The organism is Nitrospirillum guaranorum, from assembly GCF_034653275.1.
In the GTDB taxonomy this organism is placed as follows: domain Bacteria; phylum Pseudomonadota; class Alphaproteobacteria; order Azospirillales; family Azospirillaceae; genus Nitrospirillum.
Genome location: NZ_JAYEES010000001.1, coordinates 288,222 through 403,564, shown reverse-complemented (window position 1 = coordinate 403,564; position 115,343 = coordinate 288,222). Strand labels below are relative to the sequence as shown.

General features: G+C 67.9%; 101 protein-coding genes and 1 riboswitch (2 of these 102 cut by a window edge). Of the genes, 54 read left to right on the top strand and 47 right to left on the bottom strand.

Annotation, left to right across the window (positions count from 1 at the left end; all coding sequences use genetic code 11):
- The 4 genes in view from fdhD to UAJ10_RS01510 are tightly spaced (at most 14 nt apart) and all read right to left on the bottom strand, a layout consistent with a single transcriptional unit that may run on beyond the window.
- On the bottom strand, positions 1–544 hold the 5' portion of the coding sequence (fdhD, locus tag UAJ10_RS01525; protein WP_322913559.1) for a formate dehydrogenase accessory sulfurtransferase FdhD. 332 nt of this gene lie to the left of the window's left edge; the window shows 544 of its 876 coding nt (coding positions 1–544); its start codon is at positions 542–544; the stop codon falls past the left edge of the window.
- Entirely contained in the window at positions 541–3,402 is a 2,862-nt protein-coding gene (gene fdhF / locus UAJ10_RS01520) for a formate dehydrogenase subunit alpha (RefSeq protein ID WP_322913557.1), read from the bottom strand. Before fdhF ends, fdhD begins: the two co-directional genes overlap by 4 nt.
- A gap of 14 nt (positions 3,403–3,416) precedes the next feature.
- Positions 3,417–4,988, bottom strand: a complete 1,572-nt coding sequence (locus UAJ10_RS01515; RefSeq protein ID WP_322913555.1) for a formate dehydrogenase beta subunit — start codon at positions 4,986–4,988, stop codon at positions 3,417–3,419.
- Complete coding sequence (locus UAJ10_RS01510; protein WP_322913554.1) at positions 4,985–5,482, bottom strand: formate dehydrogenase subunit gamma; 498 nt, start codon at positions 5,480–5,482, stop codon at positions 4,985–4,987. The genes UAJ10_RS01515 and UAJ10_RS01510 overlap by 4 nt, the downstream gene beginning before the upstream one ends.
- Before the next feature lie 192 nt (positions 5,483–5,674).
- Here UAJ10_RS01510 and UAJ10_RS01505 point away from each other — a divergent pair, with 192 nt between their 5' ends.
- Positions 5,675–6,403 (top strand): tetratricopeptide repeat protein, encoded by a 729-nt coding sequence (locus UAJ10_RS01505; RefSeq protein WP_322913553.1) that lies wholly within the window; start codon positions 5,675–5,677, stop codon positions 6,401–6,403.
- A gap of 84 nt (positions 6,404–6,487) precedes the next feature.
- On the opposite strand, the gene UAJ10_RS01500 is transcribed toward UAJ10_RS01505, so the two are convergent.
- Positions 6,488–7,408 (bottom strand): LysR family transcriptional regulator, encoded by a 921-nt coding sequence (locus tag UAJ10_RS01500; RefSeq protein ID WP_322913552.1) that lies wholly within the window; start codon positions 7,406–7,408, stop codon positions 6,488–6,490.
- A gap of 218 nt (positions 7,409–7,626) precedes the next feature.
- Here UAJ10_RS01500 and UAJ10_RS01495 point away from each other — a divergent pair, with 218 nt between their 5' ends.
- The 4 genes from UAJ10_RS01495 to UAJ10_RS01480 all read left to right on the top strand — a co-directional run bounded on the left by UAJ10_RS01495 (position 7,627) and on the right by UAJ10_RS01480 (position 10,936).
- Positions 7,627–8,127, top strand: a complete 501-nt coding sequence (locus tag UAJ10_RS01495) for a hypothetical protein (RefSeq protein WP_322913551.1) — start codon at positions 7,627–7,629, stop codon at positions 8,125–8,127.
- Between the two features lie 132 nt (positions 8,128–8,259).
- Positions 8,260–9,717 (top strand): alpha/beta hydrolase family protein, encoded by a 1,458-nt coding sequence (locus UAJ10_RS01490; RefSeq protein ID WP_322913550.1) that lies wholly within the window; start codon positions 8,260–8,262, stop codon positions 9,715–9,717.
- Positions 9,718–9,722: 5 nt separating this feature from the next.
- The gene (locus UAJ10_RS01485) at positions 9,723–10,232 is read left to right on the top strand and encodes a GNAT family N-acetyltransferase (RefSeq protein WP_322914484.1); all 510 of its coding nucleotides are present in this window, start codon (positions 9,723–9,725) and stop codon (positions 10,230–10,232) included.
- A 116-nt stretch (positions 10,233–10,348) separates the two neighbouring features.
- Positions 10,349–10,936: a hypothetical protein gene (locus UAJ10_RS01480; RefSeq protein WP_322913549.1), complete on the top strand. Its 588-nt coding sequence runs from the start codon at positions 10,349–10,351 to the stop codon at positions 10,934–10,936.
- Here UAJ10_RS01480 and UAJ10_RS01475 read toward each other — a convergent pair.
- The 17 genes from UAJ10_RS01475 to uraH form a co-directional block, all read right to left on the bottom strand.
- On the bottom strand, positions 10,912–11,367 hold the full coding sequence (locus UAJ10_RS01475) for a hypothetical protein (protein WP_322913548.1): 456 nt from the start codon (positions 11,365–11,367) through the stop codon (positions 10,912–10,914). The two genes, UAJ10_RS01480 and UAJ10_RS01475, sit on opposite strands and share 25 nt — an antisense overlap.
- Before the next feature lie 2 nt (positions 11,368–11,369).
- A complete protein-coding gene (locus UAJ10_RS01470) occupies positions 11,370–11,972 on the bottom strand; it encodes a HupE/UreJ family protein (protein WP_322913547.1) in 603 nt (200 codons plus the stop codon).
- A gap of 59 nt (positions 11,973–12,031) precedes the next feature.
- Complete coding sequence (ureG, locus tag UAJ10_RS01465) at positions 12,032–12,679, bottom strand: urease accessory protein UreG (protein WP_322913545.1); 648 nt, start codon at positions 12,677–12,679, stop codon at positions 12,032–12,034.
- Complete coding sequence (locus tag UAJ10_RS01460) at positions 12,676–13,425, bottom strand: urease accessory protein UreF (protein WP_322913543.1); 750 nt, start codon at positions 13,423–13,425, stop codon at positions 12,676–12,678. The genes ureG and UAJ10_RS01460 overlap by 4 nt, the downstream gene beginning before the upstream one ends.
- The gene (locus UAJ10_RS01455) at positions 13,361–13,927 is read right to left on the bottom strand and encodes an urease accessory protein UreE (protein WP_322913541.1); all 567 of its coding nucleotides are present in this window, start codon (positions 13,925–13,927) and stop codon (positions 13,361–13,363) included. The genes UAJ10_RS01460 and UAJ10_RS01455 overlap by 65 nt, the downstream gene beginning before the upstream one ends.
- A gap of 11 nt (positions 13,928–13,938) precedes the next feature.
- The gene (gene ureC, locus UAJ10_RS01450) at positions 13,939–15,651 is read right to left on the bottom strand and encodes an urease subunit alpha (protein WP_322913540.1); all 1,713 of its coding nucleotides are present in this window, start codon (positions 15,649–15,651) and stop codon (positions 13,939–13,941) included.
- Positions 15,651–15,983, bottom strand: a complete 333-nt coding sequence (locus tag UAJ10_RS01445) for an urease subunit beta (protein ID WP_322914483.1) — start codon at positions 15,981–15,983, stop codon at positions 15,651–15,653. Before UAJ10_RS01445 ends, ureC begins: the two co-directional genes overlap by 1 nt.
- 16 nt (positions 15,984–15,999) lie before the next feature.
- Entirely contained in the window at positions 16,000–16,302 is a 303-nt protein-coding gene (locus UAJ10_RS01440) for an urease subunit gamma (protein ID WP_004273333.1), read from the bottom strand.
- Between the two features lie 15 nt (positions 16,303–16,317).
- Positions 16,318–17,139: an urease accessory protein UreD gene (locus UAJ10_RS01435; protein WP_322913537.1), complete on the bottom strand. Its 822-nt coding sequence runs from the start codon at positions 17,137–17,139 to the stop codon at positions 16,318–16,320.
- Between the two features lie 230 nt (positions 17,140–17,369).
- Positions 17,370–18,317 (bottom strand): LysR family transcriptional regulator, encoded by a 948-nt coding sequence (locus tag UAJ10_RS01430; RefSeq protein ID WP_322913535.1) that lies wholly within the window; start codon positions 18,315–18,317, stop codon positions 17,370–17,372.
- A gap of 61 nt (positions 18,318–18,378) precedes the next feature.
- Entirely contained in the window at positions 18,379–19,719 is a 1,341-nt protein-coding gene (guaD, locus tag UAJ10_RS01425; RefSeq protein ID WP_322913533.1) for a guanine deaminase, read from the bottom strand.
- Positions 19,720–19,733: 14 nt separating this feature from the next.
- Positions 19,734–20,960, bottom strand: a complete 1,227-nt coding sequence (locus UAJ10_RS01420; RefSeq protein WP_322913531.1) for a urate hydroxylase PuuD — start codon at positions 20,958–20,960, stop codon at positions 19,734–19,736.
- Positions 20,961–21,055: 95 nt separating this feature from the next.
- Entirely contained in the window at positions 21,056–22,033 is a 978-nt protein-coding gene (locus UAJ10_RS01415; protein ID WP_322913529.1) for a hypothetical protein, read from the bottom strand.
- Positions 22,034–22,064: 31 nt separating this feature from the next.
- Positions 22,065–23,189 (bottom strand): cysteine desulfurase family protein, encoded by a 1,125-nt coding sequence (locus UAJ10_RS01410; protein ID WP_322913527.1) that lies wholly within the window; start codon positions 23,187–23,189, stop codon positions 22,065–22,067.
- Positions 23,190–23,202: 13 nt separating this feature from the next.
- Positions 23,203–24,087: a xanthine dehydrogenase accessory protein XdhC gene (xdhC, locus tag UAJ10_RS01405; RefSeq protein ID WP_322913525.1), complete on the bottom strand. Its 885-nt coding sequence runs from the start codon at positions 24,085–24,087 to the stop codon at positions 23,203–23,205.
- Positions 24,084–27,944, bottom strand: a complete 3,861-nt coding sequence (gene xdhB / locus UAJ10_RS29795; protein WP_416235331.1) for a xanthine dehydrogenase molybdopterin binding subunit — start codon at positions 27,942–27,944, stop codon at positions 24,084–24,086. Before xdhB ends, xdhC begins: the two co-directional genes overlap by 4 nt.
- A gap of 1 nt (position 27,945) precedes the next feature.
- Positions 27,946–28,320: a hydroxyisourate hydrolase gene (gene uraH, locus UAJ10_RS01390; protein WP_322913523.1), complete on the bottom strand. Its 375-nt coding sequence runs from the start codon at positions 28,318–28,320 to the stop codon at positions 27,946–27,948.
- Positions 28,321–28,568: 248 nt separating this feature from the next.
- Here uraH and puuE point away from each other — a divergent pair, with 248 nt between their 5' ends.
- Genes puuE through UAJ10_RS01365 form a run of 5 tightly spaced genes read left to right on the top strand, consistent with a single transcriptional unit; the run spans position 28,569 to position 32,879 of the window.
- Positions 28,569–29,492, top strand: coding sequence for an allantoinase PuuE (gene puuE, locus UAJ10_RS01385; RefSeq protein WP_416235330.1), 924 nt, complete (start codon positions 28,569–28,571; stop codon positions 29,490–29,492).
- A complete protein-coding gene (gene uraD / locus UAJ10_RS01380) occupies positions 29,489–29,980 on the top strand; it encodes a 2-oxo-4-hydroxy-4-carboxy-5-ureidoimidazoline decarboxylase (RefSeq protein WP_322913521.1) in 492 nt (163 codons plus the stop codon). The genes puuE and uraD overlap by 4 nt, the downstream gene beginning before the upstream one ends.
- Positions 29,977–31,224 carry an allantoate amidohydrolase gene (locus UAJ10_RS01375; protein ID WP_322913519.1) on the top strand — a complete coding sequence of 416 codons (1,248 nt, stop codon included), beginning with the start codon at positions 29,977–29,979 and terminating at the stop codon, positions 31,222–31,224. Before uraD ends, UAJ10_RS01375 begins: the two co-directional genes overlap by 4 nt.
- Positions 31,221–32,480: a M20/M25/M40 family metallo-hydrolase gene (locus tag UAJ10_RS01370; protein WP_322913517.1), complete on the top strand. Its 1,260-nt coding sequence runs from the start codon at positions 31,221–31,223 to the stop codon at positions 32,478–32,480. Before UAJ10_RS01375 ends, UAJ10_RS01370 begins: the two co-directional genes overlap by 4 nt.
- A gap of 42 nt (positions 32,481–32,522) precedes the next feature.
- Positions 32,523–32,879 (top strand): hypothetical protein, encoded by a 357-nt coding sequence (locus UAJ10_RS01365; RefSeq protein ID WP_322913515.1) that lies wholly within the window; start codon positions 32,523–32,525, stop codon positions 32,877–32,879.
- A 9-nt stretch (positions 32,880–32,888) separates the two neighbouring features.
- Here UAJ10_RS01365 and UAJ10_RS01360 read toward each other — a convergent pair whose 3' ends face one another.
- The gene (locus tag UAJ10_RS01360) at positions 32,889–33,173 is read right to left on the bottom strand and encodes a hypothetical protein (RefSeq protein WP_322913513.1); all 285 of its coding nucleotides are present in this window, start codon (positions 33,171–33,173) and stop codon (positions 32,889–32,891) included.
- A gap of 148 nt (positions 33,174–33,321) precedes the next feature.
- Between UAJ10_RS01360 and UAJ10_RS01355 the strand changes: the two genes are divergently transcribed.
- From UAJ10_RS01355 to UAJ10_RS01335, 5 genes are all read left to right on the top strand, one after another.
- Positions 33,322–33,570 carry a type II toxin-antitoxin system Phd/YefM family antitoxin gene (locus UAJ10_RS01355; RefSeq protein WP_322913511.1) on the top strand — a complete coding sequence of 83 codons (249 nt, stop codon included), beginning with the start codon at positions 33,322–33,324 and terminating at the stop codon, positions 33,568–33,570.
- Entirely contained in the window at positions 33,567–33,992 is a 426-nt protein-coding gene (locus UAJ10_RS01350) for a type II toxin-antitoxin system VapC family toxin (RefSeq protein ID WP_322913509.1), read from the top strand. Before UAJ10_RS01355 ends, UAJ10_RS01350 begins: the two co-directional genes overlap by 4 nt.
- 67 nt (positions 33,993–34,059) lie before the next feature.
- A complete protein-coding gene (locus UAJ10_RS01345; RefSeq protein ID WP_322913507.1) occupies positions 34,060–34,371 on the top strand; it encodes an ArsR/SmtB family transcription factor in 312 nt (103 codons plus the stop codon).
- Between the two features lie 16 nt (positions 34,372–34,387).
- Positions 34,388–34,873, top strand: a complete 486-nt coding sequence (locus UAJ10_RS01340) for an SRPBCC family protein (protein WP_322913505.1) — start codon at positions 34,388–34,390, stop codon at positions 34,871–34,873.
- 33 nt (positions 34,874–34,906) lie between these two features.
- Positions 34,907–35,275: a hypothetical protein gene (locus UAJ10_RS01335; protein ID WP_322913503.1), complete on the top strand. Its 369-nt coding sequence runs from the start codon at positions 34,907–34,909 to the stop codon at positions 35,273–35,275.
- On the opposite strand, the gene pdxR is transcribed toward UAJ10_RS01335, so the two are convergent.
- On the bottom strand, positions 35,226–36,728 hold the full coding sequence (pdxR, locus tag UAJ10_RS01330; protein WP_322913501.1) for a MocR-like pyridoxine biosynthesis transcription factor PdxR: 1,503 nt from the start codon (positions 36,726–36,728) through the stop codon (positions 35,226–35,228). The genes UAJ10_RS01335 and pdxR overlap by 50 nt on opposite strands.
- A 109-nt stretch (positions 36,729–36,837) precedes the next feature.
- Between pdxR and UAJ10_RS01325 the strand changes: the two genes are divergently transcribed.
- From UAJ10_RS01325 to UAJ10_RS01315, 3 genes are read left to right on the top strand one after another with little or no spacing between them, the layout of a single operon-like run.
- On the top strand, positions 36,838–37,914 hold the full coding sequence (locus tag UAJ10_RS01325) for a redoxin domain-containing protein (protein ID WP_322913499.1): 1,077 nt from the start codon (positions 36,838–36,840) through the stop codon (positions 37,912–37,914).
- A 26-nt stretch (positions 37,915–37,940) separates the two neighbouring features.
- A complete protein-coding gene (locus UAJ10_RS01320; protein WP_322913497.1) occupies positions 37,941–38,408 on the top strand; it encodes a cupin domain-containing protein in 468 nt (155 codons plus the stop codon).
- A gap of 44 nt (positions 38,409–38,452) precedes the next feature.
- The gene (locus UAJ10_RS01315) at positions 38,453–39,253 is read left to right on the top strand and encodes an MBL fold metallo-hydrolase (protein ID WP_322913495.1); all 801 of its coding nucleotides are present in this window, start codon (positions 38,453–38,455) and stop codon (positions 39,251–39,253) included.
- On the opposite strand, the gene UAJ10_RS01310 is transcribed toward UAJ10_RS01315, so the two are convergent.
- Positions 39,242–39,931: an EAL domain-containing protein gene (locus UAJ10_RS01310; protein WP_322913493.1), complete on the bottom strand. Its 690-nt coding sequence runs from the start codon at positions 39,929–39,931 to the stop codon at positions 39,242–39,244. The two genes, UAJ10_RS01315 and UAJ10_RS01310, sit on opposite strands and share 12 nt — an antisense overlap.
- 162 nt (positions 39,932–40,093) lie before the next feature.
- Complete coding sequence (locus tag UAJ10_RS01305) at positions 40,094–41,521, bottom strand: FAD/NAD(P)-binding protein (RefSeq protein WP_322913491.1); 1,428 nt, start codon at positions 41,519–41,521, stop codon at positions 40,094–40,096.
- 343 nt (positions 41,522–41,864) lie between these two features.
- On the opposite strand from UAJ10_RS01305, the gene UAJ10_RS01300 reads away from it, so the two are divergent.
- On the top strand, positions 41,865–44,336 hold the full coding sequence (locus UAJ10_RS01300; RefSeq protein ID WP_322913489.1) for a TonB-dependent receptor plug domain-containing protein: 2,472 nt from the start codon (positions 41,865–41,867) through the stop codon (positions 44,334–44,336).
- A 60-nt stretch (positions 44,337–44,396) separates the two neighbouring features.
- Here the strand turns inward: UAJ10_RS01300 and UAJ10_RS01295 are convergent, their stop codons facing one another.
- The gene (locus UAJ10_RS01295) at positions 44,397–44,666 is read right to left on the bottom strand and encodes a hypothetical protein (RefSeq protein ID WP_322913487.1); all 270 of its coding nucleotides are present in this window, start codon (positions 44,664–44,666) and stop codon (positions 44,397–44,399) included.
- Positions 44,667–44,982: 316 nt separating this feature from the next.
- On the opposite strand from UAJ10_RS01295, the gene UAJ10_RS01290 reads away from it, so the two are divergent.
- The 4 genes from UAJ10_RS01290 to UAJ10_RS01275 all read left to right on the top strand — a co-directional run bounded on the left by UAJ10_RS01290 (position 44,983) and on the right by UAJ10_RS01275 (position 49,647).
- Positions 44,983–46,692, top strand: coding sequence for an adenosine deaminase (locus UAJ10_RS01290; protein WP_322913485.1), 1,710 nt, complete (start codon positions 44,983–44,985; stop codon positions 46,690–46,692).
- Positions 46,693–46,714: 22 nt separating this feature from the next.
- Entirely contained in the window at positions 46,715–47,674 is a 960-nt protein-coding gene (locus UAJ10_RS01285; protein WP_322913483.1) for a nucleoside hydrolase, read from the top strand.
- Between the two features lie 162 nt (positions 47,675–47,836).
- Positions 47,837–48,619 carry a substrate-binding periplasmic protein gene (locus UAJ10_RS01280; protein ID WP_322913481.1) on the top strand — a complete coding sequence of 261 codons (783 nt, stop codon included), beginning with the start codon at positions 47,837–47,839 and terminating at the stop codon, positions 48,617–48,619.
- A 230-nt stretch (positions 48,620–48,849) separates the two neighbouring features.
- On the top strand, positions 48,850–49,647 hold the full coding sequence (locus UAJ10_RS01275; protein ID WP_322913479.1) for a substrate-binding periplasmic protein: 798 nt from the start codon (positions 48,850–48,852) through the stop codon (positions 49,645–49,647).
- Here UAJ10_RS01275 and UAJ10_RS01270 read toward each other — a convergent pair.
- From UAJ10_RS01270 to UAJ10_RS01260, 3 genes are all read right to left on the bottom strand, one after another.
- A complete protein-coding gene (locus UAJ10_RS01270; protein WP_322913478.1) occupies positions 49,551–51,749 on the bottom strand; it encodes a formylglycine-generating enzyme family protein in 2,199 nt (732 codons plus the stop codon). The genes UAJ10_RS01275 and UAJ10_RS01270 overlap by 97 nt on opposite strands.
- Positions 51,750–51,763: 14 nt before the next feature.
- Positions 51,764–52,759 (bottom strand): nucleoside hydrolase, encoded by a 996-nt coding sequence (locus UAJ10_RS01265; protein WP_322913476.1) that lies wholly within the window; start codon positions 52,757–52,759, stop codon positions 51,764–51,766.
- A gap of 153 nt (positions 52,760–52,912) precedes the next feature.
- Complete coding sequence (locus UAJ10_RS01260) at positions 52,913–55,114, bottom strand: TonB-dependent receptor (RefSeq protein ID WP_322913474.1); 2,202 nt, start codon at positions 55,112–55,114, stop codon at positions 52,913–52,915.
- Positions 55,115–56,048: 934 nt separating this feature from the next.
- Between UAJ10_RS01260 and UAJ10_RS01255 the strand changes: the two genes are divergently transcribed.
- The 5 genes from UAJ10_RS01255 (at position 56,049) to UAJ10_RS01235 (ending at position 60,514) form a co-directional block, all read left to right on the top strand.
- Positions 56,049–56,822, top strand: coding sequence for an ABC transporter permease (locus UAJ10_RS01255; RefSeq protein ID WP_322913473.1), 774 nt, complete (start codon positions 56,049–56,051; stop codon positions 56,820–56,822).
- 3 nt (positions 56,823–56,825) lie between these two features.
- Positions 56,826–57,581, top strand: coding sequence for an ABC transporter ATP-binding protein (locus UAJ10_RS01250; RefSeq protein ID WP_322913472.1), 756 nt, complete (start codon positions 56,826–56,828; stop codon positions 57,579–57,581).
- Positions 57,582–57,684: 103 nt separating this feature from the next.
- A complete protein-coding gene (locus UAJ10_RS01245; protein ID WP_322913470.1) occupies positions 57,685–58,539 on the top strand; it encodes a hypothetical protein in 855 nt (284 codons plus the stop codon).
- A 69-nt stretch (positions 58,540–58,608) separates the two neighbouring features.
- On the top strand, positions 58,609–59,316 hold the full coding sequence (locus UAJ10_RS01240; RefSeq protein ID WP_322913469.1) for a hypothetical protein: 708 nt from the start codon (positions 58,609–58,611) through the stop codon (positions 59,314–59,316).
- A gap of 28 nt (positions 59,317–59,344) precedes the next feature.
- The gene (locus UAJ10_RS01235; protein ID WP_322913468.1) at positions 59,345–60,514 is read left to right on the top strand and encodes an AGE family epimerase/isomerase; all 1,170 of its coding nucleotides are present in this window, start codon (positions 59,345–59,347) and stop codon (positions 60,512–60,514) included.
- A gap of 243 nt (positions 60,515–60,757) precedes the next feature.
- On the opposite strand, the gene UAJ10_RS01230 is transcribed toward UAJ10_RS01235, so the two are convergent.
- The 6 genes from UAJ10_RS01230 to UAJ10_RS01205 all read right to left on the bottom strand — a co-directional run bounded on the left by UAJ10_RS01230 (position 60,758) and on the right by UAJ10_RS01205 (position 69,242).
- Positions 60,758–61,522, bottom strand: coding sequence for a hypothetical protein (locus UAJ10_RS01230; RefSeq protein WP_322913466.1), 765 nt, complete (start codon positions 61,520–61,522; stop codon positions 60,758–60,760).
- Between the two features lie 2 nt (positions 61,523–61,524).
- On the bottom strand, positions 61,525–62,514 hold the full coding sequence (locus tag UAJ10_RS01225; RefSeq protein WP_322913465.1) for a hypothetical protein: 990 nt from the start codon (positions 62,512–62,514) through the stop codon (positions 61,525–61,527).
- Between the two features lie 53 nt (positions 62,515–62,567).
- Positions 62,568–64,715, bottom strand: coding sequence for a glycosyltransferase family 2 protein (locus UAJ10_RS01220; protein ID WP_322913464.1), 2,148 nt, complete (start codon positions 64,713–64,715; stop codon positions 62,568–62,570).
- A gap of 175 nt (positions 64,716–64,890) precedes the next feature.
- Entirely contained in the window at positions 64,891–67,605 is a 2,715-nt protein-coding gene (locus UAJ10_RS01215; protein ID WP_322913462.1) for a response regulator, read from the bottom strand.
- Between the two features lie 211 nt (positions 67,606–67,816).
- Complete coding sequence (locus UAJ10_RS01210; RefSeq protein ID WP_322913460.1) at positions 67,817–68,458, bottom strand: DsbA family oxidoreductase; 642 nt, start codon at positions 68,456–68,458, stop codon at positions 67,817–67,819.
- A gap of 163 nt (positions 68,459–68,621) precedes the next feature.
- Entirely contained in the window at positions 68,622–69,242 is a 621-nt protein-coding gene (locus UAJ10_RS01205) for an FMN-dependent NADH-azoreductase (protein WP_322913459.1), read from the bottom strand.
- 86 nt (positions 69,243–69,328) lie between these two features.
- On the opposite strand from UAJ10_RS01205, the gene UAJ10_RS01200 reads away from it, so the two are divergent.
- The 3 genes from UAJ10_RS01200 to UAJ10_RS01190 all read left to right on the top strand — a co-directional run bounded on the left by UAJ10_RS01200 (position 69,329) and on the right by UAJ10_RS01190 (position 72,405).
- On the top strand, positions 69,329–69,706 hold the full coding sequence (locus UAJ10_RS01200) for a winged helix-turn-helix transcriptional regulator (protein WP_322913458.1): 378 nt from the start codon (positions 69,329–69,331) through the stop codon (positions 69,704–69,706).
- A 101-nt stretch (positions 69,707–69,807) separates the two neighbouring features.
- The gene (locus UAJ10_RS01195) at positions 69,808–71,868 is read left to right on the top strand and encodes a methyl-accepting chemotaxis protein (protein WP_322913457.1); all 2,061 of its coding nucleotides are present in this window, start codon (positions 69,808–69,810) and stop codon (positions 71,866–71,868) included.
- A 60-nt stretch (positions 71,869–71,928) separates the two neighbouring features.
- A complete protein-coding gene (locus tag UAJ10_RS01190) occupies positions 71,929–72,405 on the top strand; it encodes a GNAT family N-acetyltransferase (protein WP_322913456.1) in 477 nt (158 codons plus the stop codon).
- 21 nt (positions 72,406–72,426) lie between these two features.
- Here the strand turns inward: UAJ10_RS01190 and UAJ10_RS01185 are convergent, their stop codons facing one another.
- Entirely contained in the window at positions 72,427–72,861 is a 435-nt protein-coding gene (locus UAJ10_RS01185; protein ID WP_322913454.1) for a rhodanese-like domain-containing protein, read from the bottom strand.
- Positions 72,862–73,040: 179 nt separating this feature from the next.
- Here UAJ10_RS01185 and UAJ10_RS01180 point away from each other — a divergent pair, with 179 nt between their 5' ends.
- From UAJ10_RS01180 to ftrA, 4 genes are all read left to right on the top strand, one after another.
- Positions 73,041–73,388, top strand: a complete 348-nt coding sequence (locus UAJ10_RS01180; RefSeq protein WP_322913452.1) for a VOC family protein — start codon at positions 73,041–73,043, stop codon at positions 73,386–73,388.
- Positions 73,389–73,517: 129 nt separating this feature from the next.
- Positions 73,518–73,889 carry a hypothetical protein gene (locus tag UAJ10_RS01175; RefSeq protein ID WP_322913451.1) on the top strand — a complete coding sequence of 124 codons (372 nt, stop codon included), beginning with the start codon at positions 73,518–73,520 and terminating at the stop codon, positions 73,887–73,889.
- Positions 73,886–74,218 carry a hypothetical protein gene (locus UAJ10_RS01170; protein ID WP_322913449.1) on the top strand — a complete coding sequence of 111 codons (333 nt, stop codon included), beginning with the start codon at positions 73,886–73,888 and terminating at the stop codon, positions 74,216–74,218. Before UAJ10_RS01175 ends, UAJ10_RS01170 begins: the two co-directional genes overlap by 4 nt.
- A 93-nt stretch (positions 74,219–74,311) precedes the next feature.
- The gene (ftrA, locus tag UAJ10_RS01165; RefSeq protein WP_322913447.1) at positions 74,312–75,304 is read left to right on the top strand and encodes a transcriptional regulator FtrA; all 993 of its coding nucleotides are present in this window, start codon (positions 74,312–74,314) and stop codon (positions 75,302–75,304) included.
- A 4-nt stretch (positions 75,305–75,308) separates the two neighbouring features.
- On the opposite strand, the gene UAJ10_RS01160 is transcribed toward ftrA, so the two are convergent.
- A complete protein-coding gene (locus UAJ10_RS01160) occupies positions 75,309–75,689 on the bottom strand; it encodes a hypothetical protein (protein WP_322913445.1) in 381 nt (126 codons plus the stop codon).
- Between the two features lie 220 nt (positions 75,690–75,909).
- Between UAJ10_RS01160 and UAJ10_RS01155 the strand changes: the two genes are divergently transcribed.
- Together UAJ10_RS01155 and UAJ10_RS01150 are read left to right on the top strand one after the other, a co-directional pair.
- Positions 75,910–78,252, top strand: a complete 2,343-nt coding sequence (locus UAJ10_RS01155) for a beta-glucosidase family protein (RefSeq protein WP_322913443.1) — start codon at positions 75,910–75,912, stop codon at positions 78,250–78,252.
- Between the two features lie 99 nt (positions 78,253–78,351).
- The gene (locus UAJ10_RS01150; RefSeq protein ID WP_322913441.1) at positions 78,352–79,974 is read left to right on the top strand and encodes a GMC family oxidoreductase; all 1,623 of its coding nucleotides are present in this window, start codon (positions 78,352–78,354) and stop codon (positions 79,972–79,974) included.
- 33 nt (positions 79,975–80,007) lie between these two features.
- Here the strand turns inward: UAJ10_RS01150 and UAJ10_RS01145 are convergent, their stop codons facing one another.
- Complete coding sequence (locus tag UAJ10_RS01145; RefSeq protein ID WP_322913439.1) at positions 80,008–80,304, bottom strand: ArsR/SmtB family transcription factor; 297 nt, start codon at positions 80,302–80,304, stop codon at positions 80,008–80,010.
- 146 nt (positions 80,305–80,450) lie between these two features.
- Here UAJ10_RS01145 and UAJ10_RS01140 point away from each other — a divergent pair, with 146 nt between their 5' ends.
- From UAJ10_RS01140 to UAJ10_RS01110, 7 genes are all read left to right on the top strand, one after another.
- Entirely contained in the window at positions 80,451–81,197 is a 747-nt protein-coding gene (locus UAJ10_RS01140) for a glucose 1-dehydrogenase (RefSeq protein ID WP_322913437.1), read from the top strand.
- A gap of 169 nt (positions 81,198–81,366) precedes the next feature.
- Positions 81,367–81,597, top strand: a complete 231-nt coding sequence (gene vapB, locus UAJ10_RS01135; protein WP_322914480.1) for a type II toxin-antitoxin system VapB family antitoxin — start codon at positions 81,367–81,369, stop codon at positions 81,595–81,597.
- A gap of 1 nt (position 81,598) precedes the next feature.
- Positions 81,599–82,006 (top strand): type II toxin-antitoxin system tRNA(fMet)-specific endonuclease VapC, encoded by a 408-nt coding sequence (vapC, locus tag UAJ10_RS01130; protein WP_322913435.1) that lies wholly within the window; start codon positions 81,599–81,601, stop codon positions 82,004–82,006.
- Positions 82,007–82,470: 464 nt separating this feature from the next.
- Positions 82,471–83,676 (top strand): ABC-three component system protein, encoded by a 1,206-nt coding sequence (locus UAJ10_RS01125; protein ID WP_322913433.1) that lies wholly within the window; start codon positions 82,471–82,473, stop codon positions 83,674–83,676.
- Positions 83,673–84,173 carry an ABC-three component system middle component 5 gene (locus UAJ10_RS01120; protein WP_322913431.1) on the top strand — a complete coding sequence of 167 codons (501 nt, stop codon included), beginning with the start codon at positions 83,673–83,675 and terminating at the stop codon, positions 84,171–84,173. Before UAJ10_RS01125 ends, UAJ10_RS01120 begins: the two co-directional genes overlap by 4 nt.
- Entirely contained in the window at positions 84,170–86,071 is a 1,902-nt protein-coding gene (locus tag UAJ10_RS01115) for an AAA family ATPase (protein WP_322913429.1), read from the top strand. Before UAJ10_RS01120 ends, UAJ10_RS01115 begins: the two co-directional genes overlap by 4 nt.
- A gap of 188 nt (positions 86,072–86,259) precedes the next feature.
- Positions 86,260–88,815 (top strand): sulfite reductase flavoprotein subunit alpha, encoded by a 2,556-nt coding sequence (locus UAJ10_RS01110; RefSeq protein WP_322913427.1) that lies wholly within the window; start codon positions 86,260–86,262, stop codon positions 88,813–88,815.
- Positions 88,816–88,836: 21 nt separating this feature from the next.
- Here the strand turns inward: UAJ10_RS01110 and UAJ10_RS01105 are convergent, their stop codons facing one another.
- Positions 88,837–89,067 carry a hypothetical protein gene (locus UAJ10_RS01105; protein WP_322913425.1) on the bottom strand — a complete coding sequence of 77 codons (231 nt, stop codon included), beginning with the start codon at positions 89,065–89,067 and terminating at the stop codon, positions 88,837–88,839.
- A 14-nt stretch (positions 89,068–89,081) separates the two neighbouring features.
- Positions 89,082–90,176, bottom strand: coding sequence for a LacI family DNA-binding transcriptional regulator (locus UAJ10_RS01100; protein WP_322913423.1), 1,095 nt, complete (start codon positions 90,174–90,176; stop codon positions 89,082–89,084).
- Positions 90,177–90,875: 699 nt separating this feature from the next.
- On the opposite strand from UAJ10_RS01100, the gene UAJ10_RS01095 reads away from it, so the two are divergent.
- The 4 genes from UAJ10_RS01095 to pgmB all read left to right on the top strand — a co-directional run bounded on the left by UAJ10_RS01095 (position 90,876) and on the right by pgmB (position 98,078).
- Positions 90,876–93,320 (top strand): TonB-dependent receptor, encoded by a 2,445-nt coding sequence (locus UAJ10_RS01095; RefSeq protein WP_322913422.1) that lies wholly within the window; start codon positions 90,876–90,878, stop codon positions 93,318–93,320.
- A gap of 174 nt (positions 93,321–93,494) precedes the next feature.
- Positions 93,495–94,967: an MFS transporter gene (locus UAJ10_RS01090; RefSeq protein WP_322913420.1), complete on the top strand. Its 1,473-nt coding sequence runs from the start codon at positions 93,495–93,497 to the stop codon at positions 94,965–94,967.
- Between the two features lie 137 nt (positions 94,968–95,104).
- Entirely contained in the window at positions 95,105–97,435 is a 2,331-nt protein-coding gene (locus UAJ10_RS01085; RefSeq protein ID WP_322913418.1) for a glycoside hydrolase family 65 protein, read from the top strand.
- A complete protein-coding gene (gene pgmB, locus UAJ10_RS01080) occupies positions 97,422–98,078 on the top strand; it encodes a beta-phosphoglucomutase (protein WP_322913416.1) in 657 nt (218 codons plus the stop codon). Before UAJ10_RS01085 ends, pgmB begins: the two co-directional genes overlap by 14 nt.
- Positions 98,079–98,192: 114 nt before the next feature.
- On the opposite strand, the gene UAJ10_RS01075 is transcribed toward pgmB, so the two are convergent.
- From UAJ10_RS01075 to UAJ10_RS01050, 6 genes are all read right to left on the bottom strand, one after another.
- The gene (locus UAJ10_RS01075; protein WP_322913414.1) at positions 98,193–99,533 is read right to left on the bottom strand and encodes a RiPP maturation radical SAM C-methyltransferase; all 1,341 of its coding nucleotides are present in this window, start codon (positions 99,531–99,533) and stop codon (positions 98,193–98,195) included.
- On the bottom strand, positions 99,416–99,841 hold the full coding sequence (locus tag UAJ10_RS01070; RefSeq protein ID WP_322913413.1) for a hypothetical protein: 426 nt from the start codon (positions 99,839–99,841) through the stop codon (positions 99,416–99,418). The genes UAJ10_RS01075 and UAJ10_RS01070 overlap by 118 nt, the downstream gene beginning before the upstream one ends.
- A gap of 8 nt (positions 99,842–99,849) precedes the next feature.
- A complete protein-coding gene (locus UAJ10_RS01065) occupies positions 99,850–100,158 on the bottom strand; it encodes a hypothetical protein (protein WP_322913412.1) in 309 nt (102 codons plus the stop codon).
- A 372-nt stretch (positions 100,159–100,530) separates the two neighbouring features.
- Positions 100,531–100,779 carry a hypothetical protein gene (locus UAJ10_RS01060; RefSeq protein WP_322913411.1) on the bottom strand — a complete coding sequence of 83 codons (249 nt, stop codon included), beginning with the start codon at positions 100,777–100,779 and terminating at the stop codon, positions 100,531–100,533.
- A gap of 111 nt (positions 100,780–100,890) precedes the next feature.
- Positions 100,891–103,044, bottom strand: coding sequence for an ATP-binding protein (locus UAJ10_RS01055; RefSeq protein ID WP_322913410.1), 2,154 nt, complete (start codon positions 103,042–103,044; stop codon positions 100,891–100,893).
- 96 nt (positions 103,045–103,140) lie between these two features.
- Positions 103,141–104,835 carry an ABC transporter substrate-binding protein gene (locus UAJ10_RS01050; protein ID WP_322913409.1) on the bottom strand — a complete coding sequence of 565 codons (1,695 nt, stop codon included), beginning with the start codon at positions 104,833–104,835 and terminating at the stop codon, positions 103,141–103,143.
- A gap of 242 nt (positions 104,836–105,077) precedes the next feature.
- Between UAJ10_RS01050 and UAJ10_RS01045 the strand changes: the two genes are divergently transcribed.
- The 6 genes from UAJ10_RS01045 to UAJ10_RS01020 all read left to right on the top strand — a co-directional run.
- A complete protein-coding gene (locus UAJ10_RS01045; RefSeq protein ID WP_322913408.1) occupies positions 105,078–106,538 on the top strand; it encodes an SAM-dependent methyltransferase in 1,461 nt (486 codons plus the stop codon).
- 273 nt (positions 106,539–106,811) lie between these two features.
- Positions 106,812–110,558: a sensor histidine kinase gene (locus UAJ10_RS01040; RefSeq protein WP_322913407.1), complete on the top strand. Its 3,747-nt coding sequence runs from the start codon at positions 106,812–106,814 to the stop codon at positions 110,556–110,558.
- Positions 110,559–110,739: 181 nt separating this feature from the next.
- Positions 110,740–111,582 carry a p-hydroxycinnamoyl CoA hydratase/lyase gene (locus tag UAJ10_RS01035; RefSeq protein WP_322913406.1) on the top strand — a complete coding sequence of 281 codons (843 nt, stop codon included), beginning with the start codon at positions 110,740–110,742 and terminating at the stop codon, positions 111,580–111,582.
- Between the two features lie 140 nt (positions 111,583–111,722).
- Positions 111,723–113,180 (top strand): aldehyde dehydrogenase, encoded by a 1,458-nt coding sequence (locus UAJ10_RS01030; protein ID WP_322913405.1) that lies wholly within the window; start codon positions 111,723–111,725, stop codon positions 113,178–113,180.
- A 270-nt stretch (positions 113,181–113,450) separates the two neighbouring features.
- Positions 113,451–113,972 (top strand): MarR family winged helix-turn-helix transcriptional regulator, encoded by a 522-nt coding sequence (locus UAJ10_RS01025; RefSeq protein ID WP_322913404.1) that lies wholly within the window; start codon positions 113,451–113,453, stop codon positions 113,970–113,972.
- 161 nt (positions 113,973–114,133) lie between these two features.
- Positions 114,134–114,214, top strand: a riboswitch (Fluoride riboswitch).
- A gap of 78 nt (positions 114,215–114,292) precedes the next feature.
- Positions 114,293–115,343, top strand: the 5' portion of a protein-coding gene (locus UAJ10_RS01020) for a voltage-gated chloride channel family protein (protein WP_322913402.1). Its footprint extends 332 nt past the window's final position; 1,051 of the gene's 1,383 nt are visible here — the first part of the coding sequence; its start codon is at positions 114,293–114,295; its stop codon lies beyond the right edge, outside the window.

The window sequence follows — 115,343 nt, the reverse complement described above, 5'->3', positions numbered from 1 at the left end:
CCATGCCGGTGCCCGGACGCCAGAAGCCGGCGGCGTGGACGGCCCGCGTCTCCTCGAACAGCGGCTGATGGTTGGCCAGGTCGTCGCGCGCTGTGGCCACTTGGGCCGCATCGATGGTGAAACCCGGCGGCACCACCGGCAGGGCCCGTGTCGCCTCCGCCAGGCTTTCCAGCCCGCACAGTCCGCAGCCCATGGGCCCGGCCAGGCGCCGCCGTCGGCGTTCCAGCGCCTCACCCGGGGTCTGGGCCAGCCACAGCCGGACGTTCACCCCTTCCGGCACCACCACCAAATCCAGGTCGGCGATGTCCGCGCGGCCGGTGATGATGCCTTCGGTCACGCTGAAGCCCAGCGCGAAGTCTTCCAGGTCGCGCGGCGTCGCCATCAGCACGGCGTAGGCCGCGCTGTCGTAGCTGATGGCCACGGCCGTCTCCTCCGCCACCACGCGCGTCCCCTCCAGCGGGATGCCGTCGCGCCAGGCGACGCGGGTCGCGGGCCGGCTGGCAGCGGGTAATGCTTGGGGAACCGGCGTCACGCGGTCCATCATTCGGCGGCATCCGTGCCGACGATGCGGCGGCTGAGGTCGCTGTGGGTCTTGTACTTCTCCTGCCAGTCGGACGGGCCGTTGCTGGGGCTGACCTGCACCGCCGTCACTTTGTACTCGGGGCAGTTGGTGGCCCAGTCGGAATAGTCGGTGGTGATCACGTTGGCCTGGGTCATGGGGTGATGGAAGGTGGTGTAGACCACGCCGGGCGACACCCGGTCGGTGATCAGGGCGCGCAGCGTGGTTTCGCCCGCGCGGCTTTGCAGCTTTACCCAGTCGCCGTCGCGCACGCCACGGTTCTCCGCGTCGTGCGGGTGGATCTCCAGCCTGTCCTCCTTATGCCATTCGCTGTTGGCCGTGCGCCGGGTCTGGGCCCCAACGTTGTACTGGCTGAGAATGCGGCCGGTGGTCAGCAACAGGGGGAAGCGGGCACCAGTGCGCTCGTCCGTCGGGATGTATTCCGTCAGCACGAACTTGCCCTTGCCCCGGGCGAAGCCGTTGATGTGCATGATGGGCGTGCCGTCCGGCGCGTCATCGTTGCAGGGCCACTGGACGGAGCCGCGCTCGTCCAGCATCTGGTACGTCACGTTGCGGAAGCCCGGGGTGGTGGCCGCGATCTCCGCCATGATCTCCGCCGGGTGGCCGTAGTTCATGGGATAGCCCAGGGCGTTGGACAGCAACTGGGTGATTTCCCAGTCGGCGTAGCCGTTGCGCGGCGGCATGACCCGGCGCACGCGGTTGATGCGCCGTTCCGCGTTGGTGAAGGTGCCGTCCTTCTCCAGGAAGGTGGAGCCGGGCAGGAAGACGTGGGCGTAGTTGGCCGTCTCGTTCAGGAACAGGTCCTGCACCACCACGCATTCCATGGCCTCCAGGCCGGCGGTGACGTGATGGGTGTCGGGGTCGGACTGCACGATGTCCTCGCCCTGGACGTACAGGCCCTTGAAGGTGCCGTCGACCGCCGCGTCCAGCATGTTGGGGATGCGCAGGCCCGGCTCCCTCTCCAGGGTCACGCCCCACATGTCCTCGAAGATGGCGCGGGTGGCGTCGTCGTGGACATGGCGGTAGCCCGGCAGCTCATGGGGGAAGGAGCCCATGTCGCAGCTGCCCTGGACGTTGTTCTGGCCACGCAGCGGGTTCACGCCCACGCCGCGCCGGCCCAGGTTGCCCGTGGCCATGGCCAGGTTGGCGATGGCCATGACGGTGGTGGAGCCCTGGCTGTGCTCCGTCACGCCCAGGCCGTAGTAGATGGCGGCATTGCCGCCGGTGGCGTAGAGGCGGGCGGCGGCGCGCAGCTCGGCCGCCGGCACGCCGGTGTACTCGGCGATGGCCTCCGGGCTGTGCCGGTCCTCGGCGACGAAGGCCGCCCAGTCCTGGAATTCATCCCAATCGCAGCGCTCGCGCACGAAGGCCTCGTTCACCAGGCCTTCGGTGACGATGACGTGGGCCATGGCGGTGACCACGGCGACGTTGGTGCCGGGACGCAGCGGCAGATGGTGGGCCGCCTGCACATGCGGGGTCTTCACCAGGTCGATGCGGCGCGGGTCCACGACGATCAGCTTGGCGCCCTGGCGCAGCCGCTTCTTCAGGCGGGAGCCGAACACCGGATGGCCGTCGGTGGGGTTGGCGCCGATGACTACGACGACGTCGGTGTCCTCGACACTGTCGAAGTCCTGCGTGCCGGCGGAGGTGCCGTAGGCCGTGCCCAGGCCATAGCCGGTGGGGGAGTGGCAGACGCGGGCGCAGGTGTCGACGTTGTTGTTGCCGAAGCCGGCGCGCACCAGCTTCTGCACCAGGTAGGTTTCCTCATTGGTGCAGCGGGAGGAGGTGATGCCGCCAACCGAGGCGCGGCCGTATTTCTCCTGGATGCGCTTGAACTCCGACGCAGTATAGCTGATGGCCTCTTCCCACGACACTTCCCGCCATGGATCGGTGATCTTGGACCGGATCATGGGCTTCAGGATGCGCTCGCGATGGGTGGCGTAGCCCCAGGCGAAGCGGCCCTTCACGCAGGAATGGCCCCGGTTGGCGGCGCCGTCCTTGTAGGGGACCATACGCACCAGCTCGGTCCCGCGCATCTCCGCCTTGAAGCTGCAGCCCACGCCGCAATAGGCGCAGGTGGTGACGACGGAATGCTCCGGCTGGCCGATCTCGATGACCGACTTTTCCATCAGGGTGGCGGTGGGGCAGGCCTGGACGCAGGCGCCGCAGCTGACGCACTCGCTGTCCATGAAATCCTCATCCATGCCGGCCGAGACCTTGCTGGCGAAGCCCCGGTCCTGGATGGTCAGCGCGAAGGTGCCCTGCACCTCCTGACACGCCCGCACGCAGCGGGAACAGACGATGCACTTCGATGGGTCGAAGGTGAAGTAGGGGTTGGAGGTGTCCTTGGCCTGGCCCAGGTGGTTGGCCCCCTCCATGCCGTAGCGCACCTCGCGCAGGCCCACGGCGCCCGCCATGTCCTGCAGCTCGCAGTCGCCGTTGGCGGCACAGGTCAGGCAGTCCAGCGGGTGATCGGAGATGTACAGCTCCATCACCCCCTTGCGCAGGCGCTTCAGCCGTTCGGTCTGTGTCGACACCACCATGCCCGGGGCCACCGGCGTGGTGCAGGAGGCGGGGGTGCCCGGCCGGCCCTGGATTTCCACCAGGCACAGCCGGCAGGACCCGAAGGCGTCCAGCGTGTCGGTGGCGCACAGCTTGGGAATGGTGACGCCGCTGTCCATGGCGGCCCGCATGATGGAGGTGCCCTCCGCCACCCTCACCGTCTCGCCGTCGATGGTCAGGGTGACCATCTTGGCGTCGGTGTCGCCCTTCAGGCCGCGGGGATGCGGGGTGCCGTAGTCGATCTCAGGAACCAAGCCCATGGCCGGACCCTCCTTCACTCTGCCGCGGCCGGCAGGGGCCGGCCCGGGGAATTGCGCGTATGAAAATCCTCGGGGAAGTGGCGGATGGCGCTCAGCACCGGATAGGGCGTGAAGCCCCCCAGCGCGCACAGCGATCCGAACTTCATGGTGTTGCACAGGTCTTCCAGCAGCGCGATGTTGGCCGCCACGTCCCGGCCCGCCAGGATGCGGTCCACCACCTCCGCCCCCCGGGTGGACCCGATGCGGCAGGGCGTGCACTTGCCGCAGGATTCCTCGGCGCAGAACTCCATGGCGAAGCGCGCCATGTGCGCCATGTCCACCGTGTCGTCGAACACCACCAGGCCACCGTGGCCGATCAGGGCGTCGCGCGCGGCGAAGGCCTCGTAATCATAGGGGGTGTCGAACTGGCTGGGCGGCAGGTAGGCGCCCAGGGGCCCGCCCGCCTGCACCGCGCGGACCGGCCGGCGGCTGGCGGTGCCGCCGCCCACCTCCATCACGATCTCGCCCAGGGTCAAGCCGAAGGCCGTCTCGAACAGGCCGCCATGCAGGACGTTGCCGGCCAGCTGGATGGGCATGGTGCCCCGCGACCGACCCATGCCGAAGTCGGCGTAGTATTGCGCGCCCAGGTCCATGATGACGGGGATGGTGGCCAGCGACAGCAGGTTGTTCACCACGGTGGGCCGGCCGAACAGGCCCTTCAGCGCCGGCAGCGGCGGCTTGGCCCGCACGACGCCGCGCTTGCCCTCCAGGCTTTCCAGCAGCGCCGTCTCCTCGCCACAGACGTAGGCGCCGGCCCCCACGCGCAGTTCCAGGTGGAACTCCAGGCCGGAGCCCAGGATGTCACGGCCCAGCAGGCCGGCGGCGCGCGCGATGTCCAGCGCCGCCCGCATGGTGGCGTTGGCGTGCGGGTATTCGGAGCGGGAGTAGATGTAGCCCCGCGTGGCACCCACCGCCAGGCCGGCGATGGTCATGCCCTCTATCAGGCAGAAGGGGTCGCCCTCCAGGATCATGCGGTCGGCGAAGGTGCCGCTGTCGCCCTCATCCGCGTTGCAGACGATGTACTTCTGGTCAGAGACGGCATCCCGCACCGTCTTCCACTTGATGCCGGTGGGGAAGCCGGCGCCGCCGCGTCCGCGCAGGCCGGACTTGGTCACCGCCTCCACCGTGGCGGCGCCGCCGACCTCGATGGCCTTGGCCAGGCCGCGATAGCCGCCGGCGGCCTTGTAATCCTCGACCGACAGGGGATCGACGATGCCACAGCGGGCGAAGGTTAGCCGGGTCTGGCGGGCCAGGAAGGGATGATCCTCCGGCCGGCCGACGCGCAGGGGATGCGTGGCCCCGGTCAGCCAGCCGGCGGCGAACAGGGTGGCCACGTCGCCGGCCTGCACCGGGCCGTAGGCGATGCGGCCCAGGGGCGTTTCCACCTCCACCATCGGTTCCAGCCAGAACAGGCCACGCGAGCCAGTGCGCACGATGGTGACGGCCGTGTCCAGGGCGGCGGCCTGCGCCGCCACGGCGCGCGCGACCTCATCGGCGCCCACCGCCAGGGCGGCCACGTCGCGGGGAATGAAGATGCGGGTGCTCATGGCGTCGACCAATCGTTGCGGGCCTCGGTCACGGCGGCGTCCAGCCGTTCGCGGTTCAGGCGGCCCAGGGGGCGGCCATCGATCAGGGCCGCCGGGGCGCAGGCGCACAGGCCCAGGCAATAGACAGGTTCAATCGTCACCTGGCCGTCGCCGGTGGTGCCGCCCCAGTCCAGACCCAGGCGATGCAACAATCCTTCAGCCAGCGCATGGCCGCCCATGGACTGGCAAGCCTCGGCCCGGCACAGCTTCACCACGTGGCGGCCGCCGGGCGCCTCTTTAAAGTCGTGGTAAAAGCTTACAATTCCATGAACATCAGCGCGGGAAAGGTTCAGCGCCTCCGCCAGAAGGGGTATCGCGTCCTGGGGGACATGGCCGAAGGTCTCCTGCAAGGCATGCAGTATCGGCAATGCAGGCCCTTCGAGATTTTGGTGCGCCGCAATGACTTCAGCGGCCTTTTCACGGTCCCACGGGGTACTTGTTGTGGCAGACGTCACAGCAGCGGCCTCACTTCTCAGGCAATCTCCCTGTCATTAGAAGTTGGCTATCGCCGGAACTTAATCAACGAAGCTGTTCCATGTTGCGATAGAAAACCTCTATCACGCCGCCCGGCCCGCTTTCGCCCGCCCGCGGCACATTGAAACCATATAGGACGCCCAAATAGGACGCCCGTCACTGGGACGTGGATCATGCGTGCGCGTATTTTAGTTGCGACCTCAACCTTGCTGAGCCTGATGCTGGCGGCCCCGATCGCGGTGCAGGCCGCCTCGGTTGACAGCCCGGCGGCGGCGATGGCGACGGCCCCGGCCGTGCAGCCCGCCGACCCGGCGATGGCGCAGGACGTGACACAGCTGCTGCGCGACTGGTCGGTCGTCAAGTACCAGATGCACGACGACAAGGCCCAGGCCCTGAAGATGCGGGACCTGCTGGTCCGCGCCAACGAGCTGCAGAGCCGCTACCCCGGCCGGGCCGAGCCGATGATCAGCACCGCCCTGATCCTGGGCAGCATCGCCGGCTATGAGCAGAACGCCGGCTCGCTGGAACTGGTGCGCAAGGCGCGCGACCTGTTCGAACAGGCTGACAAGATCGACCCCACCGCCCTGGACGGCGCGTCGGCCGTCAACCTGGGCTCGCTCTACTACCTGATGCCGGGCTTCCCCATCGGCTTCGGCAGCGACAGCAAGGCGCGCAAGTATCTGGAGCGCGGCATCGCGCTGAGCCCCAACGGGCTGGAATCCAACTACTTCTATGGTGAGTTCCTGTCGCAGCAGGGTGAGTACGAGCGGTCGGCCAAGGTGCTGGCCCACGCCCTGGAGGCGCCGGTGTCGGTGACCCAGCCCGTGTGGGACGCCGGCCGCCGCGCCGAGGCCCGGGCCCTGCTGGCCGACGTCCGCCAGAAGCTGGTGGCGTCGAACTAAGCGCCGGCCTAAGCGCCGCCACGTCAAATCAGCCCCCGGAGCGGCCGCCGCCCCGGGGGTTTCTTTTTGGTCGCCAGACCGGTGTCATCGCGGCCCGTCGACGGGGGCCATGGGCTCGCCGAAGGTGCGGGCCACCTTCTTGGCCTCCGCCACCAGGGCGGCGGTCAGGGGGGTCATGGGGTCGCGGTAGGGCACCACCAGGCCGATGTCGTGCACCGCCGCCGGATCGACGATGGGGATGGCCCGGATCTCCTCCGGGAAGTTGAAGGCGGTGGTCAGCACCTCGGGCATGATGCTGGCCCATTTGCCCGTGCGCACGTGCGAGAACAGCACGATCATGGAATTGGATTCCAGGGTCGGCGCCGACGTGGCGCCGGCGATGGCCAGCAGCCGGTCGATGATGCGCCGGTTCTGCATGTCCGGCGTCAGCAGGCACAGCGGTATCTCCCCCACCTCGGCCCAGCTGACCTGGGCGCGAGCGCCCAGGGGACTGTCGCGGGAGATCAGCAGGCGGTATTGCTCGCGATACAGGGGCACGGTGCGCACCCGGCCCAGGGGTTCGTTGTCCAGGTAGGTCAGGCCGGCATCGATCTCCAGCCCTTCCAGCAGGTGCAGGATCTCGATGGAGGTGCGGGACAGCACGGTGAACTTCACGCCCGGGTGCCGCTCACGATAGGGCGTGGTCAAGATGGGCACCATGGCCAGTGCGGTGGGGATGACGGCGATGCGCAGGTGGCCGCTGAGGCCGTGGCGCAGGGCGCGCACCTCCTGCCGCATGGCGCGGGCGTCGCCCACGATGCGGCGGGCCCAGTCCAGCACCCGCTCCCCCTCCTGCGTCAGGCCCATGTAGCGCGCGCCCCGGTTGACCAGCAGCACGCCCAACTGGTCCTCCAGCTGCTTCAGGCCGGCCGACAGGGTGGGCTGGGTGACGCCGCAGGCCTCCGCCGCGCGGCCGAAATGCTGTTCCCGGGCCAGCGCGATGAAGAATTCCAGCTTGTCGATCATGCCATGCGGCGCCTTCTCCCGAGAGCAGGCCGCGATCACGTTGACCGCATCCCGCCCGCAGCCTGTTTCGTGGGCTCAAGGGCCTCGCTCCCGGCGGCCCGCATCCGCGCGCATGATCCATGAAGAGGGTCCGCAGATACAAGACCGCGCATGGCGGAGGGTGGCAAATTGGCGACAGGCGGCACGAACCCGCCCTTTCGACCAAAGGGGAGCAAGCCATGTTCGATCCAACCAGCTATGTGGGCTTCCATACCGACCTCAGCCTGCTGGCCTTGGCGGCGGGACTGCTGCTGCTCAACGGCCTGTTCGGCAGCCGGGTGCCACCGGCGTTGACCGCCGTCTACCTTGCGGCGGCCGTCCTGACAGACCTCACCGGCTTCGGCTTCCCCTTCAACGGCTTCCTGCCCTCGCACGGGGTGGGGGCGTTGTCGCTGCTGATCCTGGCGGTGGCCATCGCCGCCCTTTACGCCTTCGGCCTGCGCGGGGCTTGGCGGTGGATATACGCCGCCAGCCTGACCGCCAGCGTCTTCCTGCTGGCCTTCGTCGCCGTGGCCCAATCCTTCCTGAAGGTGCCCGCCCTGCACGCGCTGGCCCCCACGGGCAGCGAGCCGCCCTTCGGCGCCGCGGAAGGCGTCCTGCTGCTGCTGTTCGTGGTGGCCGGCCTCCTGGCGACCCGCCGCTTCCACCCCGGCGTCCGGCGGGCCGCCGTCACAGCCTGACCTTTGCGGCTGAATCCCCGTTCCACAGCCACACCACCTCTTGCCCCCTGGACAGTGCCGGCCGGCGACCCCACGCTCTTGTCGGGACGACCGGTTGGCGAAGGGCTGTGGACGGTGCGACGGCGGGCTTGGATGCGGATGACGGTGCTGCTGTGGGCCGCCTGCGCCGGCGGCCCACTGCCGGGTGCCGCCCGGACGACACCGTCGCCATCCCAGGCGGCAGCGGCGGCACCCGCCGCCATCCTGACCGGCGACTGGCGGGGTACGCTGGACACCGGGCTGACCCGCCTGCGGCTGGAGTTCCATGTGACAGCCGCCCTCGGCCCAGATGGCGCCCCCGCCCTGGCCGGCACGCTGGACAGCGTGGACCAGCAGGTCATGGGCCTGCCCATCCCCAGCATCAGCCGTGAGGGCGACACCATCACCTTCGACATTCCGGCCGTGCTGGGCGGCTACACCGGCACGCTGTCGGCCGACGGGCAGACCCTGACCGGCACCTGGCGGCAGGCCCGCCAGTCCCGCCCGCTGGCGCTGACCCGCCTGACCACGGCGCAGATCCAGGCGGAGCAGGCGCGGCCCCAGGTGCCCCGCCCACCCTTCCCTTACCGCGCGGTCAGCGTGGCGTACGACAACCCGGCCGCACCCGGCGTCCGGCTGGCGGGCACCCTGACCCTGCCGCCGGGCAAGGGGCCGTTTCCGGCCACGCTGCTGATCACCGGGTCCGGCCCGCAGGACCGGGACGAGACCATCGAGGGCCACAAGCCCTTCCTGGTGCTGGCCGACGCGCTGACCCGGCGCGGCATCGCCGTGCTGCGGGTGGACGACCGGGGCGTGGGCCAGTCCACCGGTGATTTCGACGCCGCCACCACGCCCGACTTCGCCACCGACGCCGCCGCCGGCGTCGCCTATCTGCGCGGCCGCGCCGACATCGACCCCCATCGCATCGGCCTGATCGGCCACAGCGAGGGCGGGCTGATCGCCCCCATGGTGGCCAGCCGCGACCGCGACATCGCCTGGCTGGTGCTGATGGCCGGTCCCGGGGTGGACGGGGAAAGCATCCTGCTGAGCCAGAAGCGCCTGATCGCCGGGGCCACCGGCGTGGGGGCATCCGGGGCCGAGCGCCTGGTGGACATGGACCGCCGCGAATACGCCATCGTGAAGGACGAACCGGATCCGGAACGCGCCCGCGCCCGCCTGCGCATCTTGCTGCAGGGCGGCATGATGGGCGGCGACAACCGCATCGCCACGTCCGAAGCGGTGATCGAGGCGGTGACCAAGCCCTGGTACCGCTGGTTCCTGACCTACGACCCCGCCCCCGCCCTGCGCACCCTGCGCCTGCCCGTGCTGGCCCTGGTGGGGTCCAAGGACCTGCAAGTCTCAGCCTCCGAGAACCTGCCGGCCCTGCGTGCCGCCCTGGCCGACGACCCCAAGGCCGAGGTGCGTGAGGTGCCGGGCCTGAACCACATGTTCCAGACCGCCGACACCGGCGCCCCCACCGAATACGCCCGCATCCCGGAAACCATCGCGCCCGTGGCCCTGGACCTGATCACCGACTGGGTGGCGGCGCGCAGCGGGGGCATCAAGCCGTGAGCGGGATGGTGCGACCGGCGCGGCCGGAGGAAGGACCGGCCCTGCAAGCGCTGGAAAAGGCGGCGCGTGGCCGCTACCGCGACTGGCCCCCGCTGGCCTTCATCGCCGACCGCCCGCCCATTGCGTTGGAACGGCTGGCAGCCGGCACCGTCTGGGTAGCGGACAGCGCCGAGCGCCCCACCGGCTTCATCCTGCTGCAACCGCAGGACGGGCACCTCTACATTGCCGCCATCGCCGTGGCACCGGATGCCAGCGGCCAGGGCATCGGGGCCGCCCTGCTGGGTCAGGCCCAGACCGATGCGCGGGCCTTGGGGGTGGGGGCGCTGACCCTGACGACCTTCAAGGCCCCACCCTGGAACGGCCCCTGGTTCCGCCGCCACGGTTATACGCCCATGCCACCGGATAGCATCGGGCCAACGTTGCGCGCGACGATGGAGCGGCAGGCGGCATTGGTGGATCCGACAACGCGAGAGGTGTTGTGGAACTGGCACAGGTCCCCGCAGACCCCGCCATGACGGTCGCCTGCACAAATCCTGCACCATAAGTGCCCATTATTGCGGGAAAAATGTCCACCTGCCCGGCGCCGGCGGCGGGTAGCGTGGCGGCTGTTCCACCACCGCCAGGGCAACCCATGACCATCGCCATTTCCGCTCCTGACCGCCCGGCCCTGTGGCCCCTATTGGCCATGGCCACCATCTTCGCCGGCCTGGTGGTGGTCGACGCGGCGCTGGTGTGGGAGCCGCCGTTCGATGCCCTGGCCCTGCTGCTGGTTCTCGCCCTGTGGTGCGCGGCGGCGATGGCGGCGGCAAGCCTGGCGGTGCGGGCGCGCCGCCAGCGGCGGCCCCGGCGCGCCGCGTCCCTGGCGCTGCTGCCCCTGGCCTTCCTGGTGACGGTGGTGCAACCGAAGCTGGTCATGGGCGGCGCGCAGACCCTGGGGGATCGCCTGCACTTCATGATCGAATACCAAGAATACCTGGCTTTGATCCGCGCCATGCCCGATACGGGTGAGCCCAAGTTGCTGACCGTTGATTGGGGCGGCTTCCTCACCGCCTCAACCAGCCTGGTCTACGACGAGAGTGACGAGGTGGCCCTGCCGCCGGAGCGCCGATCCACCGCATGGGGGGCGCGAGCCCAACAAACGATCCTTTCCTGCGCGTATGGTTATTGGGTTCGCACGGCCCTGGGCGGGCATTTCTATGCCGTTGGCGTGGGGTGCTGAGCGCCCAGACATGCGGCCCGCAGCGCCCCAATGGCCGCTTCCAAGCCGGCCGTCGCCCTCTCGGATGTCAGCGTCTTGCCGACACGCAGCCGCAGGTGATGCGCCTTGGCCAGGCGATCAAGCGCCCTGGCGCGGCCCTTCATCGGCACCAGAACCCCGCTCATGCCATCAGGCTGGTAACGGCCCACGCCCAAGGGAATGGACCGTCCATCCACGATCAGCGCCACCGGGCACGTGTCCGCGCCGCCGCAGTCGGCCTCCAGCCACAGGGTCAGGGGACCTTCTTCGCAGGTCAAGGCCATGTCCGAGAACTCCCCCGCCCCGTCGTAGGCGATGCCGGCCTTGTCCCCGTTGGCGATCCATTGGGGAGATGCGGCCGCCATCGCCGGGGTGGCGGTGAGAAGCGCCAGGACGCCAAGCGGCGCGCGCACCCTCACACCGCCAGCAACAGCGGCGCCAGGGCCGCCAGGCCCAGGCCGGCCAGGCGCGGGGCCAGGGCCAAGCCGGCGCGCTCCGCCAGGCGCGACAGGGCGACGCCGGACAGGTGCAGGGCGGCGGAGGCGGTGACGAAGCCCAGGCCGTAGGCCAGGCCATCGGCATCCGCCGGCATCTCCACCCCATGGGCGGCGCCGTGGCAGAGGGCGAAGACGCCGATCAGGGCGGCGCCGGCCGCCACAGGCAGGCGGGCGCCGAAGGCGGTCAGCCAGCCCAGGGCCGCCACCGACAGGACGATGCCCCCTTCCACGCCCGGCAGAACCAAGCCATTGGCGCCGGCGACGGCGCCCGCGACCAGCAAGGCCAGGAAGGCCAGCGGCCACAGCCAAACGGCGCGGGCACCCTGTCCGCCCTGGGCCTGCTGCCCCGCCCACAGGCCCACCGCCGTCATGGCGGCCAGGTGATCCAGCCCGCCGAAGGGATGGGCGAAGCCGTCGGTGAAGCCGTGGGTGTGGCCGGGCATGCCGGGGTGGGCCATGGCCATGGCTGGCATGAATGCGGCGGCGACGGTCAGGGCGGGCAGCAGGCGGCGGTGCATCATGGTCGGGTTCCCCTGTTCGGTGTCGGTGTATCCTAGGCGGCCAGGCCGCCCAATGCGCCCTAAGCGGCCAAGCCGCCGGCGCGTTCGATGAAGCGGGTGACGACGTCCAGTCCCTGCGCCGTCTTCAGGTTGGTGAAGACGTAGGGGCGCTGCCCCCGCATGCGCTTGGTGTCGCTGTCCATCACCTCCAGGCTGGCGCCCACCAGGGGGGCCAGGTCGATCTTGTTGATGACCAGCAGGTCGGACCGGGTGATGCCGGGGCCGCCCTTGCGCGGGATCTTCTCCCCCGCCGCCACGTCGATGACGTAGATGGTGATGTCGGCCAGTTCGGGGCTGAAGGTGGCGGCCAGGTTGTCGCCGCCGGATTCGATGAGGATGATGTCCAGGCCCGGGAACTTGGCGTTCATCTGGTCCACGGCCGCCAGGTTGATGGACGCGTCCTCACGGATGGCGGTGTGGGGGCAGCCGCCCGTCTCCACCCCCAGGATGCGGTCGGGATCCAGGGCGCCGACGCGCGTCAGGATCAGCGCGTCCTCCTTGGTGTAGATGTCGTTGGTGATGGCGACGATGTTGTAGATGTCGCGGAACCGCTTGCACAGCGCCTCCATTAACGCGGTCTTGCCGGAACCGACGGGGCCGCCAATGCCCACCCGCAGGGGGCCATTGGGGGAAACGCTTGGGGAGGCGTTGGGGGAAGACGTGCTCATGAGCGGAACAACCTCGTGTATTGCGTCTCGTGGTTCATGGAGGCGATGTCGGCCACCCAGGCCGCCCCGCCCAGATCATCCAGGGTGCTGCCCGCCGCCCGGCCGGCGGTGGCCAGCACCAGCGGCTCCAGCCGCGCCAGCGCCCGCTGCCCGTCCGTCTGGCCCAGGGGCACCAGGCGCAGGGCGGCGGACACCAGGTTGCCGATGAAGCCGTGCAGGTAGCCCAGCAGGGTGGCCGGCAGGCTGAGGCCGTGACCGGCCGCCACCGCCCCCACCGCCACGGGATAGGCCAGGTCCGCCCCATCCGCGCGCAACCGATCCGCCGCCGCGCAGGGCCAGGCCGACGCGATGGCGGCGGCGAAGGCACGGCCCTGGGACAGGGTTTCCAGCCGCCGCTCCGCCGTGGGCGTCAGGGCGGCCGCCAGGTCCGCCACCCCGGCCAGGCCAGACCAGTCGCCGGCCGCCGAGGCGCGCCAGGCCGCCGCCGCCAGCACGGCATCGTTCCAGCCGGATCCCAGGGCCAGCAGATCGTCCACCCAGGCCACCAGCGCATCCACCGTGCGGATCGTGCCATCCTCCACCCCCCATTCCAGGCCATGGCTGTAGGAGAAGGCGCCCACCGGGAAGGAGGCCGTCAGCCAGGTCATGAGGCGGTAGACGCCGGCGGCGTCGGCCACGGTCTCAGCCATGGCCGTGCCCGTGGTGATCGTGGTGGTGGTGGTGACCGTGGTCATGGTCGTGATCATGATCATGCCCGTGGCCATGACCGCCGCCGGCCGGGCTGTCGCCATAGGCGCCGCCCTCGGGATCGAAGGGGGCGGAGACGGGCGTGACGGTGGCGCCCAGGCCGGTCAGCATGTCGGCCAAGACATGGTCGGCACGGATGCGCAGGCGGTCGCCCCGCAGTTCGGCGGGGATGTGGCGGTTGCCGATGTGCCAGGCCATGCGCAGCAGGTCGCCGATGGCGTCGCACCGCACCTCCATCAGGTCCTCCGGCGCCGCCTTGACCGCCACGATGCCCACGCCGGTCAGCACCAGCCCATCGCCATGGCGGATATGCCGGGGGCTGGGCAGGTCCAGCATCAGGGGGCCATGCCCGCCGTCCCGCTCCAGCCGTAGGCGCCGGCGGCAGCGATGGTCGAAATCCAGCGTCACGGTGCCCACCGCCTTGGCGGCGTCCCAATAGCCGGCGGGCAGAACGGTATGGGCCCTGGGCAAATCAGTCAAAGGCGAAGGGTCTTCACTCAAGACGGCGATCCTCAGAACAGGAAATAGCGCTGCGCCATGGGCAGCACGTCGGCGGGCTCGCAGGTGACGATCTGGCCATCCACCCGCACCTCATAGGTTTCCGGATCGACCTCGACATGCGGCGTGGCGTTGTTGTGCACCATGGCGGCCTTGCCGATGCCGCCCCGGGTGTTGCTGACCGCCAGCAGGGTCTTCTCCAGGCCCAGGCGCTGGCCCAACCCATCGTCCAGGGCGGCCTGCGAGACGAAGGTGACGGCGCTGCGCCGCACTGCCCGGCCATAGGCGCCGAACATGGGGCGGTAGTGCACGGGCTGGGGCGTGGGGATGCTGGCGTTGGGGTCGCCCATGGGGGCGGCCACGATGGTGCCCATCTTCAACACCAAATCCGGCTTCACCCCGAAGAAGGCCGGCGACCACAGCACCAGGTCGGCCAGCTTGCCGGCGGCGATGGAGCCGACATGCGCGCTCATGCCATGGGCGATGGCGGGGTTGATCGTGACCTTGGCGATGTAGCGCTTCACCCGCGCGTTGTCGTTCTCCCCCGTCTCCTCCGCCAGCCGGCCGCGCTGCACCTTCATCTTATGCGCCGTCTGCCAGGTGCGGATCAGCACCTCCCCCACCCGCCCCATGGCCTGGCTGTCGGAGGAGATGATGGACAGGGCGCCCAGGTCGTGCAGCACGTCTTCCGCCGCGATGGTCTCACGCCGGATGCGGCTTTCGGCGAAGGCCACGTCCTCGGGAATGTTGGGGTCCAGGTGGTGGCAGACCATGAGCATGTCCAGATGCTCGTCCACCGTGTTGCGGGTATAGGGCCGCGTGGGGTTGGTGGAGGACGGGATGACGTTGGCCAGGCCGCACACCTTGATGATGTCCGGCGCGTGGCCGCCGCCCGCGCCCTCGGTATGGTAGGCGTGGATGGTGCGGCCCTTGAAGGCGGCGATGGTGTCCTCGACGAAGCCGGACTCGTTCAGCGTGTCGGAATGGATCATCACCTGCACGTCGAAGCGGTCGCCCACATCCAGGCAGGTGTCGATGGCGGCCGGGGTGGTGCCCCAGTCCTCATGCAGTTTCAAGGCGGCGGCGCCGGCCCGCACCTGTTCCTCCAGCGCCGCCGGCAAGGCCGCGTTGCCCTTGCCGGCGAAGGCCAGGTTCATGGGGAAAGCCTCCGCCGCCTCCAGCATACGGGCCAGGTGCCAGGGCCCCGGCGTGCAGGTGGTGGCGTTGGTGCCGGTGGCGGGGCCGGTGCCCCCACCCAGCATGGTGGTGACGCCGGACATCAACGCCTCTTCGATCTGCTGCGGGCAGATGAAGTGGATGTGGGTGTCGATGCCGCCGGCGGTCAGGATCTTGCCCTCGCCCGCGATGACCTCCGTCCCCGGGCCGACGATGATGTCCACCCCCGGCTGGACATCGGGATTGCCGGCCTTGCCGATATGATGGATGCGGCCGTCGCGCAGGCCCACGTCGGCCTTGACGATGCCCCAGTGGTCGATGATCAAGGCGTTGGTGATGACGGTGTCGACCGCCCCTTGCGCGCGGGTCGCCTGCGACTGGCCCATGCCGTCGCGGATGACCTTGCCGCCGCCGAACTTCACCTCCTCGCCATAGGTGGTGTAGTCCTTCTCCACCTCCACGATCAGGTCGGTGTCGGCCAGGCGCACGCGATCGCCCACGGTGGGGCCGAACATGTCCGCGTACGCGGCGCGGCTGATCTTCACGGCCATCAGTTGCCCCCCTTCACGGTCTTGCCCGACAGTGCGCCGGAAACCTGGGCGTTGAACCCGTATACCGTCCGGGCGCCGCGATAGGGCACCAGGGTGACGGTGCGGGTCTGTCCCGGCTCGAACCGCACCGCCGTGCCGGCGGGGATGTCCAGCCGATGGCCGTAGGCCTGGACGCGGTCGAAGTTGAGGCCCGCGTTGGTCTCGAAGAAATGGAAGTGGGAACCGACCTGGATGGGCCGGTCGCCGGTGTTGGCCACGTCCAGCGTCACCGTGGGCAGGCCGGCGTTCAGCTCGATCTCCCCCTCGGCGGTGAAGACTTGTCCCGGGATCAGGGTCATGGCGGCGCCCTCAGCGAATGGGGTTATGGACGGTGACCAGCTTCACCCCGTCGGGGAATGTCGCCTCCACCTGCACGTCGGGGATCATCTCGGCGATGCCCTCCATCACCTGGTGGCGGCCCACGACATGGGCCCCCTGGTCCATCAGCTCCGCCACCGGGCGGCCGTCACGGGCGCCCTCGACCACGAAGTCGGTGATCAGGGCGATGGCCTCGGGATGGTTCAGCTTCACGCCCCGTTCCAGGCGGCGGCGCGCCACCATCGCGGCCATGGCGATCAGCAGCTTGTCCTTCTCACGCGGGGTCAGGTTCACGGGCTTGATACTCCCTCAGCAGCGCCAGACGCGCGGAACCGGCATCCCGCGCAGGAATTCGATCAGGGGCGCCAGCGCCCGCAGCAGGGCTTGTCCGTCGGGGGCCACCAGGCGCAGGGCCAGCAGGCCGTTCCAGGCGCTGGCCCCCGCTGTCACGCCCTCGACACGCACCAGCTCACGCACCGCGTCCACCCGGGCCTCGGCATCCGCCGCCATGTAGAGGCAGGACGCCACCGCGCGGCCACCACCGGCCACCGCCGCGCGGGCCAGCTGAGCATCGATGTCACCCTCAAGCCGCACGGCGTCGGCATAAACCAGACGCCCGTCCCGGCGGATACGCCAGTCGTCGCGGAACAGGCCCTGGGTCACCCGCTCACCCCGGGCGGTGCGGCCGAACACCGTGGCCTCCGCCGCCAGCAGGATGGCGTCCGGCGCCATCTCCACCTCCAGCCGGCGGCACAGCCGGGCGCCGTCGAACAAGATGGTCTCCTGGGGCAGCCAGTCCAGCCGGCCGGCCACCGTCAGCCGGTTCACCACCCGCGCCTCGCCCGCGCTGGCGCGGTAGACCTTCTCGGCGGCTTGCGTGGTGACGGTGGCACGAGCATCCGCCGCCACGACCACCTCCGTCTCCAGCACGTCGCCACCGGTTAGGCCGCCGCCGGTGTTGATCAGCACCCCTTCCAGCCCAGGCCCCTTGGGCAGGCGTAAGCGCGCGGAACCGGATTGGTAGAGGCGGTCCAGGCGGGTGATGCCGTCGGCGTCCACCTTCACGGCGAAGACGACGCGGCCTTGCAGGCGCTGCAGGCGGCTGGCCGGCGGCAAGGTGGCGTCAGGCATGACACCACCCATTTCCCGTCGGCGCTTTCCCGTCCCGCGTCATACCCAGGCCACCCCACTGTTTCCCGGCCGGCGGTTCGCAACCGCCGTGCCAGAAGTTGACCATGCGGTCAGCTTGGCCAGACCGCCCGCGCGCGCAAAGACCAACGCCCAGAAATTGGGCGCTTGGCGATGTGCGCCCAAAAGATGGGCAGGCCCCATACGTCATTTGACGTACCGGCCGACCCTCCTCACATCACCGCATCCGGATGGCTGGCGGCCAGCAGGCTGCGCACGCGCGGCACCAGGAAGTCCGACAGCGACTGCACCTTGGCCGGCAGCAGCGCGCGATGCGGGTAGACGATCGCCAACTGCACCGGTTCCGGCGGATGCTCGGGCATCACGATCTCCAGCGCGCCGGACGTCACCTCGTCCGCCACCTCCCACAGGGGTTTCAGTGCGATGCCGTGGCCGTCCACCGCCCAGCGGGTCAGCACGTCGCCGTCGTCGGCGTCCATGGGGCCGGCGATGGACAGCTTGGTGCTCCTGCCCTCGCCTTTATCCCCCTCGCCTTTGCCGGGACTGGTCAGGGTCCAGCGGTATTGCTGCGTGCCGGGGAAGCGCAGCAGCAGGCAGTCATGCTCCAGCAGGTCGGACGGCGCCTTGGGCCGGCCGCGCGCCTCCAGGTACCGGGGTGCCGCCACCAGCACGCGGCGCAGGTCGGCGATCTTGCGCACGACGAAGCTGCTGTCCTTCAGCGTGGCCATGCGGATGGCCATGTCCACGGACTCGCGCAGCAGATCCAGCAGATGGTCGGACAGGCGCAGGCGCACGTCCACCATGGGGTTGGCGGCGCGGAACTCCGGCACCAGGGGGCCCAGCACGCGCCGGCCGAAGCCCAGTGGGGCTGTCACCCGCACGCTGCCCGAGGGCGCGCCGCCCTCCGCCGCGATGCTGCTGTGCGCCCGCTCCACCGCCTCCAGCACCTCCAGGCAGTGCTGGTAGAAGACCTGGCCGGTCTCGGTGGCCTGCAGTTGTCGGGTGGTGCGGTTCAGCAGGCGGGCGCCCAAGTGCGCCTCCAGCTGCTGGATGCGGTGGCTGACCAGGGCCGGCGACATGCGCAGGTTCCGCCCGGCCGCCGACAGGCTGCCCAGGTCCACCACGCGCACGAAGACCTGCATGTTCTCCAGCAGGGCCATCACCCCATCCCCCGACTAAGCGGCCGTTTTTCCAGGCGGATAATCTCACCCGGGGGCGATTTCATGCAAGGGCGGGGCCGCCGTCCCGGTCATGCACCCGTTGTCCCTGGACGTAGGTCGCCCGCACCGCGCGATCGTCGCCCAGGGTCATGAGCAGGAACAGCTCTTCCTCCAGATCGCCCTGGATGGCTTCGCGCCGATGGGCCATGGCGGGAGTGGCGGACGCGTCCAGCACCACCAGATCGGCATAGCGGCCGGGGGCGATCTGGCCGATCTCCTCCGTCAGGCCCAGGGCGGCGGCATTGCCCCGGGTCATGAGGTCGAAGGCGGCCAGCGCCGGCCAGCTTTGGCCGCGCAGCTGCAGCACCTTGTACCCCTCCCCCGCCGTCCGCAGCAGGGAATAGCTGGTGCCGCCGCCCACGTCGGTGGCCAGGCCCAGGCGCACCGGGCGGGCCGGGTTTTCCAGGGCGGCGCGATCGAACAGGCCACTGCCGATGAACAGGTTGCTGGTGGGGCAGAAAACGGCAATGGACGCCGTCTCATGCATCCGCGCCATTTCCCGCTCGCTCACATGGATGCAGTGCCCGAACAGCGAGCGGTCGCCCAGCAGGCCGAAGCGGTCGTAGACGTCCAGGTAGTCCGCCGCCTCGGGATACAGGCGCGCCACCTGGCGGATCTCCTCATGGTTCTCCGACAAGTGGGTCTGCATGTAGACGCCGGGATGCTCCCGCAGCAAGGCGCCCGCCGCCTCCAGCTGTTCGGGCGTTGAGGTGATGGCGAAGCGCGGGGTGACGGCGTAGCGCTGGCGGCCCACGCCGTGCCAGGCGCCGATCAGCGCCTTGGAGTGGTCGTAGCTGGTCTGGGCGGTGTCGGTCAGGGCGGTGGGGGCGTGGCGGTCCATCATGACCTTGCCCGCCACCAGGCCCACGCCGCGCGCCTCGGCCTCGGTGAACAGGGCCTTGACCGAGCCGGGGTGCACGCTGCCATAGACCACGGCCGACGTCGTGCCGTTGCGCGCCAGTTCGTCCAGGAAGAAGCGGGCGTTGCGGCTGGCGTGCGCGTGGTCGGCGTACCGCTGTTCCTCGATGAAGGTGTATTTCTCCAGCCACTCCATCAGCTGCGCCCCGTAAGAGGCGATGACCTGGGTCTGGGGGAAGTGGATGTGGGTGTCGATGAAGCCCGGCAGGATCAGGCCATCGGGATAATGCGCCACCGCCATCCCCGCCGGCAGCGTGGGCAGCAGGTCCGCCGCCTCCCCCACCGCCGTGATGCGGCCGGCCGTCACCACCACCAGGCCGTCGGCGATGTAGCGATAGCTGTCGCGGTCGCCCGGTCCCTGGGGCGCGCGCAGGAAGGTCAAAAGCCGGCCGCGCAGGGCGGTGGTTCCGGGGGTGAACGCCATGACGAATATCCAGGTTACGGGACGTTTGCGGATGCCATGTGGGGCGATGCCGCACCGGCGGACCAAGCGGCCAGGATGGCCCGTTCCTCCGGCGTGATCAGGGTGACATTGCCGGGCGGCATGGCGCTGCTGAGCGCGGCCTGGCGCCGGATGTCATCGGCATGGCGCAGGATATCGCCGGGATTGTCAAGGATGACGCCATGCGGCGGGGCGTTGATGCCGTCCCACGCCGGGGCCGCCGTGTGGCACATGCTGCACCGGTTCATCACCACCTCCTGCGCCTGGGCGAAAGAGACGGGCGTGGCGGAGGCTGCCCCCACCGCCGGCCCGCCGTCGGCGGAGCCCTGGGCGCTGAGCCAGGCGGTCAGCAGGATGCCGGCGGCGGCCACCCCCCAGGTCCACCATGGCGCCGGCTTGCCCGCGTGCTTGGTGTTGAAGAAGTGGCGGACGCTGGCGCCCACCACCAGGATGACGGCGAAGATCACCCAGTTGTAGCGGGTGGCGTAGGTCAGCGGATAATGGTTGCCGATCATCAGGAAGACGACCGGCAGGGTCAGGTAGTTGTTGTGCATGGAGCGCTGCTTCGCGGCCTTGCCCAGGCTGGCGTCCGGCGTGCCGCCGGCCAGCAGCGTCGCCACCACCTTGCGCTGGTTGGGGATGATCAGCAGGAAGACGTTGGCCACCATCATGGTGCCGATCAGCGCGCCCATCTGCAGCATGGCGCCGCGCGGGCTGAAGACGTGGGTGGTGCCCCAGCAGGCCGCCACCAGGAAGACGAAGCCCACCGCCGCCAGCGCCCCGTTGTGCTTGCCCAGGGGGGATCGGCACAGCAGGTCATAGACGATCCAGCCGGCGGCCAGCAGGCCGACGCTGAGGGCGATGGCCTGGCCTTGCGTCAGCGCCATGACCGACTGGTCGATCAGCAGCAGGTCCGCCCCTCGGTAATAAAGGACGCACAGCAGGAAGAAGCCGCTGAGCCAGGTGGTGTACGCCTCCCACTTGAACCAGGTGAGCTCGGCCGGCATCTGGCTGGGCGCCACCAGATACTTCACCATGTTGTAGAAGCCGCCGCCGTGGACCTGCCAGGCCTCGCCCTGCACGCCTTGCGGCAGGTGTGGCCGCTTGCGCAGGCTGGCGTCCAAGGCCATGAAGTAGAAGGAGGATCCGATCCACGCCACCGCCGCCACGATGTGCAGCCAGCGCGCCAGCGTATTGACCCATTCCCAGAAAATGAACTCCATCGCCCCGCCGCCCCGCTTTTATGCCGCAACCGCACAACGCTACGGGCGCCGGCGGCGCGGCGCCAGGGCCGGCGTATCGGCAACAGCTTCAAAAATCAGTGAAAGCCGGCTGTGTCCCACCATTTCAGGACGCGCAGCGCCCGCAGGGTGATCCAGGGCGATGGCTTGCCCGGCCCGTCATTGACCTTGAACCACACCCGCCCGCGCAAGTCCCAGTCCAGCGGCCAGGTACCGTCCGCCTGACGGCGGGATCGCAGGTGGCTGACGGCCTCGGCCAGGCGCGGGTCGGGCTTGGCACCGGTCAACTGGCCGGCGGCGCGGAAATAGTCCAGCGCGCGCAGGACATCATAGCGCCAGCGGTTGGGGTGCAGCAGGTCCAGGAACCGCGGGTCGGCCGGTTCCCCCGTCGTCAGGCGGCGGAACAGGTGGCGGGCCAGCAGATAGTCCTCCCCCGTCCGCCGCGCATCCCGCGAGCGGTCGGTGCCGCCGGTGGCGCGCTCATATTCCAACAGACCTTCCAGCACGTTAAGGGTGCTGGCGAAGGAGGAACAGGCGGAGCCGGCGGCGCGCTCGCAGTTCCAGCCGCCGTCCGGCTGGCGGTCGTCCACCAGGCGTTCCACCAGGGCGGCGACGTCGGCGCCGAAATAGGCGCCATTGGCCACGGTGCGGCCGTTGATGCACTCCTCCACCTCGCCCTGCCAGTAGGGCTGGCCGCCCTCGTCCCAGCGGGAATGGGCGCCGACCAAGACCACGGTGCGGCGGGCGCGGTCGGTGGCCGGGTCCAAACCGAATTCGCGCAACTGGTCCAACGCGAAGGCGGTGGCGGTCCACGGCTGACCACTGCGGTGCCATTCGTCGGGGGTGAAGTCGGCAGGGAAGAAGGCGCCGCCGGCCCATTGCCCGTCCGCGTCCTGACAGGCCAGCAGCCGGGCGCCCCAGCCGTCCGTTTCCACCTTGGCACGTTCCGCCGCCCAGTCCGCTTCCGGCAAATCCAGCAGGTCACGCATCACCTGCCAGCGGATGGCCGGATCGGTGCGTACCAGCCAGAGGATCACCGCGTCTTGCTCGGGCATGGGCCACTCCCCTGGTTGCGCACCCGGGATATTAGCGCGCCCGCAGCGCGGCGGCGATATGGGCCACCGCCCGGTCCACCGCCGCCTCGGTGGTACCCCGACCCAGGCCGAAACGCAGGCTGCCGAAGGCGGCGGCCGCGTCCAGCTCCATCGCCGTCAGGACATGCGAGGGCTGGCCGGTGACGGAGCGGCAGGCGGAGCCGGTGGATAGCGCGAGGTCCGGCAGATCCAACAACAGGTCGGCAGCGTCCACGCCGGGCAGCGTGACGTTGAGGCAGCCGGGCAGGCCGTCGGCCGGGCCGTTGCGCGTGACGCCGGGGACGGCGGCGCTCAAGCCCGCCCACAACCGCGCCGTCAGCGCCGCCAAATGATCGCGATCCGCCTCGCGCCGCCCCAGGACCAGCCGCGCCGCCTCGGCGAAGCCCACGATCAGGGCGACGGGCGGCGTACCCCAGGACCAGGGGACGGCCGGCGCCAGCCCCGGCCGCGCCACCAGCGCGCCCACACCCTGCGGGCCGTAGAGTTTATGCGCCGACAGGGTGATCATATCGGGACCGGAACGATCCTTGCCGCCCAGGGCCAATGGGCCGGTCGCCACCCGCTGCACCCCGTCGCAGTGCCACAGGGCGCCATGGCGGCGGCAGAGGTCGGCCACAGCCCCCAGCGGCTGCAGGCTGCCGACCTCATTGTTGGCGGCCATGAGCGACAGCACCGGCCGCGGGCCGGCCACGCTCAGGGCCGCCTCCAGCGCCTCCAGGCGGATGAGGCCCTGGCCATCCACCGGCAGCAGGGTCACGGCATGGCCGGCGGCCCGCAGACCATCCAACTGGCGCAGCACGCTATCATGCTCGATGGCCGAGACCAGCAGCGGCGCGCCGGCCGGCGCCAAACCCTGGAGCGCCAGGCGGTTGGCTTCGCTGGCGCTGGGGGTGAAGGTGACTGTCGCATCCGCCGGCGCCGCCACCAGCGCCGCCACGGCACGGGCGGCCTGGGCGATGGCCCGCGCGGCCTGGCGGCCGGGAGCGTGATGGGCGGATTGCGCGTTGCCGGCATGGTCCGGCTGGAACCAGGGCAGCATGGCGGCCAGCACGGCGGGGTCCAGGGGCGTGCTGGCCAGATGGTCCAGATAGATCATGCCGGTGTCGGCGCCGGCCATCAGATAGCCCCCACTAGATGGCCCCGTAGATGTCGCCCATCATCACCGTGGTCTGCGGCGGCCGGCGCAACAGGGCCGTCAGCACCTCCGCCGCCGTCAGCGCGGCGATCACCTCCGGCCGCTTGTCGCCGGACAGGCCCGCGCCGATGGGACAGACCAGGCGCTTCAAATGGTTGGGATCATACCCCTGCGCCTGGTACCAGCGCGAGAAGCGCTGGCGCTTGGTGTGCGACCCAATGAGGCCGACATAGGCCGCGTCGGTGCGCTGCACCGCCTCCGCCGTGATGGCGAAATCCAGGTCGTGGTTGTGGGTCATGATCAGGTAGCCGGCGCCGGGCGGGGCCAGCGCCACCTGGCTGGGCAACTCCGTCGCCACGCGGATGTCGGCGTCCACCGGCGGGTCGGGCGGGAATTCCGAGGCACGGCTGTCCACCCAGACCAGGCGCAGCGGCAGGGGCGCCACCGCCCGGGCCACCGCCTTGCCGACATGGCCGGCGCCGAACAGCATCAGCCAGGGCTGGCCGGCCAAGGCCGTCGCCTCCGCCGCGCGCAGGCGGTACAGCACCGCCTCATCCACCCGTTCCACCGTCAGCACGACATGGCCGCCGCAGCATTGGCCCACCGCCGGGCCCAGGGGCACGTCCAGGCGCACCGGTTCGCCCGCCTCCGCCAACAGGCGCCGGGCGGTTTCCAGGCCCAGGTGTTCCAGCCGGCCGCCCCCCACCGTGCCTGCCTGCCAGTCGGCGCCCACCGCCATGCACGCGCCGACCTCACGCGGGGTGGATCCCCGCGCCTCCGTCACCGTGACCAGCACCACGGCCTCACCCCGGGCCAGGCAGGCGGCCAGGCCGGCGGATTGCGGACCGGGGGCGGAGAGCGGAACCCTAGTCGCCGTCATGCCGTCCGCCCCCGCAAACGGTCGATGGTGGCCAGCACCCGCTCCGGTGTGGCCGGCGCGTCCAACTGCGGACAGATCGTATGGTCGGCCACGCTGGCCACGGCGTCGGACAGGGCGTGCAGCACGCTGATGCCCAGCATCAGCGGCGGCTCGCCCACCGCCTTGGACCGGTGGATGGTGTCCTCGACATTCGGGCTGTTCCGCACCAGGCGGACGTTGAACTGCCGCGGGCGGTCGCCGCAGGCCGGGATCTTGTAGGTGCTGGGGGCGTGGGTGCGCAGGCGGCCCTGGGCGTCCCACCACAGCTCCTCCGTCGTCAGCCAGCCCATGCCCTGAATGAAGCCGCCCTCGACCTGGCCCTTGTCCAGGGCCGGGTTCAGGCTGTCGCCGCAGTCGTGCAGGATGTCCACGCGGTCCACCACATACTCGCCCGTCAACGTGTCCAACGTCACCTCCGCTACCGCCGCGCCATAGGCGTAATAGAGGAAGGGGCGGCCCTGGCCCTTGGCCCGGTCCCAGTGGATCTTGGGTGTCTTGTAATAGCCGGTGGCCGACAAGGAAATGCGGCCCATGTACGCGGCCTTCACCACTTCCTTGAAGGTCAGCAGCTGGTCGCCCACCCGCACCCCCTCGGCGGTGAAAACCACAGCCTCCTCGGAAACGTTCCAATAGCCGGCGGCGAAGGCCACCAGGCGGGCCTTCAGCGCCCGGGCGGCGTTCTGCGCCGCCTTGCCGTTGATGTCGGCGCCGGAGGAGGCGGCGGTGGCCGAGGTGTTGGGCACCTTGCCCGTGGTGGTGGCGGTGATGCGGATGCGGCCGATGTCCACCTGGAACTCATCGGCCACCACCTGGGCGACCTTGGTGTTCAGGCCCTGGCCCATCTCCGTCCCGCCATGGTTCAGGTGGATGGAGCCGTCGGTGTAGATGTGGATCAGCGCCCCGCCCTGGTTGTAGGGCGTGAAGGTGAAGGAGATGCCGAACTTCACCGGCGTCAGGGCCAGGCCCTTCTTCAGGTAGGGATTGGCCGCGTTGAAGGCCCGGATGGCCTGCCGGCGCGCACGATAGTCCGACCACGCCTCCAGCTCATCGACCAGGGGACCGATGATGTTGTCCTCGATGGTCTGGTGATAGGGCGTCACGTTGCGGTCGGTAGTGCCGTAGAAGTTCGCCTTCCGCACGTCCAGCGGATCCAGGCCGGTGGCGAAGGCCACCTCTTCCACCATCCGTTCGGCCGCCACCATGCCCTGCGGTCCGCCGAAGCCGCGGAAGGCGGTGTTGGACACCGTGTTGGTCTTCAGCGGCAGCGAGGACATGCGCGCGTTGCCGTAGAAATAGCAGTTGTCGGCATGGAACAGGGCGCGGTCCGTCACCGGGCCCGAGAGATCCGCCGCGAAACCGCAGCGCGCGGCGAACAGCATGTCCGTGGCCAGGATGCGGCCCTGATCGTCAAAGCCGACCTGATAATCCACCTCGAAATCATGGCGCTTGCCGGTAATGCGGAAGTCGTCGTCGCGGTCGGGGCGCAGCTTGGCGGCGCGGCCCGTCTTCTTGGCCACCAGGGCGACACAGGCGGCGAACAGGTTGGCCTGCGTCTCCTTGCCGCCGAAGCCGCCGCCCATGCGCCGCACCTCCACCGTCACCGCCGCGTCGGGAATGTCCAGGACATGGGCGACGATGTGCTGCACCTCGCTGGGATGCTGGGTGGAGACGTGGACCAGCACGTCCTCATCCTCCCCCGGCACGGCCATGGCGATCTGGCTTTCCAGGTAGAAATGCTCCTGCCCGCCGATCTTGACGCGGCCGGACAGGGTGCAGGGGGCCGCCTTCAGCGCCGCCTCGGCATCGCCCAGGCGCAGGGTCATGGGTGGGGTGACCAGCGTGCCCGGCTCGCGCGCCGCCGCGATATCCAGCACCGCCGGCAGGTCCTGGTACTCCACCTTGGCCAGGCCCGCCGCGCGTCGGGCCTGGTCCCGCGTCTCCGCCGCCACGGCGAACAGCGGGTGGCCGTGGTACTGCACCACATCCTCGGCGAACAGCGGCTCGTCATGGCGCAGGCCGGCGCCGATGTCGTTGTCGCCCGGGATGTCGGCGGCGGTGACCACAGCCACCACGCCGGGGGCTTGGCGCACGGCCTCCAAATCCAAGGACAGCACGCGGGCATGGGCGCGGGTGGCCAGGCCCAACTGCACATGCAGCAGGCCGGCGGGTTCCGCGATGTCGTCGACGTACAGCGCCTCGCCGCTCACATGCTTGTGCGCGCTTTCATGTGGGTGGCTGTCGTGCACCGCCCCGTCGATGCGGCGCGGGGTGGCGGCGGGGATGTCGATGGGGGTCTTGTCAGGCATGGTGTCTCTCCCCCCTTGCCCCGCCTTTGCGATGTCGCAACCTTGCGCGCGGCAAGCCAGCACGCGGGTCGCGGGGGCGTCGGCCACGCTTTCCGCCTGGAACTTCAGCAGCAGGTTGCCGGCCACGGTCAAGCGATAGGCGGCGCTGGCGCGCCAGTCGCTGAGCGGCGCGAAGTCCTGGGCCAGGGCCGCCTTGGCATCCCGCGCGGCGGCGGCGTCCCAGGGTCGGCCCAGCAGCGCCGCCTCCGCCGCGTCCGCCCGCTTGGGCGTGCCCGCCATGCCGCCATAGGCCAGGCGGGCGCGGGTGATCCGGCCATCGTCACCTACCGTGACCAGGAAGCAAGCGCACAGGGCGGAGATGTCCTGGTCGAAGCGCTTGGAGATCTTGTAGGCGGCGAACAGGTCGCCCTGGCCCGGCTTGGGCACCGTCACGCTTTCCACGAATTCGCCCGGCTGGCGATCCTGTTTGCCGTAGGCCAGGAAGTAGTCCTGCAGCGGCAGCGTGCGGCGCGTCCCGCCCCGGCGCAGCGTCAGGCTTGCGCCCAGGGCGATCAGGGCCGGCGGGGTGTCGCCGATGGGGGAGCCGTTGGCGATGTTGCCACCGATGGTGCCGGCGTTGCGGACCTGCTCCGCCCCCACCCGGCGCAGCAGTTCGTCCAGGTCGGGGTGCAAGGCGCCCAGGGCGGCCTTGGCGGCGGTGAAGGTGACGCCGGCACCCAGCTCCAGGGCGTCGCTCCGGTCGCGGATTTGCGCCAGCCCGGCCACGCGGCCGGTGTAGATGACGGTGGGCAGCACCTTCTGGTGCTTGGTCACCCACAGGCCCACGTCGGTGGCGCCGGAGACGATGGTGGCGTCGGGGTTGGCCAATACCAGGTCGGCCAGCTGGTCCACCGTGGCCGGCGCCAGGAAGCGGCGGCCGTCCCGCCCCGTCTCCACCACCGCGTCATCGGCCAGGGCGGCCAGCGCCCGGGTCACCGCGGGCAGGGCGTCGTCGATATGGTCCGGCGTCCGGTCGCGCAGCTGTTGGGCCGCCGCGACGATGGGGGCGTAGCCGGTGCAGCGGCACAGGTTGCCGGCCAAGGCGTCGTCGATGCGCTGCTCATCCAGCGCACTCCCTGGCGGCTCCGCCCGGTTCAGGGCGTACAGCGACATGACGAAACCGGGGGTGCAGAAGCCGCATTGCGATCCATGGCAGTCCACCATGGCCTGCTGCACCGGGTGCAGGGCGCCGTCCGGCCGCTTCAGGTGTTCCACCGTCAGCAGCTGGCAGCCGTCCAGGGTGGCCAGGAAGCGGATGCAGGCGTTGATGGCCTCATACCTGACCACCCCATCGACCAAGCGCCCCACCATCACGGTGCAGGCGCCGCAGTCGCCCTCGGCGCAGCCCTCCTTCGTGCCCAGCCGGCGTTCCGTGCCGCGCAGCCAATCCAGCACCGTCAGCGTCGGATCCACGTCGGTCAGCGTGCGCGGTTCATTGCCCAGCAGGAAGCGGATGGTTGTGCGGTGGGCCATCTCAACTGCCCCGGTAGGTGGAATAGGCGTAGGGGCTGATCAGCAGGGGCACGTGGTAATGCTGGCCGGCGTCGGATATCGCAAAGCGGATGGGCACCTCATCCAGGAAGGGCGGATCGGTCAGGGCAACGCCACACGCCTGGAAATAGGCACCAACCGCGAAGGTCAGTTCATAGCGGCCGACCACCAGGTCGGCGCCCGCCAGCAGCGGGGTGTCGCAGCGGCCATCGGCGTTGGTGCGGGCCCGCGCCACCCGGGTGCGGGCGCCACCATCGCCCAGGCGATCCAGCACGACGGATATGCCCGCCCCGGGCCTGCCCGCCATGGTGTCCAGCACGTGGGTTGTCAGGCGCCCCTCGCCCCGGCCCGCGCTCATATGGCCTGCACTCATCTTCGCCGCCCGTTCGTCGCCCTGATCTCGCTTATGCACAAAAGGTACATGGGGTGGCATCCCCCCGTCAGCCAGCCGCCCCTGGAAAGTCTTTCAAAACAATCAGGAAGGCGCCCGTGCCGGGGCGCGCGATATGCTGGCGTCACCATGCTGGACCTTTCGGGGTCGCGGCGGCAACCCTGTCGGGCGATAATGCGCCTTAAGGGCTGGGAAAACAGGGGGCGAGCAGCGGCATGATGACGGTGGACTACCCGCGCGACCTGATCGGCTATGGCGCCAACCCGCCCCAGGCGGATTGGCCGAACGCCGCCCGCATCGCGGTTCAGCTGGTGCTGAACTATGAGGAGGGCGGGGAGAACTGCGTGCTGCACGGCGACGCCGCGTCGGAGGCCTTCCTGTCGGAAATGGTGGCGGCCCAGGCCCTGCCCGGCGTGCGCCACATGTCCATGGAATCGTTGTACGAATACGGCTCACGCGTCGGCGTCTGGCGCCTGCTGAGGCTGTTCGGGAAAAAGAAAATACCGCTCACCATCTTCGCCGTGGCCATGGCCGCCGAACGCCATCCGGACGTCATCCGCGCCATGGTGGACCAGGGGCATGAGATCGCCAGCCACGGCTATCGCTGGATCAATTACCAGTACATGGATCCGGCCGAAGAGGCGGCGCACATGGCCAAGGCCATGACCATCCTGGAACAGGTCAGCGGCACCCGGCCCGTGGGCTGGTACACCGGCCGCACCAGCCCCAACACCCGCCGCCTGGTGGCGGAGCATGGCGGTTTCCTCTATGACGCCGACGCCTATGACGACGACCTGCCCTATTGGCAATTGGTAGGAAGCAAGCCGCAGCTGATCGTGCCCTACACGCTGGACTGCAACGACATGCGCTTCGTCCAGGTCCAGGGCTTCCACTCCGGCGACCAGTTCTTCACCTACCTCAAGGACAGCTTCGACGCCCTGTATGCCGAGGGGGCGGAGACGCCGCGCATGATGTCCGTCGGCCTGCACTGCCGCCTGGTGGGCAAGCCCGGCCGCATCCAGGCGTTGGAACGCTTCCTGGATTATGCCGCCGCCCATGAGGGCGTGTGGTTCGCCCGACGCGCCGACATCGCCCGTCACTGGCATACCCGCCACCCCTATCGGGGGGCCACGGCATGAGCGGCCGCGACGCCTTCGTCGCCCGCTTCGGCGGCGTGTTCGAGCATTCGCCCTGGATCGCGGAAGCCGCCTGGGATGCCGGCCTTCCGCCCCATGCCACCACGGCAGAGGGGCTGCATGCCGCCCTGGTGGCGCAGTTCAGGGCGGCCAGTCGGGAGAAGCGGCTGGGCGTGCTGCTGGCCCACCCCGACCTGGCCGGCCGCCTGGCCATCCGGGGCGAACTGACGGCCGATTCCACCGCCGAGCAGGCGTCCGCCGGCCTGGACAAGTGCACGCCGGAGGAATACGCGCGCTTCCAGGAATTGAACGACACCTACAAGGCGCGCTTCGGCTTCCCCTTCATCCTGGCGGTGCGCGGCCTGACCCGCGCCGCCATCCTGGCGAATTTCGAGGCCCGGGTGGACAACGACGCGGAGACGGAGTTCGCCACCGCGACCACGCAGGTGGAGCGCATCGCCCTGCTGCGCCTGAAGGAAATGCTGCCGTGATCTTCGGCCCCGCCCTGATGGCGCGCCTGGACGATTTCGCCCGGCACAGCGCCGACCCGGACGCCCTGACCCGCCTGTATTTGACGCGGGAGCATCGCGCCGCCGCCGACCAGCTGCTGGCCTGGATGCGTGAGGCGGGGATGGCGGCGCACCTGGACGCCGCCGGTACCGTCGTCGGCCGCTATGAGGGAACCACGCCCGGCCTGCCCGCCCTGCTGCTGGGCTCGCACATCGACACGGTGCGCAACGCCGGCAAGTACGACGGCAACCTGGGCGTGCTGGGGGCCGTCGCCGCCGTCGCCGAGCTGAACCGCCGGGGGGAGCGCCTGCCCTACGCCATCGAGGTGCTGGGCTTCGGCGATGAGGAGGGCGTGCGCTTCCCCGTCACCCTGACGGGCAGCCGCGCCGTGGCCGGCACCCTCGCCCCCAACGCTGTGGCCGCGCGCGACCGCGACGGCATCACCCTGGGCGATGCGCTGACGGACTTCGGCGGTGACCCCGCCGGCCTGGCCGCCGTCGCCCGCGATCCGTCCCAGGTGCTGGGCTTCGTCGAAGTGCATATCGAGCAGGGCCCGGTGCTGGAATCCCGGGGCCTGCCCCTGGGCATCGTCACCGCCATCAACGGCGCCAGCCGCTATGCCGTCACCGTCACCGGCCAGGCGGGCCATGCCGGCACCGTGCCCATGGCCCTGCGCCGCGACCCGCTGGCCGCGGCGGCGGAAATGGTGCTGGCGGTGGAGACCGCCGGCGGGGCGGAACCGGATCTGGTCGCCACCGTGGGCCGCATCGAAGCCAAGCCGGGTGCGGTGAACGTCATCCCCGGCCAGGCCACCTTCACCATCGACCTGCGCAGCCCGCGTGACGACAGCCGCAAGAAGGCCGCCGCCGGCCTACTGGATGCCCTGGCCGCCATCGCCAGCCGGCGCGGCGTGGCGCTGGACATCCAGCCGACCCACGACGCCGCCGCCGCCCACTGCCATCCCGGCCTGATGCGCCAATTGGGCCAGGCGGTGGCGCGGGCCGGCATCGTGCCCCACCATCTGCCCAGCGGCGCCGGCCACGACGCCATGGCCCTGGCGGCGCTGTGTCCCATGGCCATGCTGTTCGTGCGCTGCGCCGGCGGCATCAGCCACAACCCGGCCGAAAGCATCACGGTGGAGGATGCCGACCTGGCCGTCACCGTGCTGCTGGACTTTCTGCGCCGCTTCGAACCTGTTTCCCTTTCGGAAGGACCGCTTCAATGACCACCGACACCGCCACCGCCATCCAGGGGGCCGTCCACACCTTCCTGACGGCCAAGCGGGAGGAGCAGGTGCGCTTCCTGGCGGAACTGATCAAGGTGCCGTCCGACAACCCGCCGGGCGACTGCGCCCCCCACGCCGCCCGCGCCGCCGAGCTGCTGGAAGGCCTGGGCTATACGGTGGAGCGTCACAGGGTGCCGGACGAGTTGGTCAAGGCCAACGGCATGATCAGCGCCACCAACCTGATCGTGCGCCGCAGCTTCGGGACCGGTGGCCCCACCATCGCCCTGAACGCCCATGGCGACGTGGTGGCGCCGGGTGAGGGCTGGACGGTCGATCCCTATGCCGCCACCGTCAAGGACGGCTGGATGTACGGACGCGGCGTCGCCGTGTCCAAATCCGACTTCGCCTCCTACACCTACGCCCTGATGGCGCTGGACGAGCTGGCGCGCCAGGGCGTGGCCCTGAACGGCACGGTGGAACTGCACCTGACCTATGATGAGGAGGCGGGCGGGGAGATCGGGCCGCGCTGGCTGTTGGACCAAGGGCTGACCAAGCCGGACTACGCCGTGTCCGCCGGCTTCAGCTATGGCATCGTCACCGCCCACAACGGCTGCCTGCATCTGGAGGTGGAGGTGCGGGGCAAGTCCGCCCACGCCGCCTTGCCCGCCACCGGCATCGACGCGCTGGAGGCCGCCACCGTCATCCTCAGCTGGCTGTACCAGCACCGTGCCGGCTATGCCGCCACCGTCTCGGCCGTGCCCGGCATCGGCAGCCCGCAGCTGACCGTCGGCCTGATTTCCGGCGGCATCAACACCAACGTCGTGCCCGACCGCATCACCTTCCGCCTGGACCGCCGCATGATCCCGGAGGAACAGGGGGCCACGGTGGAGGCCACCCTGCGCCAGGTCATCGCCGCGGCCGCCGCCGAACGGCCGGAGGCGATGGTGACGGTGCGCCGCATCCTGCTGGCAGAACCGCTGAAGCCCATCGCCGGCACCGACCGCCTGACCGACGCCCTGAGCCGCCACGCCACCCGCATCCTGGGGGAACCTGTGGCCGCCAAGGGCGTGCCCATCTACACCGACGCCCGCCACTACGCCGCCGCCGGAGTCCCGACCGTGCTCTACGGCGCCGGCCCCCACACCATCGAGGAAGCCAACGCCCACCGCGCCGACGAGCGCCTGCCGCTGAGCGACCTCTACAAGGCGACGGAGGTCGTGGCCCTGACGCTGGTGGATTTCCTGACGGGCGCGTGAGACGGTGGGGAACTTGATCGTTCCCGCCTGAAGAGCCTGCTTATGACCGCCGCTTCACCTGAAACCATCACCCTGTGGCGCCCCGTGGGACCGGAGGAGTTGGCGCTGATGGAACAGGCGGAGATGCGGGCCTTTCCGCCCCGCCTGCCGGAACAGCCCATCTTCTATCCGGTGCTGACGGAGGACTATGCCGTGAAGATCGCGCGGGACTGGAACGTGCCGGCCTCGGGCAAGGGGTACGTCACCCGCTTTCAGGTGGCGGCGGACTTCCTGGCCAAGTACCCGGTGCAGGAAGCCGGCGGACGCGACCATCTGGAATACTGGATCCCGGCGGAGGACCTACCGGCCTTCAACGCCGCCATCGTCGGCGTCATCGAGGTGACGGCCAGCTTTCCCTGACCGGACGGTTCACCGCCCGGGCCGCCGGGGGTTCCACGGCTTGCCTCTGACAATCTGCGCCAGGACCAGCGCGCCGTTGACCAAGCCCATCACGCCCAGGATCACGGCGCCGAAGCGCGCGCCGTGCACCAGGCCGATGGTCACGACATTGTCGGCCACCAGCACCCCCATCGCCAGCAGGGTCACGGCCGCCATGAGCAGGAAGCCTGTGCGCTTTCGCGGAGTGCGCATGCCATGGACACAGATGGCGAGGATAGCCAGCAGGCCTATAGCGGCGAGGATGTCGAGGATCATGGCGGCAAGCAGCGTATAGCGAAGATTGCCGCTGTCTTACGGGATGGCCGGCGGCCTTGGCTATTGGTTTTCACCGGGGCCCTTTCGCCTTGTCGGCTGCCGCGCGAATGACCATAATGACCAATATAGTCATGGAAAGGATCGCAGCATGAAAACCTGGACCGTCGCGGAAGCGAAAGCCAAGTTCAGTGAGGTGCTCGACCGTGCCGCCGCCGGGACCCCGCAGGTCATTTCCCGCAATGGCCGCACCACCGCCGTTGTGGTTTCGGCCGAGGAATGGGAACGCAAAACCAAACGTGTGGGCAATCTGGCGGAGTTCTTCACCGTGTCCCCCTTGCGTGACTCTGGCCTGATTGTGGAACGCGCGGCAGATCGTTCCCCCGAGATCGATCTGTGAACTATCTGCTGGATACCAACGTGGTGTCGGAGTGGGTTAAGCCACGCCCCGACACCGGCGTCATCGAATGGCTGGCTACGGCGGATGAGGATCGCCTCTATCTCAGCGTCGCCACCCTGGCGGAACTGCGTCAAGGCGTGCAGCGGCTGGCACCGGGTCAACGCCGGGACCGGCTGGACATATGGTTGCGGGACGACCTGCCCCTGCGTTTCGATCACCGTATCCTGACCATCGACACGGCGGTGGCCGATGCCTGGGGCATCATCGTGGCACGCGGCCAGACGACAGGCCGTTCCATCAGCGTGATGGACGCCTTCATCGCCGCCACGGCGGAAACACATAACCTGACCCTGGTGACGCGCAACGTCGCCGACTTCGGTCTTCTGCAACAGCCCATTCTCAATCCCTGGGCGGCTAACTGACCGTACCCGTTCCATTCACCATTCCAGCCCCCTTGACTAATCCGTTCGCCATGACTTACCGTAAGTCATGTCTTACGAACAAGCGCTGACCGCCCTGGCCGATCCCACGCGGCGGGCGGTGTTTGAGCGGTTGCGGGCGGGGCCGCAGCCGGTGGGGGAGTTGGCGCGGCATCTGCCCATCAGCCGGCCAGCGGTATCGCAACACCTGAAGGTGCTGAAGGATGCCGGCCTGGTGACCGATCGGGCGGAAGGAACACGCCGCATCTATCACATCGACCCGCACGGCCTGGGCGCGCTGCGCCGCTGGCTGGACCAGTTCTGGGAGACCGCGCTCGACGCCTTTGTCGTCGAGGCGGAAAGGAGCACCGATCAACCATAAGAGGGAGGCCACCGCCATGACGCTTGCTGATCGCACCATCGCCGTAGCACCCGTGGTGAAGACCGTGACGGTGAAGGCCAGCCAGGCCCACGCCTTCCATGTTTTCACCACCCGCTTCAGCAGCTGGTGGCCCGCCACCCACCACATCGGCAGGGCGCCCCTGGCCAATGCCATCATCGAGCCCAAGGTGGATGGCCGCTGGTACGAGGTGGGCGATGACGGGGCGGAATGCGACTGGGGCCGCGTGCTGGCGTGGCAGCCGCCGGCCCGCCTGGTGCTGAGCTGGCACCTGGACGGCGATTTCCAGGTCCGCACCGACACCTATTCGGAGGTGGAGGTGACCTTCACCGCCCTGGATGAGACGCTGACCCGGGTGACGCTGGAACACCGCGACCTGGAGCGCTTTGGCACCGAGAATGGCGAGCGCCTGCGGGGCAAGGTGGACAGCGACGGCGGCTGGGGCGGCATCCTGGATCTGTACGCCGGCGCGGCCAACGGCTGAAAAAGGCCGAACGGGGGCAACAGGGGGAATGCGATGGGAAAGATCGTCGACCGCACGTTGGCGGTGCTGCTGATCCTGGGTGCCGGGGGCCACACCGCCGGTTCCTTCAACGCCTACGGCAACCAGCCCATGGTGCTGCTGTGGGCCCTGAGCGCCAGCATCCTGGTCATCCTGCTGGGCGCCTTGAACCTGCTGCGCGGCAGCCGGCCAGCGGACAAGGCGCTGGCGTGGATCTGTGCCGCCGGCCTGGTGGCGTGGATGGGCTGCTGTGTCGCCTTCGCCGCCATCGCCGGCACCTGGCTGGAGCCGCACGCCGCCATCTTCCTGCTGCTGTCGGCCGGCCTGCTGGCGTTCAGCCTGCGGACCGCGTTGCGCCCCGAAGGATGGCCGCCAGCCGGCTGACGGCTGGCGCGATGGCGTCCACCCCCACCCCGCCGTAACCGAAGGCGAGGCCGGCGGCGACGTCCCCCGGGGCGGGCCCCTCTGGCGCGGGTCGCAGCGCGTAGGTGGCCAGGCTCTCCACCCCGATGCCGACGGCCAGGGCCTGGGCCACCACGGCATCCGCGTCCACCGGCCGGCGGAAGCGTACGGCCAGGTGCAGCCCCGCCACCGCCGGCACCGGATCCAGCAGGTCACCGCAATGGGCGGCCAAGGCCCCTAGCAGGGCGGTCCGCCGTTCATCATAAACGGTGCGCATGCGCCGGACGTGGCGGGCCAGGTGCCCCTCGGCCATGAAGGCGGCCAGGGTGTCCTGCTCCACCACCGGGGCGTGCCAGTCGGCCACCTGCTTGGCCCTCAGCACAGAATCGCGCGCCCAGGACGGCGCGGCGATGAAGCCCAGGCGCAGGGCTGGGAACAGGCTTTTGGAAAAGGTGCCGACATAAAAGACGCGGGCCCCGCCGTCCAGGGTCTGCAGCGCGTCCAGCGGCCGGCCGCCGTAGCGGAATTCCCCGTCATAATCGTCCTCGACGATCACGGCGCCCCGGGCGGCGGCATAGGCCAGCAGCGCCTGGCGCCGCCGGGGCGACAGGGGCACGCCCAAGGGGAACTGGTGGGACGGCGTGACGTAGACCACGGCCGCGTCCGGCGGCAGGGCGTCGACCACCAGCCCCTCCCCATCCACCGGCACGGGATGAAGCTGGGCGCCGGCGGCCAGGAAGGCGCCCCGGGCGGAGGCGTAGCCGGGATCCTCCATCGCCACCACCGGGCGGTCCGGCGTCACCAGCACGCGGGCCAGCAGGTCGAAGGCCTGCTGCGCGCCGGCGGTGATGACGATGTCCTCTGCCCGGCAGGCCACGGCGCGGGTGAAAGAGACGTGGCCCGCCACCGCCGCCCGCAACGCCGGCCGGCCCGCCGGCTCGCGATAGCCGGGCTGCGCGCGGGCGAAGGCGCGCAGCGCCCGGATGTACAGCCGCCCCCAGATATCGAAGGGGAAGTCGCTGGTGTCCGGCAGCCCCAGGCGGAAATTGACCGCAACCTCCGGCGGCAGGGTGGGTGCGCGGGCACCACCGGGCGCCAGCAACGCCGGGTTCAGCCGCACGCCGCTGGGCGGGCCGGGCGGCGGCCCCCCGGCCGCGGCGCCGGCCTGCGCTTTGGCGCCCGTGTCGGCGACGAAGGTGCCGGCGCCGGTGCGGGCGACGACATACCCCTCGCTCAACAGCAGGTCATAGACCGTCACCACCGTGGTGCGGGACAAGCCCAGGTCCCGCGCCAGCGTCCGGCTGGGCGGCAGGGGCAGACCCGGCGCCAGCCGCCCGTCCAGGATGGCGGCGCGCAACTGGTCGTGCAGGGCGCGGCGGACATGGCGGGAGCCGGGCGGCGGCAGCGTCAGGCCCAGTTGCAGGGCGGTGGTCATCAGGTGTCGGTGTCCCCAATTGGATCACCAGAAATACCACGAATCGGCTCTCGTTCTTGATCCAATTTCGCGCCATGCTGGACCCATCGGATCCTGAAGGAATGTCCTGATGCGCACCCCTTCGCTTGCCGGCCCGCTGATGGCCGCCCTCGCCACCGCCACCATCCCCGCCAAGGCCGCCACGGACGGCACGCCAGCCGTCACTGCCGAAAGCGGCCAGGGCCGGGCGGAGGCGGCGGGCAGCGGCCTGCTGGGCCTGCCTGGCCCAGCGGCCACGCTGACCACCCTGGAGGGGGAGCGCATCGACCTGTCCGCTTACTACGGCAAGAAGCCGGTCTACCTGAAGTTCTGGGCCACCTGGTGCGTGCCCTGCCGCGAGCAGATGCCGGGCTTCGAGGCGGATTACGAGACGCTGGGTGACAGGATGGCCATCATCGCCGTCAACACCGGCTTCAACGACAAACCGGCGACCGTGCGCGACTTCCGCCAGAAGATGGGCCTGCGTATGCCGGTGGCTGTGGATGACGGCAGCCTGGCCGCCGCCCTGAACCTGCGGGTGACGCCGCAGCATGTGGTCATCGGCCGCGACGGCCGCATCCTCTACGTCGGCCATCTGGCGGACGACAAACTGCACCAGGCGCTGCAGGCGGCGCTGGCGGAGGGCGGGAGCGCCGCCGGCATCGCCAGCGCCCCTGGCCATCCGCAGGAGGCCACCTACAAGCCGGGCGACATCCTGCCCGGCCTGACCACCAGCATCACCACCGGCCAGGCCTTCCCCCTGGGCGGCCCCAGCCGCGACGGCAAGCCCCGTGCCGTCCTGTTCTTTTCCCCCTGGTGCGAGTCCTATCTGGCCACCAGCCGTCCGGCCAGGGCGGCGGCCTGCCGCCAAGCGCGGGAGGTGGCGTCCAGCCTGGCCGACCAGGGCCAGGCCCATTGGCTGGGCGTGGCCTCGGGCCTGTGGGCCTCGGCCAAGGACCTGGCCGATTACCAGGCCAACCCCAAGACGCCGGTACCAGGCGCCCTGCCTCTGACCCTGGACGCCGACGGCCATCTGTTCCGCGCCTTCGGCGTGCGCGAGGTGCCCAGCCTGGCCATCATCGACGCCAAGGGCCGCATCACCCGCATCCTGGGGCCGGAGGAAATCACCCTGGCCACCGCGCAGCGCACCGTCGCCCAAGCCCGCTGACCAACCCGAACACCGCAGGAACCGTCATGATCCCCACCGTCAACGCCCCCACTGCCGGCGCCCCAACCGCCCATCCCATCGACGCCCTGGCCCAAGCCTGGGTTCCCCTGCGCCCCGGCCTGTCGTTCCGCCCTTTGCACTTCGCCGAGGACGGCTATGACCTGCAGCTGCGGGTGGAGCCCGGCACCCTCATCCCCCGCCACCGCCACAGCGGGGAGGTTCACGCCTACACCCTGTCGGGATCGCGCGAGATCATCGAGACGGGGGAGATCATCGGCCCCGGCGTCTTCGTCCATGAGCCGGCGGGCAATGTCGACAGCTGGCGGACCGTGGGGGATGAACCCTGCGTCATCCACATCAGCCTGACGGGGGATATCGACTATCTGGATGAACAGGGCCAGGTGACAGGGACCACCAACAGCGCCAGCGCGCGGGCCGCCTATCTGGCTTGGTGCGCCGCCCAGGGTGTCGCCCCCCACCCCGCCCTGGCCTGAACGCCCCTGGCCTCAGCGCCCCTGGCCTTACCGGAAGCACCGCCATGCACGCCATCTGCGAGACCTGCGGCACCCAATTCAGCGCCACGACCCCGCCCGACCATTGCCCCATCTGCGAGGATGAGCGCCAGTATGTCGGGTGGCGCGGTCAGCGCTGGACCACCATGGACGGGCTGGCCGCCCGCCATCGCAACCGGCTGGAGAAGGACGCGGGCCTGTTCGCGCTGGGCATGACGCCATCCTTCGCCATCGACCAGCGCGCCCTGCTGCTGCCCACCGACGCCGGCGCCATCCTGTGGGAATGCGTGCCGCTGGTGACGGAGGACGGGGTGGCGGCGCTGAAGGCGCGGGGTGGCGTGGACAGGATCGTCATCTCCCACCCCCATTTCTATGCGTCCATGGTGTCGTGGAGCGAGGCGCTCGGGAATGTCCCGATCCTGCTGCATGCCGCCGACCGCGACTGGGTCATGCGCCCGGCGCCGCAGGTGGAGTTCTGGGAGGGGGACCGCCTGGCCCTGTCGGACGCGGTGACCCTGATCCGCTGCGGCGGGCATTTCCCCGGCAGCACCGCCTTGCATTGGCGGGACGGTCCCCGACCCGGCGGCGCCCTGTTCCCCGGCGACGCGCTGCAGGTGGTGATGGACCGCCGCCACGTCACCTTCATGTACAGCTACCCCAACTACCTGCCCATGACGGCGGCGGATGTGCGGGGTATCCGCGAACGTCTGGCCGGCCTGCGGTTCGAGGACGTCTACGGCTACACCTGGGGCCGCGACATCATTGGTGGCGGGCGGGAGGCGGTGGACCGGTCCTTCGACCGGTTCCTGGCGCGCCTAGAGGCCTAGGGGCTTGGGCAGCGCCTCGAACGCCGGGCGGCCGAACAGATAGCCCTGGATCAAATTGATGCCCATCGCGCGCAGGGCGGCCAGTTCGTCTTCCGTCTCCACCCCTTCCGCCACGACGGTGATGCCCAGGGTCTGGCAAACCTGAACGATGGCCGCGACGATGGTGCGGCTGACGGGACGGTTGGCGACGTCGCGGGTCAGTTCCATGTCGATCTTCAAGACGTCCGGCTGGAACTTGGCCAGCAAGGTGAGCCCGGCGTAGCCGGCGCCGAAATCGTCGATGGCGGCCAGGAAGCCCCGGCGGCGGTATTCCTGGAATATGCCCAACAGATGGGCCGGGTCGTTGACGGGTTCATTCTCCGTCACCTCGAACATCAGTCGGTCCAAGGGCATGCCCACGGTTCGGCTGGTCTGCACGGTGGCGCGCAGGCAATTTTCCGGTTGGTAGACCGCCGCCGGCATGAAGTTGATGGATAGGCGGGCCCCCGTGGCCGGCAGGCCCAGCGCCGCCGCCAGCTCTATGGCCTTGACCCGGCAAGCCTGGTCGAACGCATAGCGGTTGTCGGCATCCACGGCGGCCAGCACCGTGCCCGCGCCCTCACCATTCGGGCCGCGCACCAGGGCCTCATAGGCGAAGACGGTGCGGGCGGCGACATCGACGATAGGCTGGAAAGCCATTGTGAAGTCAAAGGATAGCTCCGCACCGTCACGGCAAGCTTGGCAACCCATGAATGAACTCTTTCGTGACGGAAAGGCAGGCCGGGGCCGTCGGCATCCCCAACCGCCGCTTCATATAAGTCCATCTTTCCCAAATTCGACAAGGGGCCGAAAGGTTCTGCCTCAGGCCTCCACCGCCACCTTGGCGTGACGGTCGATGTAGGCGCCCAGGTGCTGGGCCAGGGTGGCGGCCTGCATGCGGATGTCGGGTACGGCCGTCATTTCCCAGAAGGTGCCGCGCGTGACGGGGCCGATGGCGTACAGCCCGGAAACCGGCTTGCCCCCGGCGTCCAGCACCCGCGCCTCACTATCCACGTCCAGACCCAGGTGCAGGGGATCGGGACGGATGGTGCCCTGGGCCAGCAGGTCGCGCACCAGCGGATCGGTCACCCGCAGGATATCGCAGGCCGGGCCGGAACAGTTGATGACCTGGTCGACCGGGAAGGTGATGTCGCCGCTTTCGTTGCGGGGCCGGTAGGTCACCCGCACCCGACCCTGCGGGGCGTCGGGCACCTCCTCGATGGACTGCAACCGGCCGGCGGTGACGATCAGCGCGCCCGTGGCCTGCAGGGCCGTCAGCTGGGTGGCGACGGCCGGCGCCAAGCGGTGGCGGTGCACGTCCCACCAGGGGCGCAGGTGGCGCAGGAATCGCTTCTTCTCGCCCAAGGGCAGGGCCTGCCAATAGGCCACCGTGCGCGGGCGCAGGCTGTCGATCACCGGCTGCCAGGCGCGCCCCGCCGCCTGTTCCTGCCGCACCAGGTGGCGCACATGGGCCAGCGCGCGGGAGAGGGAGGTGGGCATGTCCGGCGGCGGCGGCACGACGTGGGGCACGGCATCGGTGTGCCGGCGGGGCAGCAGGCCACGGCGCGACAGCGCCACGATCTGCCCTTGGTGGCCCCGCGCCCGCAGGGACAGCACCGTGTCGACCATGGTCAGGCCGGTGCCCACCACCAGCACGCTGTCACGCACGCCGATGTCCCGCGCCACGCTGGGCGCCCACGGGTCGGGATGGAAGCGGGGGGAACGGAAGAAACTGGCATCGAACAGATGCGGCGGCTGCGGCGGAAAGTTGCCGATCGCCAGCACGGCGGCGTCCAGCTTGTATTCCCGGCCCACGTCCAGGCGCACCACCATGCGCCCGCCCTCATGCCGCAGGGCCACGGCGGTGTCCGGCACCAGGATGAGGCGCCCGGCGGAGCGCGACTGCTTGGCCGCGTCCGAGATCAGCTTTTGGAGGTAGTGGCCGTAGGTCTGGCGCGCGACGAAGCTGGCGGGGCCGGCCCCGGCCGCCCCCGGCACCGCGTCGCCCTGCTGGCGCAGCCAGGCCAGGAAATGTTCCGGCTGGTCGGGGAACGCGCTCATGTTCCCGGCCCGGACATTCAGCAGATGGGCGGGGTTGCCGGTGGCGTAGGCCAACCCCCGCCCGAAGTCGGAGGCGCGTTCGATCAACAGGATGCGGGGACAGTCGGCCCCGCGGGAAAGCAGGTGCAAGGCCAGCAAAGAACCGCTGAAGCCCGCGCCGATGATGGCGATGGTCGGCCGTGTCGTCATGGGTGTTCCTACCCGGCGCCGGTGGGGTGAGCCCAAGGGGGCCGCAAATTGATCCCCATGCTCATCGGCGTCCACCCCCGCTGTCAAGCGACGTTTGGCTTACATACCACATTAGTGGTACCGTTAAATAAGGCGCGCCGAAGATCGGCCAAACGCCACGTGATCTATACAATTCTGCATGGCACCTCCGCCGCGCACCGTTCCAGGTCGGTGCTTGCGATACTGCGACGATCCGCGCCATGCTAATGGTGCGTGTTGAATAAAAATATGAACACAAAAAAAACGTTGTTTCTGTCCGCCCTACGGATGGCGGACGGCGACGACCCGTTGGGAGTCTTAATCCATGACAGTTTTTTCAAGGCCGTCCCTGGCCAAGCACCGCCGGGCCGCCACCGCGCTGGCGCTGGTCCTGGGCGCTCCCTTTGCCGTACGGGCCGCGCACGCGGCCGAACCGGCGCCGCAAAGCAACGCCACCTTGAGCGACCTGGACGAGGTGGTGGTGACCGGCACGCGGCGCAGCGATCGCACCGTCGCGTCCTCCCCCGTGCCCATCGACGTGCTGCCGGTGGATGAGCTGGAGAAGACCGGCCTGGTCCAGACCACGCAGATGCTGCGCGCCCTGGTGCCCAGCTTCAACTTCCCGCAGCCGGCCAATACCGACGGCACCGACCATGTGCGCCCCGCCACCCTGCGGGGCCTGAGCCCCGACCAGACGCTGGTGCTGGTCAACGGCAAGCGCCGGCACGTCAGCGCCGTGCTGAACCTGAACGGCAGCGTGGGCCGCGGCTCCGACGCCGTGGACCTGAACACCATCCCGTCCATCGCCATCGAGAAGATCGAGGTGCTGCGCGACGGCGCCGCCGCCCAATACGGCTCCGACGCCATCGCCGGCGTCATCAACATCCGCCTGAAGGGTCAGGACAGCGGCGGCAGCGCCGCCGTGGAGTATGGCGAATACGGCGCCGGCGACGGCCAGACCGGTCGGGTGGAGGCCAATGTCGGCCTGCCCCTGCCCCGCAACGGCTATGTCACCCTGTCGGCGGAGGCGCACCGGTCGCGGCCCACGGACCGGTCCGGCGATGACCCGCGTCAGCAGTACCTGACGGCCGGCGACCCGCGCGAGGCCACCTTCGACCGACACGACAGCCGCTTCGGCGATCCGCTGGACAAGGAATACAACCTGTTCCTGAACGCCAGCCTGCCGGTGAACGACAAGGCGGAAATCTACGCCTTCGCCAGCCTGGGCCAGCGCGACGGCCAGAGCGCCGGCTTCTTCCGCCGAGCGCAGGACGTGCGCACGGTGCGGGCCCTGACGCCCAACGGCTACCTGCCCTACATCACGTCCAAGCAGCTGGATCTGTCGACCACGGTGGGCGTGCGCGGCGACCTGCCCGACGACTGGACCTATGACCTGAGCGTCGATTACGGCCGCAACCGCTTCGACTATGGCGTGGAGAATTCCGTCAACGTGTCGCTGGGCACGGCCAGCCCGCGCGACTTCCAGGCCGGCGAGCTGGTGTCGGACGAGCTGGTGGGCAACCTGGACGTCCGCAAGCTGGCCCATGTCGGCTTCCTGCCCGACACGCTGTCCATCGCCGTGGGCACCGAGGTGCGGCGCGAGGACTACACGATCAAGGCGGGGGAGCCCGCCAGCTATATCAATGGCGGCGTGCCGGTGCTGGACGGTCCGTCCAAGGGCACGGCGGCCGCCCCCGGCGCCCAGGTCTTCCCAGGGTTCGAGCCGGCTGACGCCGGCACCAACAGCCGGGGCAGCGTCGGCACCTATGCCGAGCTGGAAACCAAGCTGACGCCTGACTTCCTGGTGAACCTGGCCGGCCGGTATGAGCATTACAGCGACTTCGGCGACACCACGAACGGGGAGCTGTCGGCCAAATACGACCTGATCTCCGCCCTGTCCGTGCGCGGGGCCATCAGCACCGGCTTCCGCGCGCCCTCCTTGGCGCAGTCGCACTATTCCGCCACCAGCACGGTGTTCATCAACAGCGTGCCCTATGACGTCCGCACCTTCCCGGTGACGGACCCGGCGGCCAAGGCGCTGGGGGCGGAGCCGCTGAAGCCCGAGAAGTCCACCAACTACAGCGCCGGCCTGGTGTTCCGCCCGGCGGACAACTTCTATGCCACTGTGGATTTCTACCAGATCGACATCGACGACCGCATCGTGCTGTCGGAGAACCTGACCGGGGCGGCGGTGGTGCGGCTGCTGGCGGCCAACGGCGTCACCGGCATCGGCGGCGGCCGCTTCTTCACCAACGCCATCGACACCCGCACCCGGGGTGTGGATATCGTGGGCCGTTACGCCCTCGATCTGGGCGACGCGGGCAGCCTGTCGCTGACCGCCGGCCTTAACCTGAACGACACGGAAGTGACGCGGGTCGAGGGCAATCCGTCGCAGCTGGCCAGCCTGGGCACCACGGTCTTCCGCTTCGGCCGGTCGGAGAAGGGCCGCATCGAGAAGGGCCAGCCCAAGAACAAGCTGAACCTGGCGGCGACCTATGATTGGGACAAGCTGTCGACCACGGTGCGCACCACCCGCTATGGCAGCACCACCTCGCTGGACAGCAGTAACCCGACGCTGGACCAGACCTATGGCGCCAAGTGGGTCACCGACATCGCCATCAGCTATCAGGTGACCGACGCCATCGGCGTTACCGTCGGCGCGGACAACGTGTTCGACGTCTATCCCGACAAGGTCATCGCCGCCAACAGCACCAGCGGCATCTATCCCTACAGCAACTACTCGCCCTTCGGCTTCAACGGGGCGTTCTACTACGGCCGCGTCAGCTACAAGTTCTGAGGCGGTCGATGGGATGGCGGCCGCCCCGGCGGGTTCACCGGGGCGGCCGCGTCATTCTCCTCAAGCCTTGGGCGCGGGCTTGGGCTTGTGCGCCTCCAGGAAGGCGCGGAACTGGTCCTGGTCCAGGAAGTACAGCTCCAGGCACTTGTCATAATCGGCCTTGTCCTTGATGACGCGGCAAAGGCTTTCCGCGTCCTCATTTTCCTTCTGCTGCTGGATCACCGCCTTCTTGTCGGGGTCGGCCGGCGGGGTTTGCGCCGCCGCCGGCAGGGACAGCAGCAGCGAGGCGGCGAGCGGGGTGCAAAGGGCGAGGGCGGAAAGGGCGCGCACCTGGGGTTCTCCTGACGGCTGGAAAGACGCCCCGGAACGGAAGCGCCCTGATCAGCCGGAAGTTTAACGGCCAATGGTTAAGGTTCAACATCCCGTTTTGATAGCCGGCGGCTATGGCGGGACCCCACGCCCGGCTTGAAAGTCTTCCTGGATTTGGGCGGTGGCACCGCTGGCCGCCAACACCCATAATGCCCTGGACTGGCAACGGCGTATCCGCCCCGTGGCCCCCGCCCCTGGACGCGTCGACGGCCCGACCCTGACCCATCCCGGCGGCGGGCTGTCCCGTGGGCGGATGAAAGGACAAGGGGCGAGGGGCATGAGCATGGGGGCACTGCGTACCCGCATGGGGCGCACAGGGGCGACGCGTATCCGTACCATTCTGGCGGCGGGTGGCCTGGTGCTGCTGGCCGCCTGTGCCGCTGATGGCGGCCGTGGCGACGCGCCGGCGTCAGCGCCCGCCCCGGCCGAGGCCCCCCGGACACCGGAATCCCTGACACCAGAGTCCCAGACGGCCGCGCTGTTCCGCCAGTTGCGCGCTGACCCGGTGCGGTTGGCCATGTTCCTGCGCCGCATGCCCAAGGGCGCCGACCTGCACAATCATATGAGCGGCGGCATCTACGCCGAGAACATGGTGGACTGGGCGGCGGCGGAATCGGCATGCGTCGACCCCAAGGCGCTGGTGCTGAAGCCCGCCCCCTGCACCGGTGGCCTGGTGCCGGCGGCCGACGCGCGGCGCGACGTCGGCCTGTACAACCGGCTGATCAACGCCCTGTCCATGCGCAACTTCGTGGCGGGTACGGAGTCCGGGCACGACCATTTCTTCGACAGCTTCGCCAAGTTCGAGCCGGCGCTGAAGGCCCGGGTGCCCGAGATGTTGGCGGAGGCGGCGAACCGCGCCGCCGCCAGCCACGTGCTGTACCTGGAACTGATGTGGTCCAACGGCATGTCCAAGGCGGCGGCCCTGGCCGCCCCGCTGGGCACGCCGGCCCCGGGCACCATCCCCGGCGACACGGCCACGTTCGACGCCTGGCGCGCCAGGGTGGAACCTGGCCTGCCGGCCATCATCGCCGCCGCGAAGGCCGACACCGACGCGGCGGAGGCCCGCATGCGCCAGATCCTGCGCTGCGGCAGCGCCGACGCCCAGCCGGGCTGCGCCGTCACCATCCGCTATCTGGCCCAGGTCATCCGCGTGCTGCCCGCCCCCCAGGTGTTCGCGCAAAGCCTGTACGGCTACGCCCTGACGGCCGCCGACCCGCGCTTCGTCGGCGTCAACCTGGTGGCGCCGGAGGACAACCCGGTGACGCTGAAGGACTATGGCCTGCAGATGCGCCTGCTGGGCTATCTGGGCCGCCGCATGCCGGCGGCCAACCTGTCGCTGCACGCCGGCGAACTGGCGCTTGGCCTGGTGCCACCGGAGGATCTGCGCGACCACATCCGCCTGGCGGTGGAGGTGGCGGGCGCCAAGCGCATCGGCCACGGCGTCGATATCGGGCAGGAGACGGACGCCCAGCGCGTGCTGAAGACCATGGCCGACCGGAACGTGCTGGTGGAGATCAACCTGACCAGCAACGACGTCATCCTGGGCGTGACCGGCCGCGACCACCCCATCACCACCTACCGCGCCTTCGGCGTGCCGCTGGCCCTGTCCACCGATGACGAAGGCGTGTCGCGCATCGACCTGACGCATGAATATGGGCGGGCGGCGGAGACCTACGGCCTGGATTACGCCACGCTGAAGACCTTCTCCCGCGACGGGCTGGAGCATGCCTTCCTACCCGGCGCCAGCCTGTGGGGGTCGCCGGGGCGGCTCGTGGCATCCTGCGCCGCCGATCATCCCGGCACGAGCCCATCCGCCTCCTGCCAGACCTTCCTGGACCAGAGCCAAAAGGCCGCCCTGCAATGGCGGCTGGAGGCGGACTTCCACGATTTCGAGATGGCCGTGGCCGCCGAGGCCGAAAGCGGCTTGTGGGGCCAGGACCACGGCCCTAAAACCACCGCCGAGTCCCTTGGCAAATCCCCCAATTGAGTTTTGAAGCGAGACCGCGCCCATGCGCCTTCTGATCGACACCGATACCGCCGGCGATGACGCCTTTTCCCTGCTGCTGGCCCTGCGCAACCCGAACGTGACGCTGGACGCCATCACCATCTGCCACGGCAACGTGACCTTCGACCAGTGCGTGGAGAACGCGCTGTACACGGTGGAGGCCGCGGGCCGCGGCGGCGAGGTGCCGGTCTACCCGGGCGCCCGCCTGCCCATGATGCGCAAGCCGCTGGACGCGGCCTACGTCTTCGGCAAAGACGGCATGAGCGACGCCAACTATCCGCCGGCCAAGCAGCGGCCGGAGGCCAAGCACGCCGTCGACGCCATCATCGATACCGTCATGGCCCACCCGGGCGAGGTCACCATCATCGCCCAGGCGCCCCTGACCAACCTGGCGCTGGCGGTGATGAAGGAGCCGGCGATCGTCCAGGCCACCAAGCACCTATGGATCATGGGCGGTACCGACAACGCCGTGGGCAACGTCACCAGCGCGGCCGAGTTCAACTTCTACGTCGATCCCGAGGCGGCCAAGATCGTGGTCAACGCCGGCTTCAAGGCCAGCCTGCTGACCTGGACCCGCTCCATGGTCGAAGGGGTCATCACCAGCGCCGAACTGGACGCCATCGCGGCCCTGGACACGCCGGTCTCGCGCTTCTTCACGCGCGTGAACCGCGACAGCCTGGCCTTCTCGCGCGATCGCCAGCGCATCGACGGCAGCATCCATCCCGACGCCTTGACCTGCGCCTGCGCCCTGAACGAGGCCCTGGTGCTGGAGGCGGAGGAGTGCGTGGTGGACGTGGAGACGGCCGGCACGCTGACGCGCGGCTATTCCAGCGTCTCGTCCGCCATCCTGCCGGACGCGGCCGACGCCGATCCGGATCTGGCGCCCCAGGTGCCCAACATGCGCGTCATCAAGCGCGCCGACCGCGACGGCTTCGTCCGCATGATGACGGACGCCGTGCGCTGATCCGGGGGCGCCACCCCCACGACCGATGGTGGCGCTTTCTCCCCTTGCCCCTCTGGTGTAGCCTGTCCGGATTAGGAATACGAACCGATCCGTTTCCAGACCGTCAGTCAACGCACGTCCCGGCACCTTCGATCACCCAGGACCGAATACGCGGGGGGCTAGATGAGTGGCACCATCATCGACCGCCGCGCGCTGTTGCGGGGCGCCGGTTCCGTTGGGCTGGGCCTGGCCCTGGGCCCCCACGCCGCCCGCGCGGCGGTGCCGCCCTTGCGTTTCGTCTATGCCGACAATGTGGTGCCCTTCAGCTATGCCGACGCGGACGGCAACGCCACCGGCCTGCTGAAAGACGATGTCGACGTCGTGACCTCGGCCGCCGGCTTTAGCCAGATCACCAGCCTGATGCCCTGGGGCCGCGCCCAGGCCACCGTGCGGGCGGGCCAGGCGGACGGCTTCTGCACCGTGCCTTCCGCGGAGCGCGCCGCTTATGTCCAGTTCTGCCTGCAGCCGGTGATGACCAGCGACATCGGCATCTGGCACCGTCGCGATGACGACCGTTTCAAGGCGGTTGGCACCCTGGAAGAGCTGGCGGCCTTCCGCCTGGGCAGCTACGTCGGCAACGGCTGGGCGACGGAACACATGGCCGCCATCCCAACCTTGGCGATGGTGCCGGATCCGGTCAGCGTGCTGAAGATGCTGGCCGCCGGCCGCATCGACGCCTGTGTCCACGACGAATTGCAGATGGGCTATCTGGCCCGCGCCGCCGGCCTGAGCGGCGCCCTGGCCTATACGCCCCGCCCCTTCCTGGGCACGGTGGTGCGGACACTGGCCATCCGGCGCAGCCTGCCAGACTGCGCCACCGTGGTGGCGACCCTGGACGCCGCCATCCTGGCCCGCCGTGCCGACCTGGACGCGTTGGCCCGCCGCGTGCGCCTGGGCATGGCCTGACCGAAGGCGCGCTTAGAAGAACGCCACGCCAGGGTGTAGACTGGCATCCGTGGGAAACGGGGGCCCGCGTGGACCGGAGAAGCCGACATAAAAGCCGACATAAAAAAGGCATGGGGCGATGGGCGCGGCGCATGGCGCTGTCGGCGGCCGTCCTTCTTGGCGCATGCCTCGTTGACGCATGGAGCGGCGCAGGCGCATCCCCCGCGCCAAGCGGCCCGCCGACGCCGGTTATGGAGCTGCGCATCCCGCGCCACGGGCCATCGGACGCCAAAGCCCCCAGCATGTGCGAGGAAATCCTGCTGGCCTTGACGCGCCAGGTGGCCGGCGTGCGGTTGGTATGGTCCACGGACTGGCTGACCCATGACCGGGCGGTCCAGGAACTGGCGGCCGGGCGGCTGGACACGGATTGCGGCTACTACCGCACGGCGGAACGGGAAGCCCGGATACTCTATTCCCACCGCGCCGTCATCCGCATGGAAACGGTGCTGGCCGTGCGCGCCGACGACCCGGCCGCGATCGCCACCTTCGATGAGTTGCGCGCGACGCTGGCGGGTGGACACGACACCATCCTGGTCAACGCCGGCTCCGCCTTTCTGGAGCGGCTGCACCGCGCCGGCATCGAGGACCGCAGCATCGACGCCTGGGCCGCGCACAGCGACACCAACCTGCGCAAGCTGATGAGCGGCCGGGGCCGCTTCTTCATCTTCCGCAATCCAGGACTGACAGAGGTCATCCAGAACAACGGCTGGGACGGGCGGGTTCGCATCCTGCCCCATCCGCTGGCGGTGGAGGACCAATACATGGTCTTCTCCCCCACCTGGATCCGGCGGTACGGGAACGGCTGGAGGCGGGGCTGGACCGCCTGGCGGCGGACGGCACGCTGGAGCGGATCGCCTTGCGGCACGCGGGCCACGCCCCTGGGCTCTGACCGTCAGCCCGCGTCCTTCACGCACCGGAAACCCACCAAGGCGGAGCGGTCGCGGGAGGGGGCCATCAGCAGCAACTTGCCGTGCTGGTCGTTGCGGTAGGCCTGTGGGAAATACCAGATGGAGCCCTGGGGCTGGTACAGGCTGCCACCGCGCAGGATGGCGGCGCGGGTGTGGTCGTCCTGGTACTCATCCGTCCATTGCCAGACGTTGCCCACCAGATCCTGGACACCGAAGGGGCCGGCCCCCGCCGGGTGGGCACCCACCGCGTCGGGCGGCCGCACGGCGCGGCCCCGTTCCGGCACGGGTACCGCGTCATCCCGCCAGGTGTCGCCCCAAGGATAACGGCGGCCACCCCGCCCCTGCGCGGCGTACTGCCATTCCCATTCGTGCGGCAGGCGCTTGCCCGCCCAGGCGGCGTAGGCGCGCGCGTCCTCCAGCGACACCCAGGTGACCGGACGGTCGTCCCAGCCGGCGGGATAGGTACCACCCTTCCAATCCTTCAGGAAGTTGCGGTCGTCCTTGGGATGATAGCCGCTGGCATCCAGGAAGCGCTTGAACTGCGCGTTGGTCACGGGGAAGCGGTCCATGAAGAAGCGCGGCAGCGCCAGGCGATGCTCGTGATGGCGCCGCGCCTCCCCCTCCCAGGGATAGGCGACGTCGACGCCGGCGGCGGTGCCGCCCTCGATCTCCAGCCCCTGGACGCGGAAGGTGAAATCGCCGGCCGGAATTTCCACCATGCCCTCGGGCGCGGTGGCGGCCGGCGGCGTGGCCGGGATGTCGACCAGGCGCTGGGACAGCGGTGTCCACACGCGCGGCAGGCCGGCCAGGTCCGTGGCCGTCAGCGCCTTCATACGCTCCATCAGCTGGCGGGTGGCGGCGTCCGGGGCGCCGGGCAGGGCCAACACGGCGCCGAAGCCCTGGGCCTCCAGCGGAAAGGACAGCATCAGCTGATCCCCGTCCCGCCGCGGCGTCAGCTCCACGCCGTGGTAAAGGTCGAAATAGCGCAGGGCCGGTCCGCCCACCGGCACGGCCAACACCGTCTGGTCCAGCGGATGGTCGTTGCGGTTCACCATGGTCCAGGCGGCACCGCCGTCGGCGCCCGGCCAGCGGCTGGCATACACGCCGGCGGCACGGGTGGGGTAGAAGGGCTGCCAGTCCGGGCTGGACAGGAAGGGGGCCAGGCCCCGTTCCAAAGTCGCCACCCGGCGCATCGCCTCGCCATCGCGGGCGCTGATGCCGTTCCAGATGCCCCACACGTTCTCCCATGCTTCCCAGCCGACGCCGTTGAAGAAGGCGTAGTGAAGGTCGTCGGTCTTGTCCCGGGCCCAGCGGTCCGAGATGTTGACCATGTGCCGGGGCTCCAGCCATTTGTAGCGGTCGACCTTGGGCACCGGCGCGAAGGTGTATTGGCCCCAGGACATCAGGTCCCAGGCCACGGCCTCATCCGCCAGCACCCCTTCCGGCTGGAAGGCCAGGGGATGGCCCGCCTTGTCCGCCGCCTGCGAAAAGGCCAGCGGCACACCGTCCTGGGTGTCGCCGTTTATGCCGTCGATGCCGATCTCCTTGGCCAGTTCGGCGATGGCTTGCGGCCAGGGCTGGGCGGGCGCCCGTGTCCCCTGGTCCCACATCATCATGGGCAGCAGCACGCGCACGCCCCGGCGGTGGAAATCCGCCACCATGGCCTTCACCGCCGGCAGGCCGCCCGGCAGATTGGCCACCTGGTCCAGCTGGTTGCGGTCGTCGATGCCCATGTTGGGATAGTCGGGCCACAGCAGCACGGCGTCGATACCGCCGAAGCGGGCCGTCAGGTCGTCCAGATAGCGATCGACGGTATAGCGGCCGGCCACCGGATCATAGAAATAGCGATCCTCCACCATCATCTGGGTCTGGACGAAGCTGGTGCGGGTCCAGGCCAGCCGGGGATCGTCATAACGGGCGGGATCGTAGCCGACGCGGATGCGGCGTTCCTGGCGCCAATGGCGGACATCCGCTAGCCAGGCCTCGTAGTCGGCGCCCGCGCACTCCGGCGTTCCGCCCTCCCACGCCTCCCGCCAAGTGAGGCAGGCGGGGCCGTTGATCATCAGCTGCTTCCAGCTGCCGTAGGGCACCGCTTGGGTGTCCTGCGCCCCGGCGGTGCCGCTCAGCAGCGCGCCCAGACTCAACAGCGTGCCTAGAAAAGCGGCGGCCAGCAGGCGGCGCATGATGGGATGTCCCCCTACTGCCGGGCCAGCAGGCCGGTCATCATCAGGTCCAGGATACCCTCCTTGTCCTCCTTCAGGCAGACCTGGGCGTTGGCGGGGCCCGCCGTCGGCGTCGTCTCCCCCTTGTCGCCTACGACCAGGCGCAGGGGCGTGGTGGGGCACAGCTTGGGGTCCAGGACATAGGCCACGGGCACCAGGTCGAACAGCGTGGGCGTGATCTGGCCCCAGCCGTTCAGGTGGCGCCACTGGTGATACATCAGGGCCAGGGCGTCGGTCATGGGTGTGCCGGCGGCGAACAGCAGGTCGCGCTTCACCTCGTCCAGCTTCAGCCGGGTGCTGTCGAGCGGCATCACCACCAGGGGCACGCCGCTGGTGAAGAGCTTCTTGGCCGAGGGGATATCGGAATAGATGTTGTATTCCGGCGTCGGGCCCTTGAGTGGGCCATAGCCAGTGTCGTCATAGCCGGCATAAACCGAGCCCCCCATCATCACCACGCGCTTCAGCTTGGCGAACCCGGCGGGGTCGCGATCGATCAGGGCGCCCAGGGTGCTGGGCGGCGCCAGCGAGATGAGCGTGACCTGCCCCGGGTAGCGGCGCGCCTGCTCCAGGATGAAATCCACCGAGGACGGCACCGGTCCCGCCGGCGCCGCCTGCCCTTCCGCCCAGCGCTTCTGGGTGTACGGCGTGGTGTTGGGGGTGGCGGGCCCTTGCGCCACGGGCACGTCGGCGCGGCCAGCGATGGCCAGCAGGCGCTGCAGCTGACGCACGCGCAGGCCCGTGTCGCCCCAGGCCGCCGCGACGCCCAGGATGTCCAGGCGCGGATCGTTGAGCGCCGCCGCAAGAGCGAAGGCGTCGTCGATGTCATCACCGATGTCGGTATCGATGATGACCTTTTCCCGGCCCGATGCCGCCGGTGCGGCGATGCCGGGACCCGCCAGCACGGCGGCACAGAAGACACCCGCGCACAGCAGCGGGAACAGGAAGGCGATCCGAAGCATGGACCGGGTCATGGGTATCCCCCAAGGCACGGGATGGCCGCCCGCGGTTGGGGCGCATAGGAACAAGGACCCGCCGCTGCCACGGCCGGGCCCTTGCCAGAACAGCTCGTCTCATGGACACCCGGTGGCGACGTAGCCGCCACCGGGATCGTCCCCGACCGCGTCTTAGAACGAGTACTTGGCCTGAACACCGATGATACGGGGTTCGTTGACCATGCCCGTCAGGTTGTTGAAGTCAATGGCGCCGATGACGCGCACCTGATCCAACACGTTGCGGACGAAGGCCGCGACCTCATAGCCGGCGTCGTTCTTGTAGCCCAAGCGCAGACCACCATCCAGCAACCACTTGCCGGTGAATTCGGTCGACTTGTACAGGAAGAAGTTCACGTCGCTGCGGTAGGCCCAGTCGGTGTAGAAGAACACCTCGCCGTTGGCGCCCACCGGCACGCCGTAACGGAAGGTGGCGTTCAGCACCCATTCCGGCGCCTCGGGCAACGGGTTGCCGTCCAGCAGGGCGTTGCCCTGGGCGTTCAGCGCGTTGGTCACGGTGCAGCCGCCGCCGCAGGTGGCGACCGACACGTTCGGGTCCTGGATTTCGGTGTGGTTGTAGCTGCCACCGAAGGTGACCAGCATATGCTCCACCGGCTTGGCCTCCAGCTCCACCTCCACGCCGTAGCCCACGGCATGGTCGGCGTTCAGCAGGCGAGCGGTGTTGCTGGCGCCGCCCACGGCGGTCAGCTGCATGTCGCTGGTGTCGTAGTAGTAGCCGGTCAGGTTGAAGCTGGCGCGCTTGTCGAACAGCGACGACTTCAGGCCCGCCTCATACGAGATGGTGGTCTCGGCCTTGGCGGACGAGGTGGCGTTGGCGAAGGCGATACGATCCTGGATGGACGGGGCCAGGTAGCCGGTGGCCACGCGGGCGAAGACGTTGACGTCGCTGTTGACGGCGTAGTCGGCGGAGATGTCCCAGGAGGCGTTGCCGCCGTTGACGCTGGTGCGCAGGTAAATCGGACCGGTGAAGCCAAAGTCACGGATGGATTCGACCGACTTGTTGTCGTGGGAATAGCGCACGCCGCCGCCCAGGGTCAGGGCGTCGGTGACCTTGTACTTCACCGAGCCGAAGGCGCCGTCGGTCTCGCTGCGGTCCTTGTGCCGAACCTGGTTGTCGATGGAGCCATCGGCGGTGACGTAGTCGTAGTCCTTACCGGCCAGGTAGGAGTTGAAATAGTATAGGCCGCCCTGCAACAGCCAGGGGCCCAGGTCGTTGGAGGCGAAGCGCAGTTCCTGGCTCAGCTCGCGCGGGGAGTTGTAGCCGCCGGTCTCCACCGAGAACGGCACGTCCGAGGGCACGCCGCCGTCGATGTCGCCCCGGCTGAACACGTTGGCGCGCTCATAGCCGCTGACCGAGGTGACGGTCACGGGGCCGGCGTCGTAGACGACGTGCAGGTTGGAGCCGAAGGAGTTCAGCTTCTGCGGGTTGGCGCCGTCCTGGTTGGCCTTCTCAATGTCGAAGCCCGGAACCAGGTCATTGGTGCCCTTCTGGATGATGTTGGCGCGGAACAGACGGGCGGAGCCGTCCAGCTGACGACCATGGACGTTCAGCAGGATGTCCAGGTTCTCGTTCGGCGTGTATTCCAGCTGGAACCGGCCGGCCAGGTCGCGATAGCCCTCGAAGTCCGTGTCGTTCTTCGTCGAAATGTCTTGGTTCTGGACCCAGTCGTTGCGGCGTTGCAGGCTGACCGAGGCGCGGTACTTCAGCACATCCTTGACGATGGGGCCGCCCACGGCGCCGGTGAAGTTCACCGTGTCATAGGTGCCATAGGTCAGGTCGGCGAAACCGCCGAAGGTGTCGCTGGGCTTGGCGCTGTCGATCTTGACCACGCCCGCGGGGGTGTTCTTGCCGAACAGCGTGCCCTGGGGGCCGCGCAGCACTTCCACGGCGCCGACGTCGAAGACCGGGAAGGCCTTCAGCATGGGGTTTTCCATGGCGACGTCGTCGAACACGACCGACACCGGCTGGGAGGCGTTGGGGTCGAAGTCGGCGTTGCCCAGGCCGCGGATGTAGAAGCGCGGATAGGTGCGGCCGAAGGACGACTCAGCCTGAAGGCTGGGGGCACGACCCGCCAGGAAACGGATGTCCTGGCCGCCGGAGTTCAGCACGTCCAGCTTTTCACCGCTGATGGAGGTGACGGCGATCGGCACCTCACGCTCCAGCGCCGGCCGGCGTTCGGCCGATACGATGATTTCGTCCAGCTTGTCGGAATTGTCGTCGGCGGCCCGCGCCACGCTGGCCAAACCCAGCAGGGTCAAAGCCGACATACCTAGCAGCACGGACTTCAGCCCGCGGCCCTTCTCAACCCTCATCATGCTCGATCCCTTCACTTTTTCCAGGCCCTTGCCGAACCTGCTTTTGCGTTGCCCGTCGCACCGGCCCCCGCAGCCCAAAAGGCTAGGCTGGGAGCAGCCAGGGGAGGGTACATGGCAGATTTTGTTTGCGGCAGCCCCACTACTACCGAAGGTCTTTCAAATCCAACAAGAAAGCGAGGACCAGCCCGAAATTTTGCCGCAGCGCACATATTTGATGCGCGAGTGTTGCCGCGATGCGGCACCCAACCCCTGCCTTGGCGTGTCGCTAGCAAGAAAGACGCCAACTTCCAATTGATGCGCATGGGCAAGGAATGGCGACGAAGGCAGGGCGCGGCGGATATTAGCCCTGCCCATAATCCAGGCGGCGGCACCCGACATTTTGCCTAATCTATAGGCTCTCTTTGGGCGGCCAGGGTGAATGCCCATATAGGGGTCCCGCCTGCCGCGATACCCACCGGGCGCCCTACAATAGCCACACTATGACAGTGCAGTCTGCCACTGCCTCATGCGGCAGGACTTTGCCGGGGGCTTCAACCATTGCCAACGGCCATAGGGCGCCTGCTCGGCCCCGCAATCCGCGGCGAGGAGGCCTGAGGTTTTAAGATGGAACAGGGGGACGGGGTTATGGTACCCCGTCAACGACAAGGATGCTCATGGCTATGCCTTCGGCTTTGTATTGTTTTGGCAAGGTGCCCGGGCTGCTTCACGGCATGACCGGCTGAGCTATGGCCATGGCGCCCTCAACGCCGATAAACGGACGTTCCGTCGCGACCGGCGAGCATAAAGAAGTCCGGTGGGACCCGCCTTTGGGTGCTGAGAGCTTGGTCAGATTGGTTTTGGAGCCGCGTTCCCCATGATAGTCGCCGGTAAGCCGCTTTCCGCCCAGACAGACCCCGTTCAAACCGCCAGGCCCGCGACCCCCAATCGGGGGCGCTTGGCTCTGCGCGACTTGGCCAGCGGCATGAACCAGCATTGGCTTTGGCGCGCCATGGCCATGCAGGATATCGTGCTGCGCTATCGGGGTTCCGTGTTGGGTCCATTGTGGCTGACGTTCAGCACCGCCATCATGATCGCGGCCATGGGCTTCGTTTATTCCCAGATCTTCCATCTGGATCCGGAACGCTATGTTCCCTTCCTGACCCTGGGCCTGCTGATTTGGCAGTTCATCTCTTCGGTGATCACCGATGGCTGCTCCGCCTTCATGTCGGTGCAGCACGCCATCCAGCAGGTTCGCCTGCCTTATACCGTGCATGTGCTGCGCAGCGTCTTCCGCAACCTGCTGATCCTGGGCCATAACGCCGTCTTGGTCCCCATCGTCTTCCTGATGATGGGGCACGGCATCGGCTGGGATGCGCTGATGGTCATTCCGGGCCTCATCCTTTTGTGTGTCAACGGCTTCTGGATCAGCATCCTGCTGGGCATGCTGAGTGCCCGGTTCCGTGACGTGCCCCCGATCGTGGCGGCGCTGCTGCAGGTCGTCTTCTTCGTGACGCCCGTGTTCTGGACCGTGGAAACACTGGGCAGGTATCGACATGTGGGCGACTTCAATCCCTTGTTCGCCGCCATCGATGTCATCCGTGCGCCTTTGCTGGGCGAACCGGTCGCCCCGTATTCCTGGCAGATCGTTGGCGTCATGACCGTGGGCGGGCTGTTGGTGACCGCCGTTTTCTTCAGCCGCTTCCGGTCCCGGATCGCTTACTGGGTGTGATTTATGGCCTCCCTGCATTTGCAAGACCTCACGGTCGAATTCCCCATCTATCAGGCGAACGGCCGCTCACTGAAGAAAGCGCTGTTTTCGGCACCCATGGGCACCAATCTGGCCCGTGACGCCGCCAATCGCATCCTGGTTCGCGCCCTGAACCACCTGACGCTGACGATCGACAAGGGCGACCGCGTCGGGCTGATCGGCCCCAACGGGTCGGGCAAGACGACACTGCTCAAGACCCTGGCCGGGATTTATGAGCCGACCGGCGGGGCCCTTCACACCCAGGGCCGCGTTTCCGCGCTGCTGGACGTGCAAATGGGCATGAACCCGGATGCCACCGGCCGCGAGAACATCATGCTGCGCGGCATGTACATGGGCATCCATCCCAAGGACATGCAGGTTCATGTCGGGGAGGTGGTCGAGTTCACCGAACTGGGGCCCTACATCGACATGCCGGTGCGCACCTATTCCGCCGGCATGATGTTGCGCCTGGCCTTCGCGGCGTCCACCTGTGTCGAGCCCGAAATCCTGCTGATGGACGAGTGGCTGGCGGCAGGCGACAGCCATTTCCTGGCTAAAGCCCAGAAGCGCATGGAAGATTTCGTGCAGCGGTCCAGCCTGATGGTGCTGGCTTCCCATTCCCTTGAGCTGCTGGAGAAGTGGTGCAACAAGGGGCTGTACTTGCGTAACGGCAACGTGATCGCTTACGGTCCGCTGAAAGAGGTGGCGGACATCTACCAGCAGTCGCTGGCCGAGGCCTGAGCCCGCCGCTCGCATCATCCCTTCCCCCGGGCCATGCCCAGGGACATTCCGGAACCAGCCGTCGATCATGGTCAGAAAATACGTCTGGGCAGGCATCTCCGTCGTGCTTGCCGTCCTCGTGTTCAGGCTTAGCCAAGGCGGGGATTCCTCGTCCTTTTTCCTGACCATCCGGGAATTGGCCAAACCACTGGCCGCGGTTTATCTGGCTTTGTTCGGTCAGCCGGAATTCGCCCTGGTCCTGGCCGCCGGCATGATGGTGGCCTGCGTCGCCCTGCTGGGCGGCTTCTGGGCGGGCCAGGTCCGCCGGACGCTGGACACGCTGAAGACCATCACCGGTTCCGCCATGCTGATCATGGGGGAACCGAACGACCGCCGGGTCGGGTCGATGAAGCGTCTGATGGAATCCAGTCCGCTGCTGATGGACGAATGGCGCATGTTCGAATCCACATTGTTGGACGCGGGCAACGGCGCCCAACGGCGCGCCTATTCCACCATTCGTCCCCAGGAATATTTTTCCATGGAAGCCATGGAAAGTCGCGGCCTGGATTTCCGCTTCTACGTCGCCTTGCCCAACTATTTCGTGGGCGTGGGGCTGATGTTCACCTTCCTCGGCTTGGTGGCCGGCCTGTATTTCGCCAGCAAGGGTCTGCAGATGGGTGACCTGGCGCAGGCTCGGCAGGCATTGGGCCAGCTACTGGCCGCCTCCACCATGAAGTTCGTCAGTTCCGTCGTCGGCATCGGCGCGTCACTGGTGACGTCGATGGTTGTCCGCCATTGGCAACGCAAGGTTCAGGCGGCGCTGGACGACCTATGCCGCGCCATCGAACTCTGCTTCCCCCTGATCTCTGCCCATCGCCTGATGGGGGATTGGACGCAGGACGGGGCCGCGGTACCCCCGCCCCACACCCCCCCGTTGTCCCATGCACCCCAGCCGGATGTAGCCGGCCAGGCGTCGTAAGACGGGAAGGCTGCCATGCGACGGGGAACCAGGGCACACGGGGACGACCAGGAGAGCTACTTCGCTTCCATGTCGGACCTGATGGCCGGCATCGTCTTCATCTTCCTGATCATGTTGATGGCCCTGTCGATGTACAACATCGACGAGACGCCCAAGCCGCAGGATCAGCAGACGGAAAAAGCCTACCAGGAGACCATCGCCACGATCATGGCCGAGCGCGCCCGCATGGTCGAGGCGTTGCGCCGGGATTTGGAATCACGGCATATCGAGGCTGCGGCCGACGCCGCGAACGGCATCCTGACGCTGCCCTCCGCGCAGTTCTTCGCGCCCGGGGCGGCCGCGCTGAAGCCCGAAGGCCGCGAGAAGATGGCCGAAGCGGCCATCCTGCTGGCCCGCTACCTCACCTGCACCGGCGACACCCCGGGGATACCGGCGGGCGCCTGCCCCACCACCGCCCCGGTGGACCATGTGGACACCGCGATTAGCAAGGTGGCACCGGCCGCCAACGCCCCGGGCGTGCCAGCACCGGAAACGGTCGCCCGCATCCAGGCGCTGGAGGTCAGCGCGGCGCTGACCTCCACCCAACCGCTGTTATACGAATTGCAAGGCCGCTCGGGACGGCCGGCGCTGACGGTGCGCGGCGTGGCGCAAGTGCAACCGGCGACACCCAAGCCGGCAGGCGGGCACAGCCCTCATCCGGCCCCAGCGGCGGCGGTGCCCAGCGCAGTCGATCAGGTGACCCTGACCTTCACCATGGCGATCCCCCCGCGCCAGTAAGGCGACGCCGTCCCAGCCCGAGGTCCTCATGTCGTCTTCCGCCGCCTTCGTCAGCTACGCCTTCGATCGCCTGCTGCCATTGTGCCGCGACCGGTTCGCCGACACGGCCCATGGCGGGTTCCATGAGCGACTGGACCCGGCGGAAAGCCCCCTGCCCTTGGGCTACAAGCGGTCCATGGTGCAGGCCCGCCAGCTATATGTGCTGGCCCATGGCGCGCTGTTGGGGGATCGCAGCGGCCAATCCGCCGCCGAACGCGGCTACGACTTCCTGGTCCGCCATTTCTGGGACGACCGCAACGGCGGCTGGTTCTTCAAGGCGCAGCCCGACGGCCAGCCCTTGGATGCATCCAAGGACTTCTACGGCCACGCCTTCGTCCTGTTCGGCTTGGCGTACGCGCACGCCGCGTTCGCCGCCCCCGGCGCCCTGACGCTGGCGCAAGAGACCTGGGCGCTGATGCGCGACCGCCTGGCCATGCCGGCGCTGGCGGACGGCGGCTGGGGCGGCTTGGCGGAAGGGGCCAGCGCCGACTGGGTCCCCAATGGCGCGACACGCCGCCAGAACCCGCATATGCACCTGCTGGAAGCCCTGTTGGCCCTGCATGAGGTCACCGGCGATAGCGCCTGGCTATCAGAGGCGACAGCCGTCATCCGCCTGTTCCAGGCCCGCTTTTTTGACGCCACCACCCATACCTTGGGCGAGTTCTTCACCCAGGACTGGCGGCCCGATCCCATCACCGGGCATATCGTCGAGCCTGGCCATCATTTCGAGTGGGCTTGGCTGCTGGATCGTTACGTCGATCAGGGCGGTGACGCGTCCGTCCTGCCCCTGGCCGACGCCCTGTTCGACAAGGCGGTGGCGCATGGCTTCCTGCCGGACGGGGGCATCATGGATCAGATGGATCCCCAAGGCGCGCCCGTCCTGCGTACGCGGCGTATTTGGCCGGTGGCGGAGGCCATCAAGGCGGCCTTGTCACAGGCCCGCCGGCACCATGGCACGAGTGCCGGCGATGCCGCGGAGGCGCTGGCCCAACGGCTCATGACCCACCTGCAAGCGGCCTTTCTCGACCTGGCCAGCGGCCGCTGGATCGAGACGCAGGACGAGACCGGCGCGCCCACCATGCGCGACCTGCCGGGCAGCACGCCGTACCACCTGTTCCTGGCCGCGGCAGAGACTGCCTCTGGAACCAAGGGCGCGTGATCGAAGGCGATCCGGGACCATCCCCCAAGCTCCGCAGCAGCGCCCTTCACCGCCGTGTCCAGCGTCGCGGCGTCTCGCTCCTAACCTGTTCTTGATGGAGCGGATTTACACGATCAGGCGACTCCACCTGATCGCGCTCCTTCCTAGCGCGGTCGCGTCAGATGGACTCCTCAGAAGCCTGAAACGCACGGCAGAACAGAAGCTTAGAGTTTTTCTGGTGCTTCAGTGAAAGTCAGAAAAACTCTAAGCCAACGCGTCCTGCAGCAGCGCGTCCTTGTTTCTGGTCGCGCCCCAGCTGTCGAAGTTCTTGAGCGCGGCAACGGTGCCACTCACGGGCTTTCTGGTACGTTGCAGCAGATCGACCAAAGGCCACGCCCTCTCCAGGGGCAGAGCCTTGCTGTCGGTGATCGCCGAATTCGCCAAACGCGCCATCACCTGGTCGCGGGCGTAGGCTTGCATGCCCTCGGCGACGGAAGCCGCAGCCGCGGCCAGTTCGCCTTTGGAGTCAAATCGCGCATCCTCCAACCAGCGCACGCCAGCCGGGCTCGCGTCCAGCCCAATAATGGAGTTGTGGGGGGCTGTGAAGAACAACTCGACCAGCACCCGGCTGTCATATAGCCGCCTCACCACGCTGTCGGCGACGCTTTTGGTGGAAAATAAGCCCTGCATGGCATGCGACTGCCGACGGCGCGTGGTGTCCGCACTGTCAACGAGGCAGAAATAATATCCTTGTACGTTCAGATGCGTCATCGGCCGGACCGCCGTCTCGAACGCCTCTTGCGTTGTGCCGTGCCAGCCGACGTCCACCAAGGCGACACGGGCGCCCCGCTGCAGGCCGAGTTCCCTCATGTAGTTGAACAGGCCGCGCCGATTGCGCCGACAGACCATCAGGATCTTGAAGCGATAGTCCAGCAGGAAGGCGTGCATGCGGGCATGCAGCGCCGGCGACAACAGGACATCGTCCCCAAGCCCATACTGCTCCATCACCTCCGTGGCCGGTGCCGGCACGCCTATACGCTCCAACACCTCGTAAGGCGACAGCCCGTCTGACCCGGACAGCAGGTAAGGCAGGTACGCGGGAAAATTATCGTTGTTGATGGCAGCCAGGGTATACGCCGTGCGGGAACCGCCGAAATAGCTGCAGCGCGGCAGATCCCAAGCGCCAGGGTTTTCCCGGACGATGCGTTCCATGACGTAGCCATCGCGGGCCAAAAAAGGAGATGGTCGATGCCATCCTCGCGAGCCTGTCGTTCCATCCAGTCTAAAAACGCCACGGCGCAAGGCCCGCCAAACGTATACCCCAGCTCATATGGATCTTCCGGCACATTGCCCCCGTCGGCTCGCGTGGCAGCGGGGATTGTTGCCGGCGCCTCGCGCCTATAGAGGAAAGCGGTCAGGCCTTTGGCTTTGGCCTGGGTGACGTCGCCGTGCGGATTGTCGCCAACGTGCAACAATTTGGCACGAGGCACCTGCAGATAGTCCACCACCAGGTCGAAAAGATCGCCGAAGTCGCGCTTGGTGGCATCGCATGTGCTGGAAATGAAGAGCGGCACGGCGGGCACGCCATAGCGGGACAGCGCCTCACGGAAGAAAGGCTCCGTGAAATACATATCGGACGTGATGACTACGGGCTTGCCCAGCTCCAATGCATAATTCAGCGCCCCCAATACCACCGGATCGGGGCGAATGATGTCCAGTTCCAGCGCATGTTCCGCCGCCTGCAGCGCCTGCACCAGGGCCTGATCCAAAGGCAAGCATTCGTAGATGCCGGCCAACGAGATTTCCTTGCGCCCGGCCTTATGCATGCGAACGAAGGCCTCGGCCTGAGCGGCCTTGCGCTGAGCCCGGAAATTGGGCACGTCGAAGCGGCGGCCCATGATGTCGAATACGTCCTCCGGCGCATCGACCGTGCGGTAGAAGAGCGTATCGAAAAAGTCGAAGGAAACCGCATCCGCCGCCGCAATGGCCTTGAGCAACGCCGCAGCCGCGGCGGCGTCCACGCCAGGCGCTCCACCGGTCTGAACCACGGCGGTGGCCCCCTGCATCACACCCGTCATCGTGCCGCCTCGAAATGGATCCCATTGGGATGCAGGTTGGGGTTATGGAAAGGGTCGTGCTGGTAGAAATTCGGGTGCAGGTCATACAGGCGCCGCCGGTCCCGAGCCAGACGCTCTTGCTTTTCGGCGCTGATATGATCCACGCCACGGCTAACGGATTCATGGTGGATAAGCCGTACCGCTTGGCACATGACATTGTAGTAGCCGGCCTCATGCAGCCGCATGCAAATGTCGATGTCGTTGTACGCGATAGGTAAACTCTGGTCGAACCCGCCGACGGCTTGGAACTTCCGTCGTTCCACCATCAGACAGGCGCCGGTCACGGCCAGCCAGTTGTATTCCAGCAGGTTGCGCAGGAAGTAGCCGTGGGCATCGGGATCCAGACGCCAGAAGGCGTGACCAGGCCCATTCTCCAAATTGAGCACCCCGGCGTGTTGCGTTTCGCGGCCGCCCGGGTAAAGCAGCTTGGCCCCCACCGCACCGACGTGGTCCAGCTGGGCGTAACCGGCCATGCGCTCAATCCAGTCCGGCGTCACCACCTCGGTATCGTCGTTAAGGAACAGCAGCACATCGCCGGTGGCGGCGTCCGCGCCCAAGTTGTTCAATTCCGAATAATTGAACGGCGCGTCATGGCGCACGACCTTAACGCCCGGCCAGGCCCGGATACGGTTCAGGTAAGCCAGGGAAGGCGGTTCCCGCGTGCCGTTGTCCATGACCACGATCTCATACTTGTCGTAGGTGGACTTGGCCCGGATGCTGTCGATACAGGCGGCCAGCACGTGATGATTGTCACGGGATGGGATGATGATGGAAACGGTGGGCCTGCCCCTCACGTTGTAACGCACGCGGTAATACCCCGGCACCTGGGGTAACGGTTCCAGCACCCCGTCCATTCCGCGCCGGCTGAGGGCGTCGGCGCGCAAGCGCTCGGACGTGGCGACGACGTAGGGTTTGGCGCCCAGGTCGGCGGCGATGGACTGCGGAATGATGCGCCAGTGATACAGCACCTTGGGCACATGTTGGATGCGCGTCGTCTTTTCCGCTATCCGAAGCACCATGTCCCAGTCCTGGCAGCCGTCGTATTCCGACCTGAGCCCTCCCAGATCGTGCAGCAGCGACCGCCTCACGCAACTGACGTGGCACGTGTACATCGTGCTCATCATCGTGTCTGGCGACCAGTCGGGTTTGAAGAAGGGCTGGGTGAAACACCCATCCTCCGTAATCTTGTCCTCATCGCTGTAGACGAAGTCGGGATCATCGCGGCTGATGCACAGCGCCAGCTCATAGAGGCAATCGACCGTCAACTCGTCGTCATGATCGAGGAAGACGATGAAGTCGCCCGTGGCCACCGCCAGGCCCGCGTTGGTGGCGCCGGCGATACCCCGATTCTCCTTCAGGCGCAGCACAGTGACACGCGGATCGCGGATTTGGTCCAGCACCGCGCCGGTGGCGGCGTCGGTTCCGGCGTCGTCCACCAGCACAAGCTGCCAGTGCGGGTACCACTGCGCCCAGACAGACCGCAGCGTCGCCTCGAGAATGGCGGGGGGCGTGTTGTAGACGGGAACGACGATGGAAAAAGTGACCGGTTCGGCCAGGGCCGCGATCGATGCCGCCAAGTCGACCGGCGGCCGGGGCGCGCGATAGATATAGCCGTCCGGCCCCTGCCCCGCGAGCGACGGTCTTTCGCCCGCCACGGCGATGGGCGCCAATATGGGCGCCGAGAGCATGCCAGGGGCAACGCCGTTCATCAGCCAGAACTTAACGCCGCCAATACCGTGATCCCGGCGGATGCGCAGCAGGTCGACAAAAGGTGCCAGCGGGCCATGGGCGCGGGCAGTGCGCACCACCGTCCGCAGCGACGCCTTGGCCTGTCGGGCGCGACGGGACGCCCAGCGAAGGGGATGCGTCAAACGCCAGCTGCGCGACTGATAAATCATCGCCAATTCAAGACGCAGGGCGGTCCTGTCCGCCTCCGCCGCTTGCAATTGCCAAGCGCGTTCATCGACAAGCTGATTAAGGCGTTCAATACTGCGGTCGCGGTCCGCCATCTCACGGACAAGTTCCGCGATGCGTTCGCGCCCCGCGCCCAAAATGTGAGCTGAACCGTCGTCTTTGAGGGTGATTGGCGTTGATGTGAGCGTCATCGCGAGTACCAGGGAATTATTTCAAATAATAGATCATCCAACCCACAAGCCGGGAATGACTACTTAAAGCGGATGAACAGATAAAAGACGGGCCCAAGCTATATGGCCCAAGCATTTATGTCAACGAACAGCCCCCTTACGAATTCCGCTGAGGCGCGGTGATATCGCGCGAGACCTAGGACGTAAACCGCCGCGCGACCGCGGCCCATCCCTCCCGCCCGGCCGTGACCGCGGCGTCGGCCAGCGACAGCACCCGGTCGCGCCGCCGGTCCGGGGCGGCGCAGGCGGCGTGCAAAGCCTCGCCCAGCGCCTGCAGTTGCTTGAGGCCCGCATTCCCGGCGGTGGAGATGAGGTCGTGCGCCTCGGCGCGCAGACCGTCCATGTCACCGCGGGCGCGCAGCGCCGCCACCCGGTCCAGGCGTTCGCCGCCATGCGTCACCAGGCTGTCGATGAGGCTCCGGAACTGCTCGCGGCCGGCGATGAGTTCCAGCCGCTGCAGCACGCTTTCATCCAGAACCTGCGCGGCCGGCAGCGGGTTGACCGGCATGGCCGGCGCCGCCTCGTGGGGCGACGCCGCAGTCCATCGCGCCACGGCACCCAGGAACTTGCGCTGGTCGAAGGGCTTGGCCACCACGTCGTCCATGCCGGCGTCCAGGTATTCCTCGCGCATGCCGGCCATGGCGTTGGCCGTCAGGGCGATGATGGGGACGCGCACACCGCCCTGCCGCGCGCGGATGAGGCGCGTGGCCTCCAGCCCGTCCATGCGCGGCATCTGCACGTCCATCAGGATCAGATCGAAGACGGCGCCGGGCGCGGTCGCCGCGCGCACGCCTTCTTCCCCATCCTCGGCCAGGGTGACCTCGTACCCTTCCTTGCGCAGCATCAGCAGCGCCACCTGCTGGTTGATCTGGTTGTCTTCCACCAGCAGCACGCGGCGACCGGCGCCGGTGCCCACCTTGGCCGGGTCGGGCTTGGCCGGGGACGCCGCCACCTGGCTCAGGAACAAGCGGCTCAGCACGTCCAGCAAGGTCTGCCGGCGCACCGGCTTGGCCAGCACGGCGGCGAAGACGTCGACTTCGGCGCTGCCCCGGTCCATGACACCGAAGGACGAGATGAGCACCAGCTTGGTTTCGGCGAAACGGCTGTCGTCGCGGATGCGCTGGCCCAGCTCATCACCCCGGACGTCCGCCATGGAAAAATCGATCAGCACCAGATCGGGCGGCCGGCCCGCTTCCCAGCTTTTTTCCAGCGCCACCAGGGCGGACGCGGCGCCGTCGGCCAGGCTGACCAATAGGCCCAGGTCGCTGAGCGCGCGGCTGAGAATCTTCTGGTGCAGGGGGATGTCGTCCACCACCAGCACCCGCAGGCCCTTGATACCGTCCACCAGGGCATCCTGGTCCACCAGGGTGGCGGCCACCGGCCGCAGGGCCACGGTGAACCAGAAGGTGCTGCCCTGGCCGGGAACGCTGTCCACGCCGATCTCGCCCCCCATGAGCTCCACCAGTTGGCGGCAGATGGACAGGCCCAGGCCGGTCCCACCGAAGCGGCGGGTGATGGAGCTGTCGGCCTGGCTGAACTTCTGGAACAGGCGGGCGCGCTGTTGCTCGGGAATGCCGATGCCCGTGTCGCTGACGGCGATGCGCAGCCGGCGGCGCCCGTCCGCCCCAGTGGCCGCCCCAGTGGCCGCCCCAGTGGCCGCCCCGGGGGTGGCGCCGGGTTCCTGACCGATCTCGATGGCGACACTGCCGGCCGTGGTGAACTTGATGGCGTTGGACACCAGGTTGGCCAGGATTTGGCGCAGGCGGGTGGGGTCGCCGCGAAAGGCGCCCCGCGCCGCGTCCTCCACATAGCAGACCAGGTCCAAGTCCTTTTCCGCCGCCTTGGGCGACAGCAGCATGGCGACGCTGTCCGCCATCTCATCCATGGAGAAGTCGATCTCCTCCAGCTCGACCTTGCCGGCCTCGAGCTTGGAGACGTCCAGGATGTCGTTGATGATGGACAGCAACATCTCGCCGCTATCATGGATGGCGGCGGCCAGCACCCGCTGCTCCGCATCCAGCGGCGTGTCCAGGATCAGCTGCGCCATGCCCAACACGCCGTTCATGGGCGTGCGGATCTCGTGGCTCATATTGGCCAGGAATTCCGACTTGGCGCGGCTGGCCGCCTCGGCCGCCAGGCGGGCCTGGTCACGCTGCTCCGCCAGGGTGGCCATCTCCAGCGCCTGTTCCTGCAGGGCGGCCTCGGCCCGGCGCCGCTCCGCCACCTCGACCTCCAGCCGGGCGACGGTGGCCGTCCGTTCCTCCAGCAGCACCTGCTTCTCATGGAAGCTGAGCTGCTTGCCCAAGGCGCCGCCCAGGGCCTTGGCCATCATTTGCAGCAGGGCCACGTCCTCGGCCGTGAAGGCGTCAGGCTCCGTGCCCATGACCTTCAGCACACCCACGACCCGGCCCGCTTCGAACAGCGGCGCGCAGATCATGGAGCGTACACCCACCGTGCGGCAGGCGTTGCGGTCCACGCGGTCATCGGTCTCGCTGTCCCGGCACATCAGGACCTGCTCGGTCTCGACGCAATAGCCGGACAGGCTGCCCTTGCGTTTCAGGCGCGTGCCGACGAACTGCGCCACGGCCCCGCTGGCGGCGCGATAGACCATGTCCTCGCCCTCCGCCAACTCGACGACGGCACCCTTGGCGTGCAACAGGCGTTGCAGGCGGTCCACCACCGTCTGCATGAAGGCGTCCAAGTCCAGGTCGGAATCGGCCAGCAATGACTGGGTGAGCACCACTTCGCTCAGGCGCTCCACCTGATGCTCCAACGCACGGATGCGGTCCACCTCGGACTCCGACCGGGTCACGCCTGCCTCTTCCACGCTCAAGCCATCGAACCTAGCCATACCCAGGCGCCACTATACGTGCACCTCGGCCCGCAGACAGCGTTCAAGTTGGGACCAAGAACTATCTTTGGCAGTAAATAGTGCACCCTGCCAACCCTGGCGCACCCCCAGGCCGGGTGGTCGAATTTTCTCGCATCGGAGCGCGACACGTTTGAATCGTTTGAGCCGTCCGAAGCCCTGACAGCTGAGTGCGACGGCGGCCAAATCGCTGTTAGGCGGACACGGAGACGCCAACAGCCTCACGGATGGCCGATGCGATCTCGTCTTCGCCGCGTCCCCCGTTGATGGCGATGCGGCCGCCGAAAACGAAGTGAGGAACCGACCTGACCCCGGCCGCCATCGATTGGGCCGCCTCACGCTCGACACGTCTGTGTTGCTCAGGGTCGAGCGCCATCGCGCGGGCCTCTTCGCGTTCGAACCCGTAAGCCACGGCGATATCCGCGAGGACATCGGCGTCTGAGATGTTCTTCGCTTCCAGAAAATGGGCATGGGTGATCGCGACCGCGAGCTGATGCTGTGTCCCCCGTGCGCGCGCCGCAAAGATCAACCCGTGCGCCGCCTGCGTTCTGTAAGTCCAGGGCTGCCGGCTCAGGTCAAGGTCAAGGCCGGACGCCCGTGCCTCCGCCTCGGGCCTGGCGAACGACGCCTTCGTATCAGTCACGCCATAGCGAGACAGGAGGAGATCGGGAATGTAGAGGCCCGCCGCCGGCGCATCGGGAAGCAGAAGGACCGGGTGTTGGCGGATATCCACGTCCAGCCCGGGGAACCGCTCCGCCAGGACCTTATCGAGACGGTGATGACCGATGATGCACCAGGGACAGGTGATCTCGGTGTAAAGGTCGATTTGCAGCATTATGCCATCGTTGTGGCCATTGAGCCGACAGCACTGGGATTGATCCGGGCGCACACTCGTCGGATCCAGGTTTTGCCTATCGGACTGGCCGAAATGTCGATGAAGCCATCCACGCCACGAACGGTTAGGACGGCGGTGGCGTGGGCGGTCGGCCGGCCCGCCTTCAGGCGGCCTTTTCCAAGACCACGCGAACCTGGGCTTCGGTGGCGGCGATGGCGGCCTTGGCCGCCTCGGGCCCGAAGACGGTGCCTTCCACGCGGACGATCTCGACGTCGGTCAGGCCGATGAAGCCCAAGAGGTGGCGCAGATACCCGGTCTGGAAATCAAAGGAGGCCCAGTCGCCTTCCGAGAAGACGCCGCCCGTGGCAGTGACCAGATAGACCTTCTTGCCGGTCAGCAATCCCCGCGGCCCGCCGGCTTCGCCATAACCAAAGGTCACGCCCGGCCAAATGACATGATCGAACCAGGCCTTGAGCTGCGACGACGGCCCGAAATTGATCATGCCCGAACCCAGGACGATCACGTCCGCCGCCTTCACCTCATCGACCAGCGCCTGCGCAAGATCGACCGCCTCGACCTGCTCGGGCGTGCGCGCGTCGGGGGCCGTGACGCGGCCGTGAATGTAGGCCTGCGCGATATGCGGCAGGGGGTCGGCCGCGAGATCGCGGGTCACAAGGCTGCCGCCCAAGCGGGCCTTGAGGCCTTCGGCGATCTCGGTCGCGAAGCGGGTGGACAGGCTCTCGGCGCCACGAGGGCTCGATGCAACGAGAAGGATGGTGGTCATGGTTGCTCCGACGTGAACAGGGCAGTAAATTTTTGTTACCAGCACTATTAGGGTGACCGCCCTGTTCCTCGCAAGAAGGCACTCCCATGACACTCGGTGACATTGATTTTCCTACCCCCCGCGAGGGTGACGACTGCCGGATTGTTCGGGAAATCCTTGATCTCGTCGGCGACAAATGGACCCTGTACATCATCGTGACGCTCAAAGATGGACCAGTCCGGTTCAATGAACTGCGGCGTAAGATCGACGGCATCTCACAACGGATGCTGACGATCAACTTGCGCGGGCTGGAACGTAACGGGTTGGTGAAGCGGACATTGTTCCCAACCATTCCGCCGCGCGTGGATTATGAGTTGACGAGTGTTGGACGGACGCTTCTGGCGCCAGTAATGGCCCTCGTCACGTGGGCGAACACCAATCAGGAGAACATCCAAGACGCGCGCGTCCGATACGACGCGAGCTAGGCGGGCGGGCGTCATGGTTCACGCAACCTTAACCTGGACGTTATATCGCTTATTTAACGGAAAGCGCCCCTGTCCACCCCCGGCCAGCCAGGAAATGCCCCATGAACATCAGCAAGACCGTCTTGTCGGGTATCGGCGGCGTCGCCGTCCTGGCCGTCGCCCTGTCGGGCATCATCGCATTCGTCGCCGCCCATGATCTGGCGGCGCAAGCCGCCGCCGGGCGCACCCTGGCGGCCTATGGCGACACCTTGCGGCTGGGAGCGCTGCTGGCCTCGGAACGGGCCGCCTGGAACGGCGCCTTCAGTGCCGACGGCCCGGTGGACAGCGCCGGCGGTGGGCCGGGCAAAGCCATGGCGGCCACGGACGCCGCCCTGGCCGCCGCCCGGAGCAGCACCACGGTCGCCGGCCTCGACGGCGCCGGGCTGGCGCAGGCGGAAAAGCTATTGGCCGACATGCGCGCAGGCGCCAAAGCCGAAACATCCAAGGCCAAGGCCGACCGGGCGGCGGATGGCGCGGGACGGATGCAGGAAGGCATCGCCGCCGCGGCCGGCGCGGTGGACCACGCCGCCGACTTGGCCTTCCGCCGTACCGCCGCCTCATCCGCCGACCTGACGGTGCCCCTGCAGATCGGTGCCATGGCGCAGGATCTGCGCGCCGCCGCCGGCACCCGCTCCGCCATCCTCAGCCTGTTCCAGGCGGGCCAGGCGCTGGACGCCAAGCGCCTGCAGACCGCCACCCAACTGACCGGCCAGGTGGCCACCCTGTGGCGCCTGCAGACCCAGGCCGTGGCCAACCTGGGCAGCCCGGCCAAGCTGGCCGAGGCGCTGGCGACCGAGGAGGCCACCCTGATGAAGGAGGGGGAACCGCGCTATCAGGCCATCCTGGAAGCGGCGCGCACCGGTGCCGCCAGCCCCATGGACAACGCCGCCTGGCGCGCCTGGACCAGTCCCATGCTGGATAACGCGCTGATCCTGCGCGACCGCGCGCTGGAGACGGCGCGCGACATGAACCGCGACGCCCTGGCGGAAGCGCGCTGGCGCCTGGTGGTGGGCGGCCTGACCCTGGCTTTCGTCGTCGCCATCACCGCCTTGGTGGCCTGGGTGCTGCGCCGCCGCGTGACCCATCCCATCAAGCACCTGACCCAGGCCATCACCCGCCTGGCGGAAGGCGATCTGGAGGTGGCCATCGCCGCACCACGCGTGCAGGACGAGGTGGGCGCCATGGCCACCGCCCTGACCGTGCTGCGCGACAACGCCGCCCAGGCCCGCGCGGCCGAGCGTGAGGCCGCCTCCGCCCGCCAGGCGGCCTTGGACCGCGCCAGGGCGGTGGACGGGCTGTGCCGTGACTTCGACAGCCGCGCCACCGTGGGCTTGAACGCCATGGAGGCGGCGGCGGACCATCTGGCCGCCACCTCCGCCGCCATGACCGAGACGGCGCAGCAGTCCAGCCGCCAAGCCTCCACCGTGGCCAGCGCCGCCCAGACCGCGTCCAATGGCATCAACACCGTGGCCGCCGCGGCGGAAGAACTGTCGGCCTCCATCTCCGAGATCAGCCGGCAGATGGCCCAATCCACCACCATCGCCAACGACGCCATGGCCAAGGCGGAGGAAACGGACCAATCCATCGCCGTGCTGGCCACCGCCAGCGCCAAGATCGGGGAGATCGTGGGCCTGATCACGGCCATCGCCAGCCAGACCAACCTGCTGGCCCTGAATGCCACCATCGAGGCGGCGCGGGCCGGCGAGGCGGGCAAGGGCTTCGCCGTCGTGGCGGCGGAGGTCAAGAACCTGGCCAACCAGACGGCCCAAGCGACGGACGAGATCACCCGCCAGATCGGGGAGATCCAGATGGTGACGCGCAGCGCCGTGGCCGGGGTGCGCGCCATCTCCGACGTCATCCACACCATGGGCGGCATCACCGCCGGCATCGCGGCGGCGGTGGAGGAACAGGGGGCGGCGACGCAGGAGATCGCCCGCAACGTGCAGGAGGTGGCCATGTCCACCCACCAGATCACCGCCAGCATCGATGACGTGCGCAGCGCCGTGGAACAATCCACCGCCGTGGCGGGCGACCTGCGCCAGGCCGCCACCTCCATGACCGACCGGGCGGAACGGCTGAAGGGCGACGTGGCGGGCTTTCTGGGCCGCGTGCGCACGGCCTGAGCTGGCCAGGCGGCCCGCTTGGCCGTACAAGGATTTCCCGATGCCAAATGGGGAAATCGCATGGACCTGACCCACCGCTTGGGCCGTCGGCCACTGACACCCGATGACCTGGACCTGGTGTGCCGGCACCGCGCCGCCATGTTCCGCGAGTCCGGCCGGCCACAGGACGCCATCGCCGCGATGGCCGGACCCTTTCGCGACTGGCTGGCGCCCCGCCTGGCGGACGGGCGCTATTTCGGTTTCGTCCTGGAAGATGCGGACGATGTGGCCGTGGCCGGCATCGGCCTGATGGAGATCGACTGGCCGCCCCATCCCGCGCATCCTGGCGAAGGCCGGCGCGGCTACGTCCTGAACGTCTATGTCGAACCCACCCACCGCCGCCGCGGCCTGGCGCGCCGGCTGATGGATCTGGCGGAGGCGGAGTTCCGCCGGCGCGGTGTCGCCTATGCCATCCTGCACGCCACGGCGGCCGGCCGGCCCTTGTATGAGCAAGCGGGCTGGGCCCCGACCACGGAGATGGCCAAGGCCCTCACCTGACCGGGTCAGGCCCGCGCCCGATCAGCGTTCCAGGCCCAGGCCCTCATCGATCCAGCCCGTCAGGCCGCCGATCATCTCCTTCACCGGACGGCCCATCTTGGCCAGCTTCAGCGCCGCCTTGGTGGAGCCGTTGCAGTGCGGACCGGCGCAATAGACCACGAACAGGGTGTCGGCGGGGTAGTCGGCCAGCCGTGCCTCGCCGAGCTGCCGGGTAGGGATGTTGATGGCGCCCGGCACGTGGCCGGCGGCGTACAGCGCCGGGGTGCGCACGTCCACCAGCACGAAGTCCTTGGCCTCATGGGTGGTGGCGTACCAGACATCGGCGCAGTCGGTCTCGAACGCCAGCTTGGCCTCGAAATGGGCCGCAGCGGCCTGGGACGGGGCGGCCGGCGTCTTGGCGACGACGGACGGGCCGGCGGGGTTGGGAGCGGCAGGGGCGTGAGCGGCGGTGGTCATGATCGGTGTTCCTGTCGGGCGATGGTGACGCGCCCTTTGTCACCCGGCGCCCGATTTCCCGCCAGTGGCGCGTCCGCCAATATGCGGGCAGTTCCGGCCAACATGCTGCTGACAGCCGCTGTCATCAAACCGCGCTACAGTACCGGCCGACAACAACCACGAATGGAAGGCACCGTCCCATGGCCCGCCCCAACTACATCGAGCTGCCCGCCCGCGACATCGCGGCGTCCCAAAGCTTTTACGAGCGGGCCTTCGGCTGGTCGCTGACCGGCTTCGGCCCCACCTACGCCTGCACCATAACCGGCGACGTGGACATCGGCCTGCAGGCCGACGCGGCGGAGGCCACCAAGGCGCCCCTGCCCGTGATCCAGGTGGAGGATTTAGAAGCGGCGCTGGCCGCCGTCACCGCTGCCGGCGGCACCGTCGTCCGCCCCACCTTCAGCTTCCCCGGCGGCCGCCGCTTCCAGTTCACCGACCCCTCGGGCAATGAGCTGGCGGTGATGCAGCCGGACGCCCATCACGGCTGACGCCCGCGTTGTTCGCAGTGCTGTGACGGCGGGAATCCGCATCATCCGGTAGAGCCTCAAGCTTAAAATGCGCCCATCGCGGGTGGTTCTCGCGCAGTCGCGCACGGATCACCCGAATGGGAGATTTCGATGAGTGCCCTATCGACGCCGAATGAGGGCGGCTTGCCCCTGTTGATCCTGCTGGGCGCGGCCTTGGTACTGGCGGGCATCGGCTGTGTTCTGCACTTCGTCCCCGGTGACCCCGCCCTGCGCCGCCGCATCCTGCCCTGGTACTACGCCGGCGCCGCCGGCTTCACCTTCCTGGTTATCGGCCTAGGCACTCATTGGTCCCAGCTTGGACTGGCCCTGGTGCTGGCCGCCGTGGCGGCGGGCAAGCTGGCGTTGACCTCCGGCTTTTGCGAGCGGTGCGGCGTCATCACCAGCACGCGCGGCTTTTCCATACCGGACCGCTGCGCCCGGTGCGGACATGCCTTCCCCGATGAGCGGAGGGACACCCCATGAACCCGTGGGGGATGGTCATTCCGTCCATCCTGCTGGGCCTGGTGGTGGCGCCACTGATAGGCGCCGTCGCCTGGTGCCACCTGGTGCCGGGCGACGCGGCACGGCGCTACCGCGTCTATCACTGGCTGTACGTCGGCATCGGCATGGCCGTCTTCATTTATGCCTGGGGGCTGTGGGGCTGGGATGAAGTCTGGCCGCTGACGCTGGCCGGCCCTGTCATGGTCATAGCCGCCCTGGCGCGAAGCCGCTTATGCCCCGCCTGCGGCATCGTCAGCGCCCGCATCGTGCGGCACTGCCCGCACTGCGGTGGCGCCATCGAACCGACCTGACACCTCGGCGCCTGCGCCAATAGGCGGGCATTTCCGGCCACGGTGGCGATGTCCCCTTGGCGACCCTTTCGCGCCGGTGTTTCATTGGGTCCCATGACTCTGCGCCGCCCCACCCCACCCGCCCCGCCGCCCCCGCGCAACCGCACCGTGGCCGTGCTGGCCTATGACGGGCTGTGCACCTTCGAGTTCGGAGTGGCGGTGGAGGTGTTCGGCCTGCCCCGGCCGGAAATGGCGGACTGGTACCAGTTCCGGGTCTGCGCCGCCGACACCGGGCCCATGCGGGCCATGGGCGGCATCCAGGTGTTGGCCGACGGCGGGCTGGAGGATCTGGCCGAGGCCGGCACCATCGTCATCCCCGGCTGGCGCGGCAAGGACGCCCCGGCGCCGCCAGCCCTGCTGGAGGCCCTGCGCCGCGCGCACGCCCGCGGGTCCCGGCTGGTGTCCATCTGTTCCGGTGTCTTCGTCCTGGCGGCCGCCGGCGTGCTGGCGGGCAAACGGGCCACCACGCACTGGCGCTATGCCCAGGCCCTGGCGGAGCGGTTCCCCGACATCCGCGTGGAACCGGACGTGCTGTACGTGGATGAGGGATCGGTGCTGACCTCGGCCGGCAGCGCCGCCGGCCTGGATTTATGCCTGCACATCGTGCGGCGCGACCACGGCGCCCGCATCGCCAACCAGGTGGCCCGCCGCCTGGTCATCCCGCCCCACCGCGACGGCGGCCAGGCCCAGTTCGTGGAGGCGCCGCTGGCCGACGAGACGGCCCCCCTGTCCGCCCTGTTCGACTGGATCCGCCGCAACCTGGACCAGGACCTGCCCCTGGCCCGCCTGGCCGCGCAGGCGCGCATGAGCGAGCGCACCCTGGTGCGCCGCTTCCGCGAGGCCGCCGGCACCAGCCCCAAGGACTGGATCCTGACCGAGCGGCTGAACCGCGCCCGCACCCTGCTGGAGGCCACGTCCCTGCCGCTGGAACAGGTGGCGGCCGACTGTGGCTTCGGCGGCGCCGACACCTTGCGCCACCATTTCCGCGCCCGCCTGCGCACCAGCCCCGCCGCCTATCGCAGCCGTTTCGCCGACGCGGCGGAGTGACCGGCTACAACCGTCCGCCAGCGGCATTCACGGCGGCCAGCACGGCGGCGATGTCCTCCGCCACCGTCTGGTGGGCGCCGCCGACCAGCAGCGTGGCCTTGCCCGTGCCGCCCGGCGGAACTTCCGTGGGCAAGGGCGGGCGCAGCAGCGACACGGCCGACCCCCGCACCCACAGCGCCGACCCGTCCGGCCGCGTCAGGCGCGCGAAGTCCTGGGTCAGGCCCAGGCGGGCCAGCAGGGCGTCCGGCGCCTCCGCCGTCGTCACCCCTTCGGCCAAGCCGCCCAGCGCCGTGCCGCCGGCCCCTGTACCACCGCCGACCAGGGTGCTGATGCCGCCGGCGTCGATGTGGATGGTGGTGCCGGCGGACGTCTTGATCTCGGCCATCGTCTTCCTCCTGACAGGGATTTGGCCCCAGCCAAACCCAGGGCCGCGCCGCCAGCCTAGACGCGCATTCGGCCATCCGCCATCCGGCTTCGCCCACAGAGCCGCACAAAACCGGTTGCGCCCGACTAGGCCAAACCCTAGAGTGCCCGCCATATGACAAGGTTGTCATATGCCCCGTCGGGCCCCTTCCGGCGGCAATAAAACTAGGGAGTAGACGTTCGTGCCCCATGCGCCGTTTGGGTCCTGCCTGCCTTCCACGCCCCGTGCCCTCACCCGCCGCCTTGCCGCCGGCGCCGCCCTCAGCGCACTGATGATCGGCGGCGCGCTGACCGCGCCGGCCCACGCCCAGATCGCGCTGGAGGCCGAGATGTCGGCCCGGGCGACCGCCGCCGCCGTGCCGCCCACCCCGTCGGTGCCGGGGCCGTGGATGAACACCAAGCTGTCGCCGGATGAGCGGGCGCGCCTGCTGGAAAGCCAGCTGACCCTGGATGAGCGCATCGGCATGCTGCACGGCATCATGGCCCTGCCCTACAAGATCGAGGGCCTGCCGGACGGCGTCGTCTGGTCCGCCGGCTACATCCCCGGCGTGCCGCGCCTGGGCATCCCCGCGTTGCGCGAGACGGACGCCAGCCTGGGCGTGGCCACGCCCCACCGCCTGCGCCCCGACGGTGCCACCGGCCTGCCCGCCGGCCTGGCCATCGCCGCGACGTGGAGCCCGGAACTGGCCTACCAGGGCGGCGCCATGGTGGGTGACGAGGCGACGCGCAAGGGCTTCAACGTCCTGCTGGGCGGCGGGGTGAACCTGACGCGCGAGGCGCGCAACGGCCGCAATTTCGAATATCTGGGCGAGGATCCCCTGCTGGCCGGCACGCTGGCGGGCCAGGCCATCCGCGGCACCCAGGACCAGCATATCGTGGCGACGGTGAAGCACTTCGCCATCAACAGCCAGGAATCGAGCCGCCGCGCCGTGAGCGCCGTGATCGACGAGGCGCCGTTGCGCGAAAGCGACCTGCTGGCCTTCCAGTTCGCCATCGAGGCGGGCAAGCCTGGCTCGGTCATGTGTTCCTACAACCGCGTCAACGGCCCCTGGGCCTGCGACAGCGATTTCCTGCTGAACAAGGTGCTGAAGGGCGACTGGGCCTATCCCGGCTGGGTCATGTCCGACTGGGGCGCCACCCCGGCGCTGAGCGCCGTGACCAACGGCCTGGACCAGCAGTCGGGTGAGCAGATCGACAAGGAGGTGTTCTTCGACAAGCCGCTGAAGGCGGCGGTCGAGGCCGGCCAGATTCCGGCGGCCCGCGTGTCGGACATGGTGCGGCGCATCCTGCGCTCCCTGTTCGCCACCGGCGTGTTCGACGTGAAGGCCCCCACCGGCCCCATCGACTTCCAGGCCCACGCCGACATCACCCGCACGGTCGCCGAGCAGGGCATCGTGCTGCTGAAGAACCGGGGCGACGTCCTGCCTCTGGCTAAAGGCAAGCGCATCGCCGTCATCGGTGGGCTGGCGGACGTGGGCGTGCTGTCGGGCGGCGGCTCGTCCCAGGTGCTGGCGGCCGACGGGCCCAACCATGACTACAAGAACGGCGCCTTCGTCCACATCGGCGGGACCGGTGAGCTGGTCCACATCTCCGACGCCGTGTACCAACCCGACGCGCCGCTGAAGGCCATCGAGGACAAGGCCGGCAAGGACGGCGTGTTCTTCGCCGACGGGCGTTACGTCAGCGAAAGCGTGGCCGCCGCCAAGGACGCGGACATCGCCATCGTCTTCGCCACGCAATGGAACATCGAAGGCCAGGACGTGCCGGACCTCAGCCTGCCCCAGGGGCAGGACGCGGTGATCGCCGCCGTGGCCGCCGCCAACCCCAACACCATCGTGGTGCTGGAGACCGGCGGCCCCGTCGCCATGCCCTGGCTGGACAAGGTGGCCGGCGTGGTCGAGGCCTGGTACCCCGGCACCCGCGGCGGCCAGGCCATCGCCAACGTGCTGTTCGGTGACGTGAACCCATCGGGCCACCTGCCCATCACCTTCCCCAAGGATGAAAGCCAGTTGCCCAGCCCGGTGCTGGCCGGCTTCTATGAGCGCGACCGCACCAAGCTGATCGACGCCCATTATCCGGAGAAGTCGGACGTGGGCTATCGCTGGTACGCGGCCAAGGGCCTGACGCCCCTGTTCCCCTTCGGCTACGGCCTCAGCTACACCACCTTCGCGCAAGGCGGGCTGAAGGCCGCCGCCGGCACCAAGACGGGCGAGGCGATGAAGATCAGCTTCACCGTCACCAACACCGGCAAGCGCGCCGGCCAGGACGTGGGGCAGGTCTACCTGGTGTCGGGCCCGCAGGGCAATCGCACCCGCCTGCTGGGCTTTGGCCGCGTGGATCTGAAGCCGGGCGAGAAGAAGACGGTCAGCGTCAGCGTCGACCCGCGCCTGCTGGCCGATTTCGACGCCCAGGCCCATGAGTGGAAGGTGGCGGCCGGCAGCTACACCGTGGCCCTGGGCAGCGACGCCCTGAGCCTGGGGGAGAAGCAGACCGTGACGCTGAAGGCCCAAAGCCTGAAGCCGTGATGACAAGCCCGTGGCGCCGGGGATGACACCCCGGCGCTTGCCAGGCACCCCGTGGGCGGCCGACACTGGCGGAAACAACCGCCTGGGAGGGCCGCCCGCATGACCACCGCCGTTGCCGACACCGACATCTTCGACTATGTCGTCGTGGGCGCGGGCTCGGCCGGGTGTGTGTTGGCCAACCGGCTGTCGGCCGATCCGGGCGTGCGCGTGGCCCTGGTGGAGGCCGGCGGCAAGGACGACTGGATCTGGTTCCACATCCCCGTCGGCTATCTGTTCGCCATCGGCAACCCCCGTGCCGACTGGATGTTCAGGACCGAGGCCGTGCCGGGCCTGAACGGCCGCAGCCTGGCCTATCCGCGCGGCAAGGTGCTGGGCGGCTGCTCCGCCATCAACGCCATGATCTACATGCGCGGCCAGGCCGCCGACTATGACGGCTGGCGCCAGATGGGGCTGCGGGGCTGGGGTTGGGAGGATGTGCTGCCCACCTTCCTGGCGCAGGAGGACCATGTGGCGGGCGGCAGCCTGTTCCACGGGGCCGGCGGCGAATGGCATGTCGATCATCCCCGCATCCGCTGGGCCCTGCTGGACGCGTTCATCGACGCCGCCGAGCAATGCGGCATTCCCCGCACGGAGGATTTCAACCGCGGCGACAACGAGGGTTGCGGCTATTTCCAGGTGAACCAGAAGGGCGGCCGGCGATGGAGTGCTGCCCGCGCCTTCCTGGAGCCGGTGCGCCACCGCCCGAACCTGACCGTCATCACCGGCGCCCTGGCGGAACGCCTGACGGTCGAGGGCCAGCGCGCCACCGGCGTGCGCCTGCGCGTCCCCGGCGGCCCGCGCACCCTGACCGCGCGGCGGGAGGTGGTGGTGGCCACCGGCGCCGTGGCCACGCCGGCCCTGCTGGAACGCTCCGGCATCGGCGACGGCCGGCGGGTGCGCGACCTGGGCGTGGCGGTTGTCGCCGACCGGCCGGGCGTGGGGGAGAATTTGCAGGACCACCTGCAACTGCGCCCCATCTTCAAGGTGACGGGCGTGCCCACCCTGAACCTGCTGTACCGGTCCCTGCCCCGGCGGGCGTGGATGGGGCTGGACTATGCCCTGCGCCGGCGCGGGCCGCTGACCATGGCGCCGTCACAGCTGGGCGCCTTCGCCCGCAGCGGGCCGGAATACGCCACCCCCAACCTGCAATTCCACGTCCAGCCCCTGTCGCTGGACAAGTTCGGCGACGCCCTGCACCCCTTCGGCGCCTTCACCGCCAGCGTCTGCAACCTGCGCCCCACCAGCCGGGGCAACATCCACGCGCGCAGCCCGGACCCCGCCGACGCCCCCCTGATCCAGCCCAACTACCTGGCGACGGAGGAGGACCGGCGCGTGGCGGTGGACAGCCTGCGCCTGGCCCGCCGCATCGCCCAGGCCCCCGCGCTGGCGGCCTTCCGTCCTGAGGAGTACAAGCCGGGGACCCACCTGCAGAGCGATGCCGACATCGCGCATGCCACCGGCGACGTGGGCACCACCATCTTCCACCCCGTGGGCACCGCCCGCATGGGCATTCCCGACGACCCGCACGCCGTCACCGACGCCCGCCTGCGGGTCATCGGCGTGCAGGGCCTGCGCGTGGCCGACGCCTCGGTCATGCCGCGCATCACCTCGGGCAACACCGCCTCGCCCACCATGATGATCGCCGAACGGGCAGCCGCCATGATCCTGGAGGATGCGCGGTAGCCGGGGTCGGCGCCGATGGAGGACAATGTTTCCTTACACCCCGACCAGGGCGTAGGCGCCCAGGATCGCTGACAGCAGGCCGGGGAAGCGCTGATCCACTTCGGAACAGCGCGAATGGTTGCGCATTTCCACGCCGTGCCGCTCGCACCGGATCAGGCCGGCCTCGCGCAACACCTTGATGTGGTGGGACAGCGAGGATTTGGGGATGGCCCTGTCGCCCACCATCGCGACCTCTGAGCACGCCTGCACACAGCCCTGCCCAGAAATCTGGGTGAAGATCGCCGCGCGCACGGGATCGGACAGGGCGTGAAGGATGGCTTCCGGTCGCATGTCCGCGACCGCAGGGTGGGATAAGGGCCTCATGATTTTTTTAATATGAGGGGGCTTGTTGGCCGGTTCAATAGTTCCGATATTCCGAACTATGGGACAAGGCCGGCATCCTCCGGCCGCCCCGACCATCAAAGGGAACGGAAAACATGGGAAAGCTTACCGGTAAGGTCGCCGTGGTGACGGGCGCCTCCAAGGGTATCGGCGCCGGCATCGCCAAGGCGCTGGCGGCGGAAGGTGCCGCCGTGGTGGTCAATTACGCGTCGAGCAAGACCGGCGCGGACGCGGTGGTCCAGGCGGTGACGGCGGCGGGTGGCAAGGCCATCGCCGTGCAGGGCGATGTCACGAAGGTGGACCAGGCGCAGGGCCTGATCGACGCGGCGGTCAAGGAATTCGGCCGCCTGGACATCCTGGTCAACAACTCCGGCGTCTATGAATTCGCCGCCATCGAGGAGGTGACGGAGGAACACTACCGCCGCATCTTCGACGTCAATGTGCTGGGCCTGCTGCTGACCACCCAGGCGGCCGCGAAGCACCTGGGCGAGGGTGGCAGCATCATCAACATCTCGTCCGCCGTCACCAGCGTGCTGATGCCGACCTCGGCCGTCTACACCGGAACCAAGGGCGCGGTGGACGTCATCACCGGCGTGCTGGCCAAGGAACTGGGCCCGCGCAAGATCCGGGTCAACGCCATCAACCCGGGCCTGGTCGAGACCGAGGGCACGCACACCGCCGGGGTCGTCGGCTCCGACATCGAACACGGCTTCGTGGCGCAGACCCCGCTGGGCCGCATCGGCCGGCCGGACGACATCGCGGCCGTGGCCGTCTTCCTCGCCTCGGACGACGCGCGCTGGCTGACCGGTGAACGCTTGACCGCCAGCGGCGGCCTGCGCTGAGCGGCACGTCCCGCTTCCCGTCGTGTGCTCCCCTTCGGGGGAGCACATCCGGGGAGATCGGGGCGGTCAGCGACCCGGCGTCCCAATCCAGGCCGCCGCAAGGCTGGACGTATATCCATTTGACATATCCGGGCCAAGGATATACGATTTGTATATCCGAGCGGCGGGGATGCTTATGACCAGGACGACAACCCTTTTCCTGAGCAACCGCTCACAGGCCTTGCGCTTGCCCAGGGACGTTGCGTTTCCTGACGGTGTGCGAGAGGTGACGATCATTCGTGATGGGCCGCGGCGCATCATCGTTCCAGCGGCGGCGGTATGGGACGATTTCTTCGCGGAACCCGGTGTTGACCTGCCCGACCGGGAACAGCCCGCCCTGCAAGAGCGTGAAAGCTTCTGACATGCTGCGCTTCATGCTCGACACCAATTTGTGCATCCGCGTCCTCCGGGATCGCCCCGCCGGGCTTAGGGAGCGGTTCAACGCGGAAGCGGCCTCGCTGTGCATCTCCTCCGTGACACTGGCCGAATTGCTCTATGGCGCGGAGAAATCCGCCAAGCCGATCGAGACCCGAAACCAGGTCGAGGCGTTTGCGGCACGGCTGGAGGTCCTGCCGTTCAATGAGCGGGCGGCCGCGCACTACGGCAATATTCGCGCCGACCTCGAACAAAAGGGCCGCGTCATCGGACCCTACGACCTGATGATCGCCGGACATGCGCGCAGCCTGGGCCTCGTCGTGGTCACAGGGAACCTGGGCGAGTTCCGCCGTGTCGATGGCCTGCTGTCGGAGGACTGGCTCAGTCCCGCCTAGCCGGGCGGGGGCTTTGAGCGTGAAGGAAGCGGCGACACGCGCGATGGTGCGCCGACCGTGAAACTACGACTGATCATATGGTAAAGAAAGCGGGCCGGCGCCAGCGGCAGCCTAAAGGCCCCTGTGGGCTGCCGCACAAGATGAGAATGGTGGGCAAGGCGCGGGCCGGCAATGCTCAGGCAAGCTAGCTGCATTTCCTGAGCAAAGACTTACCCAATTTATGCGGAAGGCGACTGTCCTGACGTTATGCTTTGAAAATGCCGCTTCTGTCCGCTTTGCGCCCATCTCCGTCATTCAGCGCAAACGGTGCCGGTCCCAACTGCCCTTCGCCCTCCTGTCAATTACCATGCTTGTCACGGTAAGGTCAGCGCCCCATGCGCGCGAATTTACTTTCTACACACTGCCTAGTACGCGATATTGTGGGAAAGGTGGGCGGCTAGATAATTCAGGGTTGCGTTGGCAGGATGTCATCTTTCACATTCGAACTGATCGCAGGAGGCACCGGGTCTTTCGATGTGATCTTCATCCATGGGCTCTCGGGGGATCCGAAGGGGACATGGACCTCCGCAACCGCAACCGATCCCGCCAATGCGTATTGGCCCCTATGGGTCGCGCAGGATGTCGGGATGGCCAACGTATACGCACTCGGATATCCGGCAGAGCTTTTCGCGAAATGGATTGAAGAGAGCATGTCGCTCTACGAACGCGCGAAGGCCGTACTTGAATATCTCGCCGGGCAGGATTTCGGATTGCGCCCCATCGCTGTGATTGCGCATAGCCTCGGCGGTCTCTTGGCTAAGCAAATCATTCGCACTGGCTTGGAATCCGAAGACTCCGACTGGCAGAAAATTGCCAAAAGCATCAAATTCGTCGCGTTTTTGGCCACCCCCCATTCCGGTTCGAGCCTCGCGTCGGTGCTTGGCTTCGTCGCGACCAAGTTCATTTCGAAGCACATCGAGACGCTGAAGGCGGGCAGCACGCTGCTAGACGAGCTTAACCAATCCTACCGGATTCTAGCCGGCAAGCAGGGAATTGCGACTACCGCTTACTATGAGACGTTCAAGACCAAGGGCGGGCACGTCGTCACCAAAGAGAGCGCGGATCCCGGCGTTGGTGGTGTCAACCCAATACCGATTGACGCGGACCACGCGACGATTTGCAAGCCGGTCGATCGCAATGCCCCGATTTATCGCAGCGTTCTGCGCCATCTCAAGAAATTCGCAGATGGCTGTCCGCAACCGGCCGGCTCGACTGCAGGGAAGGAGCCCGGCGCTTTCTTTGCTACCGAGGACTATAGCACCAAGTCCACGGATCGACGTGACCTGCTTGAGAAACTTGCCGCTGCGAACCGCGAGCACGAATATCGCATCGCCAATGAGGCGCAGAACAAGTTCGCGCAATCCTATATGAAGCTTGGCCTACACGCGGCAGCCAGGGAAGCGAACGACAACCTTCTTAGTGAAGTGCAGCAGCGTTTTGAGACGCATGTCTACCTTGCACAGATCTGCAAGGGCGCCTCGGACAAAGCAATATCAAACGCAATTCAGATGGAAGTAGTTGACGCCTTGGTTGCCAAATATGGAAGCAGTCATAAGCTGCACGCCCGAACCGTCATTGAGGCCATGTATTTCCTCACCGAACAATGCCATTTGCGATGGGACCCAGAATGAACCTGCGCCTATGGTATCCGCAACTTGACGTTTATGACACGATCAGGCGTATGCTTGGCCTGCTGATAGCTTGGCCTGACCAGGATCTAACCTTGGAGCGGCTTTATATCTCGGACTTCTATTTAGCCAATCCTCCGCTACTGCATAAGACGCATATGCCATTGGATATCCGCAAGGAATTCCAGGCATTGTCAATCGTGAAACCTGAGAAGGGATTCCTGAGCTTTCCCTCACCCCAGATGCTTTTCGCCAAGATGGAGCCGGTGCAAAAGGAAGCGCTACGCACCCTAGTCGGCAAGGGTTTCGTGGCCCTTGACGCGCTTAGAGCCGGTAAGGTCGTCGCTGACGGAAAGCTCGCCCAAGTTGGTGACATGGTCGTCATGAGCTCGGACGAACGCCGCGTTGTCGGCTTCCTGACGAGCGCCTTTGCGGGCATCGGCGCAGGCGTGCCTGGGGATCTTCGCCTTGCCACTGGCTTGCGGAGACCCGGCACATGAGCTTCAGCCTTCTCACTCTCAAACGCCTGTGCATCTTTTCGCACGCCCGTCCGGTGTACGATCAGCAATTCCATCAAGGCGTGAACATCATCCGCGGCGATAATGGCTCGGGCAAGTCAACAATTGCTGATTTCATCTTTTACGTGCTTGGCGGCGAATTCGATGAGTGGAAGGACAAAGCCAGTCTCTGCACCGAAGTCCGCGCGGAAGTCGCGACTACTTCGGGGCCCTTGACGCTGCGCCGGCTAATCGGAACTAAGCAGGAACCGATAACCGTATTTTTCGGCCCGATGGCAGACGCGATCAACAGCCCGATCGAGGGCTGGGAGCGTTATCCGATCCGGCGCAATACCGACAAGCAACTCGGCTTCTCTCAAGTGCTGTTCCGGGCCTGCGGCATTCCTGAGGCGCCGACAATCGAAGGCGGCAACGTCACGGCACATCAGATCCTGCGCTTGCTATATTCTGACCAGCGCACGCCCGCGCCCCGACTATTCCGCTTCGAACGCTTCGATACGAGCAACATGCGGACCGCTGTCGGCGATTTGCTTTTGGGCGCCAACACCTACGATCTCTATGTTGCCCAGCTCGAGCTTCGCAACGCCAATAAGGTTCTCGAAGACCGCCAAGCGAAGCTCACTTCGCTGCTCGCTGCCATTCCAGGTCAATATGGTTCGATGAACGCGGTTGAACTCGCCGGCCGCATCACCGCGCTCGAGCAAGAGCGTGATCGCGTCATCGAGCAGATCGCGGCAGTTGACGACGCCGTTCCCGCCGATGTCGATAAGGAATTCGAGGATCGCCGCAACCAAGCCCTTCGAGACATTCGTCGTGCCCGAAGCGAGGTCCGGCAGCTCGAAGAAAGCGTCGAAAAGCTCGAACTCGAAATTTCCGACCTCAATACGTTCGTGGACTATCTCGAGCAGACAATGGAGAAGGTCAACGCCTCCTCGTCAATTGCTGGCGTCCTAGGATCGATCGACTTTGCATACTGCCCCGCGTGCCTTGGGCCACTTGAAGGTCATACCGGGACGTCGCAGTGTGTGCTGTGTTCGAAGCCCGTTGACCCCGAGCGCGAGGGTGCGCGCTACCTGGAGATCAAGCTCGACATCTCGATGCAGCTGCGCGAGTCCCGTCAAATTCTCGAAGCAAAAGAAGCGGCGCGCCAGAAGGACGGCGCGGAGTTAAAGAGCGCGCGACAGGAACTGCGTAGGCGCAACCTCGAGTTCCGCTCCGCCTTCGAACTTGCCGGATCGCCACGAGACGCCAAGCTCGCGGAGCTCAACAATCGGATTGGTCAGATTGGGCAGGAGATCACCTATCTAGGCTCCATCCGCGAACTTGCCGAGCGCGTCGCCAAGCTGATTGCGGAACGGGATGCGGCCAATAATGAAGTCGGTCGCTTGACTACAATGATTACGCGCCTCAGCTCCGCTACCTCTGGACGTATTAGCGAAGCGATGGGCATGGTTAGCGCCCGGGCCAAGTCACTTCTCAAGCAGGACCTGAAGCGGCAGGAGGAATTCGCCGACCCAAGAGTAGTGACGGTCGATTTTGCCGATGATGCGGTTCTGGTCGATGGCAAGATGAACTTCGCCGAGAGCAGCAACGTCGTCCTCAAAAATGCCGCGATTCTCGCACTGCTCGGCGCTGCTGCGGAGGACGAGAAGTTCTGGCACCCGCGCCTCGTGCTAATGGACAATGTCGAAGACAAGGGTATGGAACAGCAGCGCAGTCACAACTTTCAGAAGATCATCGTCAACCTATCCCAGCAAGCTCGGCTTCCGCATCAAATAATATTCACTACTTCTATGCTAAATCCTGATCTCGATATGAAGAAATTTACGATTGGGCCACGCTACACTGAACAGAATCGCACTCTAGATTTCAGGATCTAAATCTCGCTCAATTTTAATATCAGGTATCATATAATTTCTGATTTAGCGCCAGCAATGCGCTTTGGCCGTGGTGAAGCAGCGGCTTACCCCCCACCCGACGCCTCTTCCCAATCCCCTGTCCGCCCGCTATAAGAGTTGCGAGTGATTTGCAATATCGGGCGATGGGACGTCGCCCGGGGGACGTGACCGTGACCAGCGTGACCAGAGACCAGGCCGGCGGCGATGCCGGGGCCAGCCAGAGTAGCCGCGCGCCCGTCAAGGTGGGGCGATTGTTCGGCGGGGGCGCCAAGCCGGCGGGTGGCATCACGGGGCGGTGGGTGATCTACCAGCTGCACTGGCTGCTGGGCATCACGCTGGGCTTCGTCTTGGCCCTGATGGGCATCACCGGCGCCACCATGAGCTTCGAGGACCAGATCATGCGGGCCTTGAGCCCCGGCGTGATCACGGTGGCGCCGCGCGCGGCGCCGGTGCTGACGCCCGACGCCCTGCTGGCCCGGGTGCGCGAGCAGCGGCCCGACACACGGGTCGAGGGCGTGTTCCTGTCCGCCCGCAAGGACGAGGCGGCGCGCGTGCTGTTCGCCGGCGGCGTGGGCGGCAACCGGGGGGAGCGCGCCTATGTCGATCCCTATGACGGCACGGTGCTGGGCCGGGCCACGGGGGAGGAGTTCTTCGCCTTCGTCCGCCGGCTGCACCGCTGGCTGGCCCTGCCCGGCAACGGCGACGGCCTGGGCCGGCAGATCACGGGCGCGGCCGTCATGGCCCTGCTGTTCTTCTGCGTCTCGGGCCTGTACCTGCGCTGGCCCCGCCGGCCGCTGGACTGGCGGGCGTGGCTGGCGCTGGACACGGCGGCCAGGGGCCGCGCCTTTCTGTGGTCGCTGCACGCCGTCATCGGCACCTGGGTGCTGCTGGTCTACCTGGTCATCGGCCTGACCGGGCTGTGGTGGTCCTACGACTGGTACCGCGACGGCGCCACCCGCCTGCTGATCGGCCAGCCGCTGCCAGCGCGCGAGGAAGGCCCGAAGGGCGGGAAGGGCGGCCGGGAGCGGGGCAAGGGCGACGCCGGCCCCGTCCTCGTCGATAACGCCGGGGTCGATACCGCCTGGGCCGCCTTCCTGGCGCGCGAGGGCGATCACTACGCCATGGCGCTGCTGACCCCGCCGGGCAAGGCGGGCGGCCCCACCCGCGTGCGCTATCGCCCCCTGGGCGCGCCAGCGGACCAGGCCTATGACGAGATGGTGCTGGACACCGCCACGGGCCAGGTGACGTCCGAGAGCCATTACGCCGACAAGGCGCTGGGCGCCCAGCTGCTGGCCGGGGTGCTGACCGTGCATCGGGGCACCTATTTCGGCACCGGGGGGGCCGTGGTGTTCATGGCCGCGGCCGGGGCCATGCCCCTGTTCACCATCACCGGCCTGCTGATGTACCTGGACCGCCGCCGCAAGAAAAAGGCGGTGCGCCTGGCCCGCGACGGCGCCCAGGATGGGGCCATCCTGAGCGGGGCCACCGCCACCCCACCAACCGCCAGCACCACCCTGACCATCGCCTACGCCAGCCAGACGGGCACGGCGGAACAGCTGGCCTGGCGCACCGCCGGCGCGCTGCGCGACGGCGGCCTGGCGCCCCGGGTGCTGCCACTGGCCAAGCTGGACCTGAAGTCCCTGCGCGGCCGCCTGCTGGTGGTGGCCAGCACCTATGGCGAGGGGGAGCCGCCGGACGACGCCCGCGCCTTCGCCCGCAAGCGCATGGCGGCCCCCGCCGACCTGGCTGGCGTGGCGTTCGCCGTGCTGGCCCTGGGCGACCGGCAGTATGAGACCTTCTGCGGCTTCGGCCGCGCGCTGGACCGCTGGCTGGGCGACAGCGGCGCCACCCGCCTGTTCGACCCCGTGCTGGTGGACGACACCAACCCCGAGGCCCTGCACCAATGGCAGGAGCAGCTGCGCCGCATTGGCGCCGGCTCGGCGCCAGACTGGACGCCGGAAGCCTACGCCCGCTGGCGCCTGGTGGAGCGCCGCCTGCTGAACCCGGGCAGCCCGGGCGGCCCCGCCTATCACCTGTCGCTGGAGCCGATGGACCAGCCCTTTCCCCTTTGGACCGCCGGCGACATCGCCCAGATCCTGCCGGGCAACGATGCCGGCGCCCACCACCGTGACTATTCCATCGCCAGCCTGCCATCCTCCGGCCGGCTGGACCTGCTGGTGCGCCAGCAGACGCGTCCCGACGGCACCCTGGGGCTGGGCTCCGGCTGGCTGACCGCCGGTGTGGCGGTGGGTGGTGAGGTGCGGGTGCGCCTGCGGCCCAACCCCGGCTTCCACGCCCCGGCCCATGCGGCGCCCCACCCGGTGCCCATGATCCTGATCGGCACCGGCACCGGCCTGGCGGGACTGCGCGCCCACCTGAAGCATCGCCAGGCGCTGCGCCAGGGCGACGCCTGGCTGCTGTTCGGGGAGCGGCATGCCGCCACCGACGCCTGGCACGCCGAGGAAATCGCGGCCTGGCAGGCGGACGGCACCTTGGCCCGTGTGGACCTGGTCTATTCCCGCGACGGCCAGGGCTATGTCCAGGACCGCCTGGCGGCCCAGGGCGACACGGTGCGGGCATGGGTGGACCGGGGCGCCGCGCTGTACGTCTGCGGCAGCCTGGAGGGCATGGCGCCGGGCGTCGACCAGGCGCTGGAAGCCATCCTGGGCCGCGACCGCCTGGACGCGCTGACGGCCGAGGGCCGCTATCGCCGGGATGTTTACTAAAACCGGCCGGCGCGCCGCCAATCAGGCGGACTTTCGCCTGCGGCGTGCCGGTCGGACCAATAGGATGACGCCCCACCCTACGCTGGCGAGGCCGAGAACGATCAAAAGAATGCCAAAGGCGATGATGCGTTCCTTGTAACCAGGGGCAAGGCCAATTGTGAACATCTGGGCAGCCCGCAAATAGGCCGACAGAACGATGGCCAGCGGTAGTAATCCCACCACAATGCAGAGGATGCCGCGTACTTTCCTCATCGCGCGCCGCCAGCTTAGGTCGCTCTCACCACCAAACGGGTCGGGAGAATGACCGATCCGGGGTGCTCGCCATTGATGAGCGCCAGCACGGCCTGCGCCAGGCGGACGCCGCCCTCGGTCCAGTTCTGGTGCACGGAGGTCAGGGCCGGCGTGTGGAAGGCGGCCATGGGGGTGTCGTCGTAGCCGATGACGGAGACGTCGTCCGGCACGGTCAGCTTCGCCTCCGTCAGGGCGCGCATGGCGCCCAGCGCGATGGCGTCGCTGCAGGCGAAGATGCCGTCGAAACCGCCACCCAGGGCACCGCCGCCCAGGGGGCCACCAGGTGCATCGGCCAGCAGGCCCCGCACCGCCGCCACGCCAGCGTTGAAGGTGAAGTCGCAGGGCACCAGCGCCGCCAGCACCGCCCCGGCCGATGCCAGGGTTTCGGCGAAGCCGTGTAGGCGCTCGGCATTCTCGCGGTGGCGGGTGTCGCCCAGGAAGACCAGGCGGCGGCGGCCGGTCTCGATAAGGCGGGCGGCGGCCAGCGCCCCGCCCTGGTGGTTGTCGCTGCCCACGAACACGGGGTCCACGCCCGGCTGCGGCGCCCCCCACACCACCAGCGGCACGCCCATGGGCAGCAGCTGGCGCACGGCCGTGTCGTCGGCGCCCTGGCCCAGCAGGATGGCGCCGTCGGCCGCCTGCACGGCGGCGGCCGGCTGCGATTGCCCCGTGGTCAGCAGCACGTTGTACCCGGCCGTGGTCAGTTCCTGGCAGATGCCGCCCAGCAGGTCCAAGGGAAAGGGACCGGACATGGGGCGTTCCGGCGTGGGCTTCATGTCCACCACCACGGCGATGGTGTGGCTGCGCTGCAGGCGCAGGTTCCGCGCCGTGGCGTTGAAACGGTAGCCCATCTCCCGCGCCAGGTCCTGGATGCGGCGGCGCGTGTCCTCGCGCACGGACGGGCTGTCGCGCAGGGCGCGGGACACGGTGATGATGGAGACCTGCGCCCGTTCCGCCAGGTCGGCCATGGTCAGGCGCGCGGCGTCACCGGGGATGGCGCCACCGGGGATGGCGTCAGCCATCACGGACGGGGCCGCCGGGCGGCTGGACTTGGCGGGGCGCGGGCTCATCAGCGGGTCCGAAACGAGGAAGGAAACCAGGAAGGAGGCCAGAAGGGAGGAACATCCCCATAAACGGACATTCCGGGCGATGACTGTTTCATAAACCCACTGTGCTTGCCAGACGAGGCCTTGCCAAGCGCGGGTTGGCCCTGCCCGGCGGCGTCATCGAGTCGCCGTCCAGGCCCATATGCGGATAGACGTTCCACCCGGCCCAATCCCCTATCCACCCTATTCCCACTGGGAGGGTCCGCACTCATTCCTGAGCGGCCCCCACGCCTGTTCCAGAGCCCAGGCCTAGCATTGAATGACATCGATAACAATAGTAGCGCCATGCCCTACCCCACACGGGAGAAGGAGCACGATGCTGATACGCCAAGGGTTTGAAGGAAGCGCGGCATATCCAGGATTTATGCTGCATCCGCGAAGTGCAGGCGCAGCAACGCTTGCCCGGTTTACGCCCAGGTGTTGCGCCTTTGCATCGCCCGGCGCCCTTCGTGACTGCCGAATGACATCGATGTCTTGTTATCGATGTCATTCGATGTTATCGGTGCCTCCATTCAAGCAGGGGTGGTAGACGGCCCGGTCAGGGCGTGCCATCCCGATAAGAAGCCTTGGGTCAGGGCGCGACGGGGCGAGCCAGTCCAAGTCACGGGTCACACCAAGACATAAGGGGAGGGAAGAATGTCACATCCTCACAGGATAGGTGCGTTGTTGGGCGGCGTCGCGTTGGCCGCCCTGCTGATGCCGGCCGTGGGCCTGGCGCAAACGGCGACCACCACGAGCACCGCACCGGCGCCGCAGGCCGCCGGCGCCGTGGATGAACTTCAGGAAATCATCGTCACCGGCGTGGCGCGCAGCGACGGCATGAAGAAGCTGGACGCCAGCTTCGCCATCAGCACCATCAAGGCCGAGGACATCGTCGCCCAGCAGCCCAACGGCACCGCCGACCTGCTGAAGCTGACGCCGGGCCTGTGGGTGGAATCCACCAGCGGCACGGCCGGCCCCAACATCGACGTGCGCGGCTTCCCGGGCGGCGGCGACGCGCCCTTCATCACCATGCAGATCGACGGGTCGCCCATCTATCCGGCACCCACCCTGTCGTTCATGGACAACTCCACCCTCATCCGCCTGGATGACACGGTGGAGCGGGTGGAGGTGCTGCGCGGCGGCCCGGCCACCGTCTTCTCCAACGCCCAGCCGGGCGCCACGGTGAACTTCATCCAGCGCAAGGGCACGGACACGCCGGAAGGCAGCATCCGCCTGACCGTGGGTGACGAAGGCCTGTACCGCGTCGACACCTATTATGGCGGCCCCATCACCAAGGACCTGAATTTCATGGTCGGCGGCTTCTACCGCTACAATGAGGGCATCCGCAGCACCCAGTTCCCCGCCGACGATGGCGGCCAGGTGGTGGCCAACGTCACCAAGAAGTTCGACAATGGCGAGTTCACGTTCTACGGCCGCCGCACGGACGACAAGAACGCCTTCTACACCGCCATCCCGCTGGTCAGCAGCAACGGCGGCAAGGACATCTCCGCCTTCCCCGGCACCGACCCGGGCACCTTCAGCCTGTACAGCAACGACGTCCGCAACGTCACCATCGAGACCGGCCCCGGCCAGTCCAAGAACGTGGACATCGGCGACGGCCGCGGCATCCAGCTGACCACCCTGGGCAACACCCTGGACCTGGACCTGAAGGGCTGGCAGCTCAGCAACAAGATGAACTTCGTCACCGGCCGGGCCTTCACCCAGTCGGAATTCACCGGGTCCAACCCCGAGACGCTGGGCCAGTTCATCAGCGACACCGTGACCTCGGCCAACGCCAACGCCGCCGTGGTGGCGGCCGCCGGCGGCATCGCCACCGGCGGCTCGGCCAAGATCGTCGGCTCGGGTGCGGCCCTGACCAACATGAACCAGCAGGTCATCGCCGTGGGCATGTGGTCGGTGGACAAGCGCATCCAGTCCTTCACCGACGACGCGCGCCTCAGCCACGAGCTGTTCCCCGGCAACACCCTGACGGTGGGCGCCTATTTCGCCCAGTATTCGTCCAAGGACCAATGGTACCTGGGCAACAACTACCTGCTGACCATGCAGAACCACCCGCAGGCGGTGGACGTGGTGCTGAACAACGGCGCCAAGGCCTCGCGCGGAGGCCTGACCTCCGGTTCCTTCTACGCGCTGGACGCCAGCTACGACGGCACCGCCGTGGCGGGCTTCATCTCCGACGAATGGAAGATCACGCCGGACCTGCGCCTGGACGCCGGTTTCCGCATGGAACACCAGAGCATCAACGGCACCATCAGCAACGACAGCACCGGCGACCTGGATAACAACCCGCTGACGCTGTACGACAACGCCGCCAGCTACACCAACGGCACGTACTACGGCGTCAGTTCCCACCGGACGGAGCCGTCGTGGACCGTCGGCGCCAACTATTACCTGACCGACGACCTCAGCGTGTACGCCCGCGTCAACAGCGGCCATGAGTTCCCGCAGTTCGACGCCCTGCGCGGCGGCGACTACCAGATGGTCAACATCCGGCAGCAGGAAGTGGGCCTGAAGACGTCGTCGCACTACTACAGCGCCTACGTCACCGGCTTCCACAACACCTTCTCCGGCCTGCTGTACCAGGCGGAGGTGGTGAATCCCGACGGCAGCGGCAGCCTGATCAACGAGATCTATGGATCGGAAGCCTGGGGTGCGGAGTTTGAACTGGCGGTGCGGCCCGTCACCAACCTGACGGTCAGCTTCCGTGGCACCTATCTGGATGCCAAGTACCAGGACAACCCCAGCTTCAACGGCGACCAGGTGCTGCGCCAGCCCAAGTTCCAGTTCTCCATCGCGCCGTCGTACGAGATCCCGTTGGATTGGGCCAGCCTGCGCCTGTTCGGCACCTACACCCACGTGGGCGACCGTTACGGCGACCCGAACAACCAGCAGCCGCTGCCGGCCTACGACACCCTGGACCTGGGCGTCTCGGCCGAGTTCGACCGCTACACCGTCCAGCTGACCGGCACCAACCTGACGGACGAGCTGGGCATCACCGAGGGCAACGCCCGCGTGGTCGGGTCCGGCACCAGCAGCAGCGGCGTCTTCCTGGGCCGTCCGCTGTTCGGCCGGTCCATCCACCTGAGCGCCGCGGCCAAGTTCTGACCGCCTGGGTTTCCGGCCCCCGCATCCCGACAGCGGGGGCCGGAGTGTCACGGGGCCGTCGCCCCGAAGACGGCCCCTGGGGATGGGCGGGCATTGCCCCGATCTTTGCCCGCCCATCCTCCTTTTCCTTCGGCTCCTTTTCCTTCGGCCTACCCCGTGAAGGTGACCCCGCCCGTGTCCAACGCCACCGCCATCACCACGCCGCCCTCTGGCCCGCCCGCCGCCCTGACGGAAACCGACATCCCGGCGCGGCTGGACCGCCTGCCGTGGGGCCGGTTCCACAGCCTGGTGGTGGCCGCCCTCGGCATCACCTGGGTGCTGGACGGGCTGGAGGTCACGCTGGCCGGCGCCGTGGCCGGCGCCATGAAAGAAAGCCCGTCGCTGGCCCTGAACAACGCCCAGGTTTCGGCCGCCAGCAGCGCCTATCTCATCGGCTGCGTGCTGGGCGGCCTGTTCTTCGGCTGGCTGACCGACAGGCTGGGTCGCAAGAAGCTGTTCAGCATCACCCTGCTGGTCTACCTGACCGCCACCGCCGCCACCGCCTTCAGCTGGGATTTCACCAGCCTGCTGCTGTTCCGCTTCATCACCGGGGCCGGCATCGGCGGCGAATACGTGGCCATCAATTCCACCATCCAGGAACTGATCCCCGCCCGCGCGCGCGGCTGGGTCACCCTGGTGATCAACGGCAGTTATTGGCTGGGGGCAGCCCTGGGCGCCATCGGCGCCGTCGTCCTGCTGGATCCGGGGCTGCTGGGGCCGGACATGGGTTGGCGCGCCAGCTTCTTCACCGGCGCCGTGCTGGGCCTGTTCATCCTGCTGCTGCGCCGCGCCATCCCGGAAAGCCCGCGCTGGCTGATGACCCATGGCCGCGTGCCGGAGGGCGAGGCCATCGTCGCCCGCATCGAGGCCGGCATCCAGGCCCAGGGCCTAGCCCTGCCCCCGGCCGGCCCGCCGGTGCGCCTGCGCGAACTGCGAACCGTGTCAACCGCCGCCGTGGCCCGGTCGCTGCTGCGCGACTACGGGCGCCGCACGGTGCTGGGCCTGTCACTGATGACGGCCCAGGCCTTCTTCTACAACGCCATCTTCTTCACCGAGGCCCTGGTCTTGACCTCGTTCTTCGATGTGCCGTCCAGTTCCGTGGGCTGGTACATCCTGCCCTTCGCGGCCGGCAACTTCCTCGGCCCCCTGATCATCGGCCGCTTCTTCGACACCATCGGCCGCGTGCCCATGATCGCCGGCACCTACGCCCTGTCGGGCGTGCTGTTGATCATCACCGGCATCCTGTTCCAGCAGGGCCTGCTGACCGCCACCACCATCACGCTGGCGTGGAGCGTCATCTTCTTCTTCGCCTCGGCCGCCGCCAGCTCCGCCTACCTGACGGTCAGCGAGTGCTTCCCGCTGGAGATCCGCGCCGTCGCCATCTCGCTGTTCTTCGCCTTCGGCACCGGCCTGGGCGGCGTCTGCGGCCCGCTGGTGTTCGGCGCCCTGATCGACACCGGCTCGCGCACCAACGTGCTGTGGGGCTACGTCCTGGGCGCCGGCCTGATGATCGCCGCCGCCGTCGCCGAACTGGTGCTGGGCGTGAAGGCGGAGGGCCGGTCGCTGGAAGACGTGGCCGCCCCACTGTCCTCCACCCCGCACAGCTGAACCATCCCCGCCGGAGGGAACCGGGGCGCCCCCGCCCTGGTTGTCCCCCAGGCTACCTGTAGATCGAAACCACGTGGATCGCCCGTGACAGCCTCCCTTCCCCCTTCCCCGCCATCCCGTCCGCTACCGATCCCTGGGTGGTCATCGCCCGGGGCGACAGCCCGGCGGCGCTGAAATGCACCGAATCCCTGTTCACGCTGGGCAACGGCTTCATCGGCGTGCGCGGCGGTGTCGAGGAGGATGCGCGTTCCACCGCGCCCGTCGTGCATCTGAACGGCGTCTATGAGGTCACGCCCATCAGCTATCACGAGAAGGCGCCGGGCTTCGCCGAGGCCAGCGACACCCGCATCCCAGTGCCGGACGGCACCCTGATCGGCCTGACCGTGGAAGGCGAACCGCTGGACCTGGCCACCGGCACCGTGCTGGAGCATCACCGCTGGCTGGATCTCCGCACCGGCGTGCTGCACCGCGCCCTGCGCTGGCGCTCGCCCGCCGGGCGCACCCTGCGGCTGGCCACCGAACGCCTGGTGGTGGAGGATCACCCCGGCCCCGTCGTCATCCAGTACCAGGTGACGGCGGAGGACTTCACCGCCGAGGTGGTGGTGGATTCCTGCCTGGCCCCGCACCAGCCGCCCGCGGCGGACGAAGGGGGCGTGCATGACCCCCGCGTGGGCCCGCAGCTGGCCGCCCTGGCCTTCCGCCGCTGGATCGAGGAGGACGGCGGCGACGGCATGGTGCTGCGCACCGGCCGCAGCCACCAGGGCGTGGCGGTCGCCATGAGCCACGCCGTGACCGTCACCAGCGACGCCCCCATCCTGACGGCCAGCATCCGCGACCAGGGCATCGTCAGCCACACCGTGCGCACGACCCTGACGCCCGGTTCCGTGCTGACCCTGGTGAAGTGCGTGGCCTACGCCGCCGACAAGGGCGTGGAGGGTACCCCTGCGGACGACGAGGCGCTGGCCCGCGCCGCCGTGGCCGCCCTGGCGCACGCCAACACCATCGGCCTGCCCGCGCTGCGCCAGGCGCGCACGCAGGCGCTGCAGGACTTCTGGCTGTCGTCCGATCTCGGCATCGAGGGCGCGCCGGAGCTGGAGCGCGCCGTGCGTTTCAACCTGTTCCAGCTGCTGCAGGGGGCAGGGCGCGACGGCCTGACCTCCGTCGGCGCCAAGGGGCAGAGTGGCGAAGGCTATGAGGGGCATTACTTCTGGGATGCGGAGATCTTCGCGCTGCCGGTGCTGGTCTACACCCGGCCGACCGTGGCGCGCGCCATCCTGGAATACCGCCACCGCACCCTGGACGGCGCCCGCACCCACGCCCGGCTGATGGGCCATCGCAAGGGCGCCCTGTACCCGTGGCGCACCATCGGCGGTGCCGAATGCTCCGCCTATTTCCCGGCGGGGTCGGCGCAATACCACATCAACGCCGACATCGCCCACGCCGTGCGCCAGTACATGGACGCCAGCGGCGACGATGATTTCCTGGTGCGCCACGGCGCCGAGATCCTGTTCGAGACGGCGCGCCTGTGGCTGGACATGGGGCACTACAACCCCCGTCGCGGTGGCCGCTTCTGCATTCATGAGGTGACCGGGCCGGACGAATACACGGCCATGGTGGACAACAATCTCTACACCAACGCCATGGCCCAGGCGCACCTGGAGTACGCGGCCGAGGTGGCGGCCCGCCTGGGCCGGGAGAAGCCGGAGGCCCTGGCCCGCATCGCCGCCGCCATCGGGCTGGGCGCGGAGGAGCCGGAGGGCTGGCGCCAGGCGGCGGCGGCCATGTACCTGCCCTATGACGAGGCCAGCGGCCTTTATCCGCAGGACGACAGCTTCCTGGACAAAAAGCCCTGGGATTTCGCCGGCACGCCCGCCGACCACCATCCCCTGCTGCTGCACTACCACCCCCTGGTGCTGTATCGCCACCAGGTGTGCAAGCAGGCGGACGCCGTGCTGGCCTTCTGCCTGCTGCCCCATCGGTTCGAGCCGGACGCGGTGCGCCGGTCCTTCGCCTTCTATGAATTGGTGACGGTGCATGACAGCACCCTGTCGGCCGGCGTGTTCGCCCTGCTGGCGGCGCGCCTGGGCCAGATGGACAAAGCACTGGCCTATTTCAACGACACCGCCCTGGTCGACCTGGACGACCTGCACCGCAACACCGGCCACGGCCTGCACATGGCGGCCATGGCCGGCAGCTGGATGGCCCTGGCCCAGGGTTTCGCCGGACTGCACGCCCTGGGTGGCACCCTGCGCTTCACCCCCACCCTGCCCCCAGGCTGGACCGGATACCGCTTCCGCCTGGAGTTCCAGGGCAACCGGGTGGAGGTCGCCGTCGGTTGCGACGCCGCAACCACCTACCGCCTGCTGGCCGGCCCCGGCCTGGCGCTGAGCCACCACGGCCAGGTGGCCCACCTGACGCCCGCCGCCCCGGAACTGACGCTGGAGGGCCCGCGCCATGCCGCGCTTTGATGCCGTGCTGTTCGACCTGGACGGGGTGCTGGCCGACACCGCCCACATCCATTTCGCGGCCTGGCGCCGCCTGGGCGAGGAATTGGGCATCCACCTGGAACCGGCCTTCGAGGAGAAGCTGAAGGGCGTGGACCGCATGGGGTCGCTGGAGCTGATCCTGGCCCAGGGCGGGCCACAGGGGAGCGTGACGCGCACGGCGGAGGAAAAGCGGGTGCTGGCCGATCGCAAGAACGGCTATTACACCGCCGCCATCGCGGAGCAGACGCCGGACGACCTGTTGCCGGGCGCCCGCCGGGTATTGGAAGAGGTTCGGGCCGCCGGGTTGAAGATCGCCCTGGCCTCGGCCAGCCGCAACGCCCCGCCCCTGCTACGGCAGCTGGGCATCGCCCCCTTGATCGACGCCATCGCCGACCCGGCGGCGGTCAAGGCGCCCAAGCCGGCGCCCGACCTGTTCCTGGAGGCCGCGCGCCTGGTGGGCGCGGCGCCGGACCGCTGCCTGGGCATCGAGGATTCGGTGGCCGGCATCATCAGCATCAAGGACGCCGGCATGGTGGCCGTTGGCATCGGCGATCCCACCGTGCTGACACGGGCCGACTATGTCGTGCCCACGACCGAGCAGTTCCACATCGCCGATTTCCTGTGACACCGGCCTATCCTTACTCCCCGGGGGCCTTTCCCCCCAAGGGGTAAGGATATCGGTCCCGGAAATCCGTCCAGACCCGACACAGCCGGACCGGCGCCAGCTTTCTCTTAAGGGTCAGGCGACCGGTTCCGGCATCCGTCCCGCCGTCTGGGCATGATGGAAGTAGGATCGCCCCCAGGAGGTGCGGATTTCCTCATGCCGGGGGGCGCGGTCGAAGCCCGGCTGGCGCAACGGCAGGGCCAGCAGTTCGTCCCCCTCACGCAGCAGCAGGGCCAGCGCCTCCAGCTCCGCCACCGCCGCCGTGACGGCGGCCTCGCCGAAACGGGGCGCCAGGGCCTTCAGCAGCGGGCCGGCACCCTGGATTTCGGCGCAGGCGTCCAGCACCGCCGTGGCGGCGGCATCCAGCGCGTGCCGCCGGGGCGTGGCGCCCCGGCCATCCTCCACCACCGCCGTGCCGTCGGCGGCCGGCGCCAGGGTCAGCGTCGCGTCACCCCGGCGCCACAGGTCCAGCTGGGCGGCCAGGGCCGCGTGACCGGCCGCCAGATCCGCGTCGGGCCGCTCGGGCGTCATGTCGAAGTGATAGGCCAGGCGCGCGATGCCGTCCTCATCGTGGGGGAATATGTGGCTGTAGCCCGGCACGGGGCGAATGGTGACGCCGAAGGCCGCCGGCGTGTTGAAGTAAGGACTGAAGCGGTCGGCGCGCACCCGGTGGAAGCCGCCGGGCGGATGCAGGTGGGCGATCTTGGGCACCACCGCGGCGGCAGCGTGGTAGTGGGCCGCCGTCTCCCCCGGGAAGCCATAGAGGTGGGACCAGTCCACCAGCACACCCGCCTCCGCCGCCAGGCGCAGGGTCTGGACGTTGCGCAACAGGCTGGTGCCCTTGCGCATCAGGGCCAGCACCGGGGTGCTGAGCGATTCCACGCCCGGCTGGATCTTGCGCACGCCGGCCTGGCCCAGCAGGGCCAGCTGGCCCGCCCGCAGGTTGGCCTTGACCTCGTAGTGCAGCAGCAGCGGCCGGTCCAGTGCGGCCAGGCGGGGCAGGAAGTCGCCGAAGTAACGGCTGTCCAGGATGTTGTCGACCACCATGATCTCGCGCCCGTAGCGGTCGGCCACGTCCGTCAGCTCGGCATAGGCGCGCTCCTGGCTCTTGCTGCGGTAGGCCATGCCCAGGCCGTTCAGGCCGCAGAAGGTGCAATGGTGCTTCTGCCCCCACCAGCAGCCCCGGGCGCTTTCGAACAAGGGGAAGGCGGGAAAACGTTCCGCCACCGCCGGCAGGCGGGCGCGGTCGGCGTAGAAGTCGGCGTAGTCCAGCGGCGGCAGGCTGTCCATGTCGGTGATCATGCCGGCGGGCACGGTGGCGGGGACGGTCGCGCCGTCGGCGGCTCGGATGGTGGTGCCCGGCAGCCCGGCCAGATCCGACCCCGCCCCGTGGCGGCGCACCAGGTCGGGCAGCACCTCCTCCGCCTCCCCCCTACGACCACGTCGATGAAGGGATAGTGGCGGTGCAGTTCCACCCCCATCTCGTCACTGCAATTGGCGCCGCCGAAGACGATCAGGATGTGGGGATGCGCCGCCTTGATGCGCCGCGCCAGCGCCAGGGACGCCATGGTCTGCTGGAAGGAGGTGGAGAAGCCCACGACGGAGTAGCGCGACCAGTCGACCTGGCCGAAGCAATGCTCGATGAAGCCCGCCGCCTTGTTGCGCGCGGCCAGGATGCCCATCAGGCGCTGCGGCCCGAAATAGCGGCCGTATTCCCCGGTCATCAGGCCGTTCAGGAAGGTGAATGGCTCGCCCTCCGGCGTGCCCCCCCTGGCGTGCCATGGGCGGCCCCGGCGAACACCCAATCCCCCACCATGGCCAGGAAATAGCGGCTGTCCTCGACCGCGGCGTAGGCGTCGAAGCCGATATAGTCAGCGAAATCCAGGTAGAAATGGCGGATGTCCGCCGCCATCCCCCGCCGCGCCAGGGCGCCCTTCAGCAGCGACAGGCCGATGACGGGATAATGCAGGGCGGCGACGGGCATGGCCACCAGCAGGGTGCGGCCGGCGCCGGGTTCGTTCACTGCCGATCCGTCGGCCATGCGTGCTTCCCGAATGCTTGTAAACGGCGCACGTGCCTCACTGAGGACTCCTCAGTGAGGCACGCCATTCATAACCAGCCGAGTCAGACCGGAAAATCAGTACCAAACACTCGGAATAGGGAGGCCCGGTGCGGCCTTCACTTCGTCGTCCTGCACCTGGTTCTGATCCAGAGCGCGCAGGAAGGCCATGCCCGCCTCAGTTACGGGAAGACCGAGGGCAATCAGGCTTTGCCCATATGATCCATAACAACTTGTACCATAACAAACCTCCTGATCTTAATGATTGAGTCTCATGTCCGAAATAATCGGCGGCATAGATGCCGAAACAGGGGTTGAATTAGCCAATATTAACAAATCCAACCTTGATTCTCATTAGAACCAGGTATTCGGCAGCGGATTGGCAGAAATAAAGCTCTCGATGTCGTCAGCCGCGTCACCGAACGGCTGCTCCCCAAGCTTGGCGAAGAAAGCCAACGCGGCCGGAGACGCCTTGAAACCCAGAATAGCCAGCGTGCCCGGGACATCGGCCAGCAACTGTTTGCGGAAGCCTGGTTCCAGCAAAGCGCGACCCAAGATCTTTTGGACATCATCCGGGGTCATTTCACGAAGAAATTGCGTCATTTTCCCTCCTTAATGTATCGATAGCTCTGGACGGGGATTTGAATATAACAATCGTTTAAGTGGTAATAAAGTAGACAGTTATATTTGAGATATAAAATCTATATGCCATGTCTACCTTAGGGAGCCCTGATGCGCAAGCTGCAAGGTAACACGCGTTCCCATCCCGATCGTGCTCTCCACGATCAAGGCCCCCTTCAGACGTTGGATCGCCTGATTGTAGGCCACGTGCAGGCCCAGTCCGGGATGACCGCTGCCTCGCGCGGTCGTGAAAAAAGGATCACAGACATGAGGTAAGGCCTCGGCTGCGATACCGACCCCATCGTCTGTCACGGTAATCGTCACACCGTTGTTCTCACCAGCCGTAGCGGCGACACTCACATGTCCGCTCCTGCCACCGGGAAAAGCATGATCAATCGTGTTGGCCAGGATGCGGGTCAGGGCGTCTGTCAGCGATTCGGGCACCGTGCGGATCACCATGCCTTCCTCCACCGCCAATTCCAACCGGATGGCGCTGCGGTCCAAGGCTGGCCGAAATAATGCCACCACGTCCGCCAGCAGAATGGACAGGTCCGTCTCCAGCACGCGACCCTCGGTCTCGTCCACGGCGACAGCAGAGAAGCTTTTCACCAGGGTGGCGGTACGCACGGCGTTCCGCTCAACGACGGTCGCCAAATCCGCCCATTCCGCAACGCCTTGCTCCAGCGCCGTGCGGGTCAAGCGCCCCTGGGCAATGGCAGTGCGCAAATCGGTGACCCCGCTGTAGAGACTGCCTGCGGCAGTGAGGACCACCCCTAGAGGGGTGTTGATCTCATGGGCGACACCAGCAACGAGACGGCCCAGGGAAGCCATCTTTTCCTGCTGCACCAGTTTATCCTGGGCGGTGCGCAACTCCGCCAAGGTCGCTTCAAGGTCTCGATAGGAACAAGCGTTGGCGATCGCGATGGCGGCATAGGCGCAGGCTGACCGTAGGATCTCCAACACTTGTGGCCCATAGGCAAGCATGTCGTGATTTTGCACGGTGATCACAGCCAGGACCTGACCCGATACCACCAAGGGCCACCAAATGGCTGCCTGCATCGGCATGCTCAAGCGATCCCCGGCCACCCCCTTGGCCCACACGGCCGCTTCATCCCCCCTCAGCATCAGCCCACCAGCCTGCCGCAACGCCCGGACGGCTGGCTCGGAACTGGAGAGGGAGGGCCGTGAGAATATCGGCCAGGGCTCTCCCTCGAAAATGAACTGCTCGAACAACAGGTCACGTCCGTCGCCCAAGATCCTCACCATGCCGAAAACATCCACAGGGATGAGTTCGGACAGATGTCGGCGCAGGGCGGCGTGAACCTCGTTCAAGTCCAGCGTGGCGGTCAAAGCCAGACCGGCGTCACCCAATTGGCGCAGGGTGGCGGCCGACGCGGCCAATTCCCCGTTTGCCTGCCGCAGTTCCACGGTCCGTGCCTCGACCTCCCGGCGTAGCATTTCCGAACTGATGCGCAGACGCTGCTGGTAACGGCCGATAAGCCACGCCAGCAAAGCGATGCCAACCATGACGGCCACGGCCGAATAAAGGAAGGCACGCACCGTGGCTTCCGCCTGCCGAGTAGCCTCGGTGGCCCGAGATTGCGCGTCTTGACCCGTCTCAGTGACAATACGGGTCAATTCCGCCTGCACCCGATCGAAGACGGCACCAAAAGGTTCGATGAAACTGACTGTGCTGGCGAAATCGATTCCCAGCATGGAGCCGACCCAGGCAACCGAATTTTTATAATCCGCAAGGCTGCGGAGGATTTCATCCAGGCGAACGCGCTGTTCGGCCGTTGCGTAGGAGTCGCGATAGGCCTGCAGGTCGGTGACAATCGCGTCAACCTGGGTCGTGATTGCCGCCAATTCCGCCGCGACGTCTATGGTTTGGCGGCCGGCGGACTTGAGGACGAGTAGGCGGTTGAAGCGGGCATTGACGTTTTGAACTCGGGTGTTGATATCAGACAGCTTGATGCTGCCCGCCAAATTGCGGGCAACGATCTGGTCGATCGCCCCGGTCAGCCGGCTTAGGGTACGCTCACCTGTGCCGAACAAACCAACCATCAGCAAGCCGGCGGCGCATACCGGAACCATGATGCGCAGCACCATCCGCACACGTTCGATCAAACGTCGTGAGGGGGCCGTGACCATGCCGAGGCCCCAATCGCGGTTTCGTTGCCCCTGCACCAATTCTCCCAACTCGTCACCCGTTGACACTTGTCGAGCCGTTGCGGTGGGATCGCCCATGACCCATGTCCCGTATGGGTCATACCACCCGCATGGGTTGAGGCCCAAAGGGTTTAATCGTGCCAGCCCATCAAAATGCACTTCACTGCGGCACTATTAGGAATGCGGCCGCCAAAATTCCGGCGGAGCCATAGCCGAGGTGCGCCTATCGATAGTCCCCGTCAATCGCTTGTCGGATAGCGTGATGACAGTGCCGAACCACAACGGCAGTGTCGGCAGGTTCTCCGCGTAAACCTGCTGCAGTTCGGACAGGGCGGTGCCACGGGCATCCGGATTGCATCCCGCCGCGATCAACTTGTCCAAAGTTTCATCCAGCGCTGGCACATGGATGCCGAAATGATTGTTGCCTTGCCAGTTGTTGCTGGCTGCCGGGATCATAGCGGAATGGTACCAGGTGCGTGTCGCCTCCCAACCCTCTTCGAAGCCTTGAGCAAATCCCACCAGCCCGAGATAGCGTTGGCGGGTATCCAAAGCATCACCGGACAGCTGTGGGTCCTCTATCAGATCAACCTGTACCCCGATATTTTGCCAGGCTGCCGCCAGCCGGGGAGCGAGGTCTATCCAGGGATAATTCCGACGATAACGCAATTCGAAGCGGAGCGGGGCGCCCGCGCGATTGTGGCGCAGGCCATCCGTGCCCTTTACCCAGCCAGCGCTGTCCAGAAGCGCAGCCGATTTCTGGGGATTGTAGGCATAGCGCGTCACCGCCGCGTATCCCGGCATGAATGGGCTGAGCAGTCCCTGCGCAACCACACCCTTGTTTTCCAATAGGGTTGCGATCAGCTCTTCGCGGTTCAAGCCATGAAGCAATGCCTTTCTAACCCTGAGGTCGGAAAGGATGGGATTGTCAAAGTTCACCTTGAGGTGAACCAAATGGGCACTGGGGGAGTAAAACGCATTATATCGGTCCCCAAATTCGTGAGCTAGCCTTTGCCCCACGTCGAAGGTAAGCGTTGAGAAGATATCCACGCCGCCGGCACGTACCTTTTGTTCGAGATCTCCTTGGTTAGCAGCCACCATGACGTTCATCCGGCCGAAAACGGCCGCTTGACCCGACCATCGCCCATTCTTGACCACCTGAAGGCTATCGGTCCCGATCCTCTCCACACGAAATGGCCCGTTATACAGGCCAGCATGGGCTGGTTGAGTTCGATAAAGGGAACGCTCAAAGTAATGGGCGGGATCCGCCAACCAGATTGATCGTTCCAGATGGGCTGGCAATGGGGGCGGCACATCCAGCTGCTCGCCACATACCGCACCATCGTAGGTGATGCTGAACCTGTATTTGTCGATGATGTGCAAGTCCTTGATGTTCAGACGCCGGGAATCCCCGGCGACCAGATCCCGGCCTCCTGCGCGCAGAACGTCCCAGGAGAAGGCGAGATCTTGGGTGGTGATCTCGCTGCCATCGTCCCACAACGAATGTGGGATCAGCGCATAGGTGGCCGTGGTGACCTGTCCACCGTCAGAGCGTCGGGAAACCACCAACGTTCCATCCGCTGCAGACGGAATTTTGGTGCAGAAGACGCAGTGAAGATCACCATCGAAGCGATCAAGGACCGGGCGTGTCACGAATCTTTTGACGGCGAACTGCCCCAATTCGTTCCCCGTCAATGGATGGAAATCGATCGGCCATGAGGCAATAACCGCCGTGGTCACGGGCTTTCCGGTTTCCCCCACGTCCCCGGTGGCCGCCAGCGCTTGCCCCATGGCGACGCCTATGATGGCGATGACCCACAAAACGCGCACCCTGCGCCGCAGCCCCGCGCGCAAAAAGCCGATATCGAACAACGAAGCCCCTCTGATCCGCAGGTCAGCACTCATCCCCCGCGGGCACTATGGTCCAACTATCCACCCGATTGCAAAGGTCCATTAACGCACCATTGACATGGACCATCCCGCCGCCTTCCACAGGCCACGGCGACCCCGGCGCGATGGGGGATTCCGTCCGGATGCCATATTCCATCTACCCGTTCTGATTGTAGACTGGTAGCTTATCTGCCCAACTACAAACTCAACCGATGGGGGTAGTGATGCCGGACACCAGAATTGCCGATACGCAAGCGATCCTGACTGAAACCAAAGCGAAACAATCCAGCGGAAGCCTGGCCATTGTGGGCACCGGCATCCAGGCCCTGGGTCATCTGACCCGTGAAGCCGAGGGCCACATCCGCCACGCCGACGTCGTGTTCCACTGCATCCGCGACCCGCTGATGCTGGCCGATCTGCACGCCCTCAACCCCAACGTCGTCGACCTCACCACCCTGTACGGCGCGGACAAGCGCCGCAGCCTGACCTACGTGCAAATGGCCGAGGTGATGGTGGCCGAGGTGCGGTCCGGCCGCCGCGTGACCGGCGTCTTTTACGGCCACCCCGGCTTCTACGTCGCCCCCGCCCGCCTGGCCCTGACCACCGCCAAGGCCGAGGGCTATGACACCTGCCTGCTGCCGGGCGTGTCGTCGCTGGACTATCTGTTCGCCGACCTGCGCGTGGACCCCAGCCAGTCCGGCTACCAGGCCATGGAGGCCACCGACTTCCTGCTGCGCAACCGGCCGCTGGTCACCAGCGGGCATGTCGTGCTGATGCAGGTGGGCCCGGTGGGCGACCTGTTCCGTCCGGTGACCGACAACCTGGAGCGCCGCGCCATCCTGTTCGAGCGCCTGATCGAGATTTATGGCGAGGACCACCCCTGCGTGGACTATGTCGGCGCCACCCGCCCGGGGCAGAAGCCGGTGCTGCGCCGGCTGAAGCTGGGCGCGTACCGTGACCCGGCCAACCTGAAGCGGCTGAGCAAGGCCAGCACGCTGTACATCCCGCCCAAGGACAGCCTGGACAACGACATGGCCATGGCGGAGCGGCTGGGCATCAGTTCCATGGTGGGCAAGCCCCTGCCGGTGCCGGCGGAGCAGTCGGCCCCCATCACCTTGGTGCCGTCCACCCCGCCCGCCATGTCCCAGGCCTACTTCAAGGCCATGCAGCGGATCGCCCTGGACCCCGATGCGGCCCAGTCCTTCCGTGCCGACCCGGTGCGCTATGTCACCAGCTTTGGCGCGCTGAACGCCGATGAGCAGCGCTGGCTGGCCGCCTTCGCCAAGCCGGCGGCGCCGGTGAAGGTCGTCGCCGCCGTCGAAGAGGTTCAGGACCAGAACGTTTCGACCGAGGACGTCCAGGATCAGAACGTTTCCACGGAAGACGTGCAGGACCAAAACGTCTCCACCGAGGACGTCCAGGATCAGAACGTTTCCACGGAAGACGTGCAGGATCAAAACGTCTCCACCGAGGACGTCCAGGACCAGAACGTCTCCACGGAAGACGTGCAGGATCAAAACGTCTCCACGGAAGACGTGCAGGATCAAAACGTCTCCACCGAGGATGTCCAGGATCAGAACGTGTCCGTGGAAGACGTGCAGGACCAGAATGTCTCCGTCGAGGATGTTCAGGATCAGAACGTTTCGGTCGAAGACGTCCAGGACCAGAACGTCTCCGCAGAATAAAAGCAGGTGAAATTAGTGCGGGGTCTTGGCAGAAAGTCTGGGTACGGCACCGTATCCGGCCTGGCTTGCCAAGGCCCCGCTTTCGCCGGGAGGCACATATCGCGCTAGACTGATCGATCATTACCCTGACGCCGCCGCTTGACGTATAAGATGAGCCTCATGCTGAATTTCGTTCAGGAAATTGGAAGATCGCTCAATAAAATCGGGCGCGTTGGCGTGCTGGTCGCTGTCTGTTTACCAATTTTCGCCGCCGCGCCGGCGCGTGGTGCTGAGATGTGGCGCAATTCGGTCATCGACCTGTTCGCCCGGTATAACGAAGACAAAGGCAAAAGCATCGAATACATCACGGCCATCCAGCAGGACCGCGAGGGCTTCCTGTGGGTGGGCACCGCCGGCGACCTGGCGCGTTTCGATGGCTATCACTTCAAATCCTACGGCGGCGGGGCCACCGGGCCCTATGGCCAGCCCGACAGCAACATCCGCACCCTGCACACCGACGTCCAAGGGCGGTTGTGGGTGGGCACCAGCGCCGCCGGGCTGGTGCGCTACGACGCCGCCACCGACCGGTTCGTGCGCGTGCCGCTGGACACCATGAGTCACATCGACGTCCGTAGCATCGAGGATGACGGCGCCGGCGGCCTTTGGGTGGGAACCGAGGGCGGCCTGGACCACTTGGCCGCCAACCAGGAACCGGCCACGCATTTGCACGGCGCCGACAACCCGGCGGGCGGTGTGGTGGGTGACAAGATCCAGGCGCTGAAGCGCGACCACCTGGGATATCTGTGGGTGGGAACGGCCAACGGCCTGGCCTATCTGCCGCCGGGGCAGGCGGAATTCCGCAGCCTTACCTTGCCGCGGTCCGCGGCCATGGATGGCGTGACCACCTTTTACGAGGATAGCCACGGCCGCCTGTGGCTGGGCACCAGCCGCCACGGCGTGCTGCTGCTGCAGGTGGACCAGGCGGGCGAGCCGCAGTTCCAGGCCGTGCCTGCCTCTTTCGCCAGCGTGGCTGGCGACTGGGTCAAGGCCATCCTTGAAGTGCAGCCCGACGTCTTCTGGGTCGGCACCATGGGCGATGGCCTGCTGGAGGTGGACCTGGCCAGCGGGGGCGCCAAGGCCATCAAGCGCAACCGCACGGTGCCGGACAGCCTGCTGAACGACAACATCCTGTCGCTATACAAGGACAAGGCGGGCCTGGTCTGGGTGGGGACCTATCCGGGGCTGTGCCGCTTCGATCCCTCCGCCCAGGCCTTCCGCTTCCTCACCCCCATCTCCTCCAACCCCCAGACGGAGGACCGCAGCGCCCATTCGCTGATGGTCACGCCGGACGGCAAGCTGTGGTTGGGCCGCGGCCGGGGCGGTGTCGACGTCCTGGACGCTTCGGGGCAGCTGGTCTCCCACCTGGCCTCCGACCCCGCCAACCCGGAACACGCCTTGCCCGCCAAGGTGGCCCGGTCCTTCGCGCTTCAGCAGAACGGCACCGTGTGGATCGGCACCCGCGATGGCCTGTACCGCACCGATCTCAGCGCCGGCGCCGTGCACCTGACGCGGGTGCCGGGGCTGGACGCCGCCCTGAACATTTCCAGCCTGCAGTGGGACGGGACCCAGCTGTGGATCGGCGATTCCAACGTCGGCGTCTGGGCCTACAATCCCGCCACGGGGACCGCCCGTCCGCTGGGCCAGGGTACCGGCGGCTTGCAGGACCAGCGCATCACGGTGCTGCAACTGGCGGATGACCACGGCCTTTGGATCGGCACCTACAGCGGCCTGTACCTGGCCAGCATCGACAGCGGCACGGTGCAGAAGATCGACCTGGACAGCGGCAACCCCACCACCCTGACCAGCCACAACATCGCGTCGCTGGCCACCGACCGCCAGGGCCGGCTGTGGGCCACCATCTACGGCCAGGGTGTCGCCATGATCGGCCAGCCGGGCGCCAACGGCCGGCGTCCGGTGAAGTTCCTGGCCAGCGATGTGGAGCCCTTGCTGGCCACCGCCAACGCCGTGGCCCAGGACGAGGACGGCTTCATCTGGGTGTCCACCGACACCGGCGTCGTCCGCATCGATCCCATCACCATGGCCATCCGCCCCTTCCAGCGGTCGGACGGCGTGTGGCTGACGACCCACTGGTCCACGTCCGTCGCCAAGGGCCCCAACGGTGAAATCCTGTTCGGGGCGGAGGACGGCGTCACCCTGATCCACCCGCGCCTGCTGGCGGACTGGACCTATGTGCCGCCGGTGGTGGTGACCCAGGCCTTTATCGGCCGGCGGCAGGTTCCGGGGTGGCAGGTGGCCCACGCCACCACGCCCCTGACGATCCACCCGGACGACCACGGCTTCCGCCTGGAGATCGCCTCGTTGGACTTCTCCGCCCCGGAGCGCAACCGCTACGCCTACAAGCTGGAGGGGCTGGACCGGGACTGGCTGGAAATCGACGGCAACTGGCGGCAGATCGCCTATACCAACCTGCCGCCCGGCAATTACACCCTGCGGGTGCGGGGCAGCAACCGCAGCGGCCAATGGTCGACGGCGGAGCTGACGGTGCCGCTGGCCATCCTGCCCGCCTGGTACCAGACCTGGTGGGCGCAGATGGTGGGCATCGTCGCCCTGGCCGGTGCCGTCGGCCTGCTGGTGCGGGGCCGCACCGCCATCCTGCGCCGCCGCCAGCAGGAGCTGGAGGCGGTGGTGGCGCAGCGCACGGTGGAGCTGACGGAGGCCAACGCCGCCCTGACCCAGTCCGCCGCCATCCTGCGCCGCCTGGGCGACGCCGGGCAGGACATCACCGCCACCCTGATCCTGGACGCGGTGCTGAGCACGCTGAAGCGCTATGTGGGTGAGCTGCTGACCGGCCACCGCCTGGTGCTGTACCGCCTGCAGGGGTCGTATCTGGAACCCGCCACCGCCGACGGCAGCGCCGTCGAGCCGGTCTACCTGGATGATCCCCACTCCCTGCCCGCCCGCGCGGCGCAAAGCCGGCAGGAGTTGACGGAGACGGTGGAGGATGGTGTGGCCCTGGCCTATCCGCTGGTGGTTGAAAACCGCGTGCTGGGCGTGCTTGTGGTGGTCGCCGACCATGCCTATGGCGACCGGGAGCAGATGATCTTCCGCACACTGTGCGCCTATAGCGCCATCGCCCTGGAAAACGCGGAATCCTACCGCCGCGCGGAAACCGCCTGGATGGAAACGGCCCAGGCCCTGGCCGATTTGCGCACCACCCAGTCCAAGCTGATCCAGCAGGAAAAGATGGCCTCGCTGGGCCGCCTGGTGGCCGGCGTGGCGCATGAGGTCAACACGCCCCTGGGCGTGGTGCTGACCGCCGCCGGCAGCCTGCGCGGCAGCCTGGAGGATGTGCGCGACAACATCGCCCAGGGCAAGCTGACCCGCAACGCCCTGGAAACCGGGCTGGAGGAATGGTCCGACCTGGCCGACCTAGTGGAACGCAACACCAAGCGCACGGCGGCCCTGGTGAAAAGCTTCACCGCCATCGCGGCGGAGGACGGCGAAAGCAAGGTGACGGAGGTCGACCTGTCCACCCTGCTTCCCGATGTGGCCAACGTGGCGCGAACCGCCTTGGCCCAAGGCGCCATAGAGCTGACGGTGGACGTGCCTTATGGCCTGGTGGTGCCCACGGTGCCGGAATCCCTGGTGAACGCCCTGACGCATATCCTGGCCAACACCGCCGACCATGCCTTCGACCCTGGCGCCCATGGCCACGTCACGGTCACGGCCTCGGCCGAGGGCGGCGTGGTGCTGATATCCGTGACCGACAACGGGCGGGGCATTCCCGCCGAGGTGCTGCCCCACATCCTGGACCCCTTCTTCACCACCGCCCGTGGCCGTGGCCATCCCGGCCTGGGCCTGCACGTGGCCTACAACCACGTGACCCAGCGGCTGAAGGGCAACCTGACGGTCGACAGCGTGCTGGGCCAGGGCACCACCGTCACCCTGGTCATCCCGTCGATGATCGGCGCCAGCCTGAGCGCCAGCGCGGCCGATCGCCTGCGCGCCTTTCGTGCCTGATCCCTGACACCCGGATTCCGCGCCCGTCCCACCACCCAGGGCCGACCGGCATTTGCGACGTCGCAATGCGGGTACCCGCCCCGTGCGATCTATTGCACCCATAATAGTTATTCTATATAAGTTAATCACCGGCCGTGAACCGGCCCTTGAAGGAAATGCAGTTGAGGAGGCCCCGAGGCCCATGTCCCAGTCCAAATATGCGGATCGCTGGAAGACCGTCCTGGTCGATGTCGTGGACGGTATCGCCTGGGTCACCCTCAACCGGCCGGACAAGCGCAACGCCATGAGCCCGACCCTGAACCGGGACATGGTCGACGTGCTGGAAACGCTGGAACTGGACGCCGACGCGCAGGTGGTGGTGCTGACCGGCGCCGGCGACGCCTGGACGGCGGGCATGGATCTGAAGGAATATTTCCGCGAGATCGACGCCGGCCCGGAAATCCTGCAGGAAAAGGTGCGCCGCGACGCCTCGACCTGGCAATGGCGGCTGCTGCGCATGTATTCCAAGCCGACCATCGCCATGGTCAACGGCTGGTGCTTCGGCGGCGCCTTCTCCCCCCTGGTGGCGTGCGACCTGGCCATCTGCGCCGACGAGGCGGTGTTCGGCCTGTCGGAGATCAACTGGGGCATCCCGCCGGGCAACCTGGTCAGCAAGGCCCTGGCCGACACCATCGGCCACCGCGCCGCCCTGCACCTGATCATGACGGGCGAAACGTTCACCGGCCAGGAGGCGGCCCGGATGGGCCTGGTGAACAAGAGCGTGCCACGCGACCAGTTGCGCGATGAGGTTACCAAGCTGGCCCAGGTCCTGCTGGCCAAGAACCCGGTGGTGCTGCGCGCCGCCAAGCACGGCTTCAAGCGCTGCCGCGAGCTGACGTGGGAGCAGAATGAAGACTACCTGTATGCCAAGCTGGATCAGGCCCAGCTGCGCGACCCGGAAAAGGGCCGGGAACAGGGCCTGAAGCAGTTCCTGGACGACAAAAGCATCAAGCCCGGCCTGCAGACCTACAAGCGCGGCGCTTGAGAGGCGGGGCCTGCACGCCCCCAGGCGGTAAGGATAAGCGCCGCCGCCAGTCCCCCGGGAAGCTATCCTTACGTCCCGGGGGACTGGCGGCGACCGGTGACACCGATAAACCCCAACGATAATTCCCTGGGAGGGGACCGATGACGACCACCACCATCGGCCTGCTGATCGGCGGCCGCGACGTGCCCGCCACCGGCGGCGCCACCTTCACCCGTGCCAACCCCGTCAGCGGCAAGGTCGTGACCACCGCGGCCGCGGCCACCCCCGCCGACGCCGATGCCGCCGTGGCCGCGGCCCAGGCCGCCTTCCCCGCCTGGGCGGCGCTCAGCCCCGGGGAGCGGCGACAGCGCCTGCTGAAGGCGGCCGACCTGATGGACGCCCGCACGGCGGATTTCATCGCCATCGGCGCCGCGGAAATCGGCGGGATGCCCAACTGGTACGGCTTCAACGCCATGCTGGCCGCCAACATGCTGCGTGAGGCGGCGGCCATGACCACCCAGATCAATGGCGAGGTCATCCCCAGCAACGTGCCGGGCAGCCTGGCCATGGCCCTGCGCCAGCCCAGCGGCGTGGTGCTGGGCATCGCCCCCTGGAACGCCCCCGTCATCCTGGGAACGCGGGCCATCGCCACGCCGCTGGCCTGCGGCAACACCGTGGTGCTGAAGGCCAGTGAGCAGTGCCCGGCCACCCATCGCCTGATCGGCCAGATCCTGACCGAGGCCGGCCTGGGCGACGGTGTCGTGAACGTCGTCACCAACGCGCCCGCCGACGCCCCGGCCATCGTGGAGCGGCTGATCGGCAACCCGGCCGTGCGGCGGGTGAATTTCACCGGCTCCACCGGCGTGGGCCGCATCGTCGCCCAGTTGGCGGCCAAGCACCTGAAGCCCGCCCTGCTGGAGCTGGGCGGCAAGGCGCCGCTGCTGGTGCTGCACGACGCCGACCTGGACGCGGCGGTGCAGGCCGCCGCCTTCGGCGGCTTCTTCAATCAGGGTCAGATCTGCATGTCAACGGAGCGGCTGGTGGTGGACGCCCGCGTCGCCGACGCCTTCGTGGATAAGCTGGCGGCCAAGGCCCGCACCCTGACCGCTGGCGACCCGGCTACCCCGGGTTCCATCCTGGGCGCCCTGGTGAACGCCCAGGCCGGGCAGCGCATCAAGGCGCTGCTGGACGATGCCGTGGCCAAGGGCGCCCGTATCGCCGCCGGCGGCACGGTCGACGGCGCCATCATGCAGGCCACGGTGGTGGACGGCGTGACGCATGAGATGAAGCTCTATGCCGAGGAATCCTTCGGGCCCGTGGTCGCGGTCATGCGCGTCGAGGGCGATGAAGAGGCCATCCGCGTGGCCAACGACAGCGAGTATGGCCTGTCGGCCGCCGTGTTCAGCCGTGACGTCGCCCGCGCCCTGACCGTGGCGCAGCGCATCGAGTCCGGCATCTGCCATATCAACGGCCCCACCGTGCATGACGAGGCGCAGATGCCCTTCGGCGGCGTGAAAAGCAGCGGCTACGGCCGCTTCGGCGGCAAATGGGGCGTGGCCGAGTTCACGGAGCTGCGCTGGGTCACCATCCAGACCGGCCCTCGGCATTACCCGATTTGAGTGTCGTGAAGCCGGCCATCCTTACCGCCTGGGGGATGGCCGGCACCTTCCCTGCCGAAACCCACCGGCGCCATGCCGGGGAACGTTGGGCGAGCGGTGGTTCCCCTGGACGACCAGGACAATTACCGGGATACTTCCATCAACGCCATTTGCACCAACGCCATGGGCACCAACGCTATTGGCCCCGCCGCCCCGGCTGATATAAGGGCCTGAACCGATCACCCGCCCTACCCTTTCACGCCCGCACCGCTTTTGTTTGAGACCGCTCCCATGCCGGCCCTGAAGAACACCACGCCCGCCACCGATGTGCTGACAGCCGAGGAAGGCCCCGACGAGTCCCTGTCCGCCACGGCCAAGGCGGAAACGGCGCTGGACTGTTCAAAGCTGGAGCGGTTCGTGGGCTTCAACCTGTCGCGGGCGGAAACCCTGGTCCGGCGTCTGGTGCTGGAGCATCTCGCCCCTTGCCAGCTGACCTTGGCGGAATTCTCGCTGCTGAGCCTGGTGAGCGTGAACAAGGGCGTGAACCAGCGCCAGGCGGGCGAGGTGCTGGAAATCGCCCCGCCCAACATGGCCCACCTGGTCGATCGCTTGGCCAATCGGGGCCTGTTGAAGCGCGTGCGCGGCCGCCAGGACCGCCGGGTGCAGATGCTGAGCCTGTCTGAGGCGGGGCAGGAACTGCTGGTCCAAGCCGAGGGGCTGGTGGAAGAACAAGAGGCCAAGGTGTCCGCCGTCCTGACGGCGGAGGAGCAGACCCAGCTCCTGGCCCTGTTGAACAAAATCCGCACCCTGTAGCGGCGCGCGCGACTCGGCGCATCACGCAAGTTAAAAACTCTTTAGCTTTCTTTCCGCCTGCCTGTATGTAGCGACTCGGGTCTTTGCACCCAATTCGATACCCTTCGCGACTCAGGTGCGGCGCGGTGGGCCGTTGACAGGCGACACCGGCATCCGTAATAGCTGCTTCCGGCAATGGATTTCTGCCTGGCCGTTCCGCGGCCGAACCGCCCCGTTCTGTGGCTGATGATTCCTACCCTCGGTGTTTCGCCACCTGACGGTTGGAGTCTGTCCGCAGTGTCCGTGCCCTATCCTTACTTCATCAATTCCGGGTTCCGCTCATGATCCCCCGTCGCCTGTTGGCCTCGTGGGCCGCGCAGACGCGCGCCCTGTTGAAATGGCTATGCCTGACAGCCCCGGTCGCCGCCCTGATCGGCAGCGCCTGCGCGCTGTTCCTGTGGAGCCTGGATTGGGCCACCCAGGCCCGCTTCGACCACCCCGCCCTGCTATACGCCCTGCCCCTGGCCGGCGTCGCCATCGTCTGGGTCTATGGCCGTTTCGGTGGGCGGGCCGACGGCGGCAACAATCTGATCGTGGACCAGATCCATGAGCCCGGCGCCGGTGTGCCCCTGCGCATGGCGCCGCTGATCCTGGCCGCCACCGTCGTCACCCATCTCTTCGGCGGCTCGGCGGGCCGCGAAGGCACGGCGGTGCAACTGGGCGGCAGCTTGGCAAGCGGCTTCACCCGCCTGGTGAAACTCTCCTCCGGCGATACCCGCCTGGTGCTGATGGCCGGCGTGGCCGCCGGATTCGGCGCGGTGTTCGGCACGCCCATCGCCGGTGCCGTCTTCGCGCTGGAGGTGCTGAGCCTGGGCCAGGTGCGCTATGAGGCGCTGCTGCCTTGCCTGATCGCGGCCTTGGTCGGCGACTGGACCTGCCACGCCTGGGGCATCGAGCATACCGCCTACGCCATCGCCGCCGGCGACGGCGGTTTTCACCTGCAAGGCGGACTGCTGGCCAAGGTGACCTTGGCGGCGGTGATCTTCGGCCTGGGCGGCCTTGTCTTTTCCGAGACCTCGCACAGCGCGGCGGCGCTGGTGCGCCGCCTCTGTCCCCGGCCCTTGCTGCGCCCCGTGCTGGGTGGCGTGCTGCTGATCGCCTTCGTCCACATCCTGGGCACCCGTGATTATTTGGGTTTGGGCGTCTGGTCGGCCGATCCGGGGGCGATCACCCTGCCCGGCCTGTTCCAGGCCGCGCCCTACCACCCCTTCAGCTGGCTGTGGAAGGCGCTGTTCACCATCACCACGCTGGCCACGGGCTTCAAGGGTGGCGAGGTCACGCCGCTGTTCTTCATCGGCGCCGCCCTGGGCCATGCCCTGGCCGGCGTGATGG

Bases quoted from the DNA above. Each gene is read 5' to 3' on its own strand.
- fdhF (WP_322913557.1), bottom strand. From the start codon at position 3,402: ATGGGCTTGGTTCCTGAGATCGACTACGGCACCCCGCATCCCCGCGGC.
- UAJ10_RS01515 (WP_322913555.1), bottom strand. From the start codon at position 4,988: ATGAGCACCCGCATCTTCATTCCCCGCGACGTGGCCGCCCTGGCGGTG.
- UAJ10_RS01505 (WP_322913553.1), top strand. From the start codon at position 5,675: ATGCGTGCGCGTATTTTAGTTGCGACCTCAACCTTGCTGAGCCTGATG.
- UAJ10_RS01500 (WP_322913552.1), bottom strand. From the start codon at position 7,408: ATGATCGACAAGCTGGAATTCTTCATCGCGCTGGCCCGGGAACAGCAT.
- UAJ10_RS01495 (WP_322913551.1), top strand. From the start codon at position 7,627: ATGTTCGATCCAACCAGCTATGTGGGCTTCCATACCGACCTCAGCCTG.
- UAJ10_RS01490 (WP_322913550.1), top strand. From the start codon at position 8,260: ATGCGGATGACGGTGCTGCTGTGGGCCGCCTGCGCCGGCGGCCCACTG.
- UAJ10_RS01485 (WP_322914484.1), top strand. From the start codon at position 9,723: ATGGTGCGACCGGCGCGGCCGGAGGAAGGACCGGCCCTGCAAGCGCTG.
- UAJ10_RS01480 (WP_322913549.1), top strand. From the start codon at position 10,349: ATGACCATCGCCATTTCCGCTCCTGACCGCCCGGCCCTGTGGCCCCTA.
- UAJ10_RS01470 (WP_322913547.1), bottom strand. From the start codon at position 11,972: ATGATGCACCGCCGCCTGCTGCCCGCCCTGACCGTCGCCGCCGCATTC.
- ureG (WP_322913545.1), bottom strand. From the start codon at position 12,679: ATGAGCACGTCTTCCCCCAACGCCTCCCCAAGCGTTTCCCCCAATGGC.
- UAJ10_RS01460 (WP_322913543.1), bottom strand. From the start codon at position 13,425: ATGATCACGACCATGACCACGGTCACCACCACCACCACGATCACCACG.
- ureC (WP_322913540.1), bottom strand. From the start codon at position 15,651: ATGGCCGTGAAGATCAGCCGCGCCGCGTACGCGGACATGTTCGGCCCC.
- UAJ10_RS01435 (WP_322913537.1), bottom strand. From the start codon at position 17,139: ATGCCTGACGCCACCTTGCCGCCGGCCAGCCGCCTGCAGCGCCTGCAA.
- UAJ10_RS01430 (WP_322913535.1), bottom strand. From the start codon at position 18,317: ATGGCCCTGCTGGAGAACATGCAGGTCTTCGTGCGCGTGGTGGACCTG.
- guaD (WP_322913533.1), bottom strand. From the start codon at position 19,719: ATGGCGTTCACCCCCGGAACCACCGCCCTGCGCGGCCGGCTTTTGACC.
- UAJ10_RS01420 (WP_322913531.1), bottom strand. From the start codon at position 20,960: ATGGAGTTCATTTTCTGGGAATGGGTCAATACGCTGGCGCGCTGGCTG.
- UAJ10_RS01415 (WP_322913529.1), bottom strand. From the start codon at position 22,033: ATGCCCGAGCAAGACGCGGTGATCCTCTGGCTGGTACGCACCGATCCG.
- UAJ10_RS01410 (WP_322913527.1), bottom strand. From the start codon at position 23,189: ATGGCCGGCGCCGACACCGGCATGATCTATCTGGACCATCTGGCCAGC.
- xdhC (WP_322913525.1), bottom strand. From the start codon at position 24,087: ATGACGGCGACTAGGGTTCCGCTCTCCGCCCCCGGTCCGCAATCCGCC.
- xdhB (WP_416235331.1), bottom strand. From the start codon at position 27,944: ATGGCCCACCGCACAACCATCCGCTTCCTGCTGGGCAATGAACCGCGC.
- uraH (WP_322913523.1), bottom strand. From the start codon at position 28,320: ATGAGCGCGGGCCGGGGCGAGGGGCGCCTGACAACCCACGTGCTGGAC.
- puuE (WP_416235330.1), top strand. From the start codon at position 28,569: ATGATGACGGTGGACTACCCGCGCGACCTGATCGGCTATGGCGCCAAC.
- uraD (WP_322913521.1), top strand. From the start codon at position 29,489: ATGAGCGGCCGCGACGCCTTCGTCGCCCGCTTCGGCGGCGTGTTCGAG.
- UAJ10_RS01370 (WP_322913517.1), top strand. From the start codon at position 31,221: ATGACCACCGACACCGCCACCGCCATCCAGGGGGCCGTCCACACCTTC.
- UAJ10_RS01365 (WP_322913515.1), top strand. From the start codon at position 32,523: ATGACCGCCGCTTCACCTGAAACCATCACCCTGTGGCGCCCCGTGGGA.
- UAJ10_RS01360 (WP_322913513.1), bottom strand. From the start codon at position 33,173: ATGATCCTCGACATCCTCGCCGCTATAGGCCTGCTGGCTATCCTCGCC.
- UAJ10_RS01355 (WP_322913511.1), top strand. From the start codon at position 33,322: ATGAAAACCTGGACCGTCGCGGAAGCGAAAGCCAAGTTCAGTGAGGTG.
- UAJ10_RS01345 (WP_322913507.1), top strand. From the start codon at position 34,060: ATGTCTTACGAACAAGCGCTGACCGCCCTGGCCGATCCCACGCGGCGG.
- UAJ10_RS01340 (WP_322913505.1), top strand. From the start codon at position 34,388: ATGACGCTTGCTGATCGCACCATCGCCGTAGCACCCGTGGTGAAGACC.
- UAJ10_RS01335 (WP_322913503.1), top strand. From the start codon at position 34,907: ATGGGAAAGATCGTCGACCGCACGTTGGCGGTGCTGCTGATCCTGGGT.
- pdxR (WP_322913501.1), bottom strand. From the start codon at position 36,728: ATGACCACCGCCCTGCAACTGGGCCTGACGCTGCCGCCGCCCGGCTCC.
- UAJ10_RS01325 (WP_322913499.1), top strand. From the start codon at position 36,838: ATGCGCACCCCTTCGCTTGCCGGCCCGCTGATGGCCGCCCTCGCCACC.
- UAJ10_RS01320 (WP_322913497.1), top strand. From the start codon at position 37,941: ATGATCCCCACCGTCAACGCCCCCACTGCCGGCGCCCCAACCGCCCAT.
- UAJ10_RS01315 (WP_322913495.1), top strand. From the start codon at position 38,453: ATGCACGCCATCTGCGAGACCTGCGGCACCCAATTCAGCGCCACGACC.
- UAJ10_RS01310 (WP_322913493.1), bottom strand. From the start codon at position 39,931: ATGGCTTTCCAGCCTATCGTCGATGTCGCCGCCCGCACCGTCTTCGCC.
- UAJ10_RS01305 (WP_322913491.1), bottom strand. From the start codon at position 41,521: ATGACGACACGGCCGACCATCGCCATCATCGGCGCGGGCTTCAGCGGT.
- UAJ10_RS01300 (WP_322913489.1), top strand. From the start codon at position 41,865: ATGACAGTTTTTTCAAGGCCGTCCCTGGCCAAGCACCGCCGGGCCGCC.
- UAJ10_RS01290 (WP_322913485.1), top strand. From the start codon at position 44,983: ATGAGCATGGGGGCACTGCGTACCCGCATGGGGCGCACAGGGGCGACG.
- UAJ10_RS01285 (WP_322913483.1), top strand. From the start codon at position 46,715: ATGCGCCTTCTGATCGACACCGATACCGCCGGCGATGACGCCTTTTCC.
- UAJ10_RS01280 (WP_322913481.1), top strand. From the start codon at position 47,837: ATGAGTGGCACCATCATCGACCGCCGCGCGCTGTTGCGGGGCGCCGGT.
- UAJ10_RS01275 (WP_322913479.1), top strand. From the start codon at position 48,850: ATGGAGCTGCGCATCCCGCGCCACGGGCCATCGGACGCCAAAGCCCCC.
- UAJ10_RS01270 (WP_322913478.1), bottom strand. From the start codon at position 51,749: ATGCGCCGCCTGCTGGCCGCCGCTTTTCTAGGCACGCTGTTGAGTCTG.
- UAJ10_RS01265 (WP_322913476.1), bottom strand. From the start codon at position 52,759: ATGACCCGGTCCATGCTTCGGATCGCCTTCCTGTTCCCGCTGCTGTGC.
- UAJ10_RS01260 (WP_322913474.1), bottom strand. From the start codon at position 55,114: ATGATGAGGGTTGAGAAGGGCCGCGGGCTGAAGTCCGTGCTGCTAGGT.
- UAJ10_RS01250 (WP_322913472.1), top strand. From the start codon at position 56,826: ATGGCCTCCCTGCATTTGCAAGACCTCACGGTCGAATTCCCCATCTAT.
- UAJ10_RS01240 (WP_322913469.1), top strand. From the start codon at position 58,609: ATGTCGGACCTGATGGCCGGCATCGTCTTCATCTTCCTGATCATGTTG.
- UAJ10_RS01235 (WP_322913468.1), top strand. From the start codon at position 59,345: ATGTCGTCTTCCGCCGCCTTCGTCAGCTACGCCTTCGATCGCCTGCTG.
- UAJ10_RS01220 (WP_322913464.1), bottom strand. From the start codon at position 64,715: ATGACGCTCACATCAACGCCAATCACCCTCAAAGACGACGGTTCAGCT.
- UAJ10_RS01215 (WP_322913462.1), bottom strand. From the start codon at position 67,605: ATGGCTAGGTTCGATGGCTTGAGCGTGGAAGAGGCAGGCGTGACCCGG.
- UAJ10_RS01210 (WP_322913460.1), bottom strand. From the start codon at position 68,458: ATGCTGCAAATCGACCTTTACACCGAGATCACCTGTCCCTGGTGCATC.
- UAJ10_RS01205 (WP_322913459.1), bottom strand. From the start codon at position 69,242: ATGACCACCATCCTTCTCGTTGCATCGAGCCCTCGTGGCGCCGAGAGC.
- UAJ10_RS01200 (WP_322913458.1), top strand. From the start codon at position 69,329: ATGACACTCGGTGACATTGATTTTCCTACCCCCCGCGAGGGTGACGAC.
- UAJ10_RS01195 (WP_322913457.1), top strand. From the start codon at position 69,808: ATGAACATCAGCAAGACCGTCTTGTCGGGTATCGGCGGCGTCGCCGTC.
- UAJ10_RS01190 (WP_322913456.1), top strand. From the start codon at position 71,929: ATGGACCTGACCCACCGCTTGGGCCGTCGGCCACTGACACCCGATGAC.
- UAJ10_RS01185 (WP_322913454.1), bottom strand. From the start codon at position 72,861: ATGACCACCGCCGCTCACGCCCCTGCCGCTCCCAACCCCGCCGGCCCG.
- UAJ10_RS01180 (WP_322913452.1), top strand. From the start codon at position 73,041: ATGGCCCGCCCCAACTACATCGAGCTGCCCGCCCGCGACATCGCGGCG.
- UAJ10_RS01175 (WP_322913451.1), top strand. From the start codon at position 73,518: ATGAGTGCCCTATCGACGCCGAATGAGGGCGGCTTGCCCCTGTTGATC.
- UAJ10_RS01170 (WP_322913449.1), top strand. From the start codon at position 73,886: ATGAACCCGTGGGGGATGGTCATTCCGTCCATCCTGCTGGGCCTGGTG.
- ftrA (WP_322913447.1), top strand. From the start codon at position 74,312: ATGACTCTGCGCCGCCCCACCCCACCCGCCCCGCCGCCCCCGCGCAAC.
- UAJ10_RS01160 (WP_322913445.1), bottom strand. From the start codon at position 75,689: ATGGCCGAGATCAAGACGTCCGCCGGCACCACCATCCACATCGACGCC.
- UAJ10_RS01150 (WP_322913441.1), top strand. From the start codon at position 78,352: ATGACCACCGCCGTTGCCGACACCGACATCTTCGACTATGTCGTCGTG.
- UAJ10_RS01145 (WP_322913439.1), bottom strand. From the start codon at position 80,304: ATGCGACCGGAAGCCATCCTTCACGCCCTGTCCGATCCCGTGCGCGCG.
- UAJ10_RS01140 (WP_322913437.1), top strand. From the start codon at position 80,451: ATGGGAAAGCTTACCGGTAAGGTCGCCGTGGTGACGGGCGCCTCCAAG.
- vapB (WP_322914480.1), top strand. From the start codon at position 81,367: ATGCTTATGACCAGGACGACAACCCTTTTCCTGAGCAACCGCTCACAG.
- vapC (WP_322913435.1), top strand. From the start codon at position 81,599: ATGCTGCGCTTCATGCTCGACACCAATTTGTGCATCCGCGTCCTCCGG.
- UAJ10_RS01125 (WP_322913433.1), top strand. From the start codon at position 82,471: ATGTCATCTTTCACATTCGAACTGATCGCAGGAGGCACCGGGTCTTTC.
- UAJ10_RS01120 (WP_322913431.1), top strand. From the start codon at position 83,673: ATGAACCTGCGCCTATGGTATCCGCAACTTGACGTTTATGACACGATC.
- UAJ10_RS01115 (WP_322913429.1), top strand. From the start codon at position 84,170: ATGAGCTTCAGCCTTCTCACTCTCAAACGCCTGTGCATCTTTTCGCAC.
- UAJ10_RS01105 (WP_322913425.1), bottom strand. From the start codon at position 89,067: ATGAGGAAAGTACGCGGCATCCTCTGCATTGTGGTGGGATTACTACCG.
- UAJ10_RS01100 (WP_322913423.1), bottom strand. From the start codon at position 90,176: ATGAGCCCGCGCCCCGCCAAGTCCAGCCGCCCGGCGGCCCCGTCCGTG.
- pgmB (WP_322913416.1), top strand. From the start codon at position 97,422: ATGCCGCGCTTTGATGCCGTGCTGTTCGACCTGGACGGGGTGCTGGCC.
- UAJ10_RS01070 (WP_322913413.1), bottom strand. From the start codon at position 99,841: ATGACCGGGGAATACGGCCGCTATTTCGGGCCGCAGCGCCTGATGGGC.
- UAJ10_RS01065 (WP_322913412.1), bottom strand. From the start codon at position 100,158: ATGGCCGACGGATCGGCAGTGAACGAACCCGGCGCCGGCCGCACCCTG.
- UAJ10_RS01060 (WP_322913411.1), bottom strand. From the start codon at position 100,779: ATGACGCAATTTCTTCGTGAAATGACCCCGGATGATGTCCAAAAGATC.
- UAJ10_RS01055 (WP_322913410.1), bottom strand. From the start codon at position 103,044: ATGGGCGATCCCACCGCAACGGCTCGACAAGTGTCAACGGGTGACGAG.
- UAJ10_RS01045 (WP_322913408.1), top strand. From the start codon at position 105,078: ATGCCGGACACCAGAATTGCCGATACGCAAGCGATCCTGACTGAAACC.
- UAJ10_RS01040 (WP_322913407.1), top strand. From the start codon at position 106,812: ATGTGGCGCAATTCGGTCATCGACCTGTTCGCCCGGTATAACGAAGAC.
- UAJ10_RS01035 (WP_322913406.1), top strand. From the start codon at position 110,740: ATGTCCCAGTCCAAATATGCGGATCGCTGGAAGACCGTCCTGGTCGAT.
- UAJ10_RS01030 (WP_322913405.1), top strand. From the start codon at position 111,723: ATGACGACCACCACCATCGGCCTGCTGATCGGCGGCCGCGACGTGCCC.
- UAJ10_RS01025 (WP_322913404.1), top strand. From the start codon at position 113,451: ATGCCGGCCCTGAAGAACACCACGCCCGCCACCGATGTGCTGACAGCC.